The sequence below is a fragment of the Serinicoccus kebangsaanensis genome, from assembly GCF_008919445.1.
Taxonomy (GTDB): Bacteria; Actinomycetota; Actinomycetes; order Actinomycetales; family Dermatophilaceae; genus Ornithinicoccus; species Ornithinicoccus kebangsaanensis.
In genome coordinates, this window is sequence record NZ_VSLG01000003.1 from 288,358 (window position 1) to 399,427 (window position 111,070).

The 111,070-nt window shown below is 71.9% G+C and carries 91 protein-coding genes (1 of these 91 cut by a window edge); 32 read left to right on the plus strand and 59 right to left on the minus strand.

Annotated features, from left to right (window positions below; genetic code table 11):
• The 7 genes in view from FXF60_RS05250 to FXF60_RS05280 are tightly spaced (at most 23 nt apart) and all read right to left on the minus strand, a layout consistent with a single transcriptional unit that may run on beyond the window.
• Positions 1-474 carry the beginning of a sugar phosphate isomerase/epimerase family protein gene (locus tag FXF60_RS05250; RefSeq protein WP_151524207.1) on the minus strand. The gene continues 528 nt to the left of window position 1, outside the view, so 474 of the gene's 1,002 nt are visible here — the first part of the coding sequence; its start codon is at positions 472-474; the stop codon falls past the left edge of the window.
• Positions 475-497: 23 nt separating this feature from the next.
• A complete protein-coding gene (locus tag FXF60_RS05255; protein WP_151524208.1) occupies positions 498-1,655 on the minus strand; it encodes a Gfo/Idh/MocA family protein in 1,158 nt (385 codons plus the stop codon).
• Positions 1,652-2,518, minus strand: a complete 867-nt coding sequence (locus FXF60_RS05260; RefSeq protein WP_202879564.1) for a sugar phosphate isomerase/epimerase family protein — start codon at positions 2,516-2,518, stop codon at positions 1,652-1,654. The genes FXF60_RS05255 and FXF60_RS05260 overlap by 4 nt, the downstream gene beginning before the upstream one ends.
• Positions 2,515-3,786 carry a substrate-binding domain-containing protein gene (locus FXF60_RS05265; RefSeq protein ID WP_192796604.1) on the minus strand — a complete coding sequence of 424 codons (1,272 nt, stop codon included), beginning with the start codon at positions 3,784-3,786 and terminating at the stop codon, positions 2,515-2,517. Before FXF60_RS05265 ends, FXF60_RS05260 begins: the two co-directional genes overlap by 4 nt.
• Entirely contained in the window at positions 3,783-4,877 is a 1,095-nt protein-coding gene (locus FXF60_RS05270) for an ABC transporter permease (protein ID WP_151524210.1), read from the minus strand. Before FXF60_RS05270 ends, FXF60_RS05265 begins: the two co-directional genes overlap by 4 nt.
• The gene (locus FXF60_RS05275; RefSeq protein WP_151524211.1) at positions 4,874-5,923 is read right to left on the minus strand and encodes an ABC transporter permease; all 1,050 of its coding nucleotides are present in this window, start codon (positions 5,921-5,923) and stop codon (positions 4,874-4,876) included. Before FXF60_RS05275 ends, FXF60_RS05270 begins: the two co-directional genes overlap by 4 nt.
• Positions 5,920-7,479, minus strand: coding sequence for a sugar ABC transporter ATP-binding protein (locus tag FXF60_RS05280; RefSeq protein ID WP_238335717.1), 1,560 nt, complete (start codon positions 7,477-7,479; stop codon positions 5,920-5,922). Before FXF60_RS05280 ends, FXF60_RS05275 begins: the two co-directional genes overlap by 4 nt.
• A gap of 95 nt (positions 7,480-7,574) precedes the next feature.
• Between FXF60_RS05280 and FXF60_RS05285 the strand changes: the two genes are divergently transcribed.
• On the plus strand, positions 7,575-8,732 hold the full coding sequence (locus tag FXF60_RS05285) for an ROK family transcriptional regulator (RefSeq protein WP_151524213.1): 1,158 nt from the start codon (positions 7,575-7,577) through the stop codon (positions 8,730-8,732).
• Between the two features lie 219 nt (positions 8,733-8,951).
• Positions 8,952-9,488 carry a hypothetical protein gene (locus FXF60_RS05290; protein ID WP_151524214.1) on the plus strand — a complete coding sequence of 179 codons (537 nt, stop codon included), beginning with the start codon at positions 8,952-8,954 and terminating at the stop codon, positions 9,486-9,488.
• Positions 9,489-9,527: 39 nt separating this feature from the next.
• Here the strand turns inward: FXF60_RS05290 and FXF60_RS05295 are convergent, their stop codons facing one another.
• From FXF60_RS05295 to nrdR, 6 genes are all read right to left on the minus strand, one after another.
• Positions 9,528-10,583 (minus strand): PD-(D/E)XK motif protein, encoded by a 1,056-nt coding sequence (locus tag FXF60_RS05295; protein WP_151524215.1) that lies wholly within the window; start codon positions 10,581-10,583, stop codon positions 9,528-9,530.
• A 12-nt stretch (positions 10,584-10,595) separates the two neighbouring features.
• On the minus strand, positions 10,596-13,397 hold the full coding sequence (locus tag FXF60_RS05300) for a Z1 domain-containing protein (RefSeq protein WP_151524216.1): 2,802 nt from the start codon (positions 13,395-13,397) through the stop codon (positions 10,596-10,598).
• Between the two features lie 11 nt (positions 13,398-13,408).
• A complete protein-coding gene (locus FXF60_RS05305; RefSeq protein ID WP_151524217.1) occupies positions 13,409-15,331 on the minus strand; it encodes a GmrSD restriction endonuclease domain-containing protein in 1,923 nt (640 codons plus the stop codon).
• The gene (locus tag FXF60_RS05310; RefSeq protein ID WP_151524218.1) at positions 15,328-16,731 is read right to left on the minus strand and encodes a DNA cytosine methyltransferase; all 1,404 of its coding nucleotides are present in this window, start codon (positions 16,729-16,731) and stop codon (positions 15,328-15,330) included. Before FXF60_RS05310 ends, FXF60_RS05305 begins: the two co-directional genes overlap by 4 nt.
• Before the next feature lie 733 nt (positions 16,732-17,464).
• Positions 17,465-20,353 (minus strand): vitamin B12-dependent ribonucleotide reductase, encoded by a 2,889-nt coding sequence (locus FXF60_RS05315; RefSeq protein WP_151524219.1) that lies wholly within the window; start codon positions 20,351-20,353, stop codon positions 17,465-17,467.
• Positions 20,354-20,432: 79 nt separating this feature from the next.
• Positions 20,433-20,912, minus strand: a complete 480-nt coding sequence (nrdR, locus tag FXF60_RS05320; RefSeq protein WP_151524220.1) for a transcriptional regulator NrdR — start codon at positions 20,910-20,912, stop codon at positions 20,433-20,435.
• Positions 20,913-21,312: 400 nt separating this feature from the next.
• Between nrdR and FXF60_RS05325 the strand changes: the two genes are divergently transcribed.
• Complete coding sequence (locus tag FXF60_RS05325; protein WP_151524221.1) at positions 21,313-21,918, plus strand: DUF6318 family protein; 606 nt, start codon at positions 21,313-21,315, stop codon at positions 21,916-21,918.
• Between the two features lie 8 nt (positions 21,919-21,926).
• Entirely contained in the window at positions 21,927-22,829 is a 903-nt protein-coding gene (locus tag FXF60_RS05330) for a hypothetical protein (RefSeq protein WP_151524222.1), read from the plus strand.
• Positions 22,830-22,836: 7 nt separating this feature from the next.
• Here the strand turns inward: FXF60_RS05330 and FXF60_RS05335 are convergent, their stop codons facing one another.
• The 3 genes from FXF60_RS05335 to FXF60_RS05345 are packed head-to-tail and all read right to left on the minus strand — an operon-like array spanning position 22,837 to position 25,943.
• Positions 22,837-23,724, minus strand: coding sequence for a carbohydrate ABC transporter permease (locus FXF60_RS05335; RefSeq protein WP_151524223.1), 888 nt, complete (start codon positions 23,722-23,724; stop codon positions 22,837-22,839).
• Between the two features lie 3 nt (positions 23,725-23,727).
• Complete coding sequence (locus FXF60_RS05340; protein ID WP_151524224.1) at positions 23,728-24,630, minus strand: carbohydrate ABC transporter permease; 903 nt, start codon at positions 24,628-24,630, stop codon at positions 23,728-23,730.
• On the minus strand, positions 24,627-25,943 hold the full coding sequence (locus tag FXF60_RS05345) for an ABC transporter substrate-binding protein (RefSeq protein ID WP_151524225.1): 1,317 nt from the start codon (positions 25,941-25,943) through the stop codon (positions 24,627-24,629). Before FXF60_RS05345 ends, FXF60_RS05340 begins: the two co-directional genes overlap by 4 nt.
• Positions 25,944-26,066: 123 nt before the next feature.
• Here FXF60_RS05345 and FXF60_RS05350 point away from each other — a divergent pair, with 123 nt between their 5' ends.
• Positions 26,067-27,221, plus strand: coding sequence for an ROK family transcriptional regulator (locus FXF60_RS05350; RefSeq protein ID WP_192796605.1), 1,155 nt, complete (start codon positions 26,067-26,069; stop codon positions 27,219-27,221).
• 7 nt (positions 27,222-27,228) lie between these two features.
• Here FXF60_RS05350 and FXF60_RS05355 read toward each other — a convergent pair whose 3' ends face one another.
• Together FXF60_RS05355 and FXF60_RS05360 are read right to left on the minus strand one after the other, a co-directional pair.
• Positions 27,229-27,834 carry a response regulator transcription factor gene (locus FXF60_RS05355; protein WP_151524227.1) on the minus strand — a complete coding sequence of 202 codons (606 nt, stop codon included), beginning with the start codon at positions 27,832-27,834 and terminating at the stop codon, positions 27,229-27,231.
• Positions 27,831-28,928, minus strand: a complete 1,098-nt coding sequence (locus tag FXF60_RS05360; RefSeq protein WP_151524228.1) for a sensor histidine kinase — start codon at positions 28,926-28,928, stop codon at positions 27,831-27,833. Before FXF60_RS05360 ends, FXF60_RS05355 begins: the two co-directional genes overlap by 4 nt.
• 102 nt (positions 28,929-29,030) lie before the next feature.
• Here FXF60_RS05360 and FXF60_RS05365 point away from each other — a divergent pair, with 102 nt between their 5' ends.
• From FXF60_RS05365 to FXF60_RS05380, 4 genes are all read left to right on the plus strand, one after another.
• The gene (locus FXF60_RS05365) at positions 29,031-30,458 is read left to right on the plus strand and encodes an HNH endonuclease signature motif containing protein (RefSeq protein ID WP_151524229.1); all 1,428 of its coding nucleotides are present in this window, start codon (positions 29,031-29,033) and stop codon (positions 30,456-30,458) included.
• A gap of 150 nt (positions 30,459-30,608) precedes the next feature.
• A complete protein-coding gene (locus FXF60_RS05370) occupies positions 30,609-31,655 on the plus strand; it encodes an LLM class flavin-dependent oxidoreductase (protein ID WP_151524230.1) in 1,047 nt (348 codons plus the stop codon).
• A 66-nt stretch (positions 31,656-31,721) separates the two neighbouring features.
• Positions 31,722-33,071: a VOC family protein gene (locus FXF60_RS05375; protein WP_192796606.1), complete on the plus strand. Its 1,350-nt coding sequence runs from the start codon at positions 31,722-31,724 to the stop codon at positions 33,069-33,071.
• Between the two features lie 21 nt (positions 33,072-33,092).
• Positions 33,093-33,923: a CPBP family intramembrane glutamic endopeptidase gene (locus FXF60_RS05380; protein ID WP_151524231.1), complete on the plus strand. Its 831-nt coding sequence runs from the start codon at positions 33,093-33,095 to the stop codon at positions 33,921-33,923.
• 37 nt (positions 33,924-33,960) lie between these two features.
• On the opposite strand, the gene FXF60_RS05385 is transcribed toward FXF60_RS05380, so the two are convergent.
• Positions 33,961-36,138, minus strand: coding sequence for a RecQ family ATP-dependent DNA helicase (locus tag FXF60_RS05385; protein ID WP_151524232.1), 2,178 nt, complete (start codon positions 36,136-36,138; stop codon positions 33,961-33,963).
• A 53-nt stretch (positions 36,139-36,191) separates the two neighbouring features.
• Between FXF60_RS05385 and FXF60_RS05390 the strand changes: the two genes are divergently transcribed.
• Genes FXF60_RS05390 through FXF60_RS05400 form a run of 3 tightly spaced genes read left to right on the plus strand, consistent with a single transcriptional unit; the run spans position 36,192 to position 40,205 of the window.
• Complete coding sequence (locus FXF60_RS05390) at positions 36,192-36,905, plus strand: HAD family hydrolase (protein WP_151524233.1); 714 nt, start codon at positions 36,192-36,194, stop codon at positions 36,903-36,905.
• Between the two features lie 44 nt (positions 36,906-36,949).
• Positions 36,950-39,529: a glycoside hydrolase family 65 protein gene (locus FXF60_RS05395; RefSeq protein WP_437440849.1), complete on the plus strand. Its 2,580-nt coding sequence runs from the start codon at positions 36,950-36,952 to the stop codon at positions 39,527-39,529.
• A 46-nt stretch (positions 39,530-39,575) separates the two neighbouring features.
• Positions 39,576-40,205: a hypothetical protein gene (locus tag FXF60_RS05400; protein WP_151524235.1), complete on the plus strand. Its 630-nt coding sequence runs from the start codon at positions 39,576-39,578 to the stop codon at positions 40,203-40,205.
• A 28-nt stretch (positions 40,206-40,233) separates the two neighbouring features.
• Here FXF60_RS05400 and FXF60_RS05405 read toward each other — a convergent pair whose 3' ends face one another.
• Positions 40,234-40,638: a LysM peptidoglycan-binding domain-containing protein gene (locus FXF60_RS05405; RefSeq protein ID WP_192796607.1), complete on the minus strand. Its 405-nt coding sequence runs from the start codon at positions 40,636-40,638 to the stop codon at positions 40,234-40,236.
• Between the two features lie 264 nt (positions 40,639-40,902).
• Between FXF60_RS05405 and lexA the strand changes: the two genes are divergently transcribed.
• Positions 40,903-41,622: a transcriptional repressor LexA gene (gene lexA, locus FXF60_RS05410; RefSeq protein ID WP_151524389.1), complete on the plus strand. Its 720-nt coding sequence runs from the start codon at positions 40,903-40,905 to the stop codon at positions 41,620-41,622.
• Between the two features lie 63 nt (positions 41,623-41,685).
• On the opposite strand, the gene FXF60_RS05415 is transcribed toward lexA, so the two are convergent.
• The 5 genes from FXF60_RS05415 to FXF60_RS05435 form a co-directional block, all read right to left on the minus strand.
• A complete protein-coding gene (locus FXF60_RS05415; RefSeq protein WP_151524237.1) occupies positions 41,686-42,018 on the minus strand; it encodes a PRC-barrel domain-containing protein in 333 nt (110 codons plus the stop codon).
• 44 nt (positions 42,019-42,062) lie between these two features.
• Positions 42,063-42,953: a Sir2 family NAD-dependent protein deacetylase gene (locus FXF60_RS05420; protein ID WP_238335718.1), complete on the minus strand. Its 891-nt coding sequence runs from the start codon at positions 42,951-42,953 to the stop codon at positions 42,063-42,065.
• On the minus strand, positions 42,950-44,458 hold the full coding sequence (locus FXF60_RS05425) for a sensor histidine kinase (RefSeq protein ID WP_151524238.1): 1,509 nt from the start codon (positions 44,456-44,458) through the stop codon (positions 42,950-42,952). The genes FXF60_RS05420 and FXF60_RS05425 overlap by 4 nt, the downstream gene beginning before the upstream one ends.
• Positions 44,455-45,189 (minus strand): response regulator transcription factor, encoded by a 735-nt coding sequence (locus FXF60_RS05430; protein WP_151524240.1) that lies wholly within the window; start codon positions 45,187-45,189, stop codon positions 44,455-44,457. The genes FXF60_RS05425 and FXF60_RS05430 overlap by 4 nt, the downstream gene beginning before the upstream one ends.
• A 70-nt stretch (positions 45,190-45,259) precedes the next feature.
• Positions 45,260-46,606 (minus strand): patatin-like phospholipase family protein, encoded by a 1,347-nt coding sequence (locus FXF60_RS05435; protein WP_238335719.1) that lies wholly within the window; start codon positions 46,604-46,606, stop codon positions 45,260-45,262.
• Positions 46,607-46,704: 98 nt separating this feature from the next.
• Between FXF60_RS05435 and FXF60_RS05440 the strand changes: the two genes are divergently transcribed.
• Positions 46,705-47,649: a LysR family transcriptional regulator gene (locus FXF60_RS05440; protein ID WP_151524242.1), complete on the plus strand. Its 945-nt coding sequence runs from the start codon at positions 46,705-46,707 to the stop codon at positions 47,647-47,649.
• 72 nt (positions 47,650-47,721) lie between these two features.
• Here FXF60_RS05440 and FXF60_RS05445 read toward each other — a convergent pair whose 3' ends face one another.
• The 11 genes from FXF60_RS05445 to fdhD all read right to left on the minus strand — a co-directional run bounded on the left by FXF60_RS05445 (position 47,722) and on the right by fdhD (position 62,889).
• Positions 47,722-50,067, minus strand: a complete 2,346-nt coding sequence (locus tag FXF60_RS05445; RefSeq protein ID WP_151524244.1) for a ComEC/Rec2 family competence protein — start codon at positions 50,065-50,067, stop codon at positions 47,722-47,724.
• Entirely contained in the window at positions 50,064-50,954 is an 891-nt protein-coding gene (locus FXF60_RS05450; protein WP_151524246.1) for a helix-hairpin-helix domain-containing protein, read from the minus strand. The genes FXF60_RS05445 and FXF60_RS05450 overlap by 4 nt, the downstream gene beginning before the upstream one ends.
• A 113-nt stretch (positions 50,955-51,067) precedes the next feature.
• Positions 51,068-51,934: a DegV family protein gene (locus tag FXF60_RS05455; protein ID WP_202879565.1), complete on the minus strand. Its 867-nt coding sequence runs from the start codon at positions 51,932-51,934 to the stop codon at positions 51,068-51,070.
• Complete coding sequence (gene leuS, locus FXF60_RS05460; RefSeq protein WP_151524248.1) at positions 51,935-54,880, minus strand: leucine--tRNA ligase; 2,946 nt, start codon at positions 54,878-54,880, stop codon at positions 51,935-51,937.
• A 219-nt stretch (positions 54,881-55,099) separates the two neighbouring features.
• Complete coding sequence (gene rpsT / locus FXF60_RS05465; RefSeq protein ID WP_151524250.1) at positions 55,100-55,366, minus strand: 30S ribosomal protein S20; 267 nt, start codon at positions 55,364-55,366, stop codon at positions 55,100-55,102.
• 225 nt (positions 55,367-55,591) lie between these two features.
• Positions 55,592-56,869, minus strand: a complete 1,278-nt coding sequence (locus tag FXF60_RS05470; RefSeq protein ID WP_151524252.1) for a class I SAM-dependent methyltransferase — start codon at positions 56,867-56,869, stop codon at positions 55,592-55,594.
• On the minus strand, positions 56,866-58,257 hold the full coding sequence (locus FXF60_RS05475) for an FAD-binding oxidoreductase (protein ID WP_151524254.1): 1,392 nt from the start codon (positions 58,255-58,257) through the stop codon (positions 56,866-56,868). Before FXF60_RS05475 ends, FXF60_RS05470 begins: the two co-directional genes overlap by 4 nt.
• Positions 58,258-58,330: 73 nt before the next feature.
• Positions 58,331-59,320 carry a DNA polymerase III subunit delta gene (holA, locus tag FXF60_RS05480; protein ID WP_151524256.1) on the minus strand — a complete coding sequence of 330 codons (990 nt, stop codon included), beginning with the start codon at positions 59,318-59,320 and terminating at the stop codon, positions 58,331-58,333.
• Positions 59,317-59,748, minus strand: coding sequence for a DUF952 domain-containing protein (locus FXF60_RS05485; protein WP_151524258.1), 432 nt, complete (start codon positions 59,746-59,748; stop codon positions 59,317-59,319). Before FXF60_RS05485 ends, holA begins: the two co-directional genes overlap by 4 nt.
• A gap of 40 nt (positions 59,749-59,788) precedes the next feature.
• Positions 59,789-61,990: an ATP-dependent DNA helicase gene (locus tag FXF60_RS05490; RefSeq protein ID WP_151524259.1), complete on the minus strand. Its 2,202-nt coding sequence runs from the start codon at positions 61,988-61,990 to the stop codon at positions 59,789-59,791.
• Positions 61,991-62,040: 50 nt separating this feature from the next.
• Complete coding sequence (gene fdhD / locus FXF60_RS05495; protein WP_151524261.1) at positions 62,041-62,889, minus strand: formate dehydrogenase accessory sulfurtransferase FdhD; 849 nt, start codon at positions 62,887-62,889, stop codon at positions 62,041-62,043.
• Between the two features lie 141 nt (positions 62,890-63,030).
• Between fdhD and FXF60_RS05500 the strand changes: the two genes are divergently transcribed.
• Entirely contained in the window at positions 63,031-63,609 is a 579-nt protein-coding gene (locus tag FXF60_RS05500; protein WP_151524263.1) for a DinB family protein, read from the plus strand.
• Between the two features lie 81 nt (positions 63,610-63,690).
• Here FXF60_RS05500 and FXF60_RS05505 read toward each other — a convergent pair whose 3' ends face one another.
• The gene (locus tag FXF60_RS05505; protein ID WP_151524265.1) at positions 63,691-66,372 is read right to left on the minus strand and encodes an MGH1-like glycoside hydrolase domain-containing protein; all 2,682 of its coding nucleotides are present in this window, start codon (positions 66,370-66,372) and stop codon (positions 63,691-63,693) included.
• Between the two features lie 18 nt (positions 66,373-66,390).
• Complete coding sequence (locus FXF60_RS05510) at positions 66,391-67,059, minus strand: Pr6Pr family membrane protein (protein ID WP_151524267.1); 669 nt, start codon at positions 67,057-67,059, stop codon at positions 66,391-66,393.
• Positions 67,060-67,141: 82 nt separating this feature from the next.
• Between FXF60_RS05510 and FXF60_RS05515 the strand changes: the two genes are divergently transcribed.
• The 3 genes from FXF60_RS05515 to FXF60_RS05525 are packed head-to-tail and all read left to right on the plus strand — an operon-like array spanning position 67,142 to position 69,406.
• Entirely contained in the window at positions 67,142-67,843 is a 702-nt protein-coding gene (locus tag FXF60_RS05515) for an SDR family NAD(P)-dependent oxidoreductase (RefSeq protein WP_151524269.1), read from the plus strand.
• Between the two features lie 58 nt (positions 67,844-67,901).
• Positions 67,902-68,810 carry an FAD-dependent oxidoreductase gene (locus tag FXF60_RS05520; protein ID WP_151524271.1) on the plus strand — a complete coding sequence of 303 codons (909 nt, stop codon included), beginning with the start codon at positions 67,902-67,904 and terminating at the stop codon, positions 68,808-68,810.
• Positions 68,807-69,406, plus strand: coding sequence for a histidine phosphatase family protein (locus tag FXF60_RS05525; RefSeq protein ID WP_151524273.1), 600 nt, complete (start codon positions 68,807-68,809; stop codon positions 69,404-69,406). Before FXF60_RS05520 ends, FXF60_RS05525 begins: the two co-directional genes overlap by 4 nt.
• 73 nt (positions 69,407-69,479) lie before the next feature.
• On the opposite strand, the gene hflX is transcribed toward FXF60_RS05525, so the two are convergent.
• Together hflX and FXF60_RS05535 are read right to left on the minus strand one after the other, a co-directional pair.
• Positions 69,480-71,030, minus strand: a complete 1,551-nt coding sequence (gene hflX / locus FXF60_RS05530) for a GTPase HflX (protein WP_151524276.1) — start codon at positions 71,028-71,030, stop codon at positions 69,480-69,482.
• 117 nt (positions 71,031-71,147) lie between these two features.
• Positions 71,148-71,576 carry a pyridoxamine 5'-phosphate oxidase family protein gene (locus tag FXF60_RS05535; protein ID WP_151524278.1) on the minus strand — a complete coding sequence of 143 codons (429 nt, stop codon included), beginning with the start codon at positions 71,574-71,576 and terminating at the stop codon, positions 71,148-71,150.
• 67 nt (positions 71,577-71,643) lie between these two features.
• Here FXF60_RS05535 and FXF60_RS05540 point away from each other — a divergent pair, with 67 nt between their 5' ends.
• Together FXF60_RS05540 and FXF60_RS05545 are read left to right on the plus strand one after the other, a co-directional pair.
• On the plus strand, positions 71,644-72,267 hold the full coding sequence (locus FXF60_RS05540) for a class I SAM-dependent methyltransferase (protein WP_151524280.1): 624 nt from the start codon (positions 71,644-71,646) through the stop codon (positions 72,265-72,267).
• Between the two features lie 59 nt (positions 72,268-72,326).
• Complete coding sequence (locus FXF60_RS05545; RefSeq protein WP_151524282.1) at positions 72,327-73,109, plus strand: SDR family oxidoreductase; 783 nt, start codon at positions 72,327-72,329, stop codon at positions 73,107-73,109.
• Here the strand turns inward: FXF60_RS05545 and FXF60_RS05550 are convergent.
• The gene (locus tag FXF60_RS05550) at positions 73,088-74,323 is read right to left on the minus strand and encodes a cation:proton antiporter (protein WP_238335720.1); all 1,236 of its coding nucleotides are present in this window, start codon (positions 74,321-74,323) and stop codon (positions 73,088-73,090) included. The two genes, FXF60_RS05545 and FXF60_RS05550, sit on opposite strands and share 22 nt — an antisense overlap.
• 5 nt (positions 74,324-74,328) lie before the next feature.
• Entirely contained in the window at positions 74,329-75,291 is a 963-nt protein-coding gene (gene miaA / locus FXF60_RS05555) for a tRNA (adenosine(37)-N6)-dimethylallyltransferase MiaA (RefSeq protein ID WP_151524286.1), read from the minus strand.
• A 58-nt stretch (positions 75,292-75,349) separates the two neighbouring features.
• Here miaA and FXF60_RS05560 point away from each other — a divergent pair, with 58 nt between their 5' ends.
• The 5 genes from FXF60_RS05560 to FXF60_RS05580 are packed head-to-tail and all read left to right on the plus strand — an operon-like array spanning position 75,350 to position 80,426.
• Positions 75,350-75,700 carry a DUF4282 domain-containing protein gene (locus FXF60_RS05560; protein WP_151524288.1) on the plus strand — a complete coding sequence of 117 codons (351 nt, stop codon included), beginning with the start codon at positions 75,350-75,352 and terminating at the stop codon, positions 75,698-75,700.
• A 48-nt stretch (positions 75,701-75,748) separates the two neighbouring features.
• Positions 75,749-75,997 (plus strand): hypothetical protein, encoded by a 249-nt coding sequence (locus FXF60_RS05565; RefSeq protein ID WP_151524290.1) that lies wholly within the window; start codon positions 75,749-75,751, stop codon positions 75,995-75,997.
• Positions 75,998-76,017: 20 nt separating this feature from the next.
• Entirely contained in the window at positions 76,018-76,869 is an 852-nt protein-coding gene (locus FXF60_RS05570; RefSeq protein WP_151524292.1) for a pyruvate, water dikinase regulatory protein, read from the plus strand.
• 60 nt (positions 76,870-76,929) lie between these two features.
• Complete coding sequence (gene ppdK, locus FXF60_RS05575; protein WP_151524293.1) at positions 76,930-79,617, plus strand: pyruvate, phosphate dikinase; 2,688 nt, start codon at positions 76,930-76,932, stop codon at positions 79,615-79,617.
• 11 nt (positions 79,618-79,628) lie between these two features.
• A complete protein-coding gene (locus FXF60_RS05580) occupies positions 79,629-80,426 on the plus strand; it encodes a (2Fe-2S)-binding protein (protein ID WP_151524295.1) in 798 nt (265 codons plus the stop codon).
• 29 nt (positions 80,427-80,455) lie between these two features.
• On the opposite strand, the gene FXF60_RS05585 is transcribed toward FXF60_RS05580, so the two are convergent.
• Positions 80,456-81,658 (minus strand): amidohydrolase, encoded by a 1,203-nt coding sequence (locus tag FXF60_RS05585; protein WP_151524297.1) that lies wholly within the window; start codon positions 81,656-81,658, stop codon positions 80,456-80,458.
• Positions 81,659-82,049: 391 nt separating this feature from the next.
• Here FXF60_RS05585 and FXF60_RS05590 point away from each other — a divergent pair, with 391 nt between their 5' ends.
• On the plus strand, positions 82,050-82,298 hold the full coding sequence (locus FXF60_RS05590; protein WP_010148753.1) for a WhiB family transcriptional regulator: 249 nt from the start codon (positions 82,050-82,052) through the stop codon (positions 82,296-82,298).
• Between the two features lie 45 nt (positions 82,299-82,343).
• Here the strand turns inward: FXF60_RS05590 and FXF60_RS05595 are convergent, their stop codons facing one another.
• Both FXF60_RS05595 and FXF60_RS05600 read right to left on the minus strand, forming a co-directional pair.
• Positions 82,344-83,846, minus strand: a complete 1,503-nt coding sequence (locus FXF60_RS05595; protein WP_238335721.1) for a sensor histidine kinase — start codon at positions 83,844-83,846, stop codon at positions 82,344-82,346.
• 20 nt (positions 83,847-83,866) lie between these two features.
• The gene (locus FXF60_RS05600) at positions 83,867-88,678 is read right to left on the minus strand and encodes an NAD-glutamate dehydrogenase (protein WP_151524299.1); all 4,812 of its coding nucleotides are present in this window, start codon (positions 88,676-88,678) and stop codon (positions 83,867-83,869) included.
• Positions 88,679-88,804: 126 nt separating this feature from the next.
• On the opposite strand from FXF60_RS05600, the gene FXF60_RS05605 reads away from it, so the two are divergent.
• Both FXF60_RS05605 and FXF60_RS05610 read left to right on the plus strand, forming a co-directional pair.
• Positions 88,805-89,323 (plus strand): hypothetical protein, encoded by a 519-nt coding sequence (locus FXF60_RS05605; protein ID WP_151524301.1) that lies wholly within the window; start codon positions 88,805-88,807, stop codon positions 89,321-89,323.
• A gap of 4 nt (positions 89,324-89,327) precedes the next feature.
• Positions 89,328-89,831: a DUF2505 domain-containing protein gene (locus FXF60_RS05610; RefSeq protein WP_151524302.1), complete on the plus strand. Its 504-nt coding sequence runs from the start codon at positions 89,328-89,330 to the stop codon at positions 89,829-89,831.
• Between the two features lie 9 nt (positions 89,832-89,840).
• Here the strand turns inward: FXF60_RS05610 and pruA are convergent, their stop codons facing one another.
• The 4 genes from pruA to FXF60_RS05630 all read right to left on the minus strand — a co-directional run bounded on the left by pruA (position 89,841) and on the right by FXF60_RS05630 (position 94,141).
• The gene (pruA, locus tag FXF60_RS05615) at positions 89,841-91,469 is read right to left on the minus strand and encodes an L-glutamate gamma-semialdehyde dehydrogenase (protein ID WP_151524304.1); all 1,629 of its coding nucleotides are present in this window, start codon (positions 91,467-91,469) and stop codon (positions 89,841-89,843) included.
• 2 nt (positions 91,470-91,471) lie between these two features.
• The gene (locus tag FXF60_RS05620; RefSeq protein WP_151524306.1) at positions 91,472-91,948 is read right to left on the minus strand and encodes a DUF6912 family protein; all 477 of its coding nucleotides are present in this window, start codon (positions 91,946-91,948) and stop codon (positions 91,472-91,474) included.
• A gap of 118 nt (positions 91,949-92,066) precedes the next feature.
• Positions 92,067-93,467, minus strand: a complete 1,401-nt coding sequence (locus tag FXF60_RS05625; protein ID WP_151524308.1) for a CpaE/TadZ family protein — start codon at positions 93,465-93,467, stop codon at positions 92,067-92,069.
• Positions 93,464-94,141 (minus strand): CpaB family protein, encoded by a 678-nt coding sequence (locus FXF60_RS05630; RefSeq protein ID WP_151524310.1) that lies wholly within the window; start codon positions 94,139-94,141, stop codon positions 93,464-93,466. Before FXF60_RS05630 ends, FXF60_RS05625 begins: the two co-directional genes overlap by 4 nt.
• Positions 94,142-94,287: 146 nt before the next feature.
• On the opposite strand from FXF60_RS05630, the gene FXF60_RS05635 reads away from it, so the two are divergent.
• Complete coding sequence (locus FXF60_RS05635) at positions 94,288-94,506, plus strand: helix-turn-helix transcriptional regulator (RefSeq protein ID WP_151524312.1); 219 nt, start codon at positions 94,288-94,290, stop codon at positions 94,504-94,506.
• A gap of 13 nt (positions 94,507-94,519) precedes the next feature.
• Here the strand turns inward: FXF60_RS05635 and FXF60_RS05640 are convergent, their stop codons facing one another.
• Positions 94,520-95,065 (minus strand): hypothetical protein, encoded by a 546-nt coding sequence (locus tag FXF60_RS05640; protein ID WP_151524314.1) that lies wholly within the window; start codon positions 95,063-95,065, stop codon positions 94,520-94,522.
• A 154-nt stretch (positions 95,066-95,219) separates the two neighbouring features.
• Between FXF60_RS05640 and FXF60_RS05645 the strand changes: the two genes are divergently transcribed.
• Together FXF60_RS05645 and FXF60_RS05650 are read left to right on the plus strand one after the other, a co-directional pair.
• A complete protein-coding gene (locus FXF60_RS05645; RefSeq protein ID WP_202879566.1) occupies positions 95,220-95,978 on the plus strand; it encodes a LysM peptidoglycan-binding domain-containing protein in 759 nt (252 codons plus the stop codon).
• Positions 95,975-96,502: an Rv3235 family protein gene (locus FXF60_RS05650; RefSeq protein ID WP_151524316.1), complete on the plus strand. Its 528-nt coding sequence runs from the start codon at positions 95,975-95,977 to the stop codon at positions 96,500-96,502. Before FXF60_RS05645 ends, FXF60_RS05650 begins: the two co-directional genes overlap by 4 nt.
• Before the next feature lie 24 nt (positions 96,503-96,526).
• Here the strand turns inward: FXF60_RS05650 and secA are convergent, their stop codons facing one another.
• Entirely contained in the window at positions 96,527-99,229 is a 2,703-nt protein-coding gene (gene secA / locus FXF60_RS05655) for a preprotein translocase subunit SecA (RefSeq protein WP_437440850.1), read from the minus strand.
• A gap of 39 nt (positions 99,230-99,268) precedes the next feature.
• Here secA and FXF60_RS05660 point away from each other — a divergent pair, with 39 nt between their 5' ends.
• Positions 99,269-101,029, plus strand: coding sequence for a GNAT family N-acetyltransferase (locus FXF60_RS05660; protein ID WP_151524319.1), 1,761 nt, complete (start codon positions 99,269-99,271; stop codon positions 101,027-101,029).
• A gap of 23 nt (positions 101,030-101,052) precedes the next feature.
• Here FXF60_RS05660 and FXF60_RS05665 read toward each other — a convergent pair whose 3' ends face one another.
• From FXF60_RS05665 to FXF60_RS05700, 8 genes are all read right to left on the minus strand, one after another.
• A complete protein-coding gene (locus tag FXF60_RS05665) occupies positions 101,053-102,261 on the minus strand; it encodes a winged helix-turn-helix domain-containing protein (RefSeq protein WP_151524321.1) in 1,209 nt (402 codons plus the stop codon).
• 90 nt (positions 102,262-102,351) lie between these two features.
• Positions 102,352-103,053 (minus strand): ribosome hibernation-promoting factor, HPF/YfiA family, encoded by a 702-nt coding sequence (gene hpf / locus FXF60_RS05670; protein ID WP_151524323.1) that lies wholly within the window; start codon positions 103,051-103,053, stop codon positions 102,352-102,354.
• 113 nt (positions 103,054-103,166) lie between these two features.
• The gene (locus FXF60_RS05675) at positions 103,167-103,913 is read right to left on the minus strand and encodes a phosphoribosyltransferase family protein (RefSeq protein WP_151524325.1); all 747 of its coding nucleotides are present in this window, start codon (positions 103,911-103,913) and stop codon (positions 103,167-103,169) included.
• Between the two features lie 47 nt (positions 103,914-103,960).
• Positions 103,961-105,736: an LpqB family beta-propeller domain-containing protein gene (locus FXF60_RS05680; protein WP_151524327.1), complete on the minus strand. Its 1,776-nt coding sequence runs from the start codon at positions 105,734-105,736 to the stop codon at positions 103,961-103,963.
• Entirely contained in the window at positions 105,736-107,403 is a 1,668-nt protein-coding gene (mtrB, locus tag FXF60_RS05685; protein ID WP_151524329.1) for an MtrAB system histidine kinase MtrB, read from the minus strand. Before mtrB ends, FXF60_RS05680 begins: the two co-directional genes overlap by 1 nt.
• Positions 107,372-108,049 carry an MtrAB system response regulator MtrA gene (gene mtrA / locus FXF60_RS05690; RefSeq protein WP_151524331.1) on the minus strand — a complete coding sequence of 226 codons (678 nt, stop codon included), beginning with the start codon at positions 108,047-108,049 and terminating at the stop codon, positions 107,372-107,374. The genes mtrB and mtrA overlap by 32 nt, the downstream gene beginning before the upstream one ends.
• 31 nt (positions 108,050-108,080) lie before the next feature.
• Positions 108,081-109,553: an adenosylhomocysteinase gene (ahcY, locus tag FXF60_RS05695; RefSeq protein WP_151524333.1), complete on the minus strand. Its 1,473-nt coding sequence runs from the start codon at positions 109,551-109,553 to the stop codon at positions 108,081-108,083.
• A gap of 1 nt (position 109,554) precedes the next feature.
• Complete coding sequence (locus tag FXF60_RS05700) at positions 109,555-110,985, minus strand: mycothione reductase (protein WP_151524335.1); 1,431 nt, start codon at positions 110,983-110,985, stop codon at positions 109,555-109,557.
• Between the last annotated feature and the right edge of the window lie 85 nt (positions 110,986-111,070).

Sequence of the window (111,070 nt, forward strand, 5' to 3'; positions counted from 1 at the left end):
GGCGAAGTCCTGGTAGCCCGCCTCGATCCGCTCCGCCGGCACGGGCGGGAACATCGCGACGTACTGCCAGATCGAGGAGCCGGTGAAGCCGACGACCGTGTCGACGCCCATCCGCTGCGCCAGCCGGGCGGTGAGCTTCAGCTCCTCGGCGGCCAGCTGCCGCACGCCCTCGGGGTCGCCGTCGCCCCAGACCTTCGAGCCGACGATCGCCTGGTGCCGCTCGTCGATCGGGTCGTCGCAGACCGCCTGGCCCTTGAGGTGGTTGGAGATCGCCCACACCCCGAGACCGTGCCGCCGCAGGATCTCCAGCCGACCCTCGACATACTCCTCGTCGTCCCACCGCCAGGCGTCCAGGTGCTCGCCGGAGACCGCGATCTCCAGCCCGTCGTAGCCCCACCCGGCGGCGAGCTCGGCCACCTCCTCCAGGGTGAGGTCGGCCCACTGGCCGGTGAAGAGGGTGAACGTGCGTGCCATGTCGTGCTCCTTGTCGCCTCGGGTCAGGGTGCCACGTCGACGGGTATGCCGCCGCCCGCGCTGCTGGTCTCGATCGCCGCGAGCACCCGCTGGACGGCGAGCCCGTCGGCGAAGCTGGGGTGGATCTGCGCACCCGTGCCGATGGCGCGGAGGAAGTCCGCCGCCTGGGAGGTGAAGGTGGAGTCCCAGCCGACGATGTGGCCGGGGGGCCACCAGGCGCCGACGTAGGGCTGGTCCGCCTCGGTGACCAGCACGCGGGTGGATCCCTGGGCCGGCCCGTCGCCGACCTCGCACACCTCGAGCTCGTTGAGCCGCTCGAGGTCGAAGCGGATCGAGCCGGCCGTGCCGTAGACCTCGATCATCAGCGAGTTCTTCCGCCCGGTGGCCATCCGGCTCACCTCCAGGCTGGCGACCACGCCGGAGGGGGTGTGCAGCGTGGCCCAGGCCGCGTCGTCGACGGTCACCTGCTCCAGCGCTCCGTCATCTCCCTCCCCCGGGCGCTCGGTGACGAAGGTGCGCAGCTCGCCACGCACGGCGCTCACCGGCTCGCCGAGCAGGAAGTGCAGCTGGTCGACGGCGTGCGAGCCGAGGTCGCCGAGGACGCCGGAGCCGGCGGTCTCCTTGCGCAGCCGCCAGGTCATCGGCGCCTCGGCGTCGGCGAGCCAGTCCTGCAGGTAGGCGAGGCGGACCTGGCGGACCTCGCCGATCCGGCCCTGCGCGATGAGGTCGCGGGCGAGCGCGAGCGCGGGCACGCGGCGGTAGTTGTGGCCGAGCATCACCCGCCCGGCACCGTCGGCGGCCGCCGCGGCCACCAGCCGCTCGCAGTCGGCGACGGTGTTGGCCAGCGGCTTCTCCACCAGCACGTGCTTGCCCGCGGCCAGCGCGGCAAGCGCTACCTCGGCGTGCAGGTGGCCGGGGGTGCAGACGTCGACGATGTCGATGTCGTCGCGCTCGATCACCTCGCGCCAGTCGGTCGCGGCGTCGGCCCAGCCGAGCTCGGCCGCGGCGGCGGTCACGGCTGCCCCGTCGCGGCCCACGAGGGTCTGCATCCGGACTCCTGGCACGTCGGGGTAGAAGGCGCCGACGTTGCGCCAGGCGTTGGAGTGGGCCCGGCCCATGAAGGAGTAGCCGATCACGGCCACCCCGAAGGCCTGTCCGGTCGCCGGTGCGTGCTCGGTCATGCGTCGTCCCCTCCCGTCAGCGACCGCAGGAAGGCCAGGCCGTCGGCGGCCAGGGCGTCCTGGGTCGGGGCCAGCGGCCGCCAGATCGAGGCGGCGGTGGCGATGGTGTCGTTGTCGGCGGTGAAGCTCTCGATGTCGAGCGGGCCGGCATACCCGACCTCGTCCAGCGCCCGGACCAGGGCGACCCAGTCGGTCTGGTCGCCGCCGGGTGCGCCGCGGTCGTTGCCGCAGACCTGGACGTGCACGAGGTGCTCGCCCGCCCGGCGGACCGCGTCGGCGGAGTCCCGCTCCTCGATGCCCAGGTGGTAGGTGTCCAGCGCGAGACCGAGGGACGGCCCCAGCAGCTCAGCCAGCCCTTCGAGCGCCTGGTCGACCGTGTTGACCAGGGACGTCTCGTAGCGGTTGAGCGGCTCGATGCCGATGGCCACCCCGGCCGCGGCGGCGTGCTCGACCACCGGGGCCAGGTTGTCCCGCCACTGCGCGTAGGCGGTGTCACGCTGCTGCGGCGACATCCGCCATACCCGGCCGGTGGCGGCGTAGAACGGCCCGCACACCGCGGGCGCCCCGATGCCGTGCGCGAGGTCGATGCACTCTCGCAGGTAGTCCTGGGTCGCCGCGACGGTGGCGGCGTCGGCCTCGACCAGGTCGCGGCCGGGCGCCATCGCGCCCACGACGTATGCCGCGAGCCCGGTCTCCTCCAGCGCCGCCCGGGTCGTGGCGACGGTGAGGTCACCGGGCTGCTCCAGCGGCAGCTCGACCGCGTCGAAGCCCAGGGCCGCGACGCGATCGAGCACCTTCCGGGTCTGGACGTCGCGCAGCGGCGACGTCCAGACCCAGGTGTTGACCCCGATCGGACGGATCACGGGATGACGCGGTCCTGCCAGGTCTGCGGGTAGCCGGGCAGGTCCTCGCCGCCGAACTTGGCGTAGTGCCCGTCGGGCATGCCCTCGTTGGCGGCCAGGAAGTCGGCGCGCTCGTCCTCGGTGATCGGCACCTGTGGGAGCACCCACTCGGTGGGCACCTCCTCGCCGGCGAAGATCATCTCCACCGCCAGCAGCGGGGTGCGCCACTGGAAGTTGGAGTAGACCGGGGCCAGGCCGGTCAGGCCGGTGTCCTCCCACTTGCGCAGGAAGCTCATCTCGTCCTCACCGGTCATCACCGGGTAGTCCTGGCCGGCGTCCTCGAAGGCCTCGATGGCGGCGACGGCGCCGTCACCGGCGTCCATCCACACGCCCTGGACCTCGCCGGTGGCGAGCTCGTCGGAGAGGATGTTCTTGATCTCGGCCGGGTCGGCGCCGGTGAAGTAGTCGACCGCCTCGATGCCGTTCTCCTCGAAGATCCGCTCGGCCGCGGCCCAGCGGTGCTCCAGCACGTCGACGCCGGGCAGGATGCGCAGCGCGACGACCTTGTCGCCCTCGGAGAGGTTCTCGGAGAGGAACTCGGCGGTGTCGATGCCCCAGGCATACCCACCGATCGGGTGGATGAAGGTGGTGGCGCAGTCGGTGTCGACACCACGGTCGAAGACGACGACCGGCAGGCCGGTGTCGCAGGCCCGCTCGACCGCCGGGGTGATGGCGGCCGTGGAGTTCGGCGAGATGACGAAGGCGTCGCAGTTGCCCTCGGCGATGAAGTAGTCGATGTCCGCGATCTGGGTGTTGTCGTCGTCCTGCGCGTCACGGGTCTCCATCTCGGAGATGACGCCCGACTCCTGGAGCACCCCGAGCTGCTCGTTCATGGTGATCCAGCCGGTCTGGCGCCACGGGTTCGAGATCGAGGCGTTGGCGAAGCAGACCTTCTTGGCGCCCTCGGAGGCGAACTCCGAGGTGTCGGTCATCTCTCCGTCGATGTACTGCAGCCACGGCGTCGCCGGGTCACCCTCGAAGGTGGCCGAGCGCTGCTCGTCCTGGGTGTCGTAGTCGGCCTGGACGAACCACTCGTCACTGTCGGACTCGTCGGCCTCTCCGTCTGCTTCTCCCTCGCCCTCGCCCTCGGCGCCCTCCTCGGCGCCGGGGTCCTCGGCCGACTCGGTCACGGACGGGTCGTCCAGCGAAGCATCGGTGGAGCACGCCGCCAGCAGGGCGAGCGCGCTCATGGCGGCGACGGCGCCGCCGATTCGGGTGGTGCGCATCATGCATCTCCTTGGGTGGTGGGTTGGTTCTGCTGCGTGGTCTGTGGGGTGCTGCGGGTCTGGCGTCGCTGGCCGGCCGCCCAGGCGCGGGCCCCGGCGGCGACGGCGACGATGATGATCACGCCCTGCACCGTGTCCCTCCAGGTGGAGGCGACGCCGACGAAGTTGAGCAGGGTGAAGAGCAGCTCGAGCGCGAAGGCGCCGGCGGCGGCGGAGAGGACCCAGCCGCGCCCGCCGCCGAGCACCACGCCGCCGATGACGACGGCGGTGATGGCGGTGAACTCATACCCCTGCCCCACGGAAGGGTGGACGCCGGCATACCCCACCAGGATGATCCCGGCGACGGTCGCGGCGAGCGAGGACAGGATGAAGGCGCGGGTCTTGAGCCACCAGGTCGCGGAGCCGGAGAGCCGCACCGCCTCGGGGTTGTCGCCGACGGCGACGAGGGTGCGGCCGAACGGTCGGCGCATCAGCCAGACCGCGGCGACGGCGAGGACGAGCAGGATGATCGCCGGGTAGGGGATGATCTCCAGCACCGGCACGTCGCGGATGCCGCCGCGGCCGATCTGCCGGAAGGTGTCGACCGGGTTGCCGGTCGCGGCGCCGCCGGTGAGGTAGAAGACCAGCCCGGAGAGCGCCAGCATCGTGCCGAGCGTGACGATGAAGCTGGGGACCTTGAGGATCGTCGTGGCCAGCCCGTTGACGATGCCGACCAGGGCGCCGAGAGCGAGCATGAGCAGCAGGCCGGGGATGATCCGCGCTTCCTCCTGGCCGATGAAGTTGCCCGCGATGACCACCTGCATGGAGACGACGGCGGCCATCGAGAGGTCGAACTCGCCGGAGACGATGACGAAGTACTGCCCCATCGCGGCGATCGCGACCGGCGCGGTGCGGCCGATGAAGCGGATGAGCGAGCCGGGCTCGCCGAAGTTGGGGTTGGCGGCGATCACCGCGACGAGCAGCACCGCGACCAGGACGAAGACGGCGCCGCCGGGCGTGCGGAGGGCGCGCAGCGCACGCCCGGCGGCGCCGCCCTGGTGCCACGGGAGGTCGGGGCGGGGCGCGGTGTCGGTGGTGGGGGTCGCGGCGGTCATCGGGTCGCTCCCGCGGTCGTCGGGGCGAGGGTATGCCGTCCCCCGCCGTCGTCGGGCGGGTGCGCGAAACGCGGCGGCCGGGTGTCGGTGGAGCGGCGGGCATACACCGCGACGGCGACGACGATGACCAGGCCGCGGACGATGTCGCGCAGGAAGGCGTTGAGCTCCATGACGCCCATGACGTTGTCCAGGACGGCGAAGATCGCGACGCCGCCGAGGGTGCCGAGGATGTTGCCCTTGCCGCCGGCGAGCACGGTGCCACCGAGGACGACGGCGGCGATCGACATCAGGTCGTAGCCGCCCTGGCTGCCGATGGTCGGGCTGCCGACGGAGAGCCGGGCGAGCAGCAGCAGCCCGGCCAGCCCGGCGAGGACCGAGCAGAGCACGTGCGCGAGGATCAGCGGCGGCTGGGTGCGGACGCCGGAGAGGCGCGCGACCTCGCGCTGCCCGCCGACGGCATACAGGTGGTGGCCGATGCGGGTGCGCCGCAGCAGCAGCATCACCAGCACCGCGCAGCCGAGCATGATGAGCGTGGAGAGCGGGACCGGGCCGATGTTGAGCGCGCCGATGAGGCGGAAGTCGCGGGGCGCGGAGCCGGCGGAGCCGCGGTAGTTGGTGCCGAGGTAGCCCGCGAGGATCAGGCCCATGCCGAGGGTGGCGATGAAGCCGTGGACGTGCAGGTAGGTCACGACCAGGCCGTTGACCAGGCCGATCAGCGCGGCGACGCCGAGCGCGGTGAGCACGGCGAGGGCGATGTTGGAGGTCTGGCCGGCCATGATGACGCCGGCGACCAGGCTGGAGAGGCTGGTGACGTAGGGCACCGAGAGGTCCAGGCTGCCGCCGAGGATGACCAGCGTCTGGCCGATCGCGATGAAGCCGAGGATCGAGGTGCCGGTGAGGATGGCGGAGATGTTGCCGCCGGAGAAGAAGTTGCGGCCCTCGGCGGCGGTGATGATCGCGCCGGCGACGACGACGAGCACGAGGACGAGGTAGACGATCCCGGTGCTGGTGAGGCGGGTGGGCAGCAACCTGGAGACGCTGCTCATGCGGCCCCCTCCTCGGCACTCTCGCCTGCGCCGGTGGCCAGCGCGAGGACGTCCTCCTCGGACGACCCGGCGGGCAGCTCGCCGGCGAGGCGGCCGTCGCGCATGACGAGGATGCGGTCGGACATGCCGATGACCTCGGGCAGCTCGCTGGAGACCATGAGGATGCCGACGCCCTGGGCGGCCAGGCCGCGCATGAGCTCGTAGATGCCGTGCTTGGCGCCGACGTCGATGCCGCGGGTGGGCTCGTCCATGAGCATGACCTGGGGGTTCGTGGACAGCCAGCGGGCCAGGACGACCTTCTGCTGGTTGCCGCCGGAGAGGAACTGCACCTCCTGGTCCATCGCGCGGGCGGCGACGGCGAGCGAGGAGAAGACGCCGGGCATACCGGCCCGGGCCTGCGGCGTGCGACCCGGGAAGACGGAGCGGACGACACCGAGCGCGTTGTCGAGGATCGACTGCTGCAGCGCCAGCCCCTTGGCCTTGCGGTCCTCGGTGATGAGCGCGAGGCCGCGGCGGATGGCCTGGCGCGGCGAGCTGATGGTCAGCTGCTTCGCGGTGCCGTCGGCGCTGCCGAGGGTCATCGTGCCGCGGGTCAGCGGCGTCACGCCGAAGATCGACTCGACGAGCTCGGTGCGGCCCGACCCCTGGAGCCCGGCGAGACCGACGATCTCACCGGCGCGCAGCGTGAGGTCGATGCCGTCGACATACCCGTTGCCGGAGCCGGAGAGGGTGAGCACGGGCTCGCCGACCTCGGTGCCAGGGGTCGGGTCCGGGAAGAAGGCGGACATCTCGCGGCCGACCATGAGCCGGACGAGTGCGGACTCGTCGAGCTCGGTGGCGGGTTGGGTGGTGACGTGCTGCCCGTCCTTGAGGACGGTGATGGTGGTGCAGAGGTCGAAGATCTCCTTGAGCCGGTGGGAGACGTAGAGGATGGCGACGTCGCGGTCGAGCAGCCGCCGGATGATGGCGTAGAGGAGCTCGACCTCGTGGTCGGCGAGCGCGGCGGTGGGCTCGTCCATCGAGATGATGCGCGCGTCGTAGCTGACCGCCTTGGCGATCTCGACGATCTGCTGCTCGGCGACGGAGAGGGAGCGGACGGTGCGGGTGGGCTCGAGGCCGGTGACGCCGAGGCCGTCCAGCAGCTCGGAGGTATGCCGGGTCATGGCGGCGGTGTCGACGAGCGGGCCCTTGCGCGGTTCGCGGCCGAGGTAGATGTTCTCCGCGACCGTGCGGTCGGGCAGGAGGTTGAACTCCTGGAACACGGTGGACAAGCCGGCCTGCTGCGCCTGCACGGGGTGGGTGAAGTGCTGCGCCGTGCCGTCGATCTCGACGGTGCCCTCGTCGGCCTGGTGCACGCCGGCCAGGATCTTCATCAGGGTGGACTTGCCGGCGCCGTTCTCCCCCACCAGGCCGTGGACCTGACCCGGGTGCAGCTCCAGGGTCACGTCCTGGAGGACGGCGTTGCCGAAGAAGCGCTTGGTCAGGCCGGTGGCGCGCAGCACGGGCTGCCGTAGCGGGGTGCTGTCCGTCGGTGCGACGGCGTCGTTGGACGTCACAGACGTGACTATGGCACGGCTCACTCGCTTTTGTCGAGACTTCGGCAAAAGTTGGTGCTTGCTCATGCAGAAGGGGCCGTGGTCTACTTCCAGACGTGCGGACCAGCGACGTCTTCGAGCTCCTGCGGGACGGCCAGCCCCGGACCCGGGCGCAGCTCGCGGAGGAGACCGGGATGGCCCGGTCGACCGTCGCGGCGCGCGTCGACACGCTCCTGCGCATGGGGCTCGTGGCGCCGGTGGGGGGCGCGAGGTCGACGGGTGGGCGGCCGCCGGCGCTCATCGCGCTCAACCCTGCCGCCCGCGTCGTCGCGGGCGTGGACGTGGGCGCCACCCACGCCGTGGCTGCCCTGACCGACCTGAGCGGGACGGTGCTCGGCGAGCGCCGGGCGGAACTGGACGTGGCCGACGGGCCGGAGGTGGTCCTGGGGTGGGTGACCTCGGCGGTCGGCGAGCTGCTCGCCGAGGCGCGGCGGCCGGTCGGCGACCTGGCGGCGGTGGGCATCGGCCTGCCGGGGCCGGTCGAGCACTCGACCGGGCGACCGATCAACCCACCGATCATGCCGGGGTGGGACAGGTATGACGTGCCCGCCCACCTGCAGCGGACGTATGTCGTGCCCGTGCTCGTCGACAACGACGTCAACATCATGGCGCTGGGTGAGCGCGGTGCCTACTTCCCCACCGCGGACGACCTGATCCTGGTCAAGGTGGCCACCGGCATCGGTGCCGGCATCATCTCGGGGTCACGACTGCAGCGCGGGGCGCAGGGCACCGCCGGCGACCTCGGGCACGTGCGGGTCAGCAGCGGCGACGGCGTGATGTGCCGGTGCGGCAACGAGGGCTGCCTGGAGGCGATCGCCGCCGGGCCTGCGCTGGCGTCGGCGCTGGCTGCGGGTGGTGTCGCGGTGGACTCGACCGCAGGGGTCGTCGAGCTGGTGCGCGCTGGCGATCCCTCGGCAGTGCAGGAGGTGCGCCGCGCCGGTCGCGACATCGGCGAGGTGCTGGCGACGATGGTCAACCTGATGAACCCCTCGGTCGTAGTCATCGGTGGGCGCCTGGCCGACGCCGGCGAGCACCTGCTCGCGGGGATCCGGGAGGTCGTCTATCAGCGGTCGTTGCCGTTGGCCACCGAGCACCTGCGGATCGTGGCGTCCAAGGCGGGGGCGCAGGCGGGCGTCCTGGGGGCCGCCACGATGGCCGCTGAGCACGTGCTGTCTCCGGAGGCCATCGAGGCGGCCAGCCTCGGGGTGGCGTGAGCCCAGACCCCTGCGCCGCCGTAGTATTATTCGGGAAATTCTAGTTCTCTCAGGGAGTGACCAGTGAACGAAGCATTCCCAGCGGATCTCCAGGCCTGCGTAGATCGATATGTAAGGTCGCTCCAAAATCCCAAGAATCTAATTTCGCTGCACCCTAGAGGACTAGGCCGCCCTAGGAAACAGTACTCTTCCTTGTGTGCCCCCATCGTTCTCACCGCCATGTCAACGTTCGAGGGTTTCGCCGAAGACTTCCTCGCATCTGCTCTCTACATTCAAGGCCACGGTTTTGCTCACATAGCTCGACGAGCCGACTTAACCAACCCCACTATCAAGGACTGGGCCAAAGCAGCTCGACGTGACTTTCCAGCAATAAGCGGACGACTAGGAACAGACTTCGGAATTCGACTGTTCGACAAGCCGGACAAGGATAAGCCTTCTGGCTGGTTCAACGAATCTGACAGCAACTGGGATCAGGTCCTGGAAGCATCTGAGTCCTGGATGCAAGTTCGCCATTGCATCACTCATGGGCTCGTCACTGGCATCGATCCGGAACGATGGCCTCTCTCTGGTTCGGGAGGCTCCCCGCAGCCAAGCGACGTACTGATAGAACGCAAGTCGGGAGAGCATTCACTCGTGCTACATGGTGCAATAAATTGCCTCCGCGTTTACACCTCAGGAGCAAAGCACGTCGCCGACAGAATAGCGGAGGAACTTGGCCTGCAGTTGAAGTGGATGGGAATGCCGAAATTTTACTGAGCGACCGCAGTTGCCTTGCGAATCCCTACGCCAGAGGCTTCAGATCTCCAGGACTGACGCAGCGACTTGATTAGCTCCGTTGATCGGGTTAGTGCCGCTGATGGAGGCCGGCAGGTTGACGCGGAAAGCGACTGAGTGAATTTCGACGTGATGCCTCCTGGCCACGTCGTCTCGCCGGAGGATTTCGACCCCGGGGTCAGCCATGTCGTATCCCCTGAAGAACGCCACCGTGAAGTTGGAAGTGAACGGCGCGTCGTGCTGCATCGAGGTGTGGTCGTAGCCGAATCCCGACTCGGATCCGTAGCGACTGATCCTGGTGAGGAACTCCGGCACTTCGCTGGCATTGCCGGTGATCTCCAGCCGGTTGACAATCCGCTGCACTAGGTCCGGGACGGAAATCGAGTTCAGTCCCTCGCTCGCGCGCTGCAGGCCGACGCTGACCAGTAGGAGGCGGTTTTCTGCCGAGATGCCGTCCTCTCCTTCGGATGGCTCGATCTGATGGACCCCTTGGACCATATGGCTCGACGTCGAGCGCGTGGTGGTTTTGAGCTCGACGCCAGTCCCGTTCCAGTGGAAGTCGCGTGAAGACCGCCGCCACCCGTCCCAGGACAAGACGACAGAGCCGACCTGATAGGGCTGCGCTAGGTGGCACATGGAATTGAGCAGCAGCAGTTCACCAAGAAGCCCCAGCAGCGCAGTCTCCGATAGCAGGAGGCGCTCAATCGCAAGCTCGATGATGGGTTCGGTCACTCTAAAGGCGTGCTCGACGTCTTCGTCGGCGCCGTTGCGCAGCAAGTTGGCACAGATGAAGGCGGCGACCGGGTCGAAGTGGCCCAGAGCCGGTAGTACTAGGCGGTTAGCGTGCAGTGGTGCACTGGCCTTGCGATGCCACTCGTGATGCTCAAGGGACTCTCGAACCGTCCGTGAGGCAGCCTTCAGTTCGGCGCCGGCGAGGAAGAGTTCCAGGCGGCCGGCCTGGTCTCTGGCGATGCCAATCACCTTATCCGGAGTCGTCCAATGGATGTCGCGGACCCCGCCCACCGCCGTGGCGGGAACGGCATCGATTTCGGTGAGGATCTCCTCGTAGCTGGGCAAGGTTCACCGCTCTCAGATCGTCACGGCGCCGGCGCGGGTGGCAGCGAACTGCTCCGGTCCGCCGGCCGGAAGGGAGACGCCGACGGCTAGCGCTGGATGGGCCTGGCCGGGCAACTGGTTCACGTAGAACAGAATTAACCCGTCGGAGCCGATGGGACGCCAGGCGGAGTCACCAGCAAGCGTGGGGACGCTGGAGCCTCGGTGATAATAGTCGAAGAATTCGTCACCCCGGTACTGGCCAGGGCCTGCGCTGGGGTCGTTGGAGCCCCACGCGGTCGTGATCTCGCCGGCGTCCACGCTCTTGGTGGTGGCCAGGATAGTGAAGGGAAGCTCGGAAGCAACCCCGGTGCTCACCGGATTACCGTCGCCATAGCGGATGCCGATCCAGAAGCGCGGCTGGTCCACCATCTTGCGTTCGAGATCCGACATGGACCACAGTTCGGCCGGCCTACCGGATACAAAGAGACCGCGAACGGGTCTGGTTAGACAAGCGTCCCACAGACGAAGGTATGCCGCGATCGAGTAGGGGCAAACCGAGCGGACAGCCGAGGGAACACCTGCGCAAAGGGGCGCGCGGTAGAGCCCAGGCGGGACCAACGGCTGTATCGCGTTCAGCCGCGCTTCCACCTGGGCCCAGTGCTCGGCGACCTGGTGATTGCGGCCGGGCCAGTATCCGGCGAAGTCGAGAGAGTCGAGCCAGTCAGCCGCCTCGCCGAGGCTCAGCGGTGTGTCGCGGATGCGGCCTCGCGTATGGCCGACTACGAGGTCGGACGACGGCTCTGTGTCGAACAGGTTGGTCATCAACTGCACGTTCGGGTCGGGCCGGGATCCGTCGTTGATCAACTTCACGAACGGCTTCGAGCCGGGGCTCAGCGGCCGTCGACCCAGATTGGCGATCTTGCCCGTCGCCAGGAAGCTCATGCCCTGGAGCACCACCGGATCGGGAGCGCTTCCGGCCATTTTCTCGGTAACCGCGACCCGGACGGCCTCGTCGATGTCGTGGTAGGCACGGAAGAGGTCAAGCTGGTCGGGATCGGCGAACACTCGACACAGCTCAATGTAACTGCCTCGATAGCCGAACCAGCGCTGCATTTGCATCTGTGTGTCGGCCAACGGGTTGGCCGACGACCGCTGGAACAGCGCCGTGGTCATGCCCTCCAACGTCAGGCCGCGCGCCATGACGTTGCCGGACACGAAGATTGTTGACAGGTCGCGAGCAGCACGCCACTTACCAGTCTCGGAGTCCAGCGTCGGCCGGAAAAACGGGCGGTCATCTGCGCCGGGGTCGCTGTTAACTACCGATACCCTAGTGCCAGGAATGACCTCTTCGGCCAGCAAGACCTCGGTGGTCGCCCAGTCGGGGAAGGGGGCCGGGTTCAAGATATTGAACTCAGCCTCGATCTCACGGGCCGAGCGCTCGTAGAGGTCCAGCCAGGCTGACCACTTGGCAGGCTCCCCAGTGATCGAGGCGAGCAACGAGCCCGGTAAGCGGGCGTCCCCGGTCTCCAGCAGCGCTCGCGCAGTAGATCTGTCGGAGACCCCTGCCCACAGAAGGACGTCCTCAGCACCCTGGAAGTGGTCCGTAATGGTCGCCGATGGGTGGAGGAGCATCGAGTGTGGCGCGGCGACGCCAATGGCCGCATTTTCCTCGGTGTCGAATAGCAGGTTCATTGCAGTCCGGGGGCCGTGCATACCGGAACGATGAAGCCGGATCGCACCGGCCACCAGAAACGCCCGTAACGCTTCGGCGAGGTCTAGATCCTGGTTGCCCGTGATCGGCTGACACAGCGCGGCCCGCGCACCCCTGCGGTAGAACACCTCGCCACCGGTATAGAAGGAGTGTGAGCCCTCAGGCTCGGGGTACGTCGAAGACCGCGGCGCGTCCAGGTCACCGGGATTGGTGGGATCGACGGGGTTGCCCACGTCGAGGGGCGTGCGCAGGGAGATGATGAAGTCGCGTGGGGCGAGCGGGTTGTGGTCTTCCTGCAACAGGTTCGCTTGCGGCGTGGCGGTGTAGCCGATATAGGTCGTAAAGAGGTTAGAGGGCGCAGGCTGCGCGGGCTCCCAAAGATTCGCAATGGCGCGGGGAACCTGCTTCAGGTTTCCGGATACCAGATCCTGGCCTGCCTCCACGCGGGCGTCGAGGATCGAGCCGTCGTCCGCCTCGTCGTCGAGGACAAGCATCTGCGCTGGGCGGTCGAGCTTGCTGATCGCCTCGAAGACGCTGGTCTTGAGGGCACGTCCGAGAGTGTGGAGGTGGTCAGTGTGCTTCATAGCCACCGCGATGATCGGGTTGTTGTCTTGTAGCCGACGTCGGACGGCGGCGGACGGCATTCTGTAAATGTTGGTCAGGTGTGATGGCTCCTTCGATAGGACCACGTCAGGGGACGGGACGAGAAGTCGCCGGGATATCTTCTGGGCAGAAGTTTCCCCCCCGTCCAACTGAGTCGCCAGTCGTTCGAAGGTCTGGCGCCACAGCGACAGTCGAGTGCCGGCCAGAATCACTAAAACGTCGACGCCTTCGTCTAAGGCGAGAGCACTCACCCCGAGCATCGACGCGGTCTTACCCGACTGAACGGACCCCATCACCAAGCCGGTACGCACACGGTTCGCCGGCCATGTGTGCTCGTTGGGCTCGCCATCGCCGAGGATGCCTCGCTCGAGGATGTACCTGCAGTCGGCTTCCAGCGCTGAGCGAGCTGTCGGCGTTAGGCCCGTCAGAGTCCGCAAATAGCGGGGCCACCAGGCTTCCACGAGGGTAGAGGCGACTGGAGGGTCAAAGTAGACGCGCTCTGTTCCGAGGGGTGACTGCATGGTTTCGCACGCTAGTCGTCAGTCTTGGGCACGATTATCATGGCGCGAAGCGATTCGAAGCCAGATGACCCAAACTTATCTCGCACAGCAGCCGAGGCTACGTTGGGGTCAATCCCCAGCAACTCAACGAGTTCGGTGGCGATCCGGGCGATGTAGTCCCATTGAGTCCTAGTCTGGGTCTTTTCCATGCGCTTCCACTGGTTTTTGCTCGCGTTGAAGATGGCGTCCGCGTTGGCGTCGATGCGGTCCTCGATGTCCTCCGGGGAAGCCGCCATTGCGAATGCGATGCCGACCAACGACCCCACTAGTTGCAACTCCTGCCACTTTCCCCCACTGCCGCCATCCTTGAATTCTGGTGCCCAGAGTTCGTCGTGACTCATGTGCGTTTCAGCTACGCCCGCAATCCACGTGAACAGCCTCGCCAACGTTGAGTTGTCCCGCAGCGAATGGTCTGGGTGCTCCTCCGCGTCACTGACTTCGTCCAAGAGCTGATCGATGTGCTTAGCGGTGGACATCAACGGCTTGCCATTGGTGTCGCGCAGGAGCACCGCGAGGATCCACGATAGCACCTTGGTGCGCTTGTATCGGGAGTCTCCGAAACCGTAGTCTTTCAGTGTCTTTCCGAGATCCTCGAGGCCCGGGACGTCCACGAGCGCCCCGTTCGCGATCTGGTCAGCCCGGGTTCCAGGGGCGGCGTCGCCGGCCGCGAACAGCGTCGCCGGCATCAGCGTCACCTCGTGGTACACCGCGTTTCGGATCTCTTCGGCGTTCAGGTGGACGCCCTGCTTATTGTAGAGTTTGAACACCTCGTGGATCTGGCGCTGAGTGGCCTCGAGGTACTCGATAACCGGGATCTGGTAGTCGGGAGCGCCCGTGAAGAGTTCATCGACGTCGATCTCCTGACCAGAAACCCGGATCTTTTTCTCGCTGATTTCGGTGTAGTATTTTCCCTGGAAGGATTCGAGGTACTCGCCCCGCAGTCCGCCGTCATCGTTGTTGCGCAACTTGAATGGGTAGTAGTACTCATCTTCGAGCTTGGTGGTGAGGGTCTCCTTCTCGAGCACCTTCCACGCTCGGCGGAAGGCCGGGTAGTCCGTGGTGAACAGAGAGAGCAGGCCTTGGCCTTTGTGGCGGGCATCTGCCGCCCTGACCCTCTCGAGAGCGCGCGGATGTGCCCCCACGAACCGCAGAATCGCCGTCAGGCGCTGTTTTCCGTCAACGACCTCGTGAGTGGTTGCCCCCTCCGTCCGCAGGAGGATCAACGACGGTAGAGGAATGCCTCGCAAGATCGACTCGATGAGCGCCTGCCGGTCACCAGTGCGCCAGACGTCGCCTCGCTGATAGGAGGGGGCGAGGTTCAACTTCTTCTTGGTGAGTTGGAAGATGTGCCACACTGCCGCCTTGGCCGACACTGGCTGAAGGCTGTCGGACTCGGCGACGCTATCTTCCTCGCCCGACCAGATTTCGGACCACAATGTCGTGGCTTCTGCGCGGCTGACTCCATCGGTGTCCAGATCCTCTAGGAACCTCTGCTGGAGACCCACCGCAGTCTCGACCCGGTTACGGAGCTTCTCGACTGTCTTGACGGACAGTTGCGCGGCTCCGTCACCGACTTCGAGGGCCTCGTCCATCTCAATGCCGAGTTCGCTCGCCAACGCCTTGACGAAGTCATCGTAAGAATTGGTGGGCAGGTCGCCGCTTAGCGAGAGCCATCCTTGCACGTCGCTTAACCGATGAATCCATGCATCGGTGCTGAAGTCGACGTCCTCGCGGGTGAACATGGCAGCGTTCACCGAGATCCCATCTGGAACGTCGGGTGATTCCGATAGAGTCGCGAGCCCGTCCGCGATGCTCTCCCACATTTGGGTCTTGGGATCCTCCTCCTCGTTGTCGGCGGGCACGTCCATGTCAAGGTCTTCGAGGTCGAGGCTCATGCGAGGACTCCAAGTAGTTCACAAGTCGGGTCGGTCTTTGACGCCCCAGTAGGCGTCTGGGGTGCAGGAAGGCCTATCAGCAAAGGCTTGGCAATGGCCTCCACCACGCTGGCGTTCACGGCGTTGCCGAGCGCCCTGTAGGCATCAAGGTCGCTCTCGGGCAGGCAGATGTCTCCGAGGCTCTGGAGCTGAGCGCACTCGCGGGGGGTCATGTAGCGCCGCTCGCCGGCAAGGTTGGCACCAAGGATCGGCACCTGGGTCTGGGTGAACGCGATGAGGCTGGGAGCCGTCGTAGGCCGCTTGATGCGCAACCCCGAAGCGCGCGCCTGGAGCACGAAGTTGTCGATGTTGCGAACCTCGCCCTGGGCGTTCCACTCCATCTTCTGAAAGCTCGATGGGAAAGTCCACGGTTGCCAATGGTTCAGCCACGGCGTTATCCACGAGGCGTTGTCCCGAAAAAACTCGCGGTTCTGGCGGATGAAAACTCGCTTCCAGCGCGGAAACGCGAGTTCCCCATCGCGACGAGCGTGACTCGGGATCAACTCGTGCTGCTTAGCGATGCGCAGGCCGTCGAGATCGAAGCCAAAGCTACCCTGTACGTGCATGCCACTAAGGCCGTACTTACGTCGACGCTCCCAAACTGCTGGAGGGGTGTCATGCTCGTACGGGTACGTGGCGCCGAACTCCATGGCCCAGACTGGGAACGCCGGCATCTTCAACGATGCCGGGGAGCGCTTGAGAAAATCGCCCCACATGTCGATCGCTTCGAGTGTGCGCTCTGGGATGGCACGCGGGGCCGACACGTCCCTGCGCAGAACCGACGTGATGTCCGTGTGTCCCCTATGCTTCTCCGGCCAAGTGAAGCCATCGAGGCTATCCAATGAACCAACGAAGTAGGCGCGGTCACGCACCTGGGGGATGCCGAACTCGTGTGGTGAGAAGTGTGCGACCTCCACCGCGTAGCCGAGCCCTCGCAGCTTGGCCAAGATCGTGTCCTGAGTGCGCCCACCGTCGTGCTTGAGGATGTTGGGGACGTTCTCCAGAATGAACCGACTGGGTCGCTTCACCTTGAGGATCTGGAGGACCTTAAAGAAGAGGTTCCCCTGGGAGGTGTCGCCGAAACCGAGTTGGTCTCCAGCCTTGGAAAACGGCTGACACGGAAAGCCCGCAGCCAAGAGCGCATGGTCGGGCACTTCCCGATCGATGTCGTCGTCGGTGTCGAGTCCGTTCAGATCGGTCCAGGCGGGCAGACCGTAGTTGTCGGTGTAGAGCTGGTTGAGCGCGGGTTCCCACTCTGCGGCGAAGACCGCTTCGCCCCCTAGCTTCTTCAACGCCACATGAAACCCGCCGAGCCCCGCGAAGAGGTCGATGAAGGCGAAGGTCGACGACTTCGTCTCCATACCATGGTCTCCTAGTCCATCCGCATATCTAGCTACGCGCGGAGCGAGTGCGACGACTCTTCCTTCAATGTAATCGTCAGTCTGCCAGTTGTGACTGACGATCCTAACCTCGACACTCGCCCAGTCGAGTGAGCCACACCTGCCCGTCTTAGCAACCCTGGAGACAGGACCCGCTGCCCTCTGCCACCGAAACGTCGCTGCCAGCGGCGGGACAGACACAACCACGTGTCTTCGCGAACTGCGCTGGCAGGTGCCCCGGTGAAGCACCGCGGTGGTGTTGCATCCTTGAGGAGGAGAAATAGTCCATGCCGCAGATGATCGATCTGAAGTGCCAGGAGCATCGCGTTCGCCTGGAGGGAGAGTTCTTGGGCAAGTACTCCTCGTTGACCGCGGCCGCTAAGCCGTCGCCCGCCGTAGGGGGTTGGGAAAGGAGACCGCCGTCCGTGGGCGATACAGGTCTAGGGCGGAGGTGCCCAACGCCGGGGCGCCAGGAGCGAAGAACTGGCCGAGATCCGAAAGCTGACGGCAGAGGACCGGCAACTGCGGGAAGACGTCGCGATACTGAAGGCCGCAGCTAACCTTCGTGTCCGAGAGTCTGGGGCACTGTCGCGGGGTCTCACCAAGTAGAGGACCTCCCTATGAGTGTCTCCGATCGACGGTAGGATCAACCCACGAGCAACTCCGGAGGGGCTGCCGTGGCCGATCGCGTCCCAGCCATCCGTTCCGCGTGAGATCAGCTGCAGCCGCTGGTGCTGCCGCAACCCTCGCAGACATAGCACGACCCTGCCGGACGCATCTTGGTCCCGCAGGTCATGCACATCGGCGCGTCGGCGACCTTGCCCTGGAACTGCTCGAGCAGCTCGGCCGAGGAGTGGATCCCCGACTCCGCCTGGCGGGCGTCGGCGGCACCTGCGCCGGACTGGTCGGCGACCTTCTCCGCCTTCTCCTTCTTGGCCGGCGTGGTCGCGGCAGACTGGCTGAGGTTCTGCAGCTCGTCCTCGTAGTCGTCGTCGTCGTTCGACGGCTCCAGCGGCGCATAGGAGCCGGTCTCCAGCTGGCGCGCCCGCTCCTCCGCAGTGTGGATGCCCATGTAGGACCGGGTCTCGAAGTCCAGGTAGTCCAGCGCCAGGCGGCGGAAGACGTAGTCCATGATCGACTGCGCCATGCGCACGTCCGGGTCGTCGGTCATGCCGGCAGGCTCGAAGCGCAGGTTGGTGAACTTCTCCACGAAGGTCTCCAGCGGCACGCCGTACTGCAGGCCGATCGACACCGCGATCGAGAAGGCGTCCATGACACCGGCCAGGGTCGAGCCCTGCTTGCCGAACTTGAGGAAGAGCTCGCCCAGGTCGCCGCTGTCATACGTCCCGGCAGTCAGGTAGCCCTCAGCCCCGCCCACGGCGAAGCTCGTGGTCTGGCTGGCCCGACGCTTCGGCAGCCGGGTGCGGACCGGGCGGTACTCCACGACCTTCTCCGGAGCGGCCTCGGCCTTCTCGTCCGCCTTGGCGTCCTTGTCCTTCTTGCCGTCGGACAGCGGCTGGCCGACCTTGCAGTTGTCGCGGTAGACCGCGAGCGCCTTGAGGCCGAGCTTCCACCCCTGCAGGTAGACCTCCGCGATCTCCTCGACCGTCGCCGACTCCGGCAGGTTCACCGTCTTGGAGATCGCGCCGGACAGGAAGGGCTGCACCGCCGCCATCATCCGCACGTGGCCCATCGGCTTGATCGCCCGGGCGCCCATCGCGGTGTCGAAGACCTCGTAGTGCTCCGGCTTCAGACCCGGGGCGTCGATGACGTGACCGTTCTCCGCGATGAACTCGACGATCGCCTCGATCGTCTCGTCGGCATACCCCAGGCGGTTGAGCGCGCGCGGGATGGTCTGGTTGACGATCTGCATCGACCCGCCGCCGACCAGCTTCTTGAACTTCACCAGCGAGAAGTCGGGCTCGATGCCGGTGGTGTCGCAGTCCATCATGAAGCCGATGGTGCCGGTGGGTGCGAGCACCGAGGCCTGGGCGTTGCGGTAGCCGTGCTTCTCCCCCGTCTTCACGACGGCGTCCCACGCCTTGGTCGCGGCCTTGTGCACCGAGGCGTCCATGGCGTGCAGCGTGCGGATCTCGTCGTTCGCCGCCTGGTGCTTGCGCATGACGCGCTTGTGCGCGTCGGCGTTGCGGGCATACCCGTTGTAGGGGCCAACCACACCGGCGATCTCCGCCGACCGCTTGTAGGCAGCACCGGTGAGCAGCGAGGTCAGCGACGCGGCAAGCGCCCGGCCGCCCTCGGAGTCATAGCCGTGGCCGGTCGCCATGAGCAGCGCGCCCAGGTTGGCGTAGCCGATGCCGAGCTGGCGGTAGTTGCGGGTGGTCTCGCCGATCGGGTCGGTCGGGAAGTCCGCGAAGCAGATGGAGATGTCCATCGCGGTGATGACCAGCTCGGTGACCTTCTGGTAGGTGTCGACGTCGAAGGTGTCGTCCTCGTTGAGGAACTTCAGCAGGTTCAGCGAGGCGAGGTTGCAGCTGGAGTTGTCCAGCGACATGTATTCGGAGCAGGGGTTGGACGCGGTGATCCGGCCGGTCTCGGGGTTGGTGTGCCAGTCGTTGATGGTGCCGTCGTACTGGATGCCCGGGTCGGCGCACTCCCACGCGGCCTGTGCCATCTTGGTGAACAGCTCGTGGGCGTCGACGGTGGAGACGACGGAGCCGTCCTTGCGGGAGGTGAGGCCGAACTCGCCACCGTCCTCGACCGCCTTCATGAACTCGTCGGAGACGCGGACCGAGTTGTTGGCGTTCTGATACTGCACCGACACGATGTCGTTGCCGCCGAGGTCCATGTCGAAGCCGGCGTCGCGCAGCGCACGGATCTTGTCCTCCTCGCGCGCCTTGGTGTCGATGAACTCCTCGATGTCCGGGTGGTCGACGTCCAGCACGACCATCTTCGCCGCGCGGCGGGTCGCGCCACCGGACTTGATGGTGCCCGCGGAGGCGTCCGCACCGCGCATGAAGGAGACCGGGCCGGAAGCGGTGCCCCCGGAGGAGAGCAGCTCCTTGGAGGAGCGGATGCGGGAGAGGTTGAGGCCGGCGCCCGAGCCGCCCTTGAAGATGAAGCCCTCCTCCTTGTACCAGTTGAGGATCGAGTCCATCGAGTCGTCCACCGAGAGGATGAAGCACGCGCTGACCTGCTGCGGGCTCTTGGTGCCGACGTTGAACCAGACCGGAGAGTTGAAGGAGAAGATCTGGTGGACGAGGGCATACGTCAGCTCGTGCTCGAAGACCTCGGCGTCCTCCTCAGTCGTGAAGTATCCGTGCTCCTTGCCCGCCTTGACGTAGGTCAGGACGACGCGGTCGACCAGCTGCTTGAGGCCGGTCTCACGCTGCTCGGTGCCGACGGCGCCGCGGAAGTACTTCGTCGTGACGATGGTCGAGGCGTTCGCCGACCAGAAGTCCGGGAACTCCACCCCGCGCTGCTCGAAGATCGTGTCGCCCGTCTTCCAGTTGGTCTGGACGACGTCCCGCTGCTCCCAGGTGATCTGGTCGTACGGGTGCACACCCGGAGTGGTGAAGATGCGCTCGATCTTGAGGCCCTTGCCGCTGCGGCGCGTGCGCGTCTTCGACCCGGTCGTCTCGGTCATGACTTGCTCTCCTTGGTGTGGTGCGGATGGTCAGCGGTGCATGTGTTCAGTGAAGCGGTGGGGACCGACAGACCCAGGTCTAGGGAGTCGGCTCCGGTGAGACGGACTCCGCGTCGCGCTCGGAGCGCAGCAGCGTGATGGCCGACTCGAAGTCGTGGAGGTTGTCGAACGCCTGGTAGACGGACGCGAAGCGCAGGTAGGCGACCTCGTCGAGCCGCTTGAGCGGCTCCAGGATCGCCAGCCCCACCTCGTGCGCGTCCACCTCGGCCTGCCCGAGCGCGCGGATCGACTCCTCGACCTGCTGGGCGAGGAGCTGGAGCTGGTCGTCGGTGACCGGGCGGCCCTGGCAGGCCTTGCGCGCGCCGGTGATGACCTTGTCGCGGCTGAACGGCTCGGTCGCGCCGGAGCGCTTGATCACCGACAGGGTGGCGGTCTCCACGGTGCCGAAGCGGCGCCCGCACTCGAGGCACTGACGACGACGGCGGATGACCGTGCCCTCCTCCTGCACGCGGCTGTCGACGACCTTGGAGTCGGTATGCCGGCAGAACGGGCAGTGCATGTCGCTCCTCGGTGTCGCATCGGTGCGGGAGGCCCTGACAGAGGGTCCCTGTGGGTGGATCTGGGGACTGCTTGTGGATGACCTGTGGGTCAATTCTACCACGTTGTGCACAAGATGTGGACAAAACACACGCTTGTAACTACTAGATATGGGGAGCCTAGGTCACCGGTGCACCAGATGCAAGGGGCGTGCCCCGCGCTGCGTGTCGGGTGCGCGTGTCGCCCGGGAGACGGCGGCTCGGAGCCTCGTGGCGGGGTGCGGGCGCGGGCTCGGGGGTGGTCAGATCGGGCGCGCTTCTCTACTGTGGACGAGCGTTCAGCAGCCTCCGACTGGGGCACACTGGAGCTGAACCGACGGTTGCGGGGGATCTGCGGCCGTCCGAGAAGAAGAGGGGTATGCCGTGTCCCGCACCACGATCGTCGCTGCCGTGGCAGGCCTGGTGCTGCTCGCCGGCTGCGACAACTCCACCGAGCCCTCCCCTCCCCCGACGTCGGAGGCCTCGCTCACCACAGTGACCGAGGAGCCGGCCCAGACGACCACGGAGGCGCCTGAGGAGACCTCGGAGGAGCCGACGGAGGAGCCCACCGCCGACGGACCGCCCGAGTTGCCGGACGAGGCGACCGAGCAGACAGAGGCGGGCGCCGTCGCCTTCGCCATGCATTATCTGCGGCTCATCAACTACACCGGGAAATCACCCGAGACGGGCCTCCTCGAGCCCCTCGCTGCGGAGGGTTGCGAATCCTGCGTCAACCATGAGGAGTCCGTGGCCTACGGCGTGGAGAACGGCGACTACCTGGAGCAGGACACCTTTCAGATCGGCGATCCCGAAACCATCTTCACAGGCGACGGGGCGCGGGTGGCCGTTCCCGTGGAGCAAGTGGAGCAGCCCTATTTGCGCGACGGAGAGCCGACCGATCGCACTTTGCCCCAAGCCAGTGCAACTCTCGTGGTGCGGGCGCAGTGGTCGGACGGCTGGCTTGTCGAGAGCATCACTGTCGACCAATGAGATGGGCGATGGTTTCCGCAACTGGATCCCTGGTCGCGGCGATTGGCGCCTTCGGCTATGCGGATGAACCGGATCCGAGTGATCCGCCTTGTGGCGGCATCCAGTGCGACAACGAAGGTGACGGTTCGGAAGTCGGCCTGACCCACGAGGAAGTCAGGGCCATCTCCAACCAATGGCCACCCGGAGCGAACCCAGAGAGCGCTACGTCGTGGTACGAGTACCAGGCAGTGATCGACTGCCGGCCCCCGAATACCGTCAACCAACCGCGTCTGGAGATTTGTCAGGCTGCGTTGGACGCTTGCGCCGGAGTGGCGGACCCAGCGTTCGCCCTCGCGGTCATCTATCGCCGAACCGTCTCAGCTGATGGCGACGTGCTGGAGGGTTGGGCCCCTGGGGATTCCACCTGTTTCAGCGACTCTGTCCCGCCTCGCTCAGGGGAGACCGTCGAGGAGCTCACCGAGGCGATGATCATCGAGCAGTTCCACCAGACCGACTTCGCACTGCCGGAGGCCGTCATCCAGCCGCCGGAAGGACGCACCCTGGTCAACCTGCCCGTCTACTTCGAGCTGGCCTGGCCGGCGGACGGGTTCGAGCCGCAGGAGGTCGACACCACGACCCTGATCGGCCACGAGGTGCGCATCCGACCGACTCTGATCGGCGCCACCTACGTGACCGGCGACGGCGCAAGCATCGGCCCGACCGACAGCCTGGGCGGTCCTTACCCCGAGGGCGACATCACCCACGAGTACACCGACGCTGCCGATGTGGCTCCCTACATCTCTGTCGAGTACGGCGGCGAGGTCAGCGTGAACGGCGGCGACTGGAGCGAGATCCCGAGCACGGTCGTCATCGACGGTCCGACGAGCCCGCTCGAGGTCCTCACCTCGAAGAACCGGCTCTACTCCAACTGAGGGCCTCTCAGCCCTTCACCGAGCCGGCCATCAACCCGCCGACGAAGTACCGGCCGAGCAGCACATACACCAGCAGGGTGGGCAGGCTGGCGATGAGCGCACCGGCCATGGACACGCCATAGTTGGACAGCATCGCGCCGTTCGCCAAGTTGTTCAGTGCCATCGTCACCGGCCCGTTGTTCGCCGTGGAGAAGAAGACTGCGAAGAGGAAGTCGTTCCACGCCGAGGTGAACTGCCACAGCAGCACCACGACGAAGCTCGGGATCGAGATGGGCAGCACCACCGAGAAGTAGGTCCGCAGCATCCCCGCACCGTCCACCCGGGCCGACTCGATCAGCTCCATCGGCACCGTCTCGTAGTAGTTGCGGAAGATGAGGGTGCAGATCGGGATGCCGTAGACGACGTGGAGCAGGATCAGCGACGGTATGCCGTTGGGCACGTTGATGTCGATCATCAGCTGCACCAGGGGGATCATCACCGCCTGGTACGGGATGAACATGCCGAATAGGATGAGCGTGAAGACGAGGTTCGCGTGCGGGAACCTCCAGCGCGAGAGCACGAACCCGTTCATCGACCCCAGCAGCGAGGACAGCACCGCTGCCGGGATGACCATCGCGAAGGACCGGATCAGCGCCGGTGACAGCGCCTCCCACGCCTCGGCCCAGTTCTCCACCGTCCACGCCTGCGGGAAGAACCATGTCCGCGACGGGCTCGCGTCGCCGATGCCCTTGAAGCTCGTGACGAACAGCACGTAGACCGGGATGAGGACCAGCAGCAGCGAGGCGAGGAGGACGGCATACCGGAACGTGCGCCAGCCCGGGCTCCCGGTGCGCCGCGACGGCTTGCCCGACCCCGTGATCTCCCGCGTCCCCGGGGCGGTGGTGACAGCACCCATGCCTCAGCCCCGCTTCCTGGCCCGCGCGTCGTACCAGAGGTACGGCACGACCGCGAGCGCCACGAGGACCAGCAGAATGACGCCGACCGCCGCCGAGTTCGCGTAGTCGTAGATGGTGGCGAAGTTGTACATGTCGATCGCCGGCACCTTGGTGGAGTAGGCCGACTGGTTCGCAATAGACATGATCAGGTCGAACGACTTCAGCGACATGTGGCCGATGATGATCAGCGCGGACAGCGCGACCGGCGACAGCTGCGGGAAGACGACGTGCCGGTAGAGCTGCAGCTCGCTCGCCCCGTCGACCCGCGCCGCCTCCCGCAGCTCGTCCGGTATGCCGCGGAAGCCCGCGAGGAACAGCGCCATGACATAGCCCGACAGCTGCCAGATCGCCGGCAGCGCGATGGCGAGGATGCCGTAGCGCGGGTTCGTCCACCACTCGTTCTGCAGGAAGCCGAGCCCGGTCATCTGGAAGAGCCGGTTGAGCCCGGACGCCTGCTCGCCCACGTTGGAGTTGAGCAGCCACTTCCACACCACACCTGAGGCGACGAAGCTGACGGCCATCGGGAAGAGGTAGACCGACCGGAAGATCCCCTCACCCTTGATCGGCCGCTCCAGCACCCACGCCCAGCAGAAGCCGATGATGAGCGTGCCGAGCAGGAAGACCACCGTGAAGATGACCAGGTTGCGGAGCGAGTGCTGGAAGGCGGGGCTGGCGAGCAGCTCGGTGTAGTTGCTCAGCCCGACGAAGCCGACCTCGTCCCGGCCGGTCGCCTGCGCCGCGGTGTGCTTGTCGGTCAACGACTCCCGGAAGCTCAGCCCGATGAAGCCGTAGACGAACACACCGAGCAGCAGCAGGGACGGGCTGATGAGCAGCAGTCCCGGGATCCAGGACCTGACGCGGGTCACTGAGACAGCGACTCCGTGGCCGCCACCAGCTCCTGCTGCAGGGTGTCGACGTCGGACGCGCCCTGGCTGAACTTCACCACGGCCTGGTTGACCGCCGTCGAGACCGCGACCGGCGCGGCGGCACCGTGCGCCAGCGAGCTGACGATGGTGTCGTTCTCGAAGGCCTCCATCGCCGACTGCTGGTACTCCGGGAATTCCGCGGCGTCGATGTCGGTGCGGGCCGGGATCGAGCCCTTCACCGTGTTGAACGCCAGCTGCCCCTCGGCCGAGGAGATCGTCTCCAGCCACGCCTTGGTGCCGCCGGCGTGCGCCGCGCCCACAGGCATCGTGAACGAGTCGGCGAGGTAGTTGAAGACCCCGTCGGTCCCCGGCACCGGCCAGTAGGCGTAGTCCTCACCCGCGGTCATGTCCTGCGCGTCGTAGGCCGCCACGGCCCAGTCGCCCATGACGTTGTAGGCCGCCTCGCCCTGCATCACCGGCTGCAGCGCCGGCTCCCAGTCGAGCCCGTCGCGGTCGGTGTTGGACCACTCCACGATCTGCGCCCACTTGGTCAGCGCGGAGTTCACCTCGCCGCCGGCCCAGTCGGTGCTCCCGTCCCACAGGCCGTTGTATGCCTCGGGCCCGAGCTCGGAGAGCAGGACGTTCTCCAGCAGGTGGGTCTGGGTCCAGTCCATGCCCAGGGTCACCGGGGTCTTGCCGGTGGCCGCGACCTTCTCCATGTCGGCCATCCAGGCGTCCAGGTCCGCCGGGGGCGTGGACGGGTCGACGCCCGCCTCCTCCAGGACGGCCGGGTTGACCCAGACGACGTTGGACCGGTGCACGTTGGAGGGGATGGAGTAGATCTGGTCGTCCACCGTGAGCTGCTCGATCAGGCTCTCCGGGAAGACGTCGGTCAGGCCGAACTCGTCGTAGAGGCCGGAGACGTCCTCGATCTGGCCGGCGTCGATGTAGTCCTGCAGCTCGGCCCCGGTGTGCGCCTGGAAGCTGTCCGGCGGGTTGCCGGCCTGCAGGTCCGCCTGCAGCTTCTGCTTCGCCTGCGACCCCGCGCCACCGGCGAGCGCCGCGTTGACGAACTCGGTGTCCGGGTGCTGCTCGCCGAAGACCTCCACCAGCGCGTCCAGGCCGGCCTTCTCCGAGCCCTGCGCCCACCAGGTCATGACCTGCACCTCACCGGCGTCCTCACCCCCGGCCGAGCCGCCCTCCGAGCCACTGGAGTCGCCGGACCCGCCCCCGCCGCACGCCGACAGGACCAGCGCCCCGGACATCACCACTGCCAGCGTCGAGAGCCGGCCCACCTTCTTGATCTGCCTCATCGCTCGTCCCTTCGCACGTCGTCGTCACGGGCCGGAGGTCGCACCAGCCACGGGTGATCGTGAGGCTAACCACGGCCGTTAAGTCTTGTCAACGATAGTTATGGCTGTGTTATTTTCCGAGTCGTGGACAAACAGAAGGTCCTCTCGACCGGCCGCAGCCCCCGGCACCGTGGCAACGCCGCCGCCGTGCTGCGGGTGGTCGGCGACCGCGACGAGGTGACCCGCCAGGAGATCGCCCGGCACACCGGTCTGTCCCGCAGCACCGTGGCCGACGTCGTCACCCGGCTCCTCGACAGCGGCGACCTCAGGGAGGCCACCCGGCAGCCCGACGGGAGGGGGCGCCCGGCACAGCTGGTGCGTCGCGCCGACCCCGAAGGCCTGCTGCTCGGCATCGACCTCGGCCACAACCACGTGTCCGTCGCGCTCGGGGACGCCGCCGCCGCGGTCCTGCACGAGATCACCGTCGACGCCGACCTCGACCGGGAGCCGGCGGCCACCATCGACCTGACCCGTGACCTGGCGCTGGAGATCCTGGCCCGCGAGGGCGCCACCCTGGCGGACGTGGCGGGGGCCGTCGCGGGGCTCCCCGGGCCGATGAGCCACGACGGGGTCCTCGCGGTCCCCTCGATGCTGGGCCAGGGCAAGATGAGCGACCCGGGACGGCGACTGACCCGCGTGCTCGGTATGCCCGTGCCCGTCACCACCGACACCGTCCTCGGGGCGGTCGGCGAGATGCGCAGCGGGGCCGCCGTGGGCGTCGACGACTTCGTCTTCGTCAAGGCCTCGCACGGGGTCGGGTGCGCGCTGGTCCTGGGTGGCCGCGTCTACCGCGGCAGCGGCGGACTCGCCGGTGAGTTCGGGCATACGCGGGTCGATGACAGCACCATCCGCTGCCGGTGCGGCAACCTCGGCTGCCTCGAGACCGTCGCCGGGCTGGAGCGGGTGCAGGCCGAGCTCCCCCACCCCTACACCGAGGACGCGCTCACCGACGCCGGCGCAGGTGACCCCGTCGTGGCGCGGGTCGTGACGGACGCTGGCCGGGCCGTGGGCACCACCCTCGCGCCCGTCTGCAACGCCCTCAACCCCGCCCTCGTCGTGACCGGCGGCCGGCTCGGGGCGGTGCACGCCGAGGCCTTCGGCAAGGGCGTCCGGGAGGCGATCGACCGGGACGCGCAACCGGCCATCGCCAGCGCGCTGCAGGTCGTCCCCGCGCAGCACGGCATCCGGGCCGAGCGGATCGGCGCGCTGCTGCTCGCCCGGCGGGAGGCGATGGCCTGAGCTGCGGCTAGAGCCAGCCGCGCTCCTCGGCATACCTCGCCGCCTCCACCCGGGTCGCCGTGCCGGTCTTGCCGATCGCGGACGACAGGTAGTTGCGCACCGTCCCGGGCGACAGGAAGAGGTGCCCCGCGATCGACTGCACCGGGGAGCCGTCCAGCGCCTGCCGCAGCACCTCGCGCTCGCGGTCGGTGAGCGGGTTCGGGCCGCCGATGAGCGACTCGGTGGCCAGCGCGGGGTCCACGACGCGCAGCCCCGCGTGCACCCGCCGCACCGCCTCGGCGAGCTCGGGCGCGGGCGTGTCCTTCACCACGAAGCCGCTGGCCCCCGCGTCCATCGCGCGCCGCAGATAACCCGGCCGCCCGAACGTCGTCACCATGAGGCACCGCGTCGACAGGCCCGCGTCCCGCAGCTGCTGCAGCACCTCGATGCCGTCCAGCCCGGGCATCTCGATGTCGAGCAGGCATACCTGCGGCTGGGCCTGGCGCACCGCGTCCAGCACCGCGTCGCCACGCCCCACCTGCGCGACCACGTCGATGTCGCGCTCCAGGTCGAGCAGCGCCGCCAGGGCGCCGCGCACCAACGCCTGGTCGTCGGCCAGCAGCACCGAGATCACAGCTTCACCTCCACCGTCGTCCCGACACCGTCCGTGCCCGGCCGCAGCGACAGGGCGCCGCCGGCCTGCTCCACGCGCTCCCGGAGGCCGCGTATGCCGTTGCCCTCACGGTGGTCGCCGACGCCACGACCGTCGTCGGTCACCGTCAGCACGTTCTCCCCCAGCTCGATGACGCACCGCGTCGCGCCGCTGTGGCGCACCACGTTGGTGACCGCCTCGCGCAGCACCCAGGCGACCGTCATCCGGTGCCGCGGGTCGACATCGGCCACCTCGCCGCGGACGTCGATCGTGACGTCCGCGCCGGCGAGCGCGGTCCGCGCGGACTCCAGCTCCTCGGCCAGCCGCGCCACCCGCAGCCCCCCGACCGTGGCGCGGATCTCGGCCAGCGCCTGCCGCGCCAGGTCCTGCACCTCCCCCATCTCCTGCTTGGCCCGCTCGGGGTCGGCGTCGACCAGCCGCCGCGCCAGCTCGGTCTTCACCGTGACCACCGTCAGCGAGTGGCCCAGCACGTCGTGGACGTCGCGGGCGACCCGCTCGCGCTCCTCGGTCAGCGCCAGCTGGCTCTCGGTCTGCTGCGCCGACTCCTGCTGCTCCTCGAGGTAGCGGCTCAGGACGCTGATCGTCAGCACCAGCGCCGAGATGCCCCAGAACATCGCCGTCGGCCACCAGCCCCAGAGCAGCGCGCTGGTCACCATGCCCACGCCGAGCAGACCGAGCGCGACCGTCCAGACCCCTCGCCACGGGAGGAAGAACACCGGGACCCCGACGATGAACGGCATGGCGGTCAGCGCGTTCGGGCCGATCATCGCAGCCAGGAGCACGGCGATGGCGACCATCGTGGCCAGGCCGAGCAGACCGCCGCGGGCGGCGGCGGCATACTGTCCGGCGCCGACGCGCGAGGTCGCGTGCCGGACCGTGGCGACGTAGGCCACCATGAAGGCCAGGACGACGGCCGTGGCGGTCAGCCGCCAGCCGAGGCCGTCCAGGACCGTCCAGATGTGGATCAGCGGGAAGGTGAAGAACACCAGCCAGACCCCGCCGAAGAGCCACCCCCACCGGGACCAGGCGTCCTGAGGTGCGTCGGGGCGAGTCATGGGGACCACTGTGCCAGCCCGTCGGCGTCGGTGGGAGTGACGTCTGTCACCGGATCGGTGCAGGTCAGTGGGTATGTCGGTGTTGGGTGTTTGAGTGTGGTCATGGAGGGATCCGGGGGCGGGCAGCGGGGCGGGGTGGACGTGTGGGCCGACGTCGAGCCGACCACGACCGCTGAGGTCGACGGGTTGAGCGCGGCGGACTACGACGCACTGATGGGCGAGGTCGCGGAGGCCCTGGGTGACCTGCACGGGGCGGAGCTGGCCAGTCGGCCGGCGCGCGAGCGGGTGCTGGACGGGTTGGGTGCCGCGCGCCGCGGCCTGAACGCCGCCACCCTCGGCGGTGACGAGGCCGCCACGGTGCTCGACGGTGACCTGGCCGGAGCGATCGAGTCGGTGGGCGAGCTGCAGACGCAGCTGGGGGCGGTGGGGTTCACGCTGGCGCGCGAGGCGGCCCTGCGCGGCCTGCACCAGGACGTGGCGATGTCGCTGGTCGACTGGTTGCGGGTGCGGTGCCCGTGGCTCAGCACCCAGGACGCGGCCCAGATCGGCGCGATCGTCACGGTCTCGCAGTCCCCCACGACGGCGGTCATCGGCGAGGCGGTCGCCGAGGGCGGCGTCCCGGTGCACCGGGCGGCGCAGGTCGCGCGGACGATGACCCGGCTCGCGTCCTCGCTCGACCCGGAGCAGCAGGAGGAGTACGCCCGGATCGTCACGGCGGCGGCCGCGCGGCCCGACCTGTCCGACCGAGACCTGGGCCGGGTGTGCCACCGGCTCCTCGAGGACCTGCTGCACGAGACGAAGCCAAAGGAGCGGGAGCGGACGGCGATCGAGCTGCGCAGCATCTCCCGCCGCCGGGTCGGGCCAGGGCTCACCCGCTTCACGATCGACGCGCCGGACGGCGACGCAGCGACCATCAACGGCGTGCTGACCTCTGCCCTCGCGGCGCCCGCACCGGGACGCGAGGCACGGGGCGACGGGGGTGACGACGAGGGATCGGGCGGCGGCCCGGTCGAGCCGGACACCCGGCTGCCCGGGCAGCGTGGCTACGACGCGCTGATGACGGTGATCCGTCGCGGCACCAGCAACCCAGGTGCCCCGCCCTCCACCGCCCGGGCCACGGTCCTGCTGACGATCCCGTTCGACCCCGAGCGCGGCACGCCCGCCGGCCCGGCGAGCACGATGGCGGGTGACTACGTGCCACCGGGGCAGGCCGGCGAGCTGGCCTGCAGCGGCGAGCTGACCCCGGTGTGGCTCACCGCCGACGGCGAGCCGCTCGCCCTGGGCCGGACCGCGCGCTTCGCCAGCCCGGCGCAGTGGAAGGCGCTGGCCGTGCGTGACGGCGGCTGCTCCTTCCCCGGCTGCTCCGCGCTGCCGCAGTGGTCGGACAGCCATCACCTGGACCACTGGGCCCGTGGCGGACACACCGACGTCGACCGGATGACCCTGCTGTGCGGCCGTCACCACACGCACGTCCACCAGCGCGACCTCACCGCGACGGTGAGCGGCGGCACCGTCACCTGGCACGTCTGAGGACCCCGCCCCCACGGCCGGCCCGAGAGTGGCCGGCCGGTGAGGCATGCCCGTGGACGACCCGCGGCGCACGCGCAGGACCTGGCGTGCCTGTCCGCTGCCGCTCGAGGAGGGCGGCATACACGACCGGCTGCGGACGTTGACCCGCACATGCCGACTCCCCGCGTCCCGCTGTCCGTGCTCGACCTCGTCCCCCGGTCCCAGGGCATGACCCCCGCGACCGCGATCGAGGAGTCCGTCGCCCTGGCGCGCGAGGTGGACCAGCTCGGCTACCGCCGCTTCTGGATGGCCGAGCACCACGGCTCGGAGGCCTTCATGTCCTCCGCCACCTCGCTGCTGCTGGGCCACGTCGCGCACGCGACCGAGCGGATCCGCCTGGGCTCCGGCGGGGTGATGCTGCCCAACCACTCGCCGTTGATGGTCGCGGAGTACTACGGGACCCTCGCGACCATGCACGGCGACCGCTTCGACCTGGGGCTGGGCCGTGCGCCCGGCACCGACCCGATGACCGCCGCCGCCCTCTCCCGGTCCAGCGGCCACCTGCCCGACTTCGCCGGCGAGGTGGCCGACCTGCAGGCATACCTCGGCGCCCCGCAGGCCGGCCGCCGGGTGCGTGCCCTGCCCGGCGAGGGCACCCAGGTGCCGCTGTGGATGCTCGGCTCCTCGACCGGTGGTGCCCAGGTCGCCGCTGCTCTCGGGCTGCCGTTCTCCTTCGCCTCCCACTTCGCCCCGGACCAGCTGCAGGAGGCGCTCAGCCTCTACCGCGACCGGTTCCGCGCGGATGCCGAGACCGCCGAGGTCGACCGGCCGACCACCATGGCCGGGGTCAACGTCCTGGTCGCCCCGACCCAGGAGGAAGCCGACCACCTCTTCACCACGGCGCAGCTGATGGCGATCCGCATCCGCTCGGGTCAGCCCGCGCCGCTGGACCCACCGGTCGAGAGCCTGGCCGCCGTCGTGCCGACCGAGCTGCTCCCGCTCGCCAACGCGCACCAGTCGGTGAAGATGGTGGGCACGCCCGAGACCGTGGTCGAGAAGCTCGAGGCGTTCGCCGCGGCGCACGAGCTCGACGAGCTCATCGTCACCACCTACACCTTCGACCCCGAGCTGCGCCGCCGCAGCTACCGCATGCTCGCGGAGGCCTGGGGGGTGGAGGCGTCGACGTCCTCGGGCGAGTCGATCGCGGCCACCACCTGACCGCGATCGACGTGGCCAGCGGCCGCGAGCCAGCACCAGCACGCGTTCCGCTGGCACGATCGAGCCATGAGCGAGGACCACGACCACACGACTCCGCTGACCACGCAGGCGTTCCAGGCTCACCGGGGAACGGAGGACTGGCGGGGGCTCGGCCGCGGAGCCTTCGCCTGGTTCGAGGCGGGGTCGCATACCGCGGGCGCCGCCCTCGTCGAGGAGATCGTGAGGCTGTGCGGTGACCACGGGGCACCGCTGCCCGACGTCGACGTGCGCGAGATGGGCGTGCTGGTGCGCCTGTCCGCGACCGGCGAGGGCTTCACCACCGCGACGGCCGACCTCGCCCGCGCCATCTCCGCGGCGGCCCGTGACCTCGGTCTGGAGCCTCGACCGGACGTCGTCCAGGAGGTGCAGCTGACGGTCGACACCCAGCACGCGGACGAGGTGATGAGCTTCTGGGAGACGGCGCTCGGCTACGAGCGCCAGGGGGACGAGGACGCGGTCGACCCGGGCCGCCGCCATCCGCCGCTGTGGTTCCAGGACATGGACTCCTCCCGGCCACTGCGCAACCGGATCCACCTCGACTCCGTCGCCGCCCAGCCGGTGTCCGCCGCCGCCGTCGACGACCTCGAGGGCCGCGGGGCGACCGTGGCCCACCATGGCTTCTACGCCTGCGTGGCCGATCCCGAGGGCAACGAGGTGGACATGCTGCCGCTCCCGGCCGCCAGCGACCAGTGGGGCGAGCCAGGCACCGACGACTGGCGGCTGGTCTTCTCGGGCGTCGCGACCTACCCCACCTCCTGGGGCGAGGAGCTGGTTGCGCTGGTGCGGGCGGCATCCAGGCTCGCCGACGACGCGGGACTCCCCCTGGGCATCGATGTGCGGCCGCTCCGGCGGGACGTCGACGAGCCCGCGACCGGCGGATCGACGGCTGTCGTGACGCTCGACACCGGCAAGGACCGCTGGGAGATGGAGGACGGCTACCTCCCGCTCGCGCAGGGCGCCCAGCGGGAGGCCCGGGCGCTCGGCCTCACCGCCGATCCGGAGAGCGCGAGGTTCGTGCAGATCGGGATCGACGCGGCCGACGTCGCCGCCGTCCGGACCTTCTGGCAGGAGGCCCTGGGCTACCGACCCGACCCGCGCACCGATGTCACGGACATCGTCGACCCCCGATGGCTGGGCCCGGTCCTCTTCTTCCAGCCGATCGACGTCGCCGAGACCGAGCGACGAGCCCAGCGCAACCGCATCCACGTCGACGTCTTCGTGCCGCACGACGTCGCCGCCGCCCGGGTCGAGGCGGCGGTGGCCGCCGGCGGCACGGTGGTGCGGGACATGGCGCCGTTCTGGTGGACCCTGGCCGACCCCGAGGGCAACGAGCTCGACATCTCCGTCACCGTGGGCCGCGAGGAGCACTGGGGCTGAGGCACCCCGCACAATGGTGCCGTGACCTCCGCCGACGCCGACACGGCCGCGCACCACGCACCAGCCCCCACCCTGCGCACCCTGCCACCGGCTGCAGGGGTCTCGGTCTCGGCCCTGCTCCTCTTCGGCCTGCACCTGCCCTGGATCGGGTATGCCCTCCTCGTCGTCAGCCTGGTCGCCGCGTTCCTGCTGCACCGCGAGCTGTTCCGCGACCTGCTGCTCATCGCCCTGGGCATCGGCATCGTGTCCACCACGTCGGTCGAGGCGGACATCAGCTGGGACATGTTCTTCCTGCTCGGAGCGGTCCTCACCGCCGCGGTCCTCGCACCCGTGCTGGTCGACCGCTTCGTCTACCGCCGCAGCGCGATCACCTTCCCGTGGATCACCGGCCGGCGGTGGACCCGGCTCCAGTGGGGCTACGTGGTGTCCGTCCCCGTCCTCGGCTACCTCATCCTGCCGGCCTACTTCATCCACTCCGGCAGCTACCAGAACTGGCCGCCCATCCAGACCGCGAGCGAGTTCGGCCGGTTCTTCGTCGGCGTCAACGCCGTGGGGCTGTGGGACGAGCTGTTCTTCATCTGCATCTGCTTCGCCCTGCTGCGGCGGCACTTCCCGCTGTGGACGGCGAACGTGCTCCAGGCCACGATCTTCGTGTCTTTCCTCTGGGAGCTCGGCTACCGCGCCTGGGGACCGCTGCTGACGATCCCCTTCGCGCTGCTGCAGGGCTACATCTTCACCCGCACCAAGTCCCTCACCTACGTCGTGCTGATCCACCTGCTCTTCGACGCCGTGGTGTTCCTGGCCATCGTGCACGCGCACGACCGCAGCATCTTCCCCTTCTTCCTCTACTGACCCCGACGGGCGAGGCAGGGAGGCAGGCCCCGCCGGCTCAGCCCTCGATCGCCAGCGCGAGCGGCAGCACCGCCTCGGCACCCGCCAGACGCAGCGCCCGCGCGGCGACGGTCATCGTCCACCGTGAGTCGACGACGTCATCCACCAGCAGCACCGGCCCGCCCGCCCCGCGGACCGCCTCGCCGAGCTGGTCCCCGACGACGACCCGGTCCCAGACGTTGGCGAGTCGGAAGGCGCTGTTGCCCCCTGGCTCGCCCACCGGACCGCCGTGCGCGAGGTCGAGGGTCCCGAGCAGCGGCAGCCGCCCGATCTGGCTGATCTGCTCCGCCAACGACCCGACGACCGCCGGACGTCGGCGCGACGGCATCGCCACCACCCCGACCGGACGCTGCGCCCAGTCCCACCCCGCCAGCACCTGCACCACGGCGCGGGTCACCTGCTCCGGGACCGGCTCCCCGGCCACCGTCTCCTGCTCCGGGTCCTCCGGGTCCGACTGCACCGATGTGCCCGCTTCCAGCACCGTGCGCAGCCGCTGCCCCCACCCGAGGTCGGAGAGCCGGGCCAGCGCCCGGCCGGGAGCGGCCTGCTCCTCCGGCGGGATCTTGCCCTTGACCTCCACGCCGAGCCGGGGCATACCCGACGGCCACTGCCCTCGCGGGTCGACCGGCACGCCCACCGCACCCAGCCGCTGCTGCGCGTCCCCCACCGCCGCCTCCGGGACCTCCGTGGGATACCAGACGTCGGCGCACCGGTCGCACCGACCGCAGGGTGCCGCCGTCGGGTCGTCCAGGCACTCCTGCAGGAAGGCCATCCGGCACCCGTCGGTCTGCTGGTAGCCGACCATGAGCTCGGCCTCGCGCACCCGCGCCTCGGCCACCCGGGTGTAGCGCTCCCGGTCGTAGACCCATGGCTCGCCGGTCGCGGTCCACCCGCCCTGCACCTTCGTCACCGCCCCGTCGACGTCGAGGACCTTGAGCAGCAGCTCGAGTCGGGTCCGACGCACGTCGACAATGGTCTCCAGCGCCGGCGTCGACAGCGGTCGGTCGCTCTCCCCGAGCGCCGTCAGCACCGCGTCCGCCTGGTCCTGCCGCGGCATCGACACCGTGGCGAAGTAGTTCCAGATGTCGCGGTCCTCCGACCCCGGCAGCAGCAGCACGTCCGCCCGCTCCGTGGCCCGCCCCGCGCGCCCCACCTGCTGGTAGTAGGCCACCGGCGAGCTGGGCGCCCCGAGGTGCACCACGAATCCCAGGTCGGGCTTGTCGAAGCCCATCCCCAGCGCACTGGTCGCCACCAGCGCCTTGACCTGGTTGTCGCGCAGCGCCGCCTCCAGCCGCTCGCGGTCCTCGGTGTCGGTGCGCCCGGTGTAGGCCGCGACCTCGTGCCCGGCGGCGCGCAGCGCCTCGGCGACGTCCTCGGCGGCCGACACCGTGAGGCAGTAGATGATCCCGCTGCCGGGCAGCGTCCCGAGATGGGCCAGCAACCACCCGAGCCGCTGCTCCGGCGTGAGCCGGGGCAGCACCCCCAGCCGCAGCGAGGACCGGGCCAACGGTCCCCGGATGGTCCGCACCTCCCGACCCCCGACCCCCAGCTGCTCGGCCACGTCCTCGACGACCCGCTCGTTGGCCGTCGCCGTCGTCGCGAGCACCGGCGTGCCCCCGGGGAGGGCGTCCAGCAGGGTCCGGATCCGGCGGTAGTCCGGGCGGAAGTCGTGCCCCCAGTCGCTGATGCAGTGCGCCTCGTCCACCACCAGCAGACCGCAGCGCGCCGCCAGGTCCGGCAGCTGCTCGTCCCGGAACCTCGGGTTGTTCAGCCGCTCCGGGCTGACCAGCAGCACGTCGACCTCGTCGGCGGCGAGCGCGGAGCGCACCTCGTCCCACTCGGTCGCGTTGGCGGAGTTCATCGTCACCGCCCACACGCCCGCCCTCGAGGCGGCCGCGATCTGGTCACGCATCAGCGCCAGCAACGGCGACACGATCACCGTCGGCCCCGCTCCGCCCGCCCGACGCAGGGCCGTCGCCACGAAATACACCGCCGACTTGCCCCATCCCGTCCGCTGCACCACCAGCACCCGGGATCGCTCCTCGACCAGCGCGCGCACGGCCTCCAACTGCCCGTCGCGGAAGTCCGCGTCCTCGCGCCCCACCAGCCGCCGCAGCGCCTGCCCCGCTGCCTCCGTGAGCGTGGGCGGCGTCCTGACCTGAGTCTCATCCGGCATACCGACGACGCTAGTCCCCCACACCGACACCCCTCCCCACTAGGGTGTCCCTCGTGAACTGGGATCCCGTGACCGCAGTGCTGTTCGACCTGGACGGCGTCCTGACGCCCACCGCGACCGTGCACATGCGTGCCTGGGAGGTGATGTTCACCCGTGTCCTCGAGCAGGAATCGGCGACCCAGGCCCCCTACACCGACCAGGACTACTTCGCCTACATCGACGGCAAACCCCGCTACGACGGGGTCCAGTCCTTCCTCGACGCGCGCGGCCTCGACCTGCCCTACGGCGACCCCGGCGACTCGCCCGACACGCTCAGCGTCTGCGGCCTCGGTAACCGCAAGAACGAGCTCTTCAACGAGGTCCTGGCCCAGGAGGGCATCACCGCCTACCCCGGCTCGGTGCAGCTGCTCGACGCCCTCGACCGGCGCGGCATCGCGATGGCTGTCGTGTCCTCGTCCAAGAACGCCCCGACGGTCCTGGAGGCGGCCGGCATCGCGCACCGCTTCCCGGTCGTGGTCGACGGCACGGTGGCGGCCCGTGAGCAGCTCGCCGGCAAGCCCTCCCCCGACACCTTCCTGTATGCCGCGCGCCAGCTCGGGCACGAGGCCGAGGCCTGCGTGGTGGTCGAGGACGCCGTGTCCGGCGTCGAGGCCGGCGCCGGTGGCCCGTTCGCGTTCGTCGTCGGTGTCGACCGCGGCGCCGGCCGCAACGTGCTGCTGGAGGCCGGCGCGGACCAGGTCGTGACCGATCTGGCAGAACTGATGTGATGCCGTCCCGCACCTGAAGAGGAGAGCCCGCCCCGATGGCAGCGATGTCCCACCGTCCCCCTGCCCCTGTCGACCCGCTGGACCGCACCCGCTTCCCCGCCGAGCCCTGGAGCCTGGTGGAGACGGCCTACGAGGGCTCCGACCTCGGGGTCACCGAGACCCTCTTCGCCGTCTCGAACGGCTACCTCGGCCTGCGCGGCAACGTCGAGGAGGGCCGGGACACCCACGCGCACGGCACCTTCGTCAACGGCTTCCACGAGACCTGGCCGATCCGGCACGCCGAGGAGGCGTTCGGGCTGGCGCGGGTGGGGCAGACCATCGTCAACGTGCCCGACCCGAAGACGATCAAGCTCTACGTCGACGACGAGCCGTTGCTGCTGTCGACGGCCGACCTGGACCACTACGAGCGCACGCTGGACTTCCGCGCGGGTCTGCTGCGTCGTGAGGTCGTCTGGCGCACCAGCGCGGGCAAGCGGGTCAAGATCACCACCAGCCGGATGACGAGCGTGGTGGAGCGGCACCTCGCGGTCATGACCTTCGAGGTGGAGCTGCTGGACGGCAACGCCGCGCTGGACGTCTCCAGCCAGATCCTCAACCGTCAGGACGGCTCGGACGAGTACCACGTGCGCAGCGCCGCGATGGGCGAGGGCGTCGACCCGCGCAAGGCGGAGTCCTTCGAGCACCGGGTCCTGGACCCTGTCCTGGGCGAGGCGAGCGGCCAGCGGCTGCTGCTCGGCTACCGCTGCCACAACTCGGGCATGACGATCGCCACGATGGCCCACCACACGGTCGAGACCGACAACACCTGGACCGAGCACCTCGAGGTCACCGACGACCTGGCCAAGCACGTCTTCCGGGTCGAGGCCCAGGAGGGTCGGCCGGTCCGGATCGAGAAGCTGGTCGCGGTGCACACCTCGCGGGGTGTGCCGCCGCGCGAGCTCGCCGACCGCTGCTCCCGCACCCTTGACCGCGCCGGACAGCGCGGGGTGAGCGTGCTGCACGAGGAGCAGGCCGGGGTGTGGGCCCGCTTCTGGGAGGAGTCCGACGTCGAGCTGCCGGAGCAGCCCGCGCTGCAGCAGGCGGTCCGGTGGAACCTCTTCCAGCTCGGCCAGGCCTCGATCCGCGCCGGCTCGCACGGCATCCCGGCCAAGGGACTCACGGGGTCCGGCTACGGCGGGCACTACTTCTGGGACACCGAGTGCTACGTGCTCCCGTTCCTCGTCTACACCCACCCCCAGGCCGCCCGCAACGCGCTGCGGTTCCGCCACGGCATGCTCGAGTCCGCCCGTGCGCGGGCCGCGGAGATGGCGCAGTACGGCGCGCTGTTCCCGTGGCGCACCATCAACGGGGAGGAGGCCTCGGCCTACTTCGCGGCCGGGACGGCGCAGTACCACATCAACGCGGACGTGGCCTACGCGCTGATGAAGTATGCCCGCGCCACGGGCGACGACCAGTTCCTGCTGGACCAGGGGGTGGACATCCTCGTCGAGACCGCGCGCCTGTGGGCCGACCTGGGCTTCTGGCAGCGCAACGGCAGCCGGCAGTTCCACATCCATGCGGTGACCGGGCCGGACGAGTACACCACGATCGTCAACGACAACCTGTTCACCAATGTCATGGCGCAGATCAACCTGCGCGCGGCGGTGGAGGCGGTGCGGGCGCTGCAGGGCTCCGACCCCGCGCAGTTCGCCCGGGCGGTGGCCCGGCTGCACCTGGCCGACCACGAGGTGCAGGCCTGGGAGAAGGCCGCCGACGGCATGCACATCCCCTACGACGAGGTCGTCGGCGTGCACCCGCAGGACAGCCAGTTCCTCGAGCGGGAGGTCTGGGACCTCGACGCCACGCCCGCGGACAAGCGGCCGTTGCTGCTCAACTACCACCCGCTGGTGATCTACCGCTACCAGGTGCTCAAGCAGGCCGACGTCGTGCTCGCGCTCTACCTCGCGGGTGACGTCTTCACCGCCGATCAGAAGCTGGCGGACTTCGCCTACTACGACCCGATCACCACGGGGGACTCCACCCTCTCGGCCGTCGTGCAGTCGATCGTCGCGGCGGAGGTGGGCTACCACGAGCTGGCCCTGCGCTACTTCTACGCCGGCCTCTTCGTCGACCTCGAGGACCGGCACGGCAACGCCAGCGACGGCGTGCACGTGGCGTCGACCGGGGGCGTGTGGAGCGCGTTGGTCGCGGGCTTCGGCGGTATGCGCGACCACGGCGGCGAGCTGACCCTCGACCCGCGCCTCCCGGCCGGCTGGCCGGCGCTGACCTGGCGGATGCGCTGGCACGGGTCGCGGCTGCGCGTCCGGGTCGAGCAGGAGGTCCTCCGAATGGCCGTCGAGGTCGGGGAGCCGGTCACGGTCGAGGTCCGGGGAGAGCGGGTCGAGGTCGGTCCCGAGGAGGTCGCCGTCACCCTGGCCGACCACGGTCCGCGCCGCTCGGGAGCGCCGGCACCGGCCGCGACCACGTCCAGCAGCATCCCCACAGACCGGTGCCACGGCGAGCGCCCCCACCACGGAGGCGTGGTGCCGCACAGCTGGCCCGAGGAGGAGTGGGAGACCACCGCCGCGGCGCCACGCGAGGATGTCGAGGCAGCCGGGCAGAGGCCCACGTCCCCCGGAGGCTGAGCCGCTGGGATTGGCCCTGTGCCGCGTGCTGTGGTCGACTGGAGGGATGAGTGACCCAGCCGACATCCCCTTCCAGGACGACGAGCGCCCGGAGGAGTCCATCTACGAGGGCGAGCGACCCGCCTCCTCGGACTCGGCGGGGACCGGGGCGTCGGCGGCAGGACCGGGAGCGGGTCAGGACTCCTCGGGCACGGCCGCGGGGGCGACGCCGCTGGGGCAGCTCGCCGCACCTGAGGAGACCGAGACCGACGTGCTCGCGGGTCAGGTGACCGGCCCGGAGGACCACGAGGGCATGGCGGCCCTGTGGCGGGCCACGATGGACCTGCCGCACTGGTGGTTCATCGCTGTCGGCGAGCCGGGCGCCGAGTCCCCCGCGGCCGCGCAGATCGACGGTCAGCTGATGCTGCTCACCTACACCAGCGGCGAGCGCGCGCGCCACTTCGCCGTCCAGAACGAGATGGTCGGCGCCGACGAGGACCTACGGGCGATCGCTCTGCCGCCGCAGGAGCTGGTGGAGTCGGTGGAAAGCTACCAGCAGGCCGGCATCGCCGGGCTGATGTTCGACCCGCACCTCACCGGCTACTTCATGCCCTGCGACCAGCTGGAGGCCGTCTGGGGAGCGGTCCACGACGAGGACGACCCGCCGGACGCGGCACCGAGCGCGACCTCGAGCTGAGTCCCGACCGCGGCCACCGAGCCAGACCTCACGGCGCGGGGATCACCAGCTCCTGGCCGGCGGCCAGCGAGGTCGTGCTGAGGCTGTTCGCCCGCTGGATGTCGGTGATCGCCCGGCTCAGCGGCACCTCGGGCAGCTGCTCGCTCGCGATCTGCGTCAGCGTCATGCCCGGCTCCACGACGATCGAGGTCGTGGCTCCCGCCGGCCCGAGCAGGCCGACCATCGACCCCACCACGAGGGCCACGACCAGGGTGGTCGTCGTGGTGATCGCGAGGCGACCCCGCCGGGTCAGTCTCAGCGCGGCCCCGCGGCTGCGGCGGGCGATCTGCTCGTGACCGGTGACCAGACGCAGGTGGGCACGGCGACCGGGGGCGGTCCTCCGGACCGGCGCCGGCAGCGGACTCAGGATGTCGTGCGCGATGGCGGTGCTCATGCTCTTCACCTTCCTCGTGGCGGTGCGATGCGGACAGACATCTGATCGCACGTCTGTTCTATTCATAGCACAGGCGTCCGACTCTGTCGACACGCGGACCGAACACATGTTTGCTCTTCGTGCGGTCCGGGCGTAGTCTGTGCTCATGTCGGAGACTCAAGCACTCACCTCTGACATACCTTCTGACCAGGGATGATGCAGCCAGAGCAGCAGGCCGCAGCCATCGGACCGGCCGAGGGTGGGACCGCACGAGGGATGGAGATCATGGCCACGATCCACGAGATGCCGGACCGCGACGGCGGCGCCAGCCTGACCAACCGACAGCGCCGCGTGCTCGACGTCATCCGCGACTCCGTCGACCACCGCGGTTATCCCCCGAGCCTGCGGGAGATCGGTGACGCCGTCGGGCTGACCTCGCCGAGCTCGGTGGCGCACCAGCTCAAGATGCTCGAGCGCAAGGGTTTCCTCCGGCGGGACCCGCACCGTCCCCGGGCGATCGAGGTCGTCCACCCGGGGAGCGAGGGCTCCGGCTACCGCCGCGGCGACACCGACGCGGGCCCGGTGCCCAGCGACGTCCACGACGAGACCGGGGTGGGTGACGCGCGTCCGCGCCCGTCCTACGTCCCCCTGGTCGGCCGGATCGCCGCGGGCGGACCCATCCTGGCCGACGAGGCCGTCGAGGACGTCTTCCCGCTGCCCCGTCAGATCGTCGGCGACGGCGAGCTCTTCCTGCTCAAGGTCGTCGGCGACTCGATGATCGACGCGGCCATCTGCGACGGGGACTGGGTCGTCGTGCGCCGCCAGCCCACGGCGGTCAACGGGGAGATCGTCGCGGCCATGCTCGACAACGAGGCCACGGTCAAGACCTACCGCCACCGCGACGGCAAGACCTGGCTGATCCCGCACAACCCCGCCTACGAGCCGATCGACGGCGACCACGCCGTCATCCTCGGCAAGGTCACGGCGGTGCTGCGCCGGGTCTGACCCCCCGAACCGCGGCGCCGACCCCCGGCCCTCCATCCTCTACCGGGGGTCGGCGCCGCTATCTCATCCGGAGGGGGCTGGCCCCGCGTCGATCGAGTAGTAGTCGTACAGCTGCTCCTCCTCGTCCTCGGTCAGGTGACCGTCGCACGGGATGTCCGGAGCGTCCTTGATCATCGACAGCGGGTAGGGCACCTGGATCTGGCCGTCGCGGATCGAGGCGTTGGAGACCGGGCAGAAGATCTTGCGCCCCCCGAACCACCCGGTGCGCACCGACACCCAGGCCGGCTCACCGGTCCCGTTGTCGAGGTAGACCTGGTCGAGTCCGCCGACCTTGTGCCCGTCCTGGTCGACGACCTCGGCGTCGTACATGTCGCCCAGCTGCTCGTAGGTGACCACAGCGACCTCCTCGTCGCGACCCGCTCGGGCCGCCGCCGACCAGCCTAACCACCCAGATCGGCGACCAGGGCGGGCAGCACGTCCCCGAGCAGTGCATCCAGCCGCACGGTGGCCTCGGCGTCACCTCGGGTGCCAGCCCGGGTGACCACCGCGACCGGTATGCCCGTGCGCGCCGCCCGCCGCACGAAGCGGTAGCCGCTCATCACCCGCAAGGAAGAGCCCAGGACCAACAGGGTCCGCGCCTCGTCGACGAAGGCGAACGCCCGCTCCACGAGGTCCTTGGCCACCGACCCGCCGAAGAAGACGACGTCCGGCTTCAGCCGGTCGCTGCCGCACACCAGGCAGCGCGGCGCGCGGAAGCCCGCGACCAGCTCCTCGGGGAGCGCGACGTCACCGTCCGGTCGCACCTGGGAGGGCGCGTCGACCCGGGCGAGGAAGTCCGGGTTCGCCACGCTCAACCACTCCTGCACCTGCTCCCGCGTGGTCGCCTCGCCGCAGTCGAGGCACTCCACCGCGGCGAGGCTGCCGTGCAGCTCCAGGACCCGGCGGCTCCCGGCCTCCTGGTGCAGCCCGTCGACGTTCTGGGTGATGACGTGGCGCAGCAGGCCCGACCGTTCCAGGTCGGCCACGGCGTGGTGCGCGGGGTTCGGGCGGGCTGCCGCGAACCTGGTCCACCCGACGTACGCCCTCGCCCAGTAGCGCCGCCGGGCCGCGGCGGAGCCGACGAACTCGCCGTGCTGCATCGGCTGGACCCGTCGGGTCCCGTCCGGGCCCCGGTAGTCCGGGATGCCGCTCGCGGTCGACATGCCGGCACCGGTCAGGGCGACCACACCCCCGGCACCCAGCAGGTCGCGCAGCTGCTGGTAGGCCTCCCCGTCCACCGCCACCGGCGGCGGTGTGGTGCGGGCCGCGTCCAACGGCCCCACGGCGCTCACGGCGCCCCGTCCGTCGCCGGGTCCGAGCTCGGGCTCTCGTCCCGCGGCAGGGTCAGCACGAAGCTGGTGCTCCCCGGTCGCGACTCGACGGCGATCCGGCCCCCGTGCGCCCTGGCCACGGCGTCCACGATGGACAGGCCCAGCCCGGTGCTGCCCGCGGCCCGGGAGCGCGAGTCGTCCCCCCGCGCGAACCGCTCGAACACGGTGGCCTGCAGCTGCTCCGGTATGCCCGGTCCGTCGTCGGCGACCACCAGCTCGACCTCGTCGGGCGCCGCCCGCAGCCGGGTCGTCACCGTCGTGCCGGTGGGGGTGTGGGTGCGCGCGTTGGCGAGCAGGTTGCCCAGGACCTGGCGCAGCCGCGCGTCGTCGCCCACGAGCTCGACCGGCTGCTCGGGCAGGTCCAGCGCCCAGACGTGGTCCCTCCCGGCGGCGCGGGCGTCGCTCACGGCGTCCAGGCACAGCAGGGTGAGGTCGACCCGCTCCCGCTCCAGCGGTCGCCCGGCGTCCAGCCGGGCCAGCAGCAGCAGGTCCTCCACCAGCCCCTGCATCCGCAGCGACTCCGACTCCACCCGGTCCAGGGCATACCGGACGCCGGTGGGCACCGGCTCGGTCTCCCGCCGCGACAGCTCGGCATACCCGCGGATCGAGGCGAGCGGGGTGCGCAGCTCGTGCGAGGCGTCGGCGACGAACTGTCGCACCCGCTGCTCGCTGGTGTGCCGGGCCGACAGGGCCGACTCCATGGTGTCGAGCAGCTCGTTCAGCGCGTGGCCCACCTGCCCGACCTCCGTCCCGGGGTCGGTGTCGCCGGCCGGCACGCGGTCCGACACGGCGACCTCGCCCCGTTCGAGGCGCTGCTGGGAGACCCGCCGCGCCGTCGCCGCCACCCGGTCCAGCGGCGCCAGGTTGCGGCGCACCAGCCAGGCCGATCCCGCCCCCGCCGCCAGGAGGGACAGCAGCGCCGCCGGCACCAGGATGACCACGGCCTGTCGCGTCGTGTCCGTCACCGCGGCCAGCGGCAGCCCCGTCACCACCGTCCTGCTGCCGTCCGCCGTCTCGCTCACCACCACCCGATAGTCGCCCACGCCGGAGCCCAGGTCGACCGAGAACGGCCCCGCCTGCGCCACCTGCTCCTCCCGCGCGGTGGCCAGGGTCGCCAGCTGCGCGTCGTCCAGGGCCCCGAGCCGGTTGTCGGTGGTGACCACCGCGTTGACGAGGATCTGCCCCTGGGCGTCCGTCACGACGGTCAGCGAGCGGTCGCCCCCGCCGGGCGGTCGCCCCGGCCCGCCCGGATCCTCGTCCATGGGCGGGGGCGGTCCCGCTCCCCCGAGCTGGTCGCCGACACGCTCGCTCGAGAGCCGCAGGTCCTCGTCCAGCTGCCCGATGAGGGTATGCCGCAGGGTCAGCGTCGTCGCCAGCCCGGACAGCAGCAGCACGCAGGCGAAGATCGCGACGACGGAGGTGACGATCGTGGTGCGGAGGGACCTGCTGCGACCGGCCGGCGTCACGGGCCTGCGGCCGGCTTGAGGACGTACCCCGCGCCGCGCAGGGTGTGGATCATCGGCTCGTGGCCGTGGTCGATCTTCTTGCGCAGGTAGGAGATGTAGAGCTCCACGATGTTGGCCTGGCCGCCGAAGTCGTAGTTCCACACCCGGTCCAGGATCTGCGCCTTGGAGAGCACGCGTCGCGGGTTGCGCATGAGGAAGCGCAGCAGCTCGAACTCGGTGGCCGTCAGGGTGATCTCGGTCCCGGCCCGCGCCACCTCGTGGCTGTCCTCGTCCAGGGTGAGGTCACCGACCGCGAGCACCGAGGTGGCCTCCTGCGCCACGACCGCGGTGCGTCGGATGAGCGCCCGCACCCGCGCCACCACCTCCTCCAGGCTGAACGGCTTGGTGACATAGTCGTCCCCGCCCGCGGTCAGGCCGGCCACCCGGTCCTCGACGGCGTCCTTGGCGGTGAGGAAGAGCACCGGCACCTCCGGCTCGGCGGCCCGCATCCGCCGCAGCACCTCCAGCCCGTCGAAGTCGGGCAGCATCATGTCGAGGACGACGGCGTCCGGACCGAACTCCCGCGCCACCCGGACGGCCTCCATCCCGCTCCCGGCGGTGCGCACCTGCCAGCCCTCGTAGCGCAGCGCCATCGAGAGCAGCTCGGTCAGGTGCGCCTCGTCGTCGACCACGAGCACCCGGACGGGGGCACCGTCGAGGCGGGTCAGGGGCGGGGCGGCGGCAGGTCTCATGGTGAGAGTTCATCCTGCCACCCCGTGCGCCGCCCAGGTGCCGGCTGTGCGTCCGCTGTGCGACCGAGGGTCAGCGCCGGCCCAGGGCGGTGACCCGCGCCGAGGCCCGCAGTGCGGCGATCACGTCCTGGCCGTCGGCGACCTGCGGATGTGGCGGTCGGGCGGGCGCGTCGACGAGCACCGACTCCGGGCTGTGCCGGCGCACGGAGGCGTCGGCCACCAGGTAGCCGTGCCGGCCCAGGACCATCTGCTCGCCGGGTGTGAACGCGTCCAGGTCGGTGCGGACCCGGTGGATGGCGCCCACCACCTCGGGGGCATACCCGTCCGCCGTGGTCGGCACCAGGTCCGGCCCCGGGAGCCCGGCGAGGTCGCCCGGCGACTCCAGGGACCAGGTCGCCCCACCCAGGACGCCGGCGGAGAAGCTGGCCCGGAGCCACCGCAGCCGAGCCGTCTGACCACCGCTGGAGGCGATCGAGAGCAACCGCCACAGGCGGGACAGCACCGACCCGGCCGGCCGGCCCCGGAAGACGGCGCCGCCGTCGCTGACCAGGACGGTCGCGTGGTCGGTCCAGACCGGCTCCAGCGCCAGGTTGTCGTAGACACCACCGTCCACCAGCTGGATCCGCCGGGCGATCGCCTCCCGGACCTCCGGCGCCTCGTCCGGGTCCGGGACCCCACCGGCCAGGCCCAGGGTGGCGCCGTCCAGCTCGAGCGGGGCGAAGAAGGGCGGGTAGGCGCAGGAGGCCGCGACCGCGTCCACCAGGCGCAGACCGGGTGGCGGGGCGGCATACCCCAGGCGGTGGTCGCCGATCCGCCCGCGGGGCCCGACGGAGTGCGGGTCGGCGAAGAGCCAGGACACCCCGTAGCCGACCTCCGTCGCCCCGGTGAGCACCACCGGTCCGTGCGACCGCCGGTGCTCGCGCAGGTCGGTGCCCCACCACGGGATCGACCGCTCGAGCTCGTCCGCCAGCACCTGCACGCTCGCGTCCGGCCGCCCCCACCCGCTCGGGCGCACTCGCGACAGGAGTGCTGGCGTCCGCAGGTTGCGGCGGGTGAGCTCCAGCAGCGGCTCCGCGACCAGCTCGTCGAAGCCCCCGACCCGCCGGTCACCACCGGCCCGCGGGTCCGGCCACTCCAGCTCGGGGTGCAGCAGCAGGTTGGCCAGCACGGCCCCGCCGGAGACCGCGCTGATGGTGCGGAGCGAGGACAGGATGCCCAGCTCGTTCAGCCGCCGCACCGCGCCGAGGTGGAACAGCGCCGCGCGGAAGCCGCCCCCGGACAGGCACAGGGCGTTCCCCTGCCTCGGACGGCGGGCCGACGGGCCGTGGTGCGCGGTGGCCCGGGCCGCCTCCAGCTGGGCGAGCGCCGGGTCCCCCGGTGGTGGTTCCGGGTGCTGGTGCAGGTGCGTGGGGAGCACGGGACCAGCAGAGCGGGCGTGGGTGACGCGGGTGTGAACGGCGGTCCGGGTGTCGGCGTCGAGGAGATGACGAACGGCCCGGCCACTATCATCGGGGCATGTTCGACGCCGCAGGGCTGCGCGTGATGCGCGCCATCGCCGAGGAAGGATCGTTCACGGCCGCCGCGAACGCCCTCGGCTACACCCAGCCCGCGGTGTCCCAGATGGTCCGCCGCCTCGAGCAACGCGCGGGTACCGCCCTGGTCGAGCGGATCGGGCGGACCGTGCGGCTCACCGAGGCCGGCAACCTGCTCGCCGAGCGGGCCGCGGAGATCCTGGACCGCATCGACGAGGCGGAGGCGGAGGTCATCGCGATCGCCGGGCTCAAGGCCGGGCGGGTGCGGCTGATGGCCTTCCCGTCCTCGTCGGCGACCCTCGTGCCGCGCGCCCTGGCCCAGCTGCGCCGCAGCCACCCGGCGGTGACCGTCCAGTTCAGCGAGGCCGAGCCGCCGGAGTCGCTGGCGGCCGTCCGTGCCGGGGCGGTGGACCTGGCGGTGGCCTTCGCCTACGACGGCACCGACGCCGGCCGCGGCGAGGACGACCTGGACGGTCTGGTCGTCATGGACGTGCTCGACGACCCGGTCATGCTCGTCCTCCCGCGCGACCACGAGCGGGCCGGGCAGGACGAGGTGGACCTCGCCGACCTCTCCGCGGACCGCTGGATCGCCGGCTGCCCGCGCTGCCGCGGACACCTGCTCACGCTGGCCCACGAGGCCGGCTTCGACCCGGACGTGACCTTCGAGACCGAGGACTACGTGGCGGTGCTCGGACTGGTCGCGGCCGGCCTCGGGGTGGCCCTGGTGCCGCAGCTGATCCTCTCCACCGTGTCGCACCCCGACGTCGTCATCCGCCCGGTGTCGCCGCCGTCGCGGCGGACGGTCCAGGTGGTGACCACACCCGACCTGCAGCGGGTGCCGGCGGTGGCGGCCATCCTGGACGCGCTCTGCGAGAGTGCCCGCGAGCTGGGCGGCTCGCCGTGCGCGCACGTCAGCGCCGCCACCTGACCGTTTCCCTGCCGGAGCGGCACCCGGCGCCGAGGCTCCGCGCAGCGCGAGGCGACCTGAGCCGCCGCCGCGTCACTCACGGGCGTGCGGCACCAGCCGTCCTCGCTCGTCCCGCACCACCGCGACGTCGCCGTGCAGGTCGGTGCGGAGCACCACGGCACCCGCCCGCTGGAGCAGCCCCAGTGCGGCGGGGCTCGGGTGGCCGAAGTCGTTGTCGGCCCCCACCCCGATCAGCGCGATCTCCGGGTCGGCCGCCAGGACCAGCCGCTCGTCCTGGGCGGCCGACCCGTGGTGGGCGACCTTGAGCACGTCGTAGTCGCGGCCGGCGGTCGTGGCGCGCACCTGCCGCGCGCTCTCCGGCTCCAGGTCCCCGGTCATCAGCACCCGCACCCCGGAGGCGGTGACGTCCAGCACGACGCTGGCGTTGTTGGCGGCGGACGCCGCGACGGGCGGTGACGGCCCGGGCCAGACGACGGTCACCCCGACCTCGCCCAGCTCCCGGCGCTGTCCGGCCGCGGCGCGCTCGACGGGTATGCCCTCCGCCGCCAGCAGCCCCAGGGTCGCCGCGGCGACCGCCGGCGGATCCTCCACCGGGGTGACCAGCACCTCCTCCACCCGGGCGACGCGCAGCACTCCGGACAGCCCCGCGACGTGGTCGGTGTGGAAGTGGGTCAGGACGAGCAGGTCGATCCGGCGCACCCCCAGGTCCCGCAGACAGGTCGAGACCGCTGCCGGGTCGGGGCCGGTGTCGACCAGCATCGCCCTCCCCGGTCCGGTAGCGACCACGAAGGCGTCGCCCTGACCGACGTCGCAGCCCGCCACCACCCAGCCGGGTGGTGGCCAGCCGCGCAGCCCCGGCAGCGGGGCGAGGCAGGCCACGAGGGCGCACGCACCCGCGCCGCACCACCACCGGTGGCGCAGCATCAGCCCCAGCCACCAGCGACCGGTGAGCAGCGCCAGCAGGGTCACCGCCGCCAGGGCCCAGGCGCCGGGCGCACCGTCCCACCACTCGATGCTGCCCCAGGGCAGGCGGGCGCACGTCCGCGCCACCTGGGCGATGACCCACGCGGGCAGGGCCGCCGCCCACGCGACGACCCCCGCCACCGTGACCGACACCGGTGCCGCCAGGGCGGCGACCACCCCGAGGACGGTGGTGGGCGGCACCAGGGGTGCGGCGAGCAGGTTGGCGAGCACGGCCACCGTGGTGACCTCGCCCTGCAGCAGCACGATGACCGGGGCGCAGATGACCTGCGCCGCGAGCGGCACCGCCGTCGCGCGGGCGGCGAGCCCGGCCCACCGCGGCACCCGTGCCGCCATCGCCAGCCCCCAGGGCCGGGCCCAGAGCACCAGACCGAGGGTCGCCAGCGTCGACAGCGCGAACCCGTGGGACCGGGCGAGCCAGGGGTCGAGGCAGAGCAGACCGAGGACGGCCGCACCGAGCGTGGGCAGGCTGGCGCGCCGTCGACCACGGCTGAGCGCGAGCAGACCGACCGCACCCATCACGCCGGCGCGCAGCACCGAGGGCTCGGGACGGCAGAGCAGGACGAATCCGACGAGCCCGGTGAGCACCACCGGGAGCCGCCACCGGCGCGGCAGCCCTACCCGCGCCGCGAGCAGCGCGATGCCACCGACCACGATCGCCACGTTGCTGCCGCTGACCGCGCTCAGGTGGGTCATCCCCGTGTCGCGCATCGCCTGGGTGAGGTCCTCCGGGGTGAGCGAGGTGTCGCCGATGACCAGACCGGGGACCAGGCCCCGGGCGTCGGCGGGCAGCGGGTCGACGGCCCGGCGGAAGCGGTCGCGCACGTGGTCGACGCCGCGGAGCAGGGCGGCGGGCTCGCTCACGGTCACCGGCGGACCTCGTGGCACCAGCACGGCGACCGTCCGCTCTCCCGGATCGCCCTGGCGCCACCTGCCGCTCACCTGGACCTCGCTGCGCCACCCCACCTGCTCCCAGTCGTCCCCGGCCGTGGCCAGCACCAGGACGGGGGTCCGTGGGTGGCTCACCCGGCCACGGGAGACGGCTCGCTGCACGCGCGCCTCCAGCACCACCAGGGACGCCCGGTCGTCGCCACGCGCCACGACGCGCGGCTCGGTGGTAACCAGCAGCCGGGCCTCGGTGACGGCGCCCTCCCGTGCCCACCCCGGCACCGGCCCCGCGGTCGCCACCGCCAGGTGCAGCGCCGCGGCGCCGGTCACGAGCCCGGTGGCGGCAGCCGCCAGCGCCACCTGCCCCCGGAGTCCCCCGGCGCGTCGCGGCCGCGAGGGGAGACCGGTGACTGCGAGCAGCAGCGCCAGCACGCAGACCGTGCCGGAGACCCATCCCGGATGCGGCAGCACCGCGACGAGGGCCGCCCACCCGGTCAGGGCCGGCAGCAGCAGGCGCAGGTCGTGCGGTGCCTCCCCCGCCGCGCTCACCGCCCGACGCTGACCAGCGGCTCCAGCTGCTCCAGCGTGCGCTCCCCGATGCCGCTCACCTCCATCAGCTCCTCCACGGTGGCGAACCTGCCGTGCTGCTCGCGCCAGTCGAGGATGTGGCCCGCCGTCACCGGCCCGATCCCGGGGAGCTCCTCCAGCTCCGGGCCAGTCGCGGAGTTGAGGTCCAGCAGCTGGACCGGGCCGTCCTCGGCCGCACCGCTCGCGCCGGACGCCCCACCGACCGCGCCGTCGCCGGCGGCTCCGGCCACCCACCCGGCCGGCGGCTCCTCACCGGGTGCGCCGACCCAGACCTGCTCCCCGTCCACGACCGCCCGCGCCATGTTGACCGAGCCGGGGTCGGCCTCCCGGGTGAGACCGCCCGCGGCGTCCACCGCGTCCACCACGCGCGCGCCCGGAGGCAGCTCCACGACTCCCGGGGCGGCGACCCGGCCGACGACGTGCACGAGGAGCGGCCCGGTCGGCTGGGGCGCGACGTCCGTCGTCGGCACGGGGCCCGGATCCACCGAGGCTGCGGCCTCCGTGCTCGCTACCCCGTCACCTCCCGCAGCCGGGGTGCCGTCCTCCACCCAACCCTGCGCCGTCGGGACGGCGGTCGCCCGTTGCTCCACCCACCACCACCGGCCGCCCAGGACCGTGAGCACCACGGCCACCACCAGGATCAGTCCACCGACCGCGCGGGCACCCACCCCGATCTCGGCGACCCGGCCCGTGCCGGGGACCGACACCAGGCGTCGCAGCAGGTCCTCGTCGTCGTCCGGCCGGTCCGGCGGCCCCGTGCCGGTGGCCCCGGCGGGCTCGTCCCCACCCGGCCTGGTCGGTGCCCGACCGGACCGGTGCCTGCCGGTGTGCAGCTCGTCTCCCCCCATGGACGCACGCTGGCACGGGCGAGCGAGGGGACGACAGGGGTGCGCAGGGATCTGTGGACGCCTCGACCCCTCGCCGCAGGGGTGTGGACGACGGACGGTGCCGTGCTGCGCGCTCAGCCGCCGTCGGCCACCACGACGCCCAACGTCCCCGGGCCGGTGTGCACGCCGATGCTGGGGTCGAGGGGCCGCACCCAGGGCTGCACGCCGACCCGGTCGTGCAGCCGGTCGGCCAGCTGCGCCGCCGCCTCCTCGGCGTCCAGCTCGTGCACGGCCAGCCGTGGCTCGGCACCGCGCCCGCGCGCGTCCCCGGCGGCCCGGTCGACCAGGTCGACCAGGCGGGCCAGGGCCTTCCCCCGGGTCCGGACCCGCTCGGCGAGCACCACCTCGCCGTCGCCCACCGCGAGCAGCGGCTTGATCGCCAGCGCCGACCCGAGGACCGCCTGCGACCGGCCCAGCCGACCGCCTCGCCGCAGGTGCTCCAGGCTGTCGACGTAGAACCACGCGTGTCCCGAGGCCAGCCGCTCCCGCACCAGCTGCTCGACCTCGTCGACCCCTGCCCCTGTGCTCGCCAGCTCGGCGGCGTCCAGCACCGCCCAGCCGAGAGCCAGCCCCACGGTGCGGGAGTCGACGACGGTGACCTGGACCTCACCGGCCACCTCGTCCGCCGCGAGCCGGGCGGCCTCGACAGTCCCGCTCAGCGCCCCGGACAGGTGCACCGAGACGATGTGCCGACAGCCCGTGCCCTCGACGAGGTCGCGGTAGCCGCTGGCGAACTCGCCCGGGGAGACCCTGCTCGTCGAGATCCGCTCCCGCCCCGCGCGCATCACCTCGACGACCTCGGCGTGCGTCACCTCGCGCGAGTCACCCCGGCGACCGCTGACCTGGACGTGCAGCGGCAGCACGGCCAGGCCGTGGATGCCCTGCGGGAGCAGGCAGCTCGAGCTGTCGGTGAGGAGGGCGACGTCCATCGGGAAGGGCACTCAGACGACGATGTTGACCAGGCTCGGCGCGCGGACGATCACCTTGCGCACCGGCGCGCCGTCGATGAACCGCTGCACCTTCTCGCTGCCCAGCGCCAGGGCCTCGAGATCGGCCTCGGCGATGTCGGCCGGCACCTCCAACCGGTCCCGCACCTTGCCCTTGACCTGCACGACGGCGGTCACGGCGTCCTCCACCAGCTGGGCCGGGTCGGCCTGCGGGAAGGGCGTGTAGGTCAGGTCCTCGTGCCCGAGCCGCTCCCACAGCTCGGCGGCCAGGTGCGGCGCGACCGGCCCCACCATCTGCACCAACGGCTCGACCGCGGCGCGCGGCACGGCGTCCAGCTTGGTCAGCAGGTTGTTCAGCTCGATCATCCGGGCGATCGCGGTGTTGGTGCGCAGCGCCGCGTAGTCGGTCCCGACCGCGTCGATGGTCCGGTGCAGCGCCTTGCTCAGCTCGGGCGTCAGCTCCTCGTCCACGACGGTCACCGCGCCGGTGTCCTCGTCGACGACGTTGCGCCACAGCCGCTGCAGGAAGCGCTGGCTCCCGACCACGGCCCGGGTCTCCCACGGGCGGTACTGCTCCAGCGGGCCCATGCTCATCTCGTAGACCCGGAAGGTGTCCGCGCCGTACTGGTCGACCATGTCGTCCGGGGTCACGACGTTCTTGAGCGACTTGCCCATCTTGCCCTGCTCCTGGGTGACCGGCGCGCCGTTCCAGGTGTACGCCGGTGCTCCCCCGTCGGCGGACGGGTGCTCCTCCACCTCCGCGGCGGGCACCGGGAAGCCCCGCTCGTCGCGGTAGACGTAGGCCTCGATCATGCCCTGGTTGATCAGCCGTCGGAACGGCTCCTCGCTGGTGACGTGGCCCAGGTCGAAGAGCACCTTGTGCCAGAACCGCGCATACAGCAGGTGCAGGACGGCGTGCTCGACGCCGCCGACGTAGAGGTCGACGCCCCCGGGGTCGACGGCACCCTCGGGAGCTCCGGGCACGGTCTCGCGCCGCGGCCCGATCCAGTACTCCTCCACCGCCGGGTCGACCGGCACCCGGGTGTTGTCCGGGTCCAGGTAGCGCAGGTAGTACCAGCAGGAGCCGGCCCAGTTCGGCATCGTGTTGGTCTCGCGACGGACCGGCACCGGACCGCGCCCGTCGCCCAGGTCCATCGTGGTCTCCACCCACTCCTCCGCCCGGGCCAGCGGTGCCTCCGGCTCGCTCGCGGCGTCCTGCGGGTCGAAGGTCCGAGGTGTGTAGTCGGGGACGTCTGGCAGGGTCACCGGCAGCTGGTCGTCCGGCACCGGGTGGGCGACGCCGTCCTCGTCCCACACGACGGGGAAGGGCTCTCCCCAGTAGCGCTGCCGGCTGAACAGCCAGTCACGCAGCCGGTAGGTCACCGTCGACCGGCCGCGCCCGGTCTGCTCCAGCCAGGCGATGATCCGCTCCTTGGCCTCGGCGACACCCAGCCCGTCCAGGCTGACCTGGTCGTTCGCCGAGTTGATCGCCACGCCCTCACCGGTGAAGGCCTGGTCCTCGGGGTGGTCCGGGGTCGGCTGCACGGTGCGCACGACCGGCAGCCCGAAGGCGGTCGCGAAGTCCCAGTCGCGCTGGTCCTGACCGGGCACCGCCATGATCGCGCCGGTGCCGTAACCCATGAGCACGTAGTCGGCGACGAACACCGGGACCGGCGCACCGGTCACCGGGTTGGTCGCGTACGCCCCGGTGAAGACGCCGGACTTGGCGGAGCCCTCGACGGTCTCTTTCTGGCGCTCGACGTCGCTCTTGGTCGCCGCCTCCCGCTGGTATGCCTGCACCGCCTCGCGCGGGGTCGCCCGGGCCTCGCCGGTCCCCTTCCACGCCTCCTGGGTGCCCTCCGGCCAGGCGTCGGGCACGATCTGGTCGACCACCGGGTGCTCCGGGGCCACCACCATGAAGGTCGCGCCGAACACCGTGTCCGGCCGCGTCGTGAAGACCTCGATCTGCGCCGCGTCGCCGGCGACGGTCGCGACCGGGAAGTCGACCTCGGCGCCGGTCGAGCGGCCGATCCAGTTGCGCTGCATCAGCCGCACCCGCTCCGGCCAGTCCAGCCGGTCCAGGTCGTCGGTGAGCCGGTCGGCATACGCGGTGATCCGCATCATCCACTGGGACAGGTTGCGCTTGAAGACCGGGAAGTCGCCCCGCTCGGACTTGCCGTCGGCGGTGACCTCCTCGTTGGCCAGGACGGTGCCCAGACCCGGGCACCAGTTCACCGGGGCCGCGGAGACGTAGGCCAGCCGGTAGCCGTCCAGGACGCGTGCCCGCTCGACGCGGGACAGCTCGGCCCACGGCCGTCCGTCGGGCGTGGGGCGCTCCCCCGCGCTGAACTGGCCGACCAGGTCGCTGATCGGGCGAGCCCGCCCGGGTCCGGCCTGACCGGAGCCCTCACGGGGCGGCGCGTCCGGGTCGTACCACGCGTCGTAGATGCGCTGGAAGATCCACTGGGTCCACCGGACGTAGTCCGGGTCGATGGTGGCGAAGGTGCGGCGCGGTTCGTGCGACAGCCCGATCATCCGCATCTGGCGGCGGTAGGTCGCCATCGCGGCCTCGGTGGTGACGCGCGGGTGCTGACCGGTCTGCACCGCGTAGTGCTCGGCCGGCAGGCCGAAGGCGTCGAAGCCCATGGCATACATGACGTTGGTGCCGGCGGTGCGCAGGTAGCGGGCGTAGACGTCGGTGGAGACGTAGCCGAGCGGGTGCCCGACGTGCATCCCGGCGCCCGAGGGGTAGGGGAACATGTCCATCACGACCCGGTGATCGCGCCCGTCGGCCAGGCGCGGGTCGTCCGGGGACGCCCAGGGGCCGGCCGGGTTGGCCGAGGCGAAGGTGTCCTCGGCCTCCCACCGCTCCTGCCACCGGCGCTCGATCTGGCCGGCCAGCTCGGCGGTGTAGCGGTGCTGCGGGATGCGCTCGCTCATGCCTGTCTCTCGTCTCGTTCTCGCTGCGGGTGCGGTGCCGTGTGCAGACGAAAGCCCCTCACGCAGGAGGGGCTGGCCGCGCTGCAGGTATGCGGTCTGCTAGCGCGGCCCGGTAAGGAGGAGCTCGCAGCGGGTCGCCATGGTGCGGCCCATGGTAGCGCAGCGGGCGCCCACCCCCTCGAGGGTGGACGCCCGGGTGCTCGCGGCGGAGGAGTGCGCTCAGCCGCCGAGCGCGTTGAAGCGCTTGGCCATGGCCGACTTCTTGTTGGCGGCCTGGTTCTTGTGGATGACGCCCTTGGAGACCGCCTTGTCCAGCTTGCGCGACGCCGCCTGCAGCGCGTCGGACGCCTTGCTGGTCTCCCCGCTGTCCGCCGCCTCGCGGAAGCGGCGGATGAAGGTGCGCAGCTCCGACTTGTAGGCGCGGTTGCGCTCGGTGCGCGCGGCGTTGGTCTTGACGCGCTTGATCTGGCTCTTGATGTTTGCCACTGAGAACTTCCTGGTCAGTCGTTGGTCTGGTGTCGTGAGGGCGACGCCCGTGCTCCGGCGAACTGGCGTGGGGATGCCTGGCGATGTCCGGTGCACGGGATGGTGCGTGATCTCGCGCGAGGTCCACGAGAGATCGACGAACGCGCACGACCATGCGCGCACGCAAAGGGCAAGGCTAGCAGCGGGTGCCGTCAGGTCCCAAGTCGTCGCCCACGGGCCAGGGCCTCAGACCTGCACCCGGCGCAGTCCCATCCCCGAGGTCCCCCGGTCGCTGGTCCGGACGGCGAGCACCTGGTGCAGCTCCATCCCTCGCCGTTCGAAGTTCATCCGCGACCCGGCGAGGTAGAGCCCCCAGACCCGCGCGCGCCCCAGGCCCGCCTCCGCGACGCACTCGTCCCAGTGCTCCGTGAGGTTCGCGCACCAGGCGGCGCAGGTCCGGGCGTAGTGCTCGCGCAGGTTCTCCTGGTGACGGACCTCCATCCCGGCGTCCTCGATCCGGGTGACGATCGTGCCCGACCCCGCGAGCTCGCCGTCGGGAAAGACGTAGCGCTCGACGAAGGCCTGCCTGGCCATCGGCGCCCGCTGGTTGTCCGCCCAGGTGATGCAGTGGTTGAGCAGCCGGCCCTCGTCGCGCAGCCGGTCGCGCAGGAAGGCGAAGTACGCGGGGTAGCGGCGCACCCCGATGTGCTCGGTCAACCCGATGGAGCTGATCGCGTCGAAGCCCCGCTCGGTGACGTCGCGGTAGTCGCCGTGCCGGATCTCGGCGCGGCCGGCCAGCCCCGCGCGTCCCACCATCTCCTGCCCCCAGGCGGCCTGCTGCCGGGAGAGCGTCACACCGAGCGCGGTCACGCCGTAGTGCTCCACCGCGTGCCGGACCAGCTGGCCCCAGCCGCAGCCGACGTCGAGCAGCCGCATCCCCGGGCGCAGCCCCAGCTTGCGGCAGACCAGGTCGTGCTTGTGCGCCTGCGCCTCCTCCAGGGTCGCCTCCCCGTCGGGGTATGCCGCGCACGTGTAGGTCATCGACGGGCCGAGCACCAGCTCGTAGAACCGGTTCGAGACGTCGTAGTGGTGGGCGATGGCGGCGGCGTCCCTCCGGCGACCGTGCCGGAGCCCTTCGGCCAGGCGGCGGACGCGGGTGGGGGTCTCCTCCGGGGGCAGCGCGGGCGGGCGGGGGCGCAGCTGCGCGAGGGCGGAGGCCAGGTGCGGCAGCTCGGCCGGCGAGCGCCGCTTGGTCGTGACCAGATCCCGCAGCAGCACCATCTCCGGATAGGGATCACCCTCGACCATGCCCTCGATGCGCAGGTCGCCGGTGAGGTAGGCCCGGGCCAGGCCGAGCTCGCTGCTGGGCGAGGTGACCAGGTGCTCCAGGGCCCGGCGCGAGTTCAGGTGGAGCACCCGGCCCTGCGGGTCGCCGCCGCGGGAGCCGTCCCACGCCGCGACGGCCAGGCCGTCCACCGGCCCGACCAGGGCGTCGAAGATCTGGGCGCCGGAGAGGGAGCTCATCGTGACCCCACCGCCTTGTCGTAGAGGGACGGGAGCCGTCCGTCCGGGTCGTAGCGAGCCTTGACCTCGGCGTAAACCGCTCCGCCGTAGAGCTGCTCGAAACTCGCCCGGTCGTAGGTCGCGGTGGAGTAGAGCCCCTTGTGCCCGCCGAGCTCGGTGACCTTGTGCTCGATGGCCCGGTTGACGTCGCCGTCCCGGCCGCCGGGGGCGATGTCGACCGCCGACCAGAAGCCGACGTTGACGTAGTCCCGGCCGGCCTCCATCGGGTAGAGCGGCCAGGGGCGTGCGGCCGAGGTGTCGCGCAGCCGGACCGGGCACAGCCAGAGCGGCGCGATCGGGACGGTGTCGAGGAACCACCGGAGGAACTCCGCGGTCCGCTCCAGCGGGATCTCGACGTCCTGCACGACCCGCTCCTGGTCGGGCAGGCCGCGCAGTCGCCGCAGGCGGGCCTGCGGGGCATACCGCTGCTCCACGCCGACGAGGCGCCAGTAGACGTCGCTGCGTCGCCAGCGCGCCGGCCAGAGCCGGCGGACCGTGGGGTGCTGCGCCCCGAAGGCCCGCGAGCACCAGAACCAGTCGGTGTCCCAGCGCCACAGGTAGTCCTCGGCGCGCAGCAGGTCGTGCCGTCGGTGCTGCACCGAGCGGTAGTAGATCTGCGCTCCGGTGTAGTCGCTGGGCGAGCCGTGCCCGGCACACCTGACCTCCTCGGCCTCGACCGGGCGGCCGAGCGTCAGGTAGGTCTCCGTGCCGGAGAAGACGATCCCGTCGAGGAAGGCCACCGGCTCCCCCGCGCGGGCGCCTGTGGCCATGATCTCGCCGACGGCCTCCATCGCGGCGCCGATGTCGGTGAACCGCTCGTGCCGGAGCAGCACCATGGACGGGGCCGGCTCCAGCTCGACCGTCAGACCGAGGCAGTAGCCGAAGGTGCCGTAGGAGTTCGGGAGGGTACGGAAGAGGTCGGCGTGCTCACCCTGGGGGCGGGCGGTGACCACCTCGCCGGTGCCGGTGAGGACGTCGACCTCACGCACCGACTCGTGCGGGAGGCCGTGGCGGAAGGAGGTCGACTCGATGCCGAGGCCGACCAGCGCACCGCCGGTCGTGATCGTGCGCAGCTGCGGCACGACCCGGGGCATCCACCCGCGCGGCAGCAGCTCCTCGACCAGCCGTTCGTAGGTGCACAGGCCCCCGACGAGAGCGGTCCGCTCCTGCTCGTCCACGGCGACGACGTCCTGGAAGGCGCCGAGATCCAGCCGGGAGGCGTCCCCGCTGCGCACTCGGAAGAGGTTGCTGGTGCGCTTGGCCAGCCGCACGGGCCGGCCTGCGGGCAGCGCGGCATACCGTGCCCGCGCCTGCTGGACGCCGGTGACGTAGCCCGGTGGCCGCTCCATGCCCCCCTATCCTGCCCAGCGCCGCCGCGCCGTGCCAGTGGGTGCCGCGCGTCCCGTGACGGTCGGCCGGACCTCAGGGGCGGCCGTCGCCCTGCGCGAGCCGGCAGACGGTCAGGACCGCCCGCTCGACGGCATACTCCGGGCTGCGCACCGCGACCTCGGTCCGCACCCCGCCCTTGACGTCGACGTCGGCCTGCGCCACGGCCTGGATCGCCGCGCCCAGCCGCTGGCCGTCCCAGCCCTGGCTGGCCCGCCGTGCCGCGTCCACCTGCCAGGGCGCCATGCCGAGGTCGCGCGCCAGCTGCGCCGACGACCCGCGACCGGCCGTGGCGACCTTGCCGACCTGGCGCAGCTGCATCGCCAGCACGGCGACGATGGGGACCGGGTCGAGCCCGCCCAGCATGGCGTGCCGCAGCAGCGCCATCGCCCGCGCCTCGTCGCCGCCCAGCGCCGCCTCCGCGACCCGGAAGCCGGTGGTCTCGACCTTCTCGCCGTAGTAGGTGGTGACGTCCTCGGTCTCGACCAGACCCTCGACGTCACGGATGAGCTGCTCGCAGGCGGACGCGAGCTCGCGCAGGTCCTTCCCCACGGCCAGCACGAGCGCCCCCACCGCATCGGCGGCGATCTTGCGCCGCGCGCTGCGGAACTCCTCGGTGACGAAGTCGTGCTTGTCCCGCTCGGTCTTGACCGCCTTGGCCTCGATGACGCGGGCGCCGCTCTTCTTGAGCGCGTCCAGCACCCGCTTGCCGCGGTTGCCGGACTTGTGCAGCACGACGAGTGTGACCCCGTCGGCGGGCTGGTCCAGGTAGCCGGACAGGTCCTCGACGAGGGCGTCGTCGGCCTCGTCCAGGTCGTGCACGACCAGGACCGTCCAGCCGCCGAACAGGCTCGGGCTGGTGTGCACCATCAGCTCACCGGGCTGGTAGCTCTCGGTGTGCACGTGCACCACCTCGGCGTCGGCGTCACTCGTGCGCACGGCCTCGACCACCGAGTCGACCGCCCGCTCGGCCCGCAGCTCCTCGGGCCCGGTCACCAGCACCAGCGTCGGGACCGCCGCGCTCATCGGCCGCTCCCCGCCCCGACCGGCTCCCAGGGGCCGAGCTCAAGCCAGCCCCGGTCCACCCGGGCGGGGCGCAAGCGGGCGACCGCCGCCACCGGGACGGCGCCGTAGAGGTGCGGGAAGTGCTCGGAGTCGGGGTCGGACGGGTCGCCCGGCTCCACCCTGACCTCGACGCCGTGGTCGGCGAGCACCGCCGGGTCGATCTCGAGCACGACCAGCTCCTCCTCCGCCCCGGCGTAGAGGGCGCGGGCCACCGCGGGCAGCTGGTCGGGACGGCTGGCGTGGACGAAGCCGACCTCGGCCAGGGACCCGCCCCGCGTGGACCGGTCGTAGCGGCCGCTGGTCAGCGCGGCCTCCCAGGCGTCCCGCTCGGCCAGGTGCCACACCGCGACCCCCGTCTCGTCGCAGTCGCCTGCCTGCTCGCCGCTCATGCCCCCCAGCCTGCCACGCGGGGACGACAACGCCCGCGCCTCACGCCGGCAGCTCGAGCCCGAGCTGGTTGACCCGGGCGGTGACCAGGTCGAGAGCCAGGTCGAGGTGCTCGGCCAGCTCGGTGAGCTCGACGCCGGCCTCGACGCCGTCGCGCAGCTCCTCGTCCTGCTCCTGCGACCAGGCGTGACCGCCGGTCACCGCGGTGCGCGGGGAGCGTGCCACCGGCACGGCCCCGGCCGTGACCAGCGGCGCACCGCCCAGCCCACGCGCGCCCGGCTCGGCCACCGGGACCGGGTCGGGCGCCGTCTCGTCGAGCCGCCGCAGCGCCCCCAGCACCAGCGTCGTGTCCGTCGTCGGCCAGAACGGCGGCAGCGAGCGCTGGAGGAACCCGGCATACCGCGCCGTCATCATCCGCGAGTCGAGGAAGGCGACCACACCACGGTCGTCACCGCGCCGGATCAGCCTCCCGGCCCCCTGCGCCAGCCGCAGCGCCGCGTGCGTGGCGGACACCGCCATGAAGCCGTTGCCGCCCATCCGCCCGATCGCCTCGGTGCGCGCCGACGTCAGCGGGTCGTCCGGGCGGGGGAAGGGGATGCGGTCGACGATGACCAGCTGGCAGGCGGACCCCGGCACGTCCACGCCCTGCCAGAGCGACAGCGTCCCGAACAGGCACGTGCTGGCCTCGCCGGCGAACTCCCGCACGAGCGTGGGCAGCTGGTCCTCGCCCTGGCACCGGACGGTGATGCCGGTGTCGGCCAGCCGGGCGCGCATCTCCTCGGCGGCCGCCTCCGCGGCCCGTCGGGAGCTGAACAGCCCCAGCGTCCGCCCCCCGGCGGCCCGCACGAGCTCCTCGATCTCGTCGAAGACGACCGCTCCCGCGCCGTCCCGGCCCGGCGGCGGCAGGTGGGCGGCGACGTAGGCGATGGCCTGGGCCGGGTAGTCGAAGGGCGAGCCGACGTCGAGGCCCTCCCAGGCGGGTGCGCCCGTGCCGCGCAGCCCGATGGTGCCGGCGACGGCGTCGAAGGTCCCACCGAGCTCCAGGGTGGCCGAGGTGAGGACCACGGTGCGGTCCTCGAAGATCTTGTCGCGCACCATCATCGCCACGCTCATCGGCGCCACCCGCAGCACGCTGCCCCGCCGCTGGTCCTGGCTGATCCAGACGACGTCGAGCTCGGCCTCGCCGAGCACCCGCTCGCTGGTGTCGAAGACGTCCTGGACCGCGGCGAGCGCGACCTGCTTGGCCCCGTCCGGCTCGGCACCCTTCTCCGGCCTGATCTCGGACAGCGTCGCGCGCGCGGCGTCGCGGACCAGCTGCAGTGCGGTGACCAGTCGCTCGGGGAGCTGACCCAGCTTGCCCTCGGGCAGCTCGCCCAGCGCCGCCTCGAGCAGGTCGGTCGTCTCCGCCAGCCGTTCGGCGGCGTCGCTCTTGCCGGCCCGCCTCGCCGCCACCGACACCGAGGAGGGGGTGAGCTCGTCGGTGATGGTCGAGGTGATGCGGTCGGTGAGCTCGTGCGCCTCGTCGATGACCAGGAGGTCGTGCTCGGGCAGCATGAAGCGACCCTCCACGGCGTCGATGGCCATGAAGCTGTGGTTGGTGACGATGACGTCGACCTCCCCCGCGGCCGCCCGCGAGCGCTCCACGAAGCACTCCGCGACGACCGGGCAGCGGCTGCCCAGGCACTCGTGGGCGGAGACGGACACCTGCCGCCAGGCGCGGTTCGTGACCCCGGGCACCAGCTCGTCCCGGTCGCCCGACTCGGTGACCTCGGCCCACTCGCGCAGCCGGGTCACCTCGTCGCCCAGCCGCGACCGGTCCCGGTCGACCTGCCCCATGGCCAGCAGGGCGTCTTCGTCGTCGTCCGGGAAGCCGCCGACCAGCTTGTGCTGGCAGAGGTAGTTGGCGCGCCCCTTGACCAGGCCGAACGTCGGTCGGCGGCCGAGCAGCGGCTCGAGCGCCTCGGCGATCCGGGGCAGGTCGCGATCGACGATCTGCGCCTGCAGCGCCAGCGTCGCGGTGGCGACGACCGCGGGCTTGCCGGTGCGCACCGCGTGCGCGATCGCCGGCACCAGGTAGGCGAGGGACTTGCCGGTGCCGGTGCCCGCCTGGACCAGCAGGTGCTCCTCGCGCTCGACCGCGCGCTCCACGGCCCGGGCCATCTGCAGCTGCCCCGGTCGGTCGGTCCCCCCGACCCCGCCGACGGCGGCCGCGACGAGGTCGTCGAGCTCCGCGGTCGCTGCCATGGGGCCAGGGTATGCGCTCCCTCCGACGTCCGACGCGGCCGTCCACAGGCTCAGCCGGGACCGCCCACCCGCTCCCCACCGGTGTAGACGTTGAGCGACTCGCCGCGGTTGAACCCGACGAGCGTCATGCCCAGGTCCTCGGCGAGCTCCACGGCCAGCGACGACGGAGCCGAGACCGCGGACAGCAGCGGTATGCCCGCGAGCGCCGCCTTCTGCACCAGCTCGAAGGACGCCCGCCCGGACACCTGGATCACCGAGCCGGGGAGCGGCATACCTCGCTTGCGCAGTGCCCAGCCGACCACCTTGTCCACCGCGTTGTGGCGCCCCACGTCCTCGCGCAGGCAGGCGAGCTCGAGGCCGCGCCCGTCCTCCCCCGGCGTGAACAGGCCGGCCGCGTGCACCCCGCCGGTCCGGTCGAAGACCGCCTGCGCCTCCCGCAGCCGGTCCGGCAGCCCGAGCAGCTCCGCGAGCGGGTATGCCGTCGTGTCGGCCCGCAGGTCGTGCGTCCCGGTGCGCCGCACCGACTCGATCGACGCGGTGCCGCACACCCCGCACGAGGAGGAGGTGTAGACGTGCCGCTCCAGCGACGGGTCCGGCGGCGGCACGCCGTCGGCGAGCCGCACGTCCACGACGTTGTAGTCGCGCATCCCGTCGGCGCCGATGCCGGAGCGGTAGTCGATCTGCGCGACGTCGTCCCAGCTGGTCACGATGCCCTCGCCGTGGAGGAAGCCCACCACCAGGTCGAAGTCGTCCCCGGGGGTGCGCATCGTCACCGAGAAGGACCGCCCGCCGATCCGGATCTCCAGCGGCTCCTCCCCCGCCAGCACGTCGGCCCGGTCACGCGTCGCCCCGTCGGCGCTGAGCCGGCGGACGCGCCGCCGCTGGGTCACCCGGGCCATGGAGCCACAGTAGCCCCACCCCTGCCCGCGCCCTTGCCCGCCCCCTGCAGGAATTCGACCTCTCGAATGTTCGCCATGGCGACGACTCCAGCGGTCGAAAACGTGCAGCCAGCGGGCCCGGCCGGGGGCTATGGTCGACGCATGGAGGATCCCAAGGAGACGCTGCAGCGATACTTCCGGGCCGGGCACGCGGGGCTGCTCTGGAAGCTCGACGGGCTGAGCGAGTACGACGCGCGGCGCCCGCTGACCTCGACCGGGACGAGCCTGCTGGGTCTGGTCACCCACCTCGCGTGGGTCGAGTCGGGCTACTTCGGCGAGTGCTTCGGACGGCCCTTCCCCGAGCCGGAGCCCTGGGACTGGGACGACCCGGCGACCGACCCCAACGTCGACCTCGTGCCGGACCCGACGGCGTCCATGCCGGAGATCCTGGCCTTCGCGCAGCGCGCCTGGGACTGGGCGGACGAGACCGTCACGGCGACCGACCTGGGGACGACCGGCACCGTGTCCTGGTGGCCGGAGGACCGGCGGCACCCGACGCTGCACACCGTGCTGGTGCACGTGCTGACGGACGTGACGCGGCACGCCGGCCACGCGGACATCCTCCGCGAGGGCCTCGACGGCCGCGTCGGTATGCGCGAGGAGAACCTCAACCTGGACCCCGGCTACCACTGGCCGGCGCACGTGGCCCGGGTCCAGGAGGCCGCCGACCGCTTCCGCTGACCGCACTTTCTCGACCTCTCGAAACGCTGCCATGGCGCGCAGAAGCACGGTCGAGTTCCGGCACCGTCCACCGACGACGGCTCAGCGGTTCGGTATGCCGTCCGGCGCGCAGATGAAGTGCGCCACCAGCGCGGTCCAGCCGGTCTGGTGCGAGGCGCCGAGACCGCGGCCGTCGTCGCCGTGGAAGTACTCGCTGAAGGTCGGGTGGGCGTCCCAGAGCGGACCGGCGGGGTGGTGCCGGGGGGTGCTCGGCCGCCGCCCGTCCGGCCCCGGGCGGAAGAGCGACACCAGACGCTCCTCGACCTCGTGGGCCACCTGCTCCATACCCAGGGTGCGGCCCGAGCCGGTGGGGTACTCCACCTCGATCCCGACCCCGGCGCCCCGGCCGTAGATCCGCAGCGCGTCCAGCAGCAGCGCGTTGACCGGCAGCCAGACCGGCCCGCGCCAGTTCGAGTTCCCGCCGAACATCCCCGAGTCGGACTCGCCCGGCACGTAGCGCAGCGACAGGCGGGCACCCTCGACCTCGACCTCCACCCCGTCCCGGTGCGCCGCCGACAGCGACCGGATCCCGTGCGGGCTCAGGAACTCGCCCTCGTCCAGCAGCGGCCGCAGCAGCGCCTGCCACTGGTCGCGGGAGACCAGCGAGAGGGTGCGCAGGGCATGCCCCCGGTGGTTGGTGTGGATCAGCGCGTCGGCCAGCTCGGGCCGACGCTCGGTCCACCCCTGGAAGAAGTCGGTGAGGTCGGGCAGCTCGCCCGCCACCCAGTTCGGGACGATCGAGATCCCGGTGAGCGGGAGCAGACCGACCATGGACCGCACCGGCATCCGGTGCGCCGTGCCGTCCTCCCCCACCAGGACGTCGTGGAAGAACTCGTCCTCGCCGTCCCAGAGGGAGGTGTGGTGCGTGCCGAAGTCGTCCAGCGCCTCCGCGATCGACAGGAAGTGCACGAGGAACTTCGTCGACACCTCGTCCCAGGCCTTGTCCTCCCGCGCCAGCTCCGCCGACATCCGCAGCATCTTGAGGCAGAACATCCCCATCCAGGCGGTCGCGTCGGCCTGCTCCAGCCGCTGCCCGCCGGGCAGCGCCTCGCTGCGGTCGAAGAGCCCGACGTTGTCCATCCCGAGGAAGCCGCCCTCGAAGACGTTGGACCCCTCGGAGTCCTTGCGGTTCACCCACCACGGGAAGTTGAGCAGCATCTTGAGCACGATCCGCTGCAGGAAGTCGCGGTCGCGGCCCCCGTCGATGGCGTAGACCTGCCAGGCGGCCCACGGGTGCACCGGTGGGTTGACGTCGGAGAAGTTCCACTCGTAGGCCGCGAGCTGGCCGTTCGGGTTCATCACCCACTCGCGGCACATGAGCAGCAGCTGCCACTTGGCGAAGTACGGGTCGACATGGGCGATCGCGACGCAGTGGAAGGCGAGGTCCCACGTGGCGAACCAGGGGTACTCCCACTCGTCCGGCATCGAGATGACCTCGGCCAGGTTGACGTGCCGCCAGCGGGTGTTGCGCCCGGTCTGCCGGGTGTGCCGCTCCGGCGGCGGTGGCGGCTGACCCGGGTCGCCCTCGATCCAGCGCGGGATGTCGTAGAGGTAGAGCTGCTTGCCCCACTGCAGCCCGGCGAACGCCCGCCGGGCGATGAGCGCGTCCTGCTCGCTGGTGTCCTCGGGGATCACCGTGGCGTAGAACTCCTCGCACTCGCGGGACCGCACGGCGAGCACGTCGTCGAAGGAGGCGGCGGGTGAGGGGCTGCCGTCCAGGTCCGTGAGGCGCACCCGGACGGTCACGCTCTCGCCCGGGCCGACCTCGCCGAGGTCCCACCACAGGCCCACCTTGGTGCCGGTGCGCTCGGGGTTGCACGCGTCCGGCTGCGCGTGGACGACCGCCCGGTCCACCGCGTCCTTGGGGTATGCGCTCGCGCCCTCGGCCACGGCCTGCGCGCCGTAGAGGGTGGCGGCGTTGGTCTCGTTGTCGCAGAAGAGCAGGGTCGGCGCCACCCCCTCGGCCGACGATCCACGGCCGCCCTCACCGGTGAGCTGCAGCCGCCCCAGCACGCGGTGCTGCGCCAGCACCTCGGCATACCCCTCGCCGCTGTCGCCGGCCCACAGGCGCGGACGCCGGTCGTCCAGCCCCCAGCTCCACGTGTTGCGGAACCACAGCTGCGGCACGAGGTGCAGCGGCGCCGCCTCGGGGCCGTGGTTGGTGGCGGTGATCTCGACGCAGACGTCGCTGGGGCTGGCCTTGGCGTGGGTGACCCGGACGTCGAAGAACCGGTCCTCGGCGAGCACCCCGGTGTCACTGAGCTCGTACTCCTCGTCGTCGACGCCACGCTCGCCGTTCACCCGGACCAGCTCGTCGTACGGGAAGGCCGCCTGCGGGTAGCGGTAGAGCCACGTCGCGTAGCTGTGCGTGGGGGTCCCCTCGAGCGCCCACCAGTACTCCTTGACGTCCTCGCCGTGGTTGCCCTGCGGGTTGGTGAGCCCGAAGAGCCGCTCCTTGAGCCGGTCGTCGCGTCCGTTCCACAGCGCCAGGCCGAGGTTGAGGAAGCCGTCGACGTCGCACAGCCCGGCCAGACCGTCCTCGCCCCAGCGGTAGGCGCGGAGGTGGGCGTGGTCGAACGGCAGGTGGGCCCACGCGTCGCCGTCCGCGCTGTAGTCCTCCCGCACGGTGCCCCACTGGCGGGCCGAGACATAAGGCCCCCAGCGACGCCAGGCGGCGCGCGAGTCGTCGGAGTCGGCCAGCCGGTCGTGCTCTGCGGTGCTCACGGCGGCCAGGGTGCCACATCAGCGGGTGGCGAGATCCCTGTCGCGCGTGCGCGTGCCGGCCAGCCAGTCGAGCCCCCACACGACCGCGGCCAGCGCGAGGGTGAGGGCCACGAGGGGCAGCAGCCCGAGGACGACCCCGCCCCACCCGGCGACCCGCGGGTCGAAGAGGTCGACCGGATAGCGGGCGAAGACCGGCGGGAAGACCACCGAGCGGAGCAGGGTCACCAGGGCGTACGCGATCGGGTAGGCGATCCACCACACGGCGTGGTGCCACGCGACCTGACGGTGCGGCCCGAAGGCGACCCAGTCGATGAGCATGCAGCCCGGCACCACCCAGTGGATGAGGAAGGCGGACCAGTTGAGCAGCGCCTGCTCCGGGTCGGCGACGACCAGCCCGGCGAACGGCAGCTCACCGCCGGCGAACATCCAGTGCGAGATGACGCCCACCAGCAGGATCGCCGTGGTGACCCCGCCGCGCAGCAGGGGCGCCGGTGCGTGCGAGGTGCGCCTGCGGACCGACCACGGCAGGGCGTACGCGAGGTAGCCGAGCACCAGCAGGTTGGTCTGGGTGGACAGGAAGGGCAGACCCCACGGCGCCGTCAGCAGGCCGGTGAGGCACGCCACCAGGGTCGTGCCCCGCCACAGTGCGGGGACGAGGAACCAGCGGGACGGCGCCGGGCCCGACATGCGCTCCACCGTAGCGGCCGGGTCGGCGTCGGGCTGCGCCCTGGGCACGACGACGCCCCGCAGGACGGTTAGCGTGACCGGTATGCCGCAACGAGATCTCACCGACCAGCGCGTCGCCGTCGTGGGCGCGACCGGGGCCCTGGGCTCGCGGGTGGCCCGCGGGCTGGCCGCGGGCGGGGCACGCCTGCTGCTCGTCGGACGGGACGAGCAGCGGCTGCAGCAGGTCGCGCAGGACCTCGGGGCCGGCGCCACCGTCGTGGGCGACCTCGGCGACGCCACGACGGGTGACCGGGTGGCCGAGACCGCTCGCGAGCAGCTGGGCGGGTTGGACGGTCTGGTCAACGCAGCCGGCATCGCCGCCTTCGGCCCGCTCGTGGACACCCCCGACGCGGTCGTCGAGGAGGTCTTCACGACCAACGTCGTCGGCCCGGCCTTCCTGCTGCGCAGGCTGCTGCCGTTGCTCCAGGAGACCGAGGGCTTCGTGGTCAACCTCAGCGCCATCCTGGCCGAACGGCCGATGGCGGGGATGGGTGCCTACTCCGCGAGCAAGGCGGCCCTCACCGCGCTGGACCGCTCGCTGGCGGGTGAGCTCCGGCGGGCCAAGGTGCGCGTGCTCGACGTCCGCCCCCCGCACACCGAGACCGGCCTGGTGGACCGTGCCATCCACGGCGAGGCACCCCGCCTGCCCGACGGCCTGTCGCCGGACGACGTCGCGGACCGGGTCGTCCGGGCCATCACCGAGGACGCCTCCGACCTCGGGTCGGACGACTTCCTGGAGGGCTGAGGCCGGCCCGGCCACGCGTCCGCGACACCGTCCATCCGCGCTGTGCCACACTGCGCCGATGCGACGCGTGCTGGTGGTCGGAGCGGGAGTGGTCGGGCTGACCTGCGCGATCCGGCTGCTGGAGGCGGGGCACCGTGTCGAGGTGCTGACCCGCGACCGCCCGGCGGAGACGACCTCGTCGGTGGCCGCGGCGCTGTGGTACCCCTACCGCGCGCTCCCCCAGGACAGGGTCACCGCGTGGTCCCGCGCGACCTACGCGACGCTGAGCGACCTCGCCGCCGACCCGGCCACGGGCGTCACGATGCGACCCGGGACCGAGCTGCTCCGCGAGGCCCGACCCGACCCCTGGTGGGCCGGCGCCGTCCCGGACCTGGTCCACGTCGACGGCCTCGACGGGTATGCCGGTGGCTGGCGCTTCACCGCCCCGGTCGCGGAGATGGGGGTGCACCTGCGCTGGCTCGAGGGGCGCCTGGCGGAGCTCGGCGGCACCGTGACCCGGACCAGCCTGTCCCGCCTCCCGGAGGGTGAGGGCCTGGTCGTCAACGCCTCCGGGCTGGGAGCGCACGAGCTGGCCGCCGACCCGACCGTGACCCCGGTCCGCGGGCAGGTGGTGGTCGTCGAGCAGGTGGGGCTGGGCGAGTGGTGGCTGGACCCCGGCGCCCCCGGTGGACCGACCTACGTCGTGCCGCGCTCGCACGACATCGTGCTCGGCGGCACCGACCAGCCCGGCGAGACCGGCCGCGACCCCGACCCCGCCGTCGCCGACGACATCCGCGCCCGCGCGGCAGAGCTGGTGCCCGCGCTGGCGGGCGCGCGGGTGCTCCGGCACGCCGTGGGGCTGCGGCCGGTGCGCCCGCAGGTGCGGGTGGAGCGTGCGGGCGAGGTCATCCACTGCTACGGCCACGGCGGCGCGGGGGTGACCCTCAGCTGGGGCTGCGCCGACGAGGTCGTGGAGCTGGCCGGATGAGCGACCTGCAGTGCCCGGCCCGGATCCTGCTGATCCGCCACGCCGAGGCGACCTACGAGGCACCGGTGACGACCGGGTCCGGCGGCACGCTCAGCGCCCGGGGCCGGCAGCAGGCCCGGGAGGCCGCGTCACACCTGCAGCAGGAGAGGGTGGTCCACGTCTACTCCTCGATGCTGGCCCGTGCCGTGCAGACGTCCGAGCTCGTGGCGCAACGGCTGGGGGTGGAGGTGACGGCCCGTGAGGGCCTGGAGGAGTTCGACCCGGGCGTCCACCTCGGCAGCCCGCACGACTCCGGCTGGGCCGGGGCGACGATGCAGGCGTGGGCCGCGGGAGACCTGGACGCCCGGTGGGAGGGCGGCGAGAGCGCCCGCGAGATCGCGACGCGCGTCACGGTGGTGCTCGAGGAGGTGGCCGACCTGCACCGCGGCGAGACCGTCGTGGTGGTGGCCCACGGTGGCGCGATCCTGGCGACGCTGGCGTCGCTGGGGCGACCGGACCTCGCCACCGACCTCTCGCCCTGCGCGGGCGTGATCCTGGAGCGGGACGGCGACGGCTGGCGGCATACCCCCGGCGGACCCGGACCAACGTCGGGATAGCACAACCTCCATCGGCGAACTTCCCGATGAGGGTTGTGCTATCCCGTGGTCACTCCGCGAGGGGGCCGGTGGCTCAGACGGCGTAGCTGCCGAGGTGACCGTGCAGGTCGGGGTCCACCTTGGCCTCGACCCGGGTCCCCTCCGGGGTGTGCTCCTCGCGCAGGATCTCGCCCTCGTCGTAGAGCCGCGCGACCAGGTCGCCCCGGTCGTAGGGCAGCAGCACGTCGACCAGGATCTCCGGGCGCGGGAGCGCAGCCTCGACCGCCGCCAGCAGCTCCGGGACGCCCTCGCCCGTCTTGGCGGAGACGATGACGACGCGCGGGTAGGCCCGGCGCAACCGGTCCAGCACCTCGGGGTCGGCCAGGTCGGCCTTGTTCACCGCGATCACCTCGGGCAGCTTCAGGGCCGCACCCTGCTCGATCTCCGCGAGCACCGCGTGCACCGCGTCGACCTGACCCTCCGGGTCCGGGTGGGACCCGTCGACGACGTGCAGCAGCACGTCCGCCTCCGCGGCCTCCTCCAGCGTCGACCGGAAGGCCTCGACCAGCTGGTGCGGCAGCCGCTTCACGAAACCGACGGTGTCGGACAAGGTGTAGCTGCGGCCCTCCTCGCTCTCGGTGCGCCGCACCGTGGGGTCCAGCGTGGCGAAGAGCTGGTTCTGCACCAGCACCCCGGCGCCGGTGAGCCGGTTGAGCAGCGAGGACTTGCCGGCGTTGGTGTAGCCGACGATCGCCACGCTGGGCACGCGGTTGCTGCGGCGCGAGGACCGCTTGGTGTCCCGCACCGTCCGCATCGCGGCGATCTCGCGGCGCAGCTTGGCGATGCGGGTGTTGATCCGGCGCCGGTCCAGCTCGATCTTGGTCTCACCCGGGCCTCGGGAGCCGATGCCCTCACCGCCGGCGACCCGCCCACCGGCCTGCCGCGACATCGACTCGCCCCACCCGCGCAGGCGCGGCAGGAGGTACTGCAGCTGGGCCAGCTCGACCTGGGCGCGGCCCTCCTTGCTCTTGGCGTGCTGGGCGAAGATGTCCAGGATGAGCGCGGTGCGGTCGATGACCTTGACCTTGACGACGTCCTCCAGGGCACGTCGCTGGGACGGGCCGAGCTCGCCGTCGCAGACGACGGTGTCGGCGCCCTCGGCGGCGACGATCTCGCGCAGCTCGGCGGCCTTGCCGGAGCCGAGGTAGGTCGCCGGGTCCGGCTTCTGCCGCCGCTGGATGACGCCCTCCAGCACCGTGGAGCCGGCGGTCTCGGCCAGCGCGGCGAGCTCGCGCAGCGAGTTCTCCGCGTCCGCGAGCGTGGTCTGCCCGTTGTCCTCCCAGACGGCGGCGAGCACGACCCGCTCCAGCCGGAGCTGGCGGTACTCGACCTCGGTGACGTCCTCGAGCTCGGTGGACAGCCCGGCGACGCGCCGCAGCGCGGCCCGCTCCTCCCGGTCCAGCTGGTCCCCGTCGACGGAGCCTGCGCGCGAGACCACGGAGTCCGGGTCGGAGCCGGAGTGCCCGCCCCAGCTGCCCCAGTCGCCTTCGCGCAGGTCGATCTCGGTCTCCTCGGTGAGCGCCTCGGCGCGTCGGTCGAGCAGCTGGTTGCGCTTCGCGGTGGTCTCGTCGTGCGGCTGGGCCATGATCTCCTTCGTCCGGCGGTATGCCTGCGCCGGCGTGTGCTGTCGCTCGGCCGGGCGGTCCGCCTCAGCCTCTCACTGGTGCAACGCCGGGAGCCAGCGATTTGTTGCCGGGCCGGGTCACATCGTCAGGTCGGCGTAGCGGTAGCGCGTGGGCGTGAAGGTGAGCCGCTCCTCCGGCCCGAGGCTCTCCGCGGCGAACGCCAGGTAGCCCTCCAGCGCCTCGCCGCTCAGGTAGCGCGCGGCGATCGCCCGCGACTCCTTCGCCGTGGCCGGGGCCCGGTCGGTGAGCTCCAGGTCGACCGACACGAACCGGGTCCGCGGGCTGACGGTGTGGACCACGAGCGTCGCCGCTCCCGATGCGGCCAGCAGCCGGGCCTTGCGCGTCGTGGCGGACGTCACCAGCCACACCGCACCGTCCGGCTCCACGGCATACCAGAGCGGGGTCGCCGCGGGCGGGCCACCGTCGGCGGAGACCGCCAGCACCCCGACGTGCGGCTCGGCCAGGAACGCCCGCGCCGCCTCCTCGTCGAACGTCTCCTCATCCATGACCAGCACGCTAGCGGGGGCCACCGACAGGCCGTCCGGACCCGGCTCCGCGCCTAGACTGGCGTCGATGTCGACCGACCACTACTTCTCCGCGCAGCCGGCCTCCGACGACGACGTGCGGCAGCTGCGGGTCCGGCTGGCCGGCCAGGACGCCGAGGTCGTGACCGCAGCCGGCATCTTCTCCCCCGACGGGATCGACAAGGGCACCCGCGTGCTGCTCGACCACGCACCGGCCCCACCGTCCTCCGGCACCTTCCTCGACCTGGGCTGCGGGTGGGGGCCGCTGGCGCTCACCCTCGCGCGGGAGGCACCGGAGGCCTCGGTGCACGCCGTGGACGTCAACGAGCGCGCCCTCGACCTGGCCCGGCGCAACGCCGCCGCGCTGGGCTGCCGCGGGATCCGCGTCGACCGGCCGCAGGACGTCGACCCGGCCACCCGGTTCGACCTGATCTGGTCCAACCCCCCGATCCGGGTCGGCAAGCAGGCGCTGCACGAGCTGCTCCTCACCTGGCTGCCCCGGCTCGCCGAGCACGACGCCGCCGCGGCCTACCTCGTCGTGCAGAAGAACCTCGGTGCCGACTCGCTGCAGACCTGGCTCGAGGCCTCCTTGCCGCCGGCCGTCGGACCGGTCCGCGTCGACCGGGAGGCGAGCAGCAAGGGCTTCCGGGTGCTCCGGGTCGCCCGCGGCTGAGCCCGACCGCACGCGGGTCAGCAGGTGCGACCGGGGCACCGCCGTGGGACGCTCCCGGTATGCGCGTGCTCGTCACCGGGGCCGCGGGAGACGTGGGCTCCCGCGTGGCCGCCTCCCTGTCCGAGTCCGGGCACGAGGTGGTCCGGGCGTCCCGGCGCACCGGCGTCGACCTGGTCACCGGCGCGGGCCTGGACGCGGCGGTCGAGGGTGCGGACGCCGTCGTGCACGCCGCGAGCTCGGACCGGTCCCCGCGACAGGTGGAGGTCGACGGCCTGCGACGGCTGACCGGGACGATCCGGCGGTCCGGGCGGCCGGTGCACGTCGTCACGGTCTCCATCGTCGGCTGCGACCGCATCGCTTTCCCCTACTACCGGGTGAAGGCCGAGGCCGAGCGGGTGCTCGAGGCCTCCGGTGTGCCGGGGACCGTCGTGCGGGCCACCCAGTTCCACTCCCTGGCCGCTTATTTCGCCCAGCTCCTGCAGGTGCGCCGGCTCGCCTTCACGATCGGCTCGATGCGCATCCAACCGGTGGACGTGGAGTGGGTCGCCCAGCGCCTGGCCGGGCACGCCGTCGGCCCGGCACCGGAGGGCTTCCACCGCGCCCAGGACCTGGCCGGGCCGACCGTCTACGACCTGCACGACCTGACCCGGCTGCTCGCCGAGCACGCCGGCACCCCTGCCCCCCGCGTGCTGCGCATCCCACCGGTCCTGCCCGCCCTGCGCGACGTCTCGCAGGGACGCGTGCTCGCCGGCGTGGACGCGCTCACCGGCGGGCGGTCCTTCGAGGAGTGGCTGGCGCAGCAGCCGACCGTGCTGCCGCGTCAGCGCCGGGTCCCCGGCTGAGCTGTCCCGCGCCCCGGCGCCGGGCGCGCGAGGAAGGGGAACACCAGCACGGTGAGTGCACCGGCCGCGACGAGCACCGCCGCGATGTCCTCCGGCATGAGCTCACGTGACACGCCCAGCTCGGTCACCGCCACGATGATCGGGAGCCCGGTCGCGGCATACAACGCCAGCCGGCGCCGGTCGCCGGGACCGGTGAGGCCCGACCCCGTCCGGCTGAGACGCTCGCGCAGCCACACCACGCCGCCACGGATCACCAGGATCATCGCGACGAAGACGAGCAGCAGGACCGGTTGCTCGGCGACCGCGGCCACGTCGACGTTCATCCCGGAGGTCACGAAGAAGACCGGGATGAAGAAGCCGTAGGCGATCGCCTCCAGCCGCTCCTCGTAGCCCAGGAAGCCCTCCGGGCGGACGGCGCGGACGATGAAGCCGGCGGCGAAGGCGCCGAGGACGACGTCCAGCTCGAAGACGCTCGCCGCGGCCATGAGGGTCAGCAGCAACCAGAAGGTCACCCGCACCGCCGTCTGCGCCGTGGTGTCGACGCCTTCGACGAGGGCCGCCCGGATGCCCGGCACCCGCATGACCAGCCGGTGCGGCACCACCGCGACCACGGCGGCCACCAGGAAGAAGGCCAGCAGCACGAGTGCGGAGGCCCAGGTGGTGCGGGTGGACAGCAGCAGCGCCATCGCCATGATCGGCATCAGCTCACCGACCGCCCCGTGGGTGAGCACCGCGGTCCCCAGCGGTGAGTCCAGCTGGCCGCGGTCCTTGAGGATGGGCAGCAGCGCCCCCAGCGCGGTCGAGGTGACGGCGATCGCCAGCACGGCGGCGGCCGCGAAGGTCGCGTCCGGGATGAACGCCCAGGCCACGCCGAGCGCCAGCGCCAGGCACAGGATCCAGGTGAGGATGGCCTGCCTGCCCTGCTTGGCCCGGAGGGTCGCCGGGTCGATCTCGGTGCCGGCGAGCAGGAAGAGCAGCCCCAGGCCCAGCTCGCGCACGAGCTCCACACCGGGACCGATCTCGGCGAGCGCCAGCACGCTCGGACCCAGGAGGCACCCGAGCACCAGCAGCACCACGACGTCCGGTACCACACCCCGTGAGGCGCGCACCACGACGGGCGAGACCACGAGCGCGCACCCGATCCAGAACAGCGACAGCAGCGCGGCGTCCAGGGTCGTCGAGGAGGTCAGCACCGGGAGCGAGAGCAGGTCCACGCCGCTCATCCTCCCGCGCCGGCGACGACGTGACTCCCGACCAGGTCGAGGGCGCGCCGGAGCAGGTCCGGGTCGTCGTGCTCGAGCCAGACGATCCGGCCGTCCGGGCCGAACCACGACTGCTGCCGGCGCGCCAACCGGCGGGTCGCCGCGGCCGTGTCCTGGATCGCCGCACCCTCGTCCAGCTCGCCGTCCAGCTGGCGCAGGGCCTGGGCATACCCCACCGCGCGCGAGGCCGTCCTGCCCTCCCGCAGGCCGCGGCCGACGAGGTCGGCGACCTCGGCCGGCAGCCCGTCCGCCCACATCCGCCCGGCCCGTCGGCCGATCCGTGCGTCCAGCACCTCGCGGTCGGCCCGCAGGCCGATGAGCACCGTGGGCTGGAGCAGCTCCCGGGTCGGCAACGTGGCGCTGAACGGTCGCCCGGTCAGCTCGATCACCTCCAGCGCCCGCACGACCCGGCGGCCGTTGCGCGGCTCGATCCGGGCGGCTGCCTGGGGGTCACGCCCCACGAGGACGTCGTGCAGGGCCTCCGCGCCCCGCTCCTGCAGCTCCGCCTCCCAGCGGGCGCGCACCTGGGGGTCGGTGGGCGGGATCTCCAGCCGGTCCAGCAGGGCGCGGACGTAGAGACCGGAGCCGCCCACGACGACCGGCACCCGGCCCCGGGACCGGATCTGCGCCAGGTCGGCGCGCGCCGCGCCCTGGTATGCCGCCACGCTCGCCTCCTCCCGCACGTCCAGCACGTCCAGCTGGTGGTGCGGGACGCCCCGGCGTGCCGCCATGGTGAGCTTGGCCGTGCCGATGTCCATCCCGCGGTAGAGCTGCGAGGCGTCGGCGTTCACCACCTCACCGTCCAGCGCGAGCGCCAGCTCCACCCCGAGGTCCGACTTCCCCGTCGCCGTCGGTCCCACCACCGCGACCACCGGCACCCTGCCCGGAGGAACGGCCTCCCCACCCCGGCGCTCACGCATACCGCCAGTGTGGCAGCGGTGCGTGGCGAGGTCACGTCCGCCGCACTAGCGTGGGGCCATGACCTCCCAGCAGCCGCACGGCACCCCTGACCAGCCCGAGCGCACCACCCCCGGCGGGGGTCTCAAGGCGCTCTTCGACTTCAACTTCGACACCTTCGTCACCCCGAGCATCGTCAAGATCGTCTACGTCATCGCGACCGTGCTGGTCGCGATCATGACCCTGGGCATCGCGGTCACCGGCCTGACGACGATGTTCCAGGGTGGGGCGCCGGTCTTCCTCGGCCTGCTGCTCCTCGTCGCGTCCCCGATCATCGGCCTGGTGTATCTCGCCTTCGTCCGGATGAGCCTGGAGCTCTACTACGCGGTGATCCGGCTGTCCGAGGACGTGCACCACCGTGGCCGCCTCTGAGCTCTCCCCCGGTTGCCGCGTCGCCCGGCGCGGTGCAGGGTGAGCAGCATGAGCCAGCACCCGGACGACCAGCAGGAGCAGGGCACCTTCGTCGGCGGCAGCTTCGGCTCCGACGAGGAGCCGGACACGACCGAGCAGGTCGACGAGGACCAGGACGCCCCCCTCGCGGGCGCCGGTGAGGCCCCCGCCGAGGTGGAGGAGCAGGTGACCGAGCCGTCCGGCGAGGCGGACTTCGCCGTCGACGTGGAGGGGATCGCGACCGAGCAGGCGCCCGGCGACCGCAACGAGCCGGTCTGACGACGGCATACGCTCGGGCCATGGCGCACCCGATCGAGCTGCACATCATCGCCGACTCCACCGGGGACACGGCGGCCCGCGTGGCCCGGGCGGCCGCGGCGCAGTACCACGACCACGACATCCGGATCGTCCGTCACCCCCGTCAGTCCTCCTTGGACGGGGTGCACGACTCCTTCGCCCGGATGCGCCCGGACCAGGTGCGCACCGTCGTCTTCTCGACCGTGGTCGACGAAGGGCTGCGGCAGCGGGTCACCCAGCTGTGCGAGGAGCACGGGGTGCCGCACGCCGACCTGCTCGAGCCGGCCGTCACCGCGCTGTCCGCCATCACCGGGCAGGACCCGGAGCGGGTGGTCCGGCCGGTCGGGGTCGGCGAGGACTACTTCAAGCGGGTCGCCGCCATGGAGTTCGCGGTCGCCAACGACGACGGCAACCTCTCCAACCACCTGCGTGAGGCGGACATCGTCCTCATCGGGGTGAGCCGCACCGGCAAGACCCCGCTGTCGATGTACCTCGGCTACCTGGGCTATCGCACCGCCAACATCCCCCTGGTGCCGGGCATCGAGCCGCCGGCGCAGCTCTACGAGGTGCAGCGGTGGAAGATCGTCGGCCTGACCATCGACCCGGAGCGGCTGCAGCAGATCCGTGGCCGCCGGGTGCGCGCCATGGGCAGCGCCCAGAGCCACCGCGACGGCTACACCGACCTGGTCAAGATCTTCGACGAGCTGGACGAGGTCGCCCAGCTGCAGCGCAGCCTCGGCTGCCCCGTCATCGAGACCACGGACCTGGCGCTGGAGGAGGCGGCGGGGCGGGTCATCGAGGTCGTGCAGCGACGGCGCGAGGCGGCATCGGGCGGAGGCGGGTCAGCCCGGTAGGCTCCGCAGCAGCAGACCTCCGGGGCAGCGGCGCCCCGCCGAGACCGCGAGGAGACCGAGATGGCCGGGCAGGACCAAGGACAGAGCTACCTCTACGACATGTCCGAGGGGAGCGCCCAGATGCGCTCCCTGCTGGGCGGCAAGGGCGCCAACCTCGCCGAGATGAAGCGCCTGGGCATCCCGGTGCCGGACGGCTTCACCGTCAGCACCGCCGCCTGCATCGCCACCATGGAGTCCGGTGGGCAGTGGCCGGACGGGCTGTGGGACGACATCCTCGCCTCGCTCGCCCGGCTGGAGGAGCGGACCGGACGCACCCTCGGGGGCGCCGAGCAGCCGCTGCTGCTGTCGGTGCGCTCCGGCGCGGTGGTCTCGATGCCCGGGATGATGGACACCATCCTCAACCTCGGGATCGGCGACGACACCGTGGAGGCGCTGGGCGCCGAGGCGGACAACCCGCGCTTCGCCTGGGACTCCTACCGCCGCTTCCTGCAGATGTACGGCGAGGTCGTCGAGGGGGTCGCCCCGCACGCCTACGAGGACGAGCTGACCGCGCTCAAGGCCCGGCGCGGGGTCGAGCAGGACACCGAGCTGTCCACCGAGGACCTGCAGGAGCTGGTCTCCACCTTCAAGGACGTCTCCCGCCGCGAGCTCGGCCGCGACCTGCCGACCGACCCCCGGGACCAGCTGCGTGGAGCCGTCTCCGCCGTCTTCGACTCCTGGGACACGCCGCGCGCCCGCGTCTACCGCCGGGCCAACGACATCCCCGACGACCTCGGCACCGCCGTCAACGTGATGCAGATGGTCTTCGGCAACCGCGGCGACACCTCGGCCACCGGGGTCTGCTTCACCCGCAACCCCTCCACCGGCGGCAAGGAGCTCTACGGCGAGTTCCTGCTCAACGCCCAGGGCGAGGACGTCGTGGCCGGCATCCGCACCCCGAAGCCGCTCGGCGAGATGGAGCAGGTGCTGCCCGAGGCCTACACCCAGCTGCTGCAGACGATGCACGACCTCGAGGCGCACTACAAGGACATGCAGGACATCGAGTTCACCGTCGAGGACGGCACGCTCTACCTGCTGCAGACCCGCAACGGCAAGCGCACCGCCGCCGCCGCGCTGCGGGTGGCGCGCGACATGGTCGGCGAGGGCGTCCTGACCCAGGAGGAGGCGCTGGAGCGGGTCGAGCCCGGCCAGCTGGACCAGCTGCTCCACCCCGCCATCGACCCCGAGCACGGGCGGGAGCCGGTCACCAAGGGGCTGCCCGCCTCTCCCGGCGCCGCCGTCGGCGAGGTCGTCTTCGACGCCGACACGGCGGCGCAGCGGGGCGGGGCCGGCGAGCCGGTGGTGCTCGTGCGCTACGAGACGACGCCGGACGACATCCACGGCGTGATCGTCGCCCAGGGGGTGCTCACCGCCCACGGGGGTATGACCTCGCACGCCGCGGTGGTGGCGCGCGGCATGGGCAAGCCGTGCGTGGCCGGCGCGAGCGGGATCCGGATCAACACCGCGGAGAAGACGTTGACCGTGGGCGACCGGACCTTCCGCGAGGGCGACCAGATCACCCTGGACGGGTCCACCGGCGAGGTCTACGGCGAGGCGCTGGAGCTGGTGCCGCCCCAGATCAACGAGGACTTCGAGGCGATCGTCACCTGGGCGGACGAGGTGCGCCGCCTCGGGGTGCGCGCCAACGCCGACACCGGGGAGGACGCGGCGAAGGCCCGTGAGCTGGGGGCCGAGGGCATCGGCCTGTGCCGCACCGAGCACATGTTCATGGCCAGCGACCGGCTGCCCGCGGTCCGCCAGATGATCCTCGCCGAGACCGAGGAGGACCGCGCCTCGGCGCTGGAGACGATCCTGCCGATGCAGCAGGAGGACTTCGAGGCCATCTTCACCGCGATGAAGGGTCTGCCCGTCACGGTCCGGCTGCTGGACCCGCCGCTGCACGAGTTCCTGCCCGACCTCGTCGAGCAGTCGCTGCTGGTCCAGCGCCTGGAGCTCACCGACGGCGACGCCGACGAGCTGGCCACCGCCCGGACCCTGCTCGGTCAGGTCAAGCGCCTGCACGAGCAGAACCCCATGCTCGGGACCCGCGGGTGCCGCCTCGCCATGCTCTACCCCGAGATCCCGGAGATGCAGACCCGGGCGATCGTCCGGGCGGCGCTGGCCGTCCGCGAGCGCGAGGGCGAGACCGCCGGGGTGGAGATCATGATCCCGCTCGTCGCCTACGCCGCCGAGCTCAAGGCGCAGCGCGAGGTGGTGGAGCGGGCCGTCGCCGAGGAGCTGGAGGGTGCAGGCGCCGATCTCGACGTCACCGTCGGCACCATGATCGAGCTGCCCCGGGCGGCGGTGGTCGCGGACCAGATCGCCGAGCACGCCGACTTCTTCTCCTTCGGCACCAACGACCTCACCCAGACGGGCATCGGGATCTCCCGGGACGACGCCGAGGGCGGGTTCCTCGGCGCCTACGTCGCGGACGAGGTCATCCCGCACAACCCCTTCGAGTCGATCGACCGCGACGGGGTCGGCGGGCTGGTCCGGCTGGGGGCCGAGCGTGGACGCAGCACCAAGGCCGAGCTCAAGCTCGGCGTGTGCGGGGAGCACGGCGGCGACCCGGCCTCGATCGGGCTGTTCGAGGAGCTCGGGCTCAGCTACGTCTCCTGCTCGCCCTACCGCGTCCCGATCGCGCGCTTCGCCGCGGCCCGCGCCGTCCTGAGCCAGCGCGAAGGTGCCGAGGTCCGCACGGACGGCTGACGGCATACCGGATGAGCGCGCGCGCACCGGAGGGGTTGCTGCCGACGCTGGGTGACCTCGGCGGGTTCTTCGAGGTCACCGACCCGACCGTCCGCGACAGCGACGCGGTCGCCTGGACCGACGCGCTGGCACCGGACGCCCTCACCGCCCGGGTCGCGACCATCCGGGCCGCGCTCGGGCGGGCCACCGGGCAGACGGCCGAGGACGTGGACGTCCGGGTCGCCGTCTCGGCGCTGCAGGTCGGCCTCGCCTCGCGCCTGTGGTCGGTGGCCCTGGCCGGTGCCGTCCTGCACGACTGGGTCCCGGACCTCACCTCGGCCAACCTCGTGGCCAGCCCGGTGCACGCAGGTCGGGTGCCGCTGGGCCTGGTCGACCCCGGGGCCGGGTATGCCGTCACCGGCCTGCCCGAGATCACCGACCGGGTCGCGGGGACCGTGGTGGACGACAGCCTGGCGGCGCTGGAGGCCGCCTGCACGCAGGTCGGACGCACCTCGGCCCAGGTGCTGCGCTCCAACTCTGCCTCCAGCCTGGTCGGGGCGGCGCGGGTGCTCGCGGGGGCCAGACCCTCGTCCGGCCCCCGCGCGTGGGAGGTGGTGCGCCGCCTGCTCGAGGTGCCCGCACTGGCCCGGGGCGGCGGTGTGCGCGAGCGCTCGGGGCTGCCGGCCGGCACGGGCGGCGGGATGGAGCACCACGCCGAGGCGTTCCTGCGACGCGGGTGCTGCCTCTACGACCGGCTTCCCGGGCACGGGCTGTGCCCGGACTGCGTGCGCGCGGTGCGGCGCCCGGACCTGGTCACGCCCGGCCACTGAGGTCGCAGGACCGGGCGCCGGGCGAGGGCTCAGCGGGGCCGGACGGTGCCGGTGCGCTCCTCGGTGTCGTAGGAGTAGACCTCGACGCCGTCGATCCAGGTGCGCAGCACCCGCGACTGCAGGTCGAGCGGGTCGCCGGACCACCAGGCGAGGTCGGCGTCCTTGCCCACCTCGAGCGACCCGACCCGCTCCTCGACACCCAGCACCCTGGCCGGGTTGATCGTCACCGCCCGCAGCGCGGCGTCGCGGTCCATGCCCTCCCGGACCGCCAGGGCGACCTGGGTGACCAGGTGGTCGATCGGCACGACGGGGTGGTCGGTGATGATCGAGACCTCCACGCCGGCGCGGTCCAGGATCCCCGGAGCCTTCGGGGTCCGGCCCCGCACCTCGACCTTGGAGCGGCTGACGATCATCGGGCCGTAGAGGACCGGGACCTCGTGCTCGGCGACGAGATCGGCCAGCAGGTAGGCCTCGGTCCCGTGGTCCAGCACCAGGCGGTAGCCGAACTCCTCGGAGAGCCGGATCGCCGTGGCGATGTCGTCGGCCCGGTGGCAGTGCTGCCTCCAGGGGATCTCCCGCTCGAGGACCTGCACGAGGATCTCGCTGACCAGGTCGGTGTCGACCGGTGAGTCGGAGGCGGCCTGCTTGGCCTGGTAGCTGCGCGCCGCGGCGAAGGCCTTGCGCAGCACGAGGGCGACCCCGAGCCGGGTCGAGGGCGTCTTCTGCTGGTCCCCGTAGACCCGCTTCGGGTTCTCCCCCAGCGCCGCCTTCACCCCGGAGGGGTTGCGCAGCACCATCTCGTCGACGTAGCGGCCGTAGGTCTTCAGCGCCACCGCCTGACCACCGATCGGGTTGGCCGACCCGGGGTTGACGTTGACCGTGGTCACACCGGCGCCGAGCGCGTCGTCGAAGCCCTGCTCCCGCGGGTTGATGGCGTCGATCGCCCGGGCCGCGGCCATCACCGGGTCGGTCGCCTCGTTGCCGTCGACACCGGCCCAGCCCTCCCCCTCCTCCCAGACGCCCAGGTGGACGTGGGCGTCGATGAGCCCTGGCAGGACCCACCCACCGGCGGCATCGACCACGTCGACCCCCTCCGGGACCTCCACCTCGCCGCGGGGTCCCACCGCGGCGATCTTGCCGTCCTGGACCAGCACGGTCCCGTCCTCGATGATCTCGCCGACGACCGGCACGACACGGGCACCGACGACGGCCAGGGTGGTGCTGCTGCTCACGGTGGGGGCTCCTTGCGGTTGTGGTTCTCGGGTGTCTGCCACCCTACGCAGGGGGCCCGTCCGCCGGTGCTGCGCCCCGGCTCCGGACCTGCTCCGGGCGCCGCGGGCAGGCGTGCAGCGCGTGACCAGTGTGATTGACGCCTCACCGGAATCGCCCGGCTGTCGCGCCAGAACCCTTGTGCTACGGCGTGTCGCGATGGGAGGATGGGGAATAGTGAGCCTGGCCCTGGCGTTGGCACAGGCAGTGATGGCGGTCCCGACCCCCCGACCCTGGCACCGCCCACGTAGACGGAACAACGAGGTGTCGTCGCCCGCCGGTACACCCCCTGGTTCCGGAGTGGGCGACGGCCAGAGGATGCCCAGACGGGCTCAGACATAGGAGCAGACACTGATGGACTGGCGCAACCGCGCGGCGTGCCTGGAGGAAGACCCCGAGCTCTTCTTCCCGATCGGCAACACCGGCCCGGCGCTGCAGCAGATCGAGGAGGCCAAGGCCGTCTGCCGCACCTGCCCGGTGATCGACACCTGCCTCAAGTGGGCCCTCGAGACCGGCCAGGACGCAGGTGTGTGGGGCGGGCTCTCGGAGGACGAGCGCCGCGCCCTGAAGCGACGCAAGGCGCGCGCACGGCGCGCCAGCTGACGAGACCGCTGTCGAGCTCTCCGCCACCGGAGGAGGCCGTGACCCTCAGCCGGTGGCGGAGCCACGAAGCCGCACGGTGAACCGCACGACGGTCCCGTGCGGCTTCGTCGTCTCCCAGGAGATCTGACCCCGGAGGTCGGTGATCAGGGCCTCCACGATCTGCGTCCCCAGGCCCTGCCGGTCCGACGTGGCGGGGGCATACCCGCTGCCGTTGTCGGTCACCGACACCTCCAGCAGGTCGACCTCGGCCTCGTCGTCCCGTGCCCGCCGGGCCGCCACCACGACCCTCGCGGCCTCGCCCCCGGACCCACCCTCCTCGAAGCCGTGCTCCACCGCGTTGTGCACGAGCTCGGCCAGGACCATCGCCAGGTGCGTGGCGTCGTCCGGCGGCAGCCAGCCGAAGGATCCCTCCACCGCGGTCGCCACGACGGCCTGCGTGGAGGCGACCTCGACGGTCGCCCGCAGGATCCGGGCGGCGACGTCGTCGAAGTCGACCCGTTCGGAGAACCCCTGGCTCAGGGTGTCGTGCACCAGCGCCACCGTCGAGAGGCGCCGCCCGGCCTCGGCGAGAGCCTCCTGGGCCTTCGGGTCGTCCAGCCGACGGGACTGCAGACGCAGCAGTGCCGCCACCGTCTGCAGGTTGTTCTTGACCCGGTGGTGGATCTCCCGGATCGTGGCCTCCTTGCTCAGCAGCTCACGCTCGCGGCGGCGGATCTCGCTCACGTCGCGCAGCAGCAGCAGGGCACCGACCCGCTCACCCCCACGGGTCAACGGGACCGAGCGCATGGTGAGGTTCATCCGGCCGGTCTCGATCTCGGTCCCCCACGGCGCCCGACCGGTGAGCACGAGGGGCACCGTCTCGTCCACGGTGGACCCCTGCGCGATGCGGGAGGCGACGATCTGCGCGAGGTCCGCGCCGTTGACGTGGTCGGTGTGCCCGAGCCGGCGCAACGCGGACACGGCGTTCGGGCTGGCGTAGTCGATGATGCCCTCGGCGGTCAGCCGCAGCACCCCGTCGCCGACGCGGGGCGTCCCCCGCCCGACGCCGGTCGCGACGTGGTCCATCGGGAAGGCACCCTCGGCGATCATCGAGAACAGCTGCTGGCTGATCTGGAGGTAGTTCACCTCCAGCCCACCCTGCTGGCGCATGTTCTGCACGTCGGTGTGCCGCACCAGCACCGCGATCGGTCGGCCGGTGCGGACCACGGGGACGTACTGCTCCCGCACGAAGCCGATCTCGTCCGGCGTCGTCGAGCGGCCGGTCTCCATCACCTGGCTCAGCAGGCGTGCCCGCTCCGCCCCGGGCGTCTCGCCGATGACGTCGTCGTGGTAGAAGTTCGGGCCGGTCGACGGTCGCGCGTGCGCCGCGAGGAACCACGGCGAGACGTGCGGGTCGGCCTCGTCGTCCCGCTGCACCGGCAGCCACAGCGTGAGGTCGGCGAAGGCCAGGTCGGCCACCATCTGCCAGTCGCCCACCAGACGGTGCAACCAGTCGATGTCCGCGCCGGACATCGAGGAGCGCGACAGCGTGTCCCGGAGTGCAACCACACCCCGATTGTGGCAAACCCCTAGTCGGCGGACCCCTGCCGGACCAGACCACGCAGCGTGCGCAGGGCGACCGAGAGCGGAGCCAGGTCCGGCTCGCTCATCCCGCTGACCGTGCGCAGCACCTGGCTGGTGCGGACCAGGGCGTCGCGGTTCTCACCCATCCAGTCCCGCACCCGGGCCAGCGAGTCCGCCTCGTCGGCGGCCTCCCCGGCGGAGTCGGTGCGCTCGACCACGGTGCGGGTCAGACCACGCATGACGCCGTAGAGGTCGTCCCGCAGCGCGCCGCGGGCCAGCGAGGACCACCGGTCCTCCCGGGGCAGGTGCGACACGTGCGTGAGCAGGTCGTCGATCCGGAACGCCTCGGACACCCCGAAGTAGACCTCGGCGACCTCGTCCACGTCGCGGTCGATCTCGCCCGCGAGCTCGGCGACGTCCAGCAGCGAGTAGCTGTCCAGCAGCGAGGCGTAGAGCTCGGCGAGGTCCTCCGGTATGCCCTGGTCCCGGGCCCACTGGGCACGCTGGGCCCACCGCTCGCGCTCGTCCCCCTGCAGCAGCTCCCCCAGCTTCGGGACGAGCGACTGGACCGGGGAGGCGAAGCGCTCGATCTCCTCGTCCATCCCGGTCGAGAGCGACCGGTTGTTGAGGAACCAGCGGGTGGCCCGGTCCAGCAGCCGACGGACCTCGAGCAGGAGCTCGGTCTGCGCCTCGGTCGGCACCTGGTTGTCCAGCGCCTCGACCGCTGCGGTGAAGTCGCCCAGCGCGAAGACCGAGCGGACCACGTGGAAGGCCCGGGTGATCTGCGCGATGGTCGCACCGGTCTCCTCGACCGCGCGGAAGGCGAAGGACACCCCGCCCCGGTTGATCATGGCGTTGGCGATCTCGTTGACGACGATCTGCCGCCGCAGCGGGTGCTCCAGGATCTGCTCCTCGGCGCGCTCGCGCAGCGGCTCGGGGAAGTAGTGCAGCAGGCTGGTCAGCAGGGCCGGGTCGTCCGGGAGCTCGGTCTCGATCAGCTCCTGCTTCAGGGCCAGCTTGGAGTAGGCGACGAGCACCGAGAACTCCGGGCTGGTGAGGCCGACCCCGGCCTTCTCCCGCTCGTCCCACTCGGCGTCGTCGGGGAGGAACTCCAGCTCGGGCTCCAGACCGGCGTGCTCGCCCAGGTAGCGGATCAGCCGCTGGTGCACCGTGGCCATCACGCCCCGCTGGTGCCGCCCGTTGCCGATGAGCACGTTCTGGTCGTAGTTGTGCCGGAGCACCTTCTCGGCGACCTCGTCGGTCATCGAGGCCAGCAGCTCGTCCCGGTCCTCGAGCGAGAGCTGGCCGCCCTGCACCAACGGGGTCAGGGCGATCTTGATGTTCACCTCGTGGTCGGAGGTGTCCACGCCGGCCGAGTTGTCGATCGCGTCGGTGTTGACGTGCACGCCGGTGGTCGCCGCCTCGATGCGGCCCCGCTGGGACAGGCCCAAGTTGCCGCCCTCGCCCACGACGCGGACGCGCAGGTCCCGGCCGTCGACCCGGATCGGGTCGTTGGCCCGGTCACCGACCTGGGCGTCGGTCTCGGTCGAGGCCTTGACGTAGGTCCCGATGCCGCCGTTCCAGAGCAGGTCCACCGGGGCGGAGAGGATGGCGCGCAGCAGCTCCTGCGGGGTCATCGCCTGGGCGTCGGACTCGATGCCGAGCCGCTCCCGCACCTGCGCGGTGATCGGGATGGACTTCTTCGTGCGCGGGTAGACGCCGCCTCCCTCGCTGATGAGCGAGGTGTCGTAGTCCTCCCAGCTGGAGCGGGGCAGGTCGAACAGGCGCTGCCGCTCGGCGAAGGAGGTGGCCGCGTCGGGGTCCGGGTCCAGGAAGATGTGTCGGTGGTCGAAGGCGGCGACCAGCCGGATGTGCTCGGAGAGGAGCATGCCGTTGCCGAAGACGTCGCCGCTCATGTCACCGACGCCGACGACCGTGAACTCCTCGCTCTGGGTGTCCAGGCCGAGCTCGCGGAAGTGCCGCTTGACCGACTCCCAGGCCCCTCGGGCGGTGATGCCCATCCCCTTGTGGTCGTAGCCCGCGGACCCGCCGGAGGCGAAGGCGTCGTCGAGCCAGAAGCCGTAGCCCCGCGCCACCCCGTTGGCGATGTCGGAGAAGGTCGCGGTGCCCTTGTCGGCGGCGACCACCAGGTAGGGGTCGTCCCCGTCGTGCCGGACCACCCGCTCCGGCGGGTGGACGTCGCCGTCGACCCGGTTGTCGGTGACGTCCAGCATGCCGCTGATGAAGGTCCGGTATGCCGCCTTGCCCTCCTCCATCCAGGCCTCGCGGTCCAGCGCCGGGTCCGGGAGCTGCTTGGGGAAGAAGGCCCCCTTGGACCCGGTGGGCACGATGACGGCGTTCTTGACCATCTGCGCCTTCACCAGCCCGAGCACCTCGGTCCGGAAGTCCTCGCGCCGGTCGCTCCAGCGCAGCCCACCCCGGGCCACCGGCCCGAAGCGGAGGTGGCTGCCCTCGACGCGCGGGGCATACACCCAGATCTCGAAGGCGGGCCGCGGCTCGGGCAGCAGGTCCAGCTCGCGCGGCAGCAGCTTGAGGCTCACCCACGCCTTCGGCTCGCCGTCCTCGTCGCGCTGGTAGTAGTTGGTCCGCAGGGTGGCCTGCACCACCGCCGCGAGACCGCGCAGGATGCGGTCCTGGTCCAGGCTGGCCACCTCGTCCAGGGCGCGGGTCAGCTCCTCGCCCACCTCGTCGGTCCGCTCCTGCCGGGCCTGGTCGTCCCCCTCGGCCTCCGGGTCGAAGCGCGCCTCGAAGAGCGCGATCAGCAGCCGGGCGATCTCCGGGTTGCTGACCAGGGCCTCCTCGAGATAGTCGAGGCTGAAGGTCCCCACCTGCCGCAGGTAGCGGACGAGGGTGCGCAGGATGACCACGCGACGCCAGTCCAGGCCGGCGGTCAGGACCAGCGAGTTCAGGGTGTCGGACTCGCTGGCGCCGCCCCACACCGCGGTGAAGGCGTCCTCGAAGGCGGCGGCCACCTCCTCCTCGGTGCGGTGCTCCCCGCCGGTCCAGACCGACTCGTGCGGTGCCCGCAGGCCGAAGTCGTAGATGAAGTCCGGTGAGCCGTCCTCGCCGCTGCCCACGAGCTCGTAAGGCCGCTGGACCGTCACCTCCAGCCCCAGGTCGGCGAAGACCGGCAGCACGTGGGTGAGGGACATCTCCTGCGACCGGTAGACCTTGAGCCGCCGCTCCGTCGCGGCCTCGCCCTCCGCCTGGTAGACGTGCGGCCGCGCCGAGGCGGCGCTGCCGTGCAGCTCGCCCAGCCGCTGCAGGTCGAAGTAGGCGGCCTCCCCGTCGAAGTCCTCCTTGTAGGCCTCGGGGAAGGCGTGGGCGAACCGGGCGACGACGTCACCGGTCGCCCCCTCGTCGTCGACGTGCGCCGCGACGGCGTCGGACAGACCCTCCACCCAGGTCTGGGTGACCGACGCCAGCCGCTGCTGGAGCTCAGCGGTGTCCACCGTCGGCAGCTCGGCGTCGCGCGGCACCGTGATGACGAAGTGCAGCTGCGCCAGCGGACTGTCCCCGACCCGGGTCGCGTAGTCCGCCAGCTCGCCGCCGTAGGTCTCCTCGAGCAGCCGCTGCACGCGGAGCCGGTTGGCCGTGTTGTACCGGTCCCGCGGGAGGTAGACCAGGGCGCTGACGAAGCGGCCGAACTCGTCCGGCCGGACGTAGACCTTGGCGGAGGGCCGCTCCAGCAGCCGCACCACGTCGCCCGCCGTCTGCGCCAGGTGCTCCACCGGTGCCTGGAACAGCTCGTCGCGCGGGTAGGCCTCGAGGATGCTCAGCAGGTCCTTGCCGGAGTGGCTGTCCGGCGCGAAGCCGGACTCGGCCACGACCTGCTTCACCTTGGCGCCGACGATGGGCAGCCGCTGGGTCGACTCGGCGTAGGCGCTCTGCGTGAACAGCCCGAGGAACCGGTGCTCCCCCACGACCGCACCCTTGTCGTCGAACCGCCGGATCCCGATGTAGTCCAGCGGCACCGACCGGTGCACCGTGGCCCGGGTGTTCGCCTTGGTGACCGTGAGCAGCTGCGGGTCGCGCGCCGTGCGTGCCGCCTCGGTGCGCAGCACGGTGGGCGGGGCATCCTCACCCTCGTCGCGCAGGATGCCCAGCCCGCTGCCGGGCACCGCCTGCAGGGCCAGGCCGTCGTCGGTGTCGAGCAGGTCGTAGCTCCGGTAGCCCAGGTAGGTGAAGTGGTGGTCGTCGATCCAGCTGAGGAAGTCCACGACCGGCTGGACCTCGTCCTGGGGGACGGTCTTCGGCGGCCCGATCTCGAGCTCGGCGACGATGGCCCGCACCCGCTGCCGCATGGTGCCCCAGTCCGCGCAGGCCCGCCGCACGTCGGCCAGCACCCGCTCGAGATCCTGCTGCAGGGTGTCCCTGGCCTGCTCGTCCGGGATCCGGTCCACCTCGACATAGATCCAGGACTCGATGCGCTGCCCGTCGCCGATGTCCTGGGTGTCCACGTGCTGGACCTGCCCGGTGGACTCGTCCACCACGAGCTGCGGGTGCAGCAGCTGGTGCACCCCGAGCCGGTGCCGGCTCACCTCGCCGAGGACGGAGTCGACCAGGAACGGCATGTCGTCGGTGACGACCTGCACGACCGTCTGCCGGCTCGTCCAGCCGTCGTCCTCGACCGTGGGGTTGAGGATCCGCACCGCGGCACTGCCCTCGGGTCGCTCGTCGGACAGCCGCGCCATGGACGACGCCATCGCCGCTCGTTGCTCCTCGTCGCGCCCGGCCAGCTCGGCCGGGGCCAGGTGGTGGAAGAACCTGTCGGTGAGCATGTCGGTGGACGTCATCGGGCTCGTCTGCTCCTCGGGTCGCGTGGCGTTACCGCTGGCGCACCGCGGCGTGCGCCACTGGTCAGGGTACTCGCCTGGGGATGAAGTCTGCACGGGACCGGGGACCTCCCTACAGTGGTGGTCATGACCGGGATCCGTGGGCCGGCCGGTGACGCCCGTGGCCCAGCCACCGCCAGCGGTGAGCGGGACGCCGCGGCCCTGCTCCGGGGAGCCGAGGAGGTCTCCGGGCTGGCTCCGGACCTGGGCTGGTCGGAGGCCAGCGGTCTGACCGAGGGGTTGCTCGACGCCCTGGCGCACCTGCTCGCCGACATCGCCTCCGGGCGGTCGGCCCCGCGCCCCCAGCCGGTGGTGGTGGGGGCGATCGGCGGCGCCGACCGGGCACCCGACCACGCCGGCTGCCGGGCGGCGGCCGCGCGTCTGCGGGCGCACGCCCCGGTGGTCTCCCGTCGTGCCCACCCCTGCGCCGCCGGTGCGGCGGCGGTCATGACCGACCTGGCCGACCTGCTCGACCAGGTGGCCGACCGGAGCCGCCGGGGCGCGCTCGGGGGCAGCGACAAGGGCGTCGTGCTGCGGCGGCTGCACCGCCTGCACGCGCGGGTGCGCGACACGCTCACCGGTGCGGGCGACCAGGCCGTACGGTGAGCCCATGAAGATCTCCGAGACGATCTCGCACCCGGCAGACCCGCAGCGGACGTTCGAGATGCTGACCGACCACGCCTACCAGGTGCTGCGCTGCGAGCGCTCGGGAGCCCTGGACCAGACCGTCCTCATCGAGCCGGACAGCGAGGGCAGCACCACGGTGACCGTCCGCCGGCACCTGCCGAGCGACGGCATACCGGACATCGCCAAGAGCCTCGTGGGCCCGCAGCTGCTCGTCGTGGAGACGGTGCGCTGGGGGTCCCCCGACGCCGACGGCGAGCGCGAGGGGGCGATGAGCCTGGAGCTGCCCGGGCTCCCGGTGTCCTTCACCGGTGGGGTGCACCTGCGCCGGGGCGCCGAGCCGGGGGTCACCGACCACCTCGTGGACGGGGACCTGGAGGCCAGGATCCCCTTCCTCAGCCGCCGGATCGAGGAGCTGGTGGGCGGGCAGCTGCGCGAGATCGTGCAGCTGGAGGAGGGCATCGCCCAGGAGTGGTTGGCGCAGCGCTGATGCTGCCGCTCACCCCATGTGGGGGTAGCGGTAGTCCGTCGCCGGCACGAACGTCTCCTTGATCACCCGGGTGTTGATCCAGCGCTGCAGGTTGGCCGCCGAGCCCGCCTTGTCGTTGGTGCCCGAGGCCCTGGCACCACCGAAGGGCTGCTGACCCACGACCGCACCGGTCGGCTTGTCGTTGATGTAGAAGTTGCCGGCGGCGAACCGCAGCCGCTCCACCGCCTGGCCGACCGCGGCGCGGTCCTGGGCGATGACGGCGCCGGTGAGGGCGTAGGGGGTCGCCGACTCCATCTGGTCCAGCATGACGTCCCACCGGGCGTCGGGGTAGACGTGCACCGCGAGGATCGGGCCGAAGTACTCGGTCGTCATCATCTCGTGGGACGGGTCGTCGACGACCGCGACCGTCGGCCGCACGAACCAGCCCACGGAGTCGTCGTAGGTCCCGCCGGCGACGACCTCGACGCCGTCGTCGGCGTGGGCCCGGTCGATGACGTCCTTGTGCTTGGCGAAGGCCTTGGCGTCGATGACCGCACCCATGAAGTTGGACATGTCCCGCACGTCGCCCATGGGGATGCCCTCGGTGGTCTGCACCAGGTCGTCCCTCAGCCGCGCCCACACCGACGCGGGCACGTAGGCCCGGGAGGCGGCCGAGCACTTCTGTCCCTGGAACTCGAAGGCCCCGCGGACCATGGCGGTCCTCAGCACGTCCAGGTCGGCGCTGGGGTGGGCGACGATGAAGTCCTTGCCGCCGGTCTCGCCCACGATCCGGGGGTAGGAGCGGTAGGTGGACAGGTTGCTGCCGATCTGGTGCCAGAACGAGTTGAAGACCGCCGTCGAGCCGGTGAAGTGGATGCCGGCGAGGTCGGGGTGGGCCAGGGTGACGTCGGAGATCGCCGGGCCGGTCCCGGTCACCATGTTGACCACCCCGTCGGGGAGCCCGGCCGCCCGCAGGATCTCCATGATCACGCTGGAGGCGCGCTGCTGCGTGGTGGCCGGCTTCCACACCACGGTGTTGCCCATGAGCGCCGGGGCGGTGGGCAGGTTGCCGGCGATCGCGGTGAAGTTGAAGGGGGTGACGGCGTAGACGAAGCCCTCCAGCGGCCGCTGGTCGATGCGGTTCCACGAGCCCCGGGGGTTGCGCAGCGGCTGCTCGGTCAGCAGCTGCCGGGCGTAGTGCACGTTGAAGCGCCAGAAGTCGGCCAGCTCGCAGGCGGCCTCGATCTCGGCCTGCAGCGGGGTCTTGCTCTGCCCGAGCATGGTGGCGGCGTTGATCCGCGCCCGCCACGGGCCGGTCAGCAGGTCGGCGGCCTTGAGGAAGATCGAGGCCCGCTCCTCGAAGGACATCGCGCGCCAGGCCGGGCCGGCCTCCAGCGCCGCGTCGACGGCGGCGGTGGCGTCCTTCTTGGTGCCGTCGCGCAGCGTGCCCAGCACCTCGGCGTGCGCGTGCGGCTGCACCACCTCGATGGCCTTGCCGCCACCGGTCACCTCCTGGCCACCGATGACGTGGGGCAGGTCGACCGGGCTCGCCGCGATCTCGGCGAGCGCGACCTCGAGGGCCGCCCGCTCGGCGCTGCCCGGTGCGTGGTCGAGCACCGGCTCGTTCAGCGGGGTGGGGACGTCGAAGATGCCATCCATGGTCAGTTCTCCTCGGGTCGGGTCGGCGCCGGGCCGGTGGTGTCGGTCCGCGCCAGGCGCTCGGTCAGCTCCAGCACGTGGTCCAGCTCGGTGGTGTCGAACCAGGACAGCTCGATGCCCTCGTCCTCGTCGGGGAGGCGGGACGGGTCACCCGTGATGACGTCGTCACCCAGGTGCAGCGCCGCCACACGGGGCAGGTCCACCTGGCCGACCTCCACCCAGGGTCCGGAGTCGAGGCGGACGTCGCGCTCCTGCACGTCGACCGCGGCCAGCAGCACGGGAGCTCCGGAGCCGAGCAGCCAGCCTGCGGCCGTCTGGGCCGCGGCATACTCGTGCTCGTCCTCGTCGGCGGTGGGTTCGGCGGCGCGCACCTCCGGGGTCACGGCGGTGGCCCGGAACGGGCCGTCCAGGCGACGCTCGGCACGCAGGACGGCCAGCTGCTCCCCGCTCAGCGGCAGGTAGCACCGCACGGTCGTCATCCACTCCTCCTCGTCCACACCGGCGTCGTCGCCGTCGCGATCGTCACGACAGACCTTGCCATGGTGACAGACCCGGGGCGCGATCCGGCACCCGGGGCGACGCGGTCCCGTCGCCCCGCTAGCGCGTGCCGAGCGGCAGCCGGGCACCCCAGCGGCGCCGGCCAGGGGACCGTGCCGGCCGGCCGCCGAGGTGGGCCGCGAGGGTCACCAGCGCCTGCTGCGCCGGGCTGCCCGGTCTCGTCTCCGCGAGGGTATGCCCGTGCAGCAGTGCGGCGTCCAGCGTCTCGCGGTCCTCGGGCACCAGGTGGATCCGGTCCGCCCGGGCGAAGCGCCGCAGCGTCTCGACGATCCTGCGCCCCGGCTCCGGCCCGACCGGCCCGGGGCGGACGCGCGTCACCACGACCTCGGGCGCCCCGGCGCTCAGGCCGGGCAGCTGGTCGAGGGCACGGACCAGGCGTTGCAGCCCCACCGGGTCACCCGATCCCACCACCAGCACCCGGTCCGCCTCCTGCAGGGCGCACAGGGTGGCGCCGTTGCGCCGTGGCGCGTCGGTGTCGAAGGACAGCTCCTCGTCCTGCTCCACCGAGGACGCGACGTCGACGACCACCCACCGCGCGAGCGCCCGGGCCTGCTGGATCACGTCGGCCAGCGCGGCCTCGCGGAGCTCGGTCCACCGGTCGGCCCGCGGCAGCCCGGTCAGCACCAGCAGCCCGGGACGCACCTGCGGCGCCAGGCGCAGCAGCGTCTCCTCGTCGAGCGTCCCCTGGTCCGCGGCACGCGCCGCCGCCGCCACGCCCGGTGACTCGTCCAGCACCGCCAGGGCCTGGGCGACGCTGCCGCCGCAGGTGTCGGCGTCCACCAGCACCACGCGCTGGGTCGGGTCGGCCAGCTCGTGGGCGAGGTTGACCGCGACGGTGGTCCGTCCGGTGCTGCCGTGCGGGCCCCAGACGACGATCACCTCGCCCTCGTCGCCGCCCTCCCCGGGCGGCGCGGGCGGCGTGGAGCCCTGGCCCGGCTCGCGCGCACCTGTCTCCTGCTCGTCGTGGGTGTCCCTCACGTCCCCAGGCCCGGCCGATGGTGCGCGCGCGTCGTATGCACCGGGGTCGACTCCGTCGGAGAGCACGCGGGCCTCCACGACGTCCCGCGCCAGGTCGGCCTCGTCGCCCGGGACGAACAGCTGCTGCAGGGCGTCGTCCAGGTCGCTCGTGGAGCTGTCCAGGCCGAGCGTCGCCGAGACGCCCCAGCGCCGGAGCAGGCGGGCTGCGTCCTCGTCGTGGTCCGGGTGCAGCCCGACCACCCGGGCACCGGCCGCGACCAGCCCCTGGACCACCTGGCGGTCCAGCCCACGCACGTCCCAGGACACCAGCGCCACCTGGGCGAGCCCTGCCCGGCAGGCACCGACGAGCTCGGCCACGTCCGCGCAGCGCCGCACCAGCCGGGCCTGCCCGGACCCGGTGAGCAGCGTCGCCACCTGGCTCTCCCACCGCGGCGCGACCGCCGTCACGAGCGACCGGGTCACCCGTCGGACTCCACCGGGGTGCGCGGCGCCGGCACGAGGGTGAGCCGGGCGTCCTGGTCCACCGCACCGATGAGGTCGCCCACCCGGTCGGCGGGCACGACGAGCGCCACGGCGGCCTGCCCCACCTGAGGCCCGAGCCCGCCCGACTGCTCGGCCACCCGGTCCACGAGCGCCCCGGGCAGGAGCAGCTCGGGGTCGAGGTAGGCCTCTCCCACCGCCTCCGTGTCCCGCCGGCTCACCCACACGTCGACCGAGGCGCCGGACGACAGCCCGGTCACCGCCGAGGCGTCCACCGGCACGTTGACGGTCTTGTCCAACGCCTCGCGCTGGGTCCCCAGCGCCGACGCGGGCACCAGCTCGCCCGCCCGCACCGCCCGCAGCAGGTAGGTGCCCTCGGTGACCGGCGTCTCGCCGTCCAGGTAGTGCTCCGACCCCTCACCGAGCCGCGCCGGGACCGGCACGAGGTCCCCCTCCTCGACCTGCTGGCCGGGCAGCAGGTCCCGTGCTGCGGCATACACCGGGCTGGTGTCGTCCAGCCCGGCGACCAGCCGGGCACCACCGGCCACCGAGAGCACCACCAGCAGCAGACCCACGACGAGGCGCAGGTCTCGCCAGCTGGGCGCCTGCAGGCGTCGCACCGTCCGGTGCTCCTGTGCCGTCCCCGTCCCTGACATGTCGGGACCCCCTTCATCCATCGTCTCCCGACCCGCACGATAGCCTGCGACCGCCTCGGCGCCACACCCGTTGTCCACAGGCCGATCCCCGCCTGGCGTCCGGGTCCGTAGGATCCTGGGCAGGACCCACGAGAGGAGAGTGGCGCGTGCCCGGGCCGAGATTCCTGACCCTGACCGATGTGGCGGACGAGCTGAACGTGTCCTTGTCGCAGGTCAAGGCCCTCGTCCGGTCCGGGACACTCGTCGGGATCAAGCTCGGGGGGCGTGGCGTGTGGCGGGTCGAGAGCGCGGAGCTCGAGGCCTACATCCAACGGATGTATGCCGAGACCCGGGAGTCGTTGCAGCAGGGCGAGGAGCTGCGCTGACCGGCCGGGCCGGCTACAGCCGCTGCACCATCGCCACCGCCGCGTAGGGCAGCGACACCAGCCCGCGCACCGCACCGGCGCGCCGTGGCTCGTCGTCCGCGTGCCGGGCCAGGTCGAGATGGTCGGCCAGCACCCGGTCGATGGTGCCGCTGCGCTGATCCCCCTCACGGTCGTGCACCCGGACCCTGGCCCGGTCGCGGCTGACCGCGCGCAACGCCTGCCGCAGCCCCCAGCGCCGAGGCCGGTCGTCGACCCGACCGGTCAACCCCTCGACCGACACCAGCGCATCCATCACCACGACCCGCTCCTGCCGCTCCTGCTGCCGCGGGTCGTGCACGAGCAGCCAGTCCGGACCCACGTCGACCAGGCGGACCGTGAGCGGACCCACGCCGCTGACGCGGACGCGGAGCGGTCGACCCACGTCGGCCGCGAGCCGGTCGCCGAGGTGGACGCGGGACCGCTCGGCACGGGTGTGCTCGGCCGCATCCGCCTCGACCTCGCGCCGCTCCCACTCCTGCTGCTGGGCCGCGAGGTCCTCGAAGAGCTGGTCCCACCGCATACCTCCATCGTGCCATCGGCCATCGCTGCACCGGGCGCGTCGTCCACAACCCCTTGACTCGTCGTCGAGTCGCCCTCTACCGTTCGTCAAAGAACGCAAATGCACATAAACGGACGCATACGTCTCGACGTCGGCGACCGGATCGGAGGGGGACGTGATCGAGACAGCACCGCGGGTGGCCGGACGTCGGCGCAGGCACGGCCTCGGGCCGTCCCTGTGGGGCGTGGCCGGCACGGTCGTGGCCGCAAGCCTCGGCGGGGTGATCGCGTCGCAGGCCGTGGCGACCTGGCCCGGTCCGGACCCCACGGCACCAGGCGCCTCCGTCCTCAGCGCGATGCTCCTGCTGGGCGCCGCGCTCCTGGGGTGGCTGACCCTCGTGCTCGCGGCCGCGACCTGGCAGGTGCGACCCGGGAGGACGCTGCCGTCGCACTCCCCCGCGCCGGTCCGGCTCGTCGGCGCCCTGCTCATCTCGCTCTCGGCGGCAACCACCGGAGCGGCTCAGGCGGCGCCGGTGGCGAGCCAGCAGCAGGCCGCCGACCTTCCCGGCACGCCGGCCGTCGACCAGGAGCGGCGCGCGGGCGAGTCGCCGGTCCGCACCGAACCGCCCGCGCCCGCCCCGCCGGTGCCGGGGTGGACGCCCACGGCTCCCCGTGCCGAGCCCGCCCGCGGTGAGGCCACGCTCGTGACCGGCCCGGTGGCCGAGACCCTCCCCGACCACGTCGTCGTGCGCCGCGGCGACACCCTCTGGGACCTGGCCGCACGCCACCTCGGCCCCGAGGCGACCGTGGCGGAGGTGGCGCAGGAGTGGCCCCGCTGGTATGCCGCGAACCGCGGCGTGATCGGCGCCGACCCGGACCTGCTGCTGCCGGGGCAGGAGCTGGTCGTGCCTGCGGCCGACGAGGTGGACCGGTGAGCGGCCGGGCGGCGTCCTCACCCGGCGTGCTGCACCTCACCCCGGTGGCCACCCACGAGCCGACCGCCGACGGCACCGACTGGAGCAGCCCCGGAGCGGACGGGCACGCCACCGCGCCCTACGTGCAGGGGTCGCTGGCCGTCGACTTCCGAGCCGAGGCCTACGACAGCTACTTCGGCCCGCAGGCCACCGGGACCCAGGACCTCCCGGAGGCGCAGGCATGGGCGCGGCGGACCCTGCGGGCCCTGCTGGAGATCTGCGCGGGGAACCGCCCCGTCGAGCAGCTGAGCCGCTGGTTGGCACCCGAGGTGCGCGAGCGCGTCGCCCGCCGGAGCCAGCTGGCCCGGCGGCGCGGCGGTCGCTTCGGCCCGCCGCTCGTCCGCGCGGTGCTCGCCTGTCACCCGGCCGACGGCGTGTGCGAGATCTCCGCCGTGGTCGTGCTGGAGGGACGCGTGCGGGCGCTCGCGATGCGGATCAGCGGGGTCGACGGCAGATGGGTGATCACCGCCCTGGAGCTCGGCTGAGCCGGACCGGCAGCGATCGGCAGCTCAGCGCTGGCGGGCCTTCGCCGCGCGACGCCGCTCGGCCCGGTTGCCCTCACCGGCGGCCGCCGACGGGGCCGCACCCTCGTGGTGGCTGCCGTCCGGGCGGACCTGGCTGGCCTCCGCCTGGCCGCCCTCGCCGGGGGCGGAGAACGTCAGGGACTGGGGTCGGGCACTCTGCTGCTGGCCCTCGGCGCCACCCGTGGTCACCTCGGCGTGGAACAGGTAGCGGACCGACTCCTCCTTGATCGCCTCCATGACCGCCTGGAACAGCTGGTAGCCCTCCCGCTGGTACTCCACCAGCGGCTCCCGCTGCGCCATCGCCCGCAGGCCGATGCCCTCCTTGAGGTAGTCCATCTCGTAGAGGTGCTCGCGCCACTTGCGGTCCAGGACCTGCAGCACGACGCGGCGCTCCACGTCCCGCATCAGCTCCTCGCCCAGCTCGCCCTCCCGGGCGTCGTAGGCGTGCTGCGCGTCGCTGGTCAGCTCCTCCACCAGCAGGTCGGTGGTGACGGCCGCCCGGCTCCCTGCCCGCTCCACGATCTGCTCGATGGCCAGCCCGACGGGGTAGACCTGGCGCAGCTCGGACCACAGGCTCTCGAGGTCGATCCCGTCCGCCAGGCCGCTGCCGCCCGCACTGGTGACGTAGTCCGCGACGACGTCGTTGACGAAGTGCCGGATCTGCTCGTGCAGGTCCTCGCCCTCGAGGACGCGTCGGCGCTCGGCGTAGATCACCTCACGCTGACGGTTGAGGACGTCGTCGTACTTGAGGACGTTCTTGCGGGTCTCGAAGTGCTGCGCCTCGACCTGGCTCTGCGCGCTCGCGATCGAGCGGGACACGATCCTGGACTCGATGGGCACGTCGTCCTGCATGCCGGAGGTGGACATCACCCGGTCCACGAGGCCGGCGTTGAACATCCGCATCAGGTCGTCCTGCAGCGAGAGGTAGAACCGGGACTGCCCCGGGTCGCCCTGGCGACCTGAGCGGCCACGCAGCTGGTTGTCGATCCGCCGCGACTCGTGCCGCTCGGTGCCGAGGACGTAGAGGCCGCCCAGCTCGACGACCTCCTCGTGCTCGGCCTGGACCGAGGACTCGGCCTGCTCGAGGGCACCGTCCCACGCCGCCTCGTACTCCTCCGGCGTCTCGTGCGGGTCCATCCCCCGGGCGTGCAGCGCGGCGACCGCGCGGAACTCCGGGTTGCCGCCCAGCATGATGTCGGTGCCGCGGCCGGCCATGTTGGTGCTGACCGTCACCGCACCCTTGCGACCGGCCTCGGCGACGATGGAGGCCTCCCGCTCGTGGTGCTTGGCGTTGAGCACCTCGTGCTTGACCCCCCGCCGACGCAGCTGATCGGAGAGGTACTCCGACTTGGCGACCGAGGTCGTCCCGACCAGGACCGGCTGCCCCGCACGGTGCCGCTCGGCGATGTCGTCGACGACCGCGGCGAACTTCGCCTCCTCGGTGCGGTAGACCAGGTCCGGCAGGTCCGCGCGGACCATCGGCATGTTCGTGGGGATGGACAGCACGCCCACCTTGTAGATCTGGTGCAGCTCGGCCGCCTCGGTCTGGGCGGTGCCGGTCATGCCGGCGAGCTTGTCGTACATCCGGAAGTAGTTCTGCAGCGTCACCGTGGCCAGGGTCTGGTTCTCGTTCTTGATGTCCACCCCCTCCTTGGCCTCGATCGCCTGGTGCATCCCCTCGTTGTAGCGGCGCCCGGGAAGGATGCGGCCGGTGTGCTCGTCGACGATCATGACCTGGCCGTCCATGACGACGTAGTCCTTGTCCCGGGTGAACAGCTCGCGCGCCTTGATCGCGTTGTTGAGGTACCCGATCAGCGGGGTGTTGGCGGACTCGTAGAGGTTGTCGATCCCGAGGTAGTCCTCGACCTTCTCGATGCCCTGCTCGAGCACCCCGACGGTCTTCTTCTTCTCGTCCACCTCGTAGTCCCCGGTGGCCTCGATCCCCCGCAGCTGGTCGCCGGCCTCACCCCGCTCCAGACGGCGGACGACCTTGGAGAACTCGGTGTACCACTTGGTGGCCTGGTCCGCGGGTCCGGAGATGATCAGCGGGGTCCTGGCCTCGTCGATGAGGATGGAGTCCACCTCGTCGACGATCGCGTAGTGGTGCTCACGCTGCACGAGGTCCTTGAGCGAGGTCGCCATGTTGTCGCGCAGGTAGTCGAAGCCGAACTCGTTGTTGGTGCCGTAGGTGATGTCCAGGGCGTACTGCTCGCGCCGCTGGGCGGGCGTCATCGAGGACAGGATGCACCCGGTCTCCAGGCCGAGGGCCCGGTGCACGCGCCCCATCAGCTCGGACTGGTACTGCGCCAGGTAGTCGTTCGTGGTGATGACGTGCACGCCCTTGCCGGTCAGGGCGTTGAGGTAGGAGGGGAGGGTCGCGACGAGGGTCTTGCCCTCGCCGGTCCGCATCTCGGCGACGTTGCCCTGGTGCAGCGCGGCGCCGCCCATGAGCTGCACGTCGAAGTGCCGCTTGCCGATGGTGCGCTTGCTGGCCTCGCGGACGGCGGCGAACGCCTCGGGCATGAGCTGGTCGAGGGTCTGCCCGTCGGCCAGCCGCGCCTTGAACTTCTCCGTCTCCTCGCGCAGCTCCGCGTCGGTCAGGCCCTCGAAGTCCTCCTCGAGCGCGTTGACCTGCTTGGCGACGGTCTCCAGGCGGCGCAGCGCGGACTTCTCTCCGGCGCGCAGCATCTTCTCGAACAGGTTCGGCACCCGTCTAGGCTAACCGGCATGGAGCAGGACGCCGCATCGACGGTGGGTCCGGTGCGCGAGGGGAAGGGTGTGCGGCTGGTGCCGCCGACCGACCGCCACACCGCTCTGCTGGCCGAGCTGGGACAGGACGAGCGGGTGCGCGGCTGGTGCGCGGGAGCGCCGACGACACGGTGTCGCTGGGTCATCGAGGTCCCCCAGGGCGGGCCCGACGGCACCGTGCCGGAGACCCACGGATGGCAGCCCGTCGGCGTCGTGGAGTGCCGACCGGACGGGCACGGCGCCGCGGACGTGGGCGTGGCCGTGCAGCAGCATCACCGGGGCCGGGGCGTGGCCACCGCCGGCCTGGGGGCCGCGCTCGAGCACGCCTTCACCGAGGAGGGCGTCGTCCTGGCCCGGTGGTGGTCCGGGGCGGGCGACTGGCCCGCGCGACGCGTCGCGTGGCGGCTCGGTTTCACCCAGCCCCAACGGGTGCGCGGACTCGTGCCCGGCTCCTCGGACGAGGGCCCGCGGGACGGATGGGTCGCGACCCTCCGGCACGACGAGCCGCGGGAGCCCACCCACCCGTGGCTGGAGACGCCGGTGCTGGCCGGGGAGCGGATCGTCCTGCGCCCGTGGCGCGCCGACGAGGACGACCTGGCGGCCGCGCTGTCCACCGACGACCTGGCGCGGACCTTCGTGGGGCCGATGCTGCCCCCGGCGGCACGCGGGTCCGCCCTGGCGTGGCTGGCCGGCCAGCCCGAGAGCGCGGCCTCGGGCGCCGGGGTGCGCTGGTGCATCGCGGACCCCGAGAGCGACGCCGCGTGGGGCCTGATGGCCGTCTTCGACCTGCGCGACCCGTTCGAGCACGGGTGCGGGACGGTGGGCTACTGGTTGCTGCCCGCCGGCCGCGGTCGCGGTGCCGTGACCGAGGCGCTGCAGCTGGTCAGCCGGTATGCCTTCGCCGAGCTGGGGCTGCACCGTCTCGCCGCGGACACCGACGCCCGCAACGGCGCCTCGCACCGCGCCCTGCTGCGGGCGGGCTTCCGCTGGGTCGCCACCGAGGCGCAGGCCTGTGTCTACTCCCAGGGCGGGCAGCGTCAGGACAACGTGCGCTTCGAGCTGCTCGCCGACGAGGGCGCCCAGCGCGCGCCGCTGCCCGGTCCCCCGGCCGCGGTGAGCGAGACGAGGACCCCGGACGGCGCGGGCGCCGGAGGCCCGGGCATCCCGACGCTGCGCACCGACGGTCTGGTGCTCCGTCCGTGGCGGCCGGAGCCGGCCGAGGCGGAGCGGATCGTCGAGGCGGTGACCGACCCGGTGTCCCGGCAGTACCTGCCCGAGCTGCCCGACCCCTACACCACCGCCGACGCGCTGGCCTTCGTCGACCGTGCCCTGCTGCAGGCGCACCGCCGCGAAGCGCTCGTCTGGTGCGTCGCGCAGGAGGGCACCGACGTGCCGCTGGCCACGGTCACGTTGAGCGGGCTCGACCCACGGACGCGCACCGGGGAGATCGGCTACTGGGCGCACCCGCAGGCCCGCGGCCAGGGCGTGGTGTCGCGCGCGGTCCCGGTCGTGCTGCGGCACGCCTTCGCCCCGGTGCAGCAGCAGGGGCTGGGCCTGCGCCGGGTGGCCCTGCGGACGGCGGCGAGCAACGACGCGAGCCAGGCGGTTGCCCGTGCCGCCGGGATGCGCGAGGTGGGCCGCGACCGCTCTGCCCACGTCCTGCGGGACGGCACCGTCGAGGACACGGTGCGCTTCGACCGGCTGGGGGAGGACGAGGACGACCTGCCCGTCCCCGGCTGAGGACCCCACCCGACGGACACGGTTCAGGCCACCGGCAGGTCCACCCGCCTGAGTCCCAGCCACCCGGCCATTTCCTCCAGCTCCGCCAGCAGCCGGGGCGCGACCCCGGCGACCTCGACCCCGTCCTCCCAGTGGATCGCGCGCGCCACGAGCGTGCCGGCCTCCCGGTCCGCCTTGAGGTCGACCCGGCCCACCAGCTGCTCGTCCACGAGGAAGGGCAGGACGTAGTAGCCGTAGGTCCGCTTCGGCGCCGGGACGTAGATCTCCAGCCGGTAGCGGAAGTCCCACAGCTGCTCCACCCGCTCGCGCTGCCAGACCAGGGAGTCGAACGGGCTGAGCAGCGCGGCACCCTCCACCCGGCGGGGCCGCCTCGCCTCCGGGTCCAGCCAGACCGGTCGGTCCCAGCCGCGCACCCTCACCCGCTCGGCCTCGCCGGTGGCCTCCAGGCGCTCCAGGCCGCGCTCGACGAGGGGGCCACGGACGCGGAAGTAGTCGGCCAGGCAGCGCGCGCTGCCGAGACCGTGGGCGCGCAGCGAGATGCGGAGCAGGTCCACCACCGACTCCAGCTCCCCGGGTGCGCCGGGCCGGCCCGGTGCGTGGCGCAGCACCTCCTCCGGCAGCACCCGGGCAGGTGCGGCATACAGCCGCTCGAACTGGGCGGTGCGTCCGGCGCTGGTGACCTCGCCGGACTCGAAGAGGCACTCCAACGAGGTCTTGACGGCCGACCAGTTCCACCCCCAGTCCGCGTTGCCCCGCCCCGCGCCGTGCGGCAGGTGGACCTCCACCTCGCGCGCGGTGAGCGGGCCGTGCTGCGCCACCACCTCGGCGACCGCGGACACCAGCCCGGCGTGCTGCTGCTCCAGGTCCGCCCGCCACGCGAGGACCCGCGGACGCTGCATCCGGAACCCCAGCAGCGGCCAGGTCTGGATCGGGATCAGCGACGCCTCGTGCGCCCAGTACTCCACCATCCGGCGCCCCGCCCTGGCCCCGCCGCGCACCCCCGAGCCGTCCCGCAGCCGGTCCAGCAGCGCCGTGTCGTAGGGGCCGAGCCGGGAGAAGAAGGGCAGGTAGTGGCTGCGGGTCAGCACGTTGACGCTGTCGATCTGGATGACGGCCAACCGGTCCAGGACCCCGGTCAGCGCCCGGGTGCCGGGGTCGGCCGGTCGCTCCCGCCCGAAGCCCTGCGCCGCGAGCGCGATCCGACGTGCCTGTGCCTGGCTGAGAGTCCTCACGCCCTCAGCGTGGCAGGTGGGGCCGACACACGACGACCGGCCCGGGCCACCGCAGACGGTGGCCCGGGCCGGTCGGTGGGTGGTGCGGGGCTAGGAGGCGACCGCCGCCGCGTCGGCGGAGGTCCGCTCCTCACCGGCGTCGCCGCCGTCGCCGTCCGCGCGATCGAGCCGGAGCACGCCGTAGGACCAGCCGCGGCGCCGGTAGACGACGCTGGGCCGGTCGACGTCGGCGTCGTGGAAGAGGAAGAACTCGTGCCCCACCAGCTCCATCTGCGACAGGGCCTCCCCCACGGTCATCGGTGGCGAGGCGTGCACCTTCTCGCGGACCTCGATGGGGCTGTTCCCCCTCGTCTGGAGCGCCTCGTCGACGGCGTCCTCGGTGTTCTGGGGAGCGTCGCCGCTCGACCCGTCCTCCTCGGTGGCCAGGGGGTCCGTCGGCAACCCGAAGGTGGCCTCCGCCACCGAGGGCAGCCGGTGCTTGCCGGTGTGCGACACCCGCCGCTTGTCCCCCAACCTGCGCAGCCGCTCGGTCAGCTTGCCCATCGCGAGGTCGAGCGCGGCATACTCCTCGTCGGCCGCCGCCTCGGCGCGGACCACGGTCCGGTGCACGTAGCAGGTGATCTCGCAGCGCTCGGCCTCCTTGGCCTGCCGGGGGTTCGCCTCGTGGGTGAGCACCACCTCGGCGCGGCGGACGCGCGGCGACAGCTGCGGGATCTTGTCGAGCTTGTCCTCGATGTGGCGGCGGAACCGCTCGGGGACCTCTCGTTTGCGACCGGTCACGGTGAGTTCCATCAAAGTCCTCCATGCAAGACGTCGTGATCTGGGGTATGGCGTCGGCTGCGGCGCCTGCTCTCGTCCGGCCTCACCCCCTCACGTCTGCTCGCGAGGTGCTCCATGGACCCACACTAGTCCGCCGCCCCCGGTCGCGGTAGGGGGTCCGGGGACGGCGGCTGCCCACGCCGCGCGGTGGCCGCCAGGGTGGCGGCCACGACGGCGCCGGCACCACCCTCGCGCAGGGCCCGCGCGCACTCCGTGAGCGTGGCTCCCGTGGTCACGACGTCGTCCACGACCACGCACGGTATGCCCGCGAGCGCGCGGGCCGCGCGCGGCGCCAGTGCGACGGCCCGGTCCAGGTTGGCGGCACGCCCCTGTGCCGACAGACCCGCCTGGTCCTGCACCGGGCGGGCGAGGACGAGTGCGGGGAGCACCACCGCGCGACCGACGGCGGCCACCGCCAGCTCCCGCACGGGCGAGCGGCCCCGCCGACGCCGGCTGCCTCGGGCGGACGGGGCGGGGACGACCGCGACCGGCCTCCCCGCGGCGACCGCGGCCCGATGGTCGGCCGAGCACGCGAGCGCCGCCCGGACGCCGTCGCGCAGGACCGGGGCGAGGACGGCCGTCAGGTCCACCCGGTCCTGCTCCTTCCACGCCACCAGCCCGGCCCGCACCGCATCGGCATAGGCGGGGCCGGACCAGGTCGGCGGGAAGCCCGCCGGGCACGGCGTGGGCCGCCAGGGTCGAGGCCCTCCCGCCAGCAGCTCGACGGCGCACCGTCGGCACCACCGACGGCCCGGGGCCTCGCACCCGGCGCAGGCCGCGGGGGCGACCAGCCCGGTGAGGGCACGAAGGTCCGCATCCGGGCGCCACGGCATACCGCCAGCGTCCCAGCCCGGGAGGCGGCCTCCCGTCGTCCACAGGCTCAGCCGCCCGGGACCACCACCTGGTCGCCGTTGCGGACCGGCTGCCAGCCCTCCTGCCCCTCCGGCACGAAGATGCCGCCGTCCTCGGTCCGGGCGATCGCCTCGGCCCCGGTCGCCCGCGGGACGGGGACGACGTCCACCACCCCGGGCAGCTCCCCGAGCGACTCCAACCACCCGCCCAGCGGGAGCAGGAACGGCTGGGGTGCGGGATCCTCCGGCCGCTGACCCACGAGCAGCAGCTCGCCGGCCGAGCGCCAGCGGGCCGAGGTGACCTCGTCCAGGTGCGGGACCAGCTGCAGCGGCTCGGTGAGGCCGGAGGGCCGCCCCTGCCCGTCGCGGACGATCCCGCTCAGCACCAGCCGGTGGCTCACCTCGCCGGAGGCGGACTCGACGGTCCCCAGCACCACCGCCGCGCGGCTGCCGTCCGGGGAGATCGACAGGCCGTGGACGCGCTCCTGGTCGGCCAGCCAGTCCGTCTCGACCGGTCGCGCCACCGCGTCCAGGTCGTCGGCGTCGACCACCCAGATGCGGGGTGTCTGGCTGCTGCGGTGCACCCCACCCAGCCAGAAGGCGCCGTTCGTGTCGACGGCCGGTGCCGTGAGCCGGTCACCGATCCCCTCGTTGGTATGCACCTGCTCGCCGCGCCAGCGGCGGAAGGACCCCCCGTCTCCGGAGACCGCCGCGAGGTCGTCCAGGTCCCCGGTGGCCGACACCCCGGTCCACTCCAGGCCCACCGCGGGCAGGTCCACGTCGCCGAGGGCCGACTCCGGCACGTCGCGCAGCGCGTACTGCGAGGGGTCCACGACGGTGAGCTGCTCGCCCACCCGCAGCAGCACCTGTCCCACCTCCCGCTCGAGGTCGCTGAACGGCAGCTGGGTGGCGCCGGTGATGGGTCCGTCGGCGCCCTCGAGCCGCAGCGGCTGACCGGCCACCTGCACCTGCACCCCGGCGACGGACGACAACCCCAGCAGACTGTGCGCCAGCTGGCTCTGCAGCTCGTCCGCGGCGCCGTCGCCCGCCAGCGTCGCACCCTGCAGGTTGACCGTGGCCACCAGCGAGGACGGGTCCACCGGGACGGCCGGCGTCGCCAGCCGCATCCCCTCGCCGGCGGCCGTGCGCACCGCCCCCTCCAGGTGCGGCGGCAGAGGTGCCAGCTGGGCCCGGGTGACCGACGTGGGCAGGCCCTCGCTGTCCGCGAGCCAGCGCAGCTCCGGCACGAAGACGTCCTGCTGGGTGTTGAGGTAGGACAGCGTGGTCGGCCGGAACGCCCGCTCGAAGGCGAGCTGGGACAGCCACAGGCTCGCGTCGTCGGGGAAGGCGCTGATCCGGTGCTCTCCCCCCACCTCGGTGAGCTCGAAGGTATGCGTGGAGGTGCGGGGTGACTGCTCGGTGAGCCGGCCGTCGGCGTCCAGCCGCCCCACCGTCTGGACCTCGACCGTCACCTCGCCGGGGCCGGTGCGGGTCAGGGTGGTCTCCCCCTCGTAGATGCTCACGGTCGAGGTCGGGACCCACGCGCTCGCGAGCTCGGAGGTGAGATAGGTCCGGGAGACGTCGGTGTCGCTGGCGAAGCCCTCCGCGGCCCGGAGGAACCCCTGCACGATCTCCAGCTCGGTGTCGCCCTCCTCCGCCGCCGCCACGAAGCGATCCACCTCCCGGTCCGACTGCTGCGACACCGGCAGCCCAGGGCGCGGGTCGGGCGTGGTCGGCAGCTCACCGGAGCAGCCGGCCAGGCCGAGCGCCACGGCCACCGCGATGATCAGGGTGCGGCGGGGCATCAGTCGTCCTCCCTCGTGTCCAGGGCCAGCACCACGGCCGGGACCTGCGCGTCCACGCGCGCGGCGGACGGGCCGTCCGCACCCTCGGGTGCGGGGACCGGGGGCGGCTCCTCGGCGATGACATGGGTGTGCGTGCGGGGCAGCAGGAGGCGGAAGCACGCGCCCTCCCCGGGCTCGCTGCCGACCTGCAGCCAGCCGCCGTGGACGCGGGCGTCCTCCACCGCGATGGCCAGCCCCAGCCCGGTGCCACCCGTCGTACGCGTCCGCGCCGGGTCCGCGCGCCAGAACCGGTCGAAGACCTGTCGCTGCTGGTCCTCGGTCAGCCCGATGCCGTGGTCTCGCACCGAGACGGCCGCGACCTGCGCGGTGACCGCGACGGTCACGTCGACCGGTCGACCCTCCCCGTGCTCGACGGCGTTGGTGAGCAGGTTGCGCAGCACCCGGGAGATGCGGCGACCGTCCATGCATACCTCGACCCGCTCCTCCGGCAGGTGCAGCCGGACGTGTGAGCCCACCTTCTCCGCCAGCGGCCGGACGCCCTCCACGGCGGCCCGGACGGTGGGGACGACGTCCTCCTCGTGCCGCTCCACGGTGGCGGCCCCCGAGTCGAAGCGACTGATCTCCAGCAGCTCGGCGAGCAGGTCCTCGAAGCGGTCCATCTCCTGGTCCAGCAGCTCGGCCGAGCGGGCCACCGGCGCGGCGAAGTCCTCGCGGGAGGCGTGCAGGACGTCACCGGCCATGCGCATGGTGGTGAGCGGGGTGCGCAGCTCGTGCGACACGTCGGAGACGAAGCGCTGCTGCAGCTGGGAGAGGGAGCGCAGCTCGCGGATCTGGTGCTGGATCGAGTCGGCCATGGTGTTGAACGACGTCGCCAGCTGGGCGAGCTCGTCGCTCCCGACGACCGGCAGCCGCTCGTCCAGGTGCCCGAGCGCCACCTCCTGCGACGCCTTGGCGACCTCCTCCACCGGGCGGGTCACCATCCGGGTCGCGAGCAGCGCCAGGCCGACGGCGAGCGCCACCAGACCCAACCCGCCGAGCAGGAAGAGCTGGCGCACCAGGTCCAGGGTCTCCTGCTCGCGCAGCAGCGGGTAGACGAGGACCAGGTCGTAGGGGCCGGCCCGCAGCAGCGAGACCCGCGAGCCGACGACGACCGCCGTCACGCGGCCCTCGCCCTCCCCGAGCGACACCGGCTGCACGACCACCTGCTGGTTGGCGGGGTCGGCGTCGATCGCCTCCTGGAGCGAGACCGGGATGTCCTCGGCGGCCACGCCGGTCGCCATCCGCTCGACCACGCCGAGGTCGTTGCCGAGGGCAGGGAGCAGGTGCACCCGTCGACCGTCCTCGGGCGAGGGACCGCTCATCGACTGGATCTGCTCCTCGGCCAGCCCCCGCAGACCGCTGTCGTCGCGGCGGTCGGTGGAGTCGAACGCCCGTTGCGCCGTGGCCACCTGCTGGGAGGCGTCGCGCTGGGCGCTGGCGATCGCCTGGTCCACCAGGCCGCGGGCGACCTGCTGGTAGAGCACGGTGCCGAGCAGGGCGGCCAGCAGCGACCCGAGCAGCACGGTGGAGGTGATCACCCGCGCGCGCAGCGAGCCGCGCCACCACCGCAGCAGCCGCTCACCCGGCGCGGCCGCCTCAGGCGTGTCCGGCCTTGTACCCGACGCCACGCACCGTCACCACGATCTGGGGGTTCTCCGGATCCTTCTCGATCTTGCTGCGCAACCGCTGCACGTGCACGTTGACCAGGCGCGTGTCACCCGCGTGCCGGTAGCCCCAGACCTGCTCCAGCAGCGACTCCCGGTCGAAGACCTGGCTGGGTTTGGTGGCCAGGGCCACCAGCAGGTCGAACTCCAGCGGGGTGAGCGGGATCTGCTCGCCGTCGCGCGTCACCTCGTGGCCGGCGACGTCGATGAGCACGTCGCCCACCTGCAGGCGGGTGTCGTCGTCACTGTCCGTGCGACGCAGCCGGGCCCGGATGCGCGCGAGCAGCTCCTGCGGCTTGAACGGCTTGACCACGTAGTCGTCCGCCCCGGCCTCCAGGCCGAGCACGACGTCCTTGGTGTCCGTGCGCGCGGTGAGCATCACCACCGGCACGCCCGACTCGGCGCGCAGCTCCTTGCACACCTCGATGCCGTCCTTCGACGGGAGCATGACGTCGAGCAGCACCAGGTCGGGCCGGAACTCGCGGAACATCGGCATCGCCCGCCCGCCGTCGCCGCAGGTGGCGACCTCGTAGCCCTCCTTGCGCAGCACGATGCCCAGCATCTCGGCCAGGGCCTGGTCGTCGTCGACCACGAGTACTCGAGCGATCACGGGTTCCTCCTGCCTCTGCTCCCGGCGCTGATCAGTAGCGGTAGTGCTCTGGCTTGTAGGGGCCCGCCACGTCCACCCCGAGGTAGGAGGCCTGCTCCTTGCTGAGCTCCGTGAGATCGGCCGCGACGGAGGCCAGATGCAACCGGGCCACCTCCTCGTCCAGCTCCTTGCGGAGGGTGTGCACGCCGAGCGGGTAGTCGTCGATCCGCGTGTGCAGCTCGATCTGGGCCAGCACCTGGTTGGCGAAGCTCGTCGACATCACGAAGCTGGGGTGGCCGGTGGCGTTGCCCAGGTTGAGCAGGCGTCCCTCGGAGAGCACGATGATCGACCGGCCGTCGGCCATGCTCCACTCGTGCACCTGGGGCTTGATCTCCACCCGGCGCACGTCCGGCACCCGGGCGAGGCCGGCCATGTCGATCTCGTTGTCGAAGTGGCCGATGTTGCCGAGCACGGCCTTGTCCTTCATCGCCAGCATGTGCTCGACCGTGACGACGTCCTTGCACCCTGTCGCGGTGATGACGAAGTCGGCTTGGCCGACGACGTCCTCCAGCCGGGCCACCTGGTAGCCGTCCATGGCCGCCTGCAGGGCGCAGATCGGGTCGATCTCGGTGACGACGACCCGGGCGCCCTGGCCGCGCAGTGCCTCGGCGCAGCCCTTGCCGACGTCGCCGTAGCCGCAGAGGACGGCGACCTTGCCGCCGATGAGCACGTCGGTGGCGCGGTTCAGACCGTCCACCAGGCTGTGCCGACAGCCGTAGGTGTTGTCGAACTTGCTCTTGGTGACCGAGTCGTTGACGTTGATGGCGGGGAAGATCAGCTCGCCCGCCTCGTGCAGCTGGTAGAGGCGGTGCACCCCGGTGGTGGTCTCCTCCGAGACCCCGCGGATGCCGTCGGCCACCCGGGTCCAGCGGTCCGGGTCCTGCGCCATCGAGGTCCGCACCGTCTCGAGGATGACCTTCCACTCCTCCGGGTCCTCGTCCTGGGCGCTGGGCACCGCCCCCTGCCGCTCCCACTCGCGGCCCTTGAGCACGAGCAGGGTGGCGTCACCGCCGTCGTCCAGGATGAGGGTCGGGCCGCCCCCGTCGGGCCAGGCCATGATCTGGCTGGTGCACCACCAGTACTCCTCCAAGGACTCGCCCTTCCAGGCGAAGACCGGCACGCCCTGCGGCGCCTCCGGCGTGCCCTCCGGACCGACGACCACGGCGGCTGCGGCCTCGTCCTGGGTCGAGAAGATGTTGCACGAGGCCCACCGGACCTCGGCACCCAGGGCCACGAGCGTCTCGATGAGCACGGCGGTCTGGACCGTCATGTGCAGCGAGCCCGCGATCCGGGCGCCGGCCAGCGGCTGCTCGTGGCCGAAGCGCTCGCGCAGCGCCATCAGGCCCGGCATCTCGTGCTCGGCCAGGCGGATCTGGTGACGGCCCTGCTCGGCGAGGGCCAGGTCGCGGACCCGGTGGTCGAGATCTGCACGGGTCATCGTCGTCGTGTCGGGCATGGCGCTCATGCTACGTGGCGTCCCCGACGTCACCGGGCACCTGCAGCCCGAGGAGGGCGTTCTCCAGCACCTCGGACATCGCCGGGTGGATCCAGTACTGCCCCCGCGCCAGCTCGTGCGCGGTGCGGTCGGGTCCCATGCTCAGCGCCTGGATGGCGGGTTGGATGAGGGTGCTGGCGTGGGGCCCCATGGCGTGCACGCCGAGCAACTGACCGGTGGCGACGTCCCCGACGGCCTTGAGGATGCCGGTGGTGTCCTCCATCGCCCACCCGTAGGCGGTGTCGCCGTACCGCTGCACCTTGGTCGTCACCTCGTGGCCGGCGTCCTCGGCCTCCTGCTCGGTGAGTCCCACCGTCGCCACCTGGGGATGGCTGAAGATCGCGGCCGGCACGTAGCGGTGGTCGAAGGCACGCAGGTCGTCCGGGTGGGCCAGGTTGTGCGCCACCATCCGCGCCTCGTGGTTCGCGACGTGCTTGAGCTGGTGCTCCGACGAGGCGTCGCCGAGGGACCAGACGCCGGGCACGTCGGTGCGCCCGAAGCGGTCGACGACCACCCGGCCGTCCTCGTGGGTCCGCACCCCGGTGTGCTCCAGGCCCAGGTCGACGGTGTTCGGCGCCCGCCCGGTGGCGACGAGCAGCACCTCGCCGGTCACGACCGAGCCGTCGGTGAGCCCCAGCTCGACGCCGGCACCACCCTCGGCGACCGAGCTCGCCTCGACGCCGGTGCGCACCGTCCACTGGGCTCGCGCCAGGTCGGTGTATGCCGCCGCCACCTCGGCGTCCAGGACCCGCAGCAGCCCGTCCCCCCGGGTGACGATGGTCACCGCCACGCCGAGCGCGGAGAAGATGTGCGCGAACTCGGCGGCGATCACCCCGCCGCCGAGGATGACCAGGCTCGCCGGCAGCTCGCCCAGCCGCATCACCGTGTCGGAGGTGTGGAAGGGGACGCCGGCCTCCGTGACCGCGGGCGGGATCGTCGGGCTGGAGCCGGTGGCGATGACGATCTGCTCCGCCTCGATCCGGTGGACGGACCCCACCTCGTGCCGCCCCCCGGGCCGGGTGATGCGGACCTCCAGCTCGTGGTCGCCGACGAAGCGCGCGTGACCGAGGAAGGCCTCGGTCTGCCCGCCCTCGACCCGGTAGTCGCGTCCTCCGTCGCTGATCGGGTCGATCCGGCCGAAGATGCGGTCCCGGATGTCGGTCCACCGGACCTGGTCCAGCGTGGCGTCGATCCCGAAGCGGGCGGCGTCCCGGATCGTGGAGGCGACCTCCGCGGCATACACGAACATCTTGGTCGGGATGCACCCGACGTTCAGGCAGGTGCCGCCGAAGACGCCTTCCTCCACGACCGCGATCCGACCTCCTTCGAGCTCGGGCGTGACCAGCGAGTTGCCGGAGCCGCTGCCGATGATGACCAGGTCGTAGTGGGAGGTCTCGCTCACCCGGCCAGCCTAATGGGGGTGCAGGTCTCACTCTCGACTCGTGCGGGTTGGTGGGAGGCTTGTGGCCGAGCCGTCGGCCGGTGAA

Coding starts and splice junctions, on each gene's coding strand:
- FXF60_RS05265 (WP_192796604.1), bottom strand. CDS start 3,786: ATGATGCGCACCACCCGAATCGGCGGCGCCGTCGCCGCCATGAGCGCG.
- FXF60_RS05600 (WP_151524299.1), bottom strand. CDS start 88,678: ATGACGTCCACCGACATGCTCACCGACAGGTTCTTCCACCACCTGGCC.
- FXF60_RS05490 (WP_151524259.1), bottom strand. CDS start 61,990: ATGGCAGCGACCGCGGAGCTCGACGACCTCGTCGCGGCCGCCGTCGGC.
- FXF60_RS05255 (WP_151524208.1), bottom strand. CDS start 1,655: ATGACCGAGCACGCACCGGCGACCGGACAGGCCTTCGGGGTGGCCGTG.
- secA (WP_437440850.1), bottom strand. CDS start 99,229: ATGCTGCGCGCCGGAGAGAAGTCCGCGCTGCGCCGCCTGGAGACCGTC.
- FXF60_RS05580 (WP_151524295.1), top strand. CDS start 79,629: ATGAGCGCGCGCGCACCGGAGGGGTTGCTGCCGACGCTGGGTGACCTC.
- FXF60_RS05630 (WP_151524310.1), bottom strand. CDS start 94,141: ATGTCAGGGACGGGGACGGCACAGGAGCACCGGACGGTGCGACGCCTG.
- FXF60_RS05590 (WP_010148753.1), top strand. CDS start 82,050: ATGGACTGGCGCAACCGCGCGGCGTGCCTGGAGGAAGACCCCGAGCTC.
- FXF60_RS05270 (WP_151524210.1), bottom strand. CDS start 4,877: ATGACCGCCGCGACCCCCACCACCGACACCGCGCCCCGCCCCGACCTC.
- FXF60_RS05560 (WP_151524288.1), top strand. CDS start 75,350: ATGACCTCCCAGCAGCCGCACGGCACCCCTGACCAGCCCGAGCGCACC.
- leuS (WP_151524248.1), bottom strand. CDS start 54,880: ATGAGCGAGCGCATCCCGCAGCACCGCTACACCGCCGAGCTGGCCGGC.
- FXF60_RS05610 (WP_151524302.1), top strand. CDS start 89,328: ATGAAGATCTCCGAGACGATCTCGCACCCGGCAGACCCGCAGCGGACG.
- FXF60_RS05570 (WP_151524292.1), top strand. CDS start 76,018: ATGGCGCACCCGATCGAGCTGCACATCATCGCCGACTCCACCGGGGAC.
- FXF60_RS05345 (WP_151524225.1), bottom strand. CDS start 25,943: ATGAGGCAGATCAAGAAGGTGGGCCGGCTCTCGACGCTGGCAGTGGTG.
- FXF60_RS05275 (WP_151524211.1), bottom strand. CDS start 5,923: ATGAGCAGCGTCTCCAGGTTGCTGCCCACCCGCCTCACCAGCACCGGG.
- FXF60_RS05520 (WP_151524271.1), top strand. CDS start 67,902: ATGCGACGCGTGCTGGTGGTCGGAGCGGGAGTGGTCGGGCTGACCTGC.
- lexA (WP_151524389.1), top strand. CDS start 40,903: ATGGCCACGATCCACGAGATGCCGGACCGCGACGGCGGCGCCAGCCTG.
- FXF60_RS05545 (WP_151524282.1), top strand. CDS start 72,327: ATGCGCGTGCTCGTCACCGGGGCCGCGGGAGACGTGGGCTCCCGCGTG.
- FXF60_RS05370 (WP_151524230.1), top strand. CDS start 30,609: ATGCCGACTCCCCGCGTCCCGCTGTCCGTGCTCGACCTCGTCCCCCGG.
- FXF60_RS05385 (WP_151524232.1), bottom strand. CDS start 36,138: ATGCCGGATGAGACTCAGGTCAGGACGCCGCCCACGCTCACGGAGGCA.
- FXF60_RS05430 (WP_151524240.1), bottom strand. CDS start 45,189: ATGAGACCTGCCGCCGCCCCGCCCCTGACCCGCCTCGACGGTGCCCCC.
- FXF60_RS05470 (WP_151524252.1), bottom strand. CDS start 56,869: ATGAGCTCCCTCTCCGGCGCCCAGATCTTCGACGCCCTGGTCGGGCCG.
- FXF60_RS05640 (WP_151524314.1), bottom strand. CDS start 95,065: ATGCGGTGGGACCAGCTCTTCGAGGACCTCGCGGCCCAGCAGCAGGAG.
- FXF60_RS05475 (WP_151524254.1), bottom strand. CDS start 58,257: ATGGAGCGGCCACCGGGCTACGTCACCGGCGTCCAGCAGGCGCGGGCA.
- nrdR (WP_151524220.1), bottom strand. CDS start 20,912: ATGCACTGCCCGTTCTGCCGGCATACCGACTCCAAGGTCGTCGACAGC.
- FXF60_RS05510 (WP_151524267.1), bottom strand. CDS start 67,059: ATGTCGGGCCCGGCGCCGTCCCGCTGGTTCCTCGTCCCCGCACTGTGG.
- hpf (WP_151524323.1), bottom strand. CDS start 103,053: ATGGAACTCACCGTGACCGGTCGCAAACGAGAGGTCCCCGAGCGGTTC.
- FXF60_RS05365 (WP_151524229.1), top strand. CDS start 29,031: ATGGAGGGATCCGGGGGCGGGCAGCGGGGCGGGGTGGACGTGTGGGCC.
- FXF60_RS05500 (WP_151524263.1), top strand. CDS start 63,031: ATGGAGGATCCCAAGGAGACGCTGCAGCGATACTTCCGGGCCGGGCAC.
- FXF60_RS05330 (WP_151524222.1), top strand. CDS start 21,927: ATGGTTTCCGCAACTGGATCCCTGGTCGCGGCGATTGGCGCCTTCGGC.
- FXF60_RS05485 (WP_151524258.1), bottom strand. CDS start 59,748: ATGAGCGGCGAGCAGGCAGGCGACTGCGACGAGACGGGGGTCGCGGTG.
- FXF60_RS05290 (WP_151524214.1), top strand. CDS start 8,952: ATGTCAACGTTCGAGGGTTTCGCCGAAGACTTCCTCGCATCTGCTCTC.
- holA (WP_151524256.1), bottom strand. CDS start 59,320: ATGAGCGCGGCGGTCCCGACGCTGGTGCTGGTGACCGGGCCCGAGGAG.
- FXF60_RS05400 (WP_151524235.1), top strand. CDS start 39,576: ATGAGTGACCCAGCCGACATCCCCTTCCAGGACGACGAGCGCCCGGAG.
- fdhD (WP_151524261.1), bottom strand. CDS start 62,889: ATGGCCCGGGTGACCCAGCGGCGGCGCGTCCGCCGGCTCAGCGCCGAC.
- FXF60_RS05360 (WP_151524228.1), bottom strand. CDS start 28,928: ATGACTCGCCCCGACGCACCTCAGGACGCCTGGTCCCGGTGGGGGTGG.
- ahcY (WP_151524333.1), bottom strand. CDS start 109,553: ATGAGCGCCATGCCCGACACGACGACGATGACCCGTGCAGATCTCGAC.
- FXF60_RS05375 (WP_192796606.1), top strand. CDS start 31,722: ATGAGCGAGGACCACGACCACACGACTCCGCTGACCACGCAGGCGTTC.
- FXF60_RS05620 (WP_151524306.1), bottom strand. CDS start 91,948: ATGACGACCGTGCGGTGCTACCTGCCGCTGAGCGGGGAGCAGCTGGCC.
- FXF60_RS05440 (WP_151524242.1), top strand. CDS start 46,705: ATGTTCGACGCCGCAGGGCTGCGCGTGATGCGCGCCATCGCCGAGGAA.
- FXF60_RS05680 (WP_151524327.1), bottom strand. CDS start 105,736: ATGCCCCGCCGCACCCTGATCATCGCGGTGGCCGTGGCGCTCGGCCTG.
- miaA (WP_151524286.1), bottom strand. CDS start 75,291: ATGCGTGAGCGCCGGGGTGGGGAGGCCGTTCCTCCGGGCAGGGTGCCG.
- FXF60_RS05315 (WP_151524219.1), bottom strand. CDS start 20,353: ATGACCGAGACGACCGGGTCGAAGACGCGCACGCGCCGCAGCGGCAAG.
- FXF60_RS05675 (WP_151524325.1), bottom strand. CDS start 103,913: ATGCCGTGGCGCCCGGATGCGGACCTTCGTGCCCTCACCGGGCTGGTC.
- FXF60_RS05525 (WP_151524273.1), top strand. CDS start 68,807: ATGAGCGACCTGCAGTGCCCGGCCCGGATCCTGCTGATCCGCCACGCC.
- FXF60_RS05450 (WP_151524246.1), bottom strand. CDS start 50,954: ATGGGGGGAGACGAGCTGCACACCGGCAGGCACCGGTCCGGTCGGGCA.
- ppdK (WP_151524293.1), top strand. CDS start 76,930: ATGGCCGGGCAGGACCAAGGACAGAGCTACCTCTACGACATGTCCGAG.
- FXF60_RS05405 (WP_192796607.1), bottom strand. CDS start 40,638: ATGAGCACCGCCATCGCGCACGACATCCTGAGTCCGCTGCCGGCGCCG.
- FXF60_RS05310 (WP_151524218.1), bottom strand. CDS start 16,731: ATGGAGACGAAGTCGTCGACCTTCGCCTTCATCGACCTCTTCGCGGGG.
- FXF60_RS05335 (WP_151524223.1), bottom strand. CDS start 23,724: ATGGGTGCTGTCACCACCGCCCCGGGGACGCGGGAGATCACGGGGTCG.
- FXF60_RS05300 (WP_151524216.1), bottom strand. CDS start 13,397: ATGCAGTCACCCCTCGGAACAGAGCGCGTCTACTTTGACCCTCCAGTC.
- FXF60_RS05515 (WP_151524269.1), top strand. CDS start 67,142: ATGCCGCAACGAGATCTCACCGACCAGCGCGTCGCCGTCGTGGGCGCG.
- FXF60_RS05565 (WP_151524290.1), top strand. CDS start 75,749: ATGAGCCAGCACCCGGACGACCAGCAGGAGCAGGGCACCTTCGTCGGC.
- FXF60_RS05395 (WP_437440849.1), top strand. CDS start 36,950: ATGTCCCACCGTCCCCCTGCCCCTGTCGACCCGCTGGACCGCACCCGC.
- FXF60_RS05605 (WP_151524301.1), top strand. CDS start 88,805: ATGACCGGGATCCGTGGGCCGGCCGGTGACGCCCGTGGCCCAGCCACC.
- FXF60_RS05535 (WP_151524278.1), bottom strand. CDS start 71,576: ATGGATGAGGAGACGTTCGACGAGGAGGCGGCGCGGGCGTTCCTGGCC.
- FXF60_RS05660 (WP_151524319.1), top strand. CDS start 99,269: ATGGAGCAGGACGCCGCATCGACGGTGGGTCCGGTGCGCGAGGGGAAG.
- FXF60_RS05305 (WP_151524217.1), bottom strand. CDS start 15,331: ATGAGCCTCGACCTCGAAGACCTTGACATGGACGTGCCCGCCGACAAC.
- FXF60_RS05540 (WP_151524280.1), top strand. CDS start 71,644: ATGTCGACCGACCACTACTTCTCCGCGCAGCCGGCCTCCGACGACGAC.
- hflX (WP_151524276.1), bottom strand. CDS start 71,030: ATGGCCCAGCCGCACGACGAGACCACCGCGAAGCGCAACCAGCTGCTC.
- pruA (WP_151524304.1), bottom strand. CDS start 91,469: ATGGATGGCATCTTCGACGTCCCCACCCCGCTGAACGAGCCGGTGCTC.